The sequence below is a fragment of the Proteus sp. fly-1013 genome (assembly GCF_040140245.1).
GTDB lineage: Bacteria > Pseudomonadota > Gammaproteobacteria > Enterobacterales > Enterobacteriaceae > Proteus > Proteus mirabilis_B.
Genome location: NZ_JBEEWD010000005.1, coordinates 1 through 115,343, shown reverse-complemented (window position 1 = coordinate 115,343; position 115,343 = coordinate 1). Strand labels below are relative to the sequence as shown.

The following is a 115,343-nucleotide window of genomic DNA, read 5'->3' as shown; positions in this document are numbered from 1 at the left end:
ATGCAATTGCTCCGGGCTATATGGCAACAGATAACACAGCGGCTCTGCGTGCTGATGATGCTCGTAATGCTGCTATTGTAGAGCGTATTCCTGCTGGACGTTGGGGAACTCCTGAAGATGTTGCAGGTCCTGCGATTTTCTTAGCCTCTAAAGCCAGTGACTATGTTAATGGATACACCATTGCTGTTGATGGTGGTTGGTTAGCTCGTTAATTTCATGGAGAAATAGGATGGAACACGCTAATACAGAGACTTTGCAAAGAGAGCTTGTATTACAAAACATGAAGCGAGTGTATCGTTATCAATCGGCTAATCAAGTTCGCAGTGTTCGTCGCCGTAGTGGTAAAACCCGTTTTATTAAAGATACAGATTGGGAACGCGGTGTTTTATGGAGTTGTGTAAGTGCGGCATGGCAAGCTACACAAGACGAAGAATATCTTAATGGCATATTGAATTACACACTGCATACAGGGTTTAGAACAGGTCCTAATGCTCGTTTTGCTGATGATCATGTTTGCGCTCAAGCTTATCTCGCCATTAGCCCGCTTTTTGAACAATCTGAAGTGATTGAACCAACAATCAAAGCATTTGATATCATGCTTAATGAGCCAAAGCCTGGCCGCGAAGATTGGTGGTGGTGTGATGCGCTTTTTATGGCGCCTCCAGGATTTGCTGCATTAGCTGAAATCACCAATGAACGACGCTATTTAGATTATATGCACACAGCTTATTGGGATGCGATTGACCATTTACGTGATCCTGAAACAGGGCTTATCTTCCGTGATCATCGCTATATTCCTGATGGTCAAGGTAATGAATTACGCGAAGCTAATGGTGAAAAAGTATTTTGGAGCCGTGGCATTGGTTGGGTTTTAGCTTCGATACCGCGTATCTTAAAATATATGCCTGATGATTATCATGATCGTGAACGTTATATTGCATTGTTTAAAGAATTAGCGACCTCCATCCTAGATTATCAACATGAAGATGGTTTTTGGCGGACTAGTTTACTCGATCCCGATAATTTCCCTGCTCCAGAAAGTTCAGCGACAGCGTTATTTTGTTATGGATTAGCATGGGGAATTAATCAGGGAATATTAGAGAAAGATGTGTATTTTCCTGCATTAAATAGAGCATGGTCAGCATTACAAACCTGTATTCATGACAATGGCATGATAGGTTGGGTTCAACTTCCGGCATTTAACCCTCGTGAAGTGAAGTTTGAACATAATATGGATTATGGTGCTGGTGTTTATTTATTGGCAGGAAGTGAAGTTTTAAATCTTTTGTAAAATTGCTAGAGCTTTGATATTGACGCTTTGTTGTTTTTCTTGCGCTTCACATGCCTTCCGCGCAATATTTTCCTATCTAGGATGCCGACCAAAAAATAAGGTCGGCTTTTTTATTTTTAATAAAATAAGAGGTAACGGTAATCTGTTACCTCTTATTATAAATTTGGGTGCTGAGATAAACACACCATTATTGAAGAAGGAAATTGTGGGGGAACACTCCCCCACAAAATTAATATAAAGTAAAAGCTATATTAACCTGAATAATTAAATATTCATTGTTTGGTATGCGTAAATAAGATATTTACGCTCTAATAATACGTTACTTGATATTATCATCGTCACGATCATTAGCCCGATTAAAGAATATTTTTTCATTTCCTCTTGCACTCCGATAAAAATGGAGGCAGAATCAAATTGTTGTGTGTTTGAGTCTGCCTCGGTTAATATGAATATATTTTCCGGGGCTTTTCTCTTTCTGGTGTTGGCAAAATGCTTGAACCAGATTGATCCAAGCACCCGCGCAGAGAATAACAAAATAAGCATTGAGCACAACACATTTATTTTTAATAATAAGGCTATCGATTTGTTTTTACTTTTTTTATAATTAATTAATTCGTTAATAGGTGTGGTTAATTAAATAAGAGGTAACGCTGATCTGTTACCTCTTATTTTAAATTTGGGTGCTGAGATAAACATACCATCATTGAAGAAGGAAACTGTGGGGGAACACTCCCCCACAAAATTAATATAAAGTAAAAGCTATATTAACCTGAATAATTAAATATCCATTGTTTGGTATGCGTAAATAAGATATTTACGCTCTAATAATACATTACTTGGTAATATCATCGTCACGATCATTAGCCCGATTAAAGAATATTTTTTCATTTCCTCTTGCACTCCGATAAAGATAGAGGCAAAATCAAATTGTTGGGTAAGATTTGGCCTCGGTTAATGTTGAATAACGTAATCGGGGCTTTTCTCTTTCTGGTACTTGCAAAATGCTTGAACCAGATTGATCCAAGCACCCGCGCAGAGAATAACAAAATAAGCATTGAGCACAACACATTTATTTTTAATAATAAGGCTATCGATTTGTTTTTACTTTTTTTATAATTAATTAATTCGTTAATAGGTGTGGTTAATTAAATAAGAGGTAACGCTGATCTGTTACCTCTTATTTTAAATTTGGGTGCTGAGATAAACATACCATCATTGAAGAAGGAAACTGTGGGGGAACACTCCCCCACAAAATTAATATAAAGTAAAAGCTATATTAACCTGAATAATTAAATATCCATTGTTTGGTATGCGTAAATAAGATATTTACGCTCTAATAATACGTTACTTGATATTATCATCGTCACGATCATTAGCCCGATTAAAGAATATTTTTTCATTTCCTCTTGCACTCCGATAAAAATGGAGGCAGAATCAAATTGTCTGTTTTTGAGTCCGCCTCGGTTAATATGAATATATTTTCCGGGGCTTTTCTCTTTCTGGTGCTGGCAAAATGCTTGAACCAGATTGATCCAAGCACCCGTGCAGAGAATAACAAAATAAGCATTGAGCACAACACATTTATTCTTAATAATAAAGCTATCGATTTGTTTTTGCTCTTTTAAATAATTAATTGATTCGTTAATTGGGATAGCTAATAAAATAAGAGGTAACAATAATCTGTTACCTCTTATTATAAATTTGGGTGCTTAGATTAAACAGTAATCAATTAATGAGAAAACTGTGGGGGAATGCTCCCCCACAAGGTCAGTGTTTATTATTGATAAACTTAACCTGAACATTTATATATTCACTATTAATGGTGAAATTCTCGATTGGATTATTATAGAATAAAGTTATCAGTAATACCGTGATATTTATACTAATAACAATCACACTAATCAGAGAATGTTTGTTCATCTTCTTGACAGCTCCTTTATAAGGAGGCAGAATCAAATTGTTAGGGTTTGAGTCCGCCTCGGTTAATATGAATATATTTTCCGGGGCTTTTCTCTTTCTGGTGTTGGCAAAATGCTTGAACCAGATTGATCCAAGCACCCGCGCAGAGAATAACAAAATAAGCATTGAACACAACACATTTATTTTTAATAATAAGGCTATCGATTTGTTCTTGCTCTTTTAAATAATTAATTCGTTAGCTTTTTTAATAAAAAAAGTCTCGATATTTTTATATCGAGACCTTTTAGTTTAAAATTACCAAATTTACTTAACTAGATTAATAACAGTAGGCGTTGCCTGTATTGTTGTTGTCGTAATAAGAGTGTTGTTATTGTGATGCTTAATAATAACACCGGCTTGAGGTGTTACTAATTTCCATATTCCTTTTACGGTAATGGTACTATTTATTGGTTGCGATTCTGCTGTAAGCCAATGACGAGAATAAACACTAACTTCGATTTGATCACCTTTATCATCAATTTGATCTTTTTCTATACCTTGATATAAATTTAAATCAGGGTTAACAATACTTAATGTTAATTGCTGATTTTGTGTTTTAGCCATGACCATAACCGGTGCATCACTGGATAATAATGTTGCATTCGCTGAATCTAACTGGGTGGCTTCAAAAAAAGCATATCCCTCTTCTTGGGTTATTTTATCTTTTACCGCATGAAGCTGATTATTATGTTGTAATACCGTGTATTCGGGGGCTTTATTACTTTGTGCTTCGATAGCTATTGCATATTCATAATTTGCATTACTTGGTGCGTTACCATGAGAAATAACAGCTGTTGCAAATAATTGTTCTGTTGGTTTTGAATTTCTATCATCAAGTGAATGCTGTTTTTGATAACTAAACTCTACGGTTTGCCCTTTAGTTAGCTTATATAAATTACCAGCAGGATCAATTAAAGTATCTGCATTATTTAAAGTTAACTGAGTACCTAATTGATTAATCTCTTTGCCATTAATTATCACTGATTGTAATTTAGGAACAGCGAACTGGAATAGTGTTGTTTCTGTCGAATGTTGTTTATCATCATTTTCAATACCTGAGCCTAAAGCGATCACTCTATTATCAAATAAGAAATAGGATTTATTTGCCTTCAAGCTCTGCTGTTGATACTTACTGTGGCCATGTAATTTCATAGCAAACATACTGTTGTTATTCAATGTATTGGCACCAGAATAGCTCTCAGTTGAAAGCAACATTTCTTCAATACCCGCACTAGGTAATTGGTTAAGTTTTGCCTCAAGTTCGTTATATGGAAGATGGATTGTGGTTGTTCCCGGGTATCGATTCCAATCCCATCCAGCATGGCTAAACCCTGATTGAGTTAAATCAGCAGGAATAATTTCTAATTGTCCATATTGTAAATAGCGTCCATAACGATTGTTATTCTCATAACTTTCATTACCAACAAGATAGCGACTAAAACCACGAGCAATTGCGAGCCAGCTTTGTTGCGGTGACCGTGTTGATGCTCTGCGTTGTATTGCCATTGATGCATAATTCATTGCCCATGCACCAACCGGTTCATTTTCAGCCTTAATACCTTCAAAATGTGCTTTGCTATCTAGTTTTGCATAAGCAGCGGATAATGTGGGATCTAACTTCTGTTTACCATCAGGGGTTCCTGCTAAGGCCATCCATTTAAATGGAGCGATCCCGATTTTATGTAATCCAGTGGGATGACGGCCACTTAATACCACAGGAATTTGTGTCTCTTTAGTGTAGATCCGCATTTTTAACAGAACATCTTTTAAACGCTCATGTGCTGAAGTTGATAAGCGAAAAGGCGAGCCACTTAACGCATAAACACTTGGTGCTAAACCTCCAAATGCGTCTTTAGCGTAGGCTGGATAATGTTGTGAATGATGAAAAATAGAACCATCAGATTTAAAACCACCGGCAACGCCTTTTGAGCTTAGAATGGTTTTATTTAGCCAGCTTTGTAGTTGTGCTAAAGCCTGTTGGCGCTGTTGATAATCTGGCAACATCAGTAAGCTTTTTATCATCCACTGTAATTGAGTGTTGAGAATATCAACGTTTGCATCAACGATTTCATCGTCTTTTTCGAAAATTCGTCCAGTGGCGTTGTACCACATCATTGCTTGTTGAGTGGGGGCTAAAAGGTTATTTTTTGCGAGAATATGACGCCCAATAAACCATGCATCAAAAAGCTCTCTGGTTTGATAGCCAACATGAGTGATAATTTGATAACCACTACCTTGTGTAAAACCTTGTTCAAGGACGTAACGAGTTCCTAATAAATAGAGATCTTCTAATTTTTTTCGATCGGTTGCTGATAAGGAATTACTGCGCAAGTAAATAGCGGTTTGAAGAAGTGTTTTGCCCACATCTCTTAGCATATTAGCATCAAGCAATGCTTGTTTTGTCTCATCACTAAATACACCTTCAACTTTTATAAAGTTTTGTCGATTAGGATGATCTAGTGCTTTTCCTGTTATTGAGCCATCAGCGTGTTGGGTTAATTCTAATTTTTCCCAAAGCGCTAAATTTTTATCTAGCATGTCTGAGGTAATTTTTTTATCGCTACTAATTCCCTGATAATACTCAAAACGCTGGTAAATTGATGCCATTTCAGTTTGATCATCGTGAAATTCGGTATCGAAATTTAGAGTTGGATAATGTGCTTTAAACATCTGATCGTACATCAGTAAAGCACTCCAGTTTTTACTGACCATCGTATTTACGGCATTATTTACATATGGTGTTTGATAGTCAGGAACTGCCCAACGATTGTCTAAAGGTACACTCATAATAATTTGATCAAAAAAGAGAGTTCCTGCCTGATTTGGGGCTGTTATCACTAATTGATCAAATTGACCTGTTGCAGTGCCTTGCATATCGCGAAAAGGAACTGCAATACCTCTCCATCCCGTAAAATCTAGTTGAGTATCAAAACGTAATGCAATTTTATTATTTTGTTTAAATGCAAATGTTAATGGGGAAGATTGAGGTTTTTCATTATAAATCCACATCATAAAAGTGAGTGGTGTCGCTGTATTTTTATCGTCTTGGTAATTAACAATATTATTTAACGTTAATGTGGTTTGTGGTTGATATTGCCACTTGAGCGATTGTTCACCATCTTTAGCGTGCTGTTTGCTCAGTGATAATTGATTATTATCTGAAGTGGTGAGGGTGTTAGGTATTTCGCTCTCAAAGAGATAAATATCGCCGAAAGTTTCATGGGAAAGAGAAGGTAATGCCAGTGCGGGTAATGATAAACATAAGCTTAATGCCATTGCATGTGCTAAAGGGTTTTTTATTAGCATAATCAGATTTCCTGCAAATAAAAAAGGAACGCGAGTGCGTTCCTTTTAGTGATATCAAGAGAGAGGTGAAAGTTTGATTTCTTGTGGAATACCAAAGTAACTGGTAAAAGTCAGTTCAGTGTTATTACCTGAAACGTTATATTTTACTTCGCTATTTTTATCAGTAGGTTGCCATTTCCCGTTGACGGTAACATTGATCGTAACAGCAGTTGCTGCTTTCTGGCGTGTCATGTTTAAATCCGGTGTAACAGCGCTAACAGTGAGTGTATTTCCTTGATGATGAGTCATCACAATCGCGGGTTTATCAACCTTTTTGATCCATTTATCTTCAATTGAAGCAGATTGATAAAAGGCATATCCCGTCACATTGCTGAGTTTATCGTAAATAATATGAACATCCTTATCTTTACGAAGAACCTGATATAACCCATTATTTTCACGGAATTTTTTAGCCATCTCTCCCATTTTTTCAGGAGTTGCATCTAAAAAGACCATATACTCATAACTAGAATCTTTAGGTTGAACACTGTGATCAATCCATGCTGAACTGAAGTTTCCTTCTGTTGGCTGGCGATTTTTATTTTCAGCCGAAGTCTGGTGTTGACGACTGATATTCACTTTTTCAGCTTGAGTAATTAAATAACCATTACCGTTGCTATCAATTAACCAATCACCTTGTTTTAGTGTTGTTTGATAAGGTAGGGCTTCAACTTTTTGCCCATTAATCCAAATGGTATTTAATGATGGCGTTATGGCATGTTGAAATAAGGTAGTTTCAACATTTTTATTCTTATCACTACTATTTATATTGCTACCAATAAAAATTAAGTGGTTATCAGCGGCTAATACACTCTTTTTCGCAGTGAAATTAGGATCAAAACGCTCAAGATTAGCAGGATAAATCAGATCAAATGCCATCATGCCATATTGACCTTCAAGAGCTGATGTTCCACTAAATCCACGCTCTCCACGCTGCATTAACGTATGAGGCTTAGGGCTGTCTAACTCTTTAAGAGGAAGATGAATTGTGGTTGCCCCTGGCATTCTATTCCAATCCCAACCTTCTTGTTGATAGCCTTGCGAAAGCTGCGAGCCATTACTGACTATCTGGGCTACACCATGGCTTTGATAACGACCATAGCGGTTATCTTTGTTATAAATTTCAGATGACCAAACATTGGTGTTATAAGCTTTTAATGTCACCATTTTATCTTGCCAGCGATGAATACCAAAAGCACCACCATTAAAGGCATAGAAGCCTTGAGGTAAAGCAGCTGGTGCAATAGTTTCCCCAAAAATAGCATTCGACTCATTTTGAGTTTTATCACTAATCGCAAGATAAATAGAAGCGAGCTTTTTATCAGGAGATGGTTTTGCAGACATTGCAAGCCAGTAGTAGCCTTGAGCAACTGATTTTAACGAAGGTGAGTTAAAGGGATGTCGCCCTGCAAGAGGTAATCCGACTTCTGGGTTACTGTAAATCCATGCTGAAACCATCGCTTTTTTCAGGTTATTCCAACCGCTTTCACCCACTGAAAATGGTGTGCCACGTAGTAAATAAATAAGCTGAGAGGCATTTTTAAAGGCAGGGAAAGAGTAACCCGGATAGTTACCTTCATGTCGCCACGCTGTGCCGTCAGGACGTAAACCATCTTTACCGCCTGGTGGTACTTGGGTTAATGCCCCAGTGATGTAATGGCTGAAAGTATTAACTAAGTTGATGCGTTTTTGATCATCAGGCTCTAGCAGTAATAAGGCTAAGTGCTGACGAGATAAGGTGTTGAAATAGTCTAAGTCTGAACTATCTGCTCCTACCTTCATATCAAAACTACTTTTAAACTCTCGTGAATACCACAGTAATGAGTCATAAACTTGAGTTTGTAGATTTGCTTCTTTTAAGGCATCAGACATTAATAGTGTAGAAATATACCACCAACGAGAGCTGTATCCCCAGTGATGGGTTGTGACTAGTGCACTCCCTTTAACAAAGCCTTGATCTAATAAATGCTTTGTCATTAATAAGTACATCTGTTTTAACTGAGCTTTTTGTGTCGGATCTTTTTCAAGAACATAAGCCCGGCTGATATTAAACATTAATGTCGTGTAGTTACCAAGAATGACATAATTATCAAAAAGTGGTTTATCTTGAGCATTAAGGTTTTCTGGCTGATAAATAATAGTTTGTTTGTCCGTGATCAGATGTCGCCCTTGTATTCCACCATCCGCTAAAGTGTGAATATTGAGTGCATCAAAGTCACTTTTTAATTTACTAATATTTTCTTCTAGTGCGAGATTTGTCTCTTTTTCACCACCGACAAATTCATTAATCAAGCGTTGACGAATAAGATCAACCGCTGCTAAGTTTTCAGGTGTCACGGGTAACTGAGGTTGCACGTTATGAAATTGGATCTCAGGCTCTGATAAGCGTGTTTTAACTTGATAATCAGACCATTGATAGCGAGCATCATCGATAGAAAACATAATGCGATCGATATAGATTTCACCCTGATTTACATTAGAAGGGGCTTTAAATCGAATGCTATCGACATTAGCACCTAAAGAGCGACCAATGCTGTCTTGAGTACCATCAGAAGAGGTATTCATTGCATTTAAGGTCATCTCTCGATTTTCAAGATCGTTATTTAAAGAGATCCCAATAGCACGCCAGCCAGTGAAATTTAGTTTTACTTTAAAACCCGCTTGCGCCTCACTTGTTGAATTGAGCTTTTCCCCAAAATCGATAGTAAGATAACCATCAATGGGTTTTTCATTATAAAGCCAAAATGATAAAACAGGTGTTGATGCTCGTCCCCATGCTTTAGACGCTTCTTTATCTGTTGGGACAATAAGTTTTTTATGCAAAGTAAAACTACTGCCACCTTTCCATTTCCACAAAAGGGATTGGCTTCCCATAATGCTACGTTTATCAGATAACGTCAGTGTTGAGTTTTTATCTGATGAAAAGTCCTCTAATGGGTTACTTTGCGCAAAATGATAGATTTCTGACTGCATCAGATTTTTAGGATCAAATGCAGGATTGCTGGTGGCAGCAAGCGCGTTATAAGGGGCTGATAATAGCCCCAGTGTTATAGCAAGTGCAGTAAAGCGAAATATCGGCATTATTTTTTCTCCTTAGAAACGCTGGCTAACAGTGAAGCCAATGCGTCCTTCATTGAATTTGTCATAACGCTGATATCCCATTGTTGTGCCTAAATTTAACGATTGGGTAATATCAAGATTGGCACCTAATTCAGCACTAATAATGTCGCCACCAACGCGATTTCCTTTAATATCGAAGGTGCTTCCTCCTGTATTAAAATAAGTGAGGCTATGACGTTGATTAATATTATTGTCACCTGCAATATCTTTGAAATAACGCAGATTAAGGGATGGAGTTAATTTGCCATAAGAGGTTTGATAGCTATTCCATAAAGCGACTGAACCACCTAATTGATTAACAGCGTAGCGTTGACCATAAGTTCGCATAGATAATGCAGAACCCGTTTCTTCCCATGAATCAATATTTAGCCATTGATATTGGTAAGTCAGCATTGGTTTAATATGGATGAAATCAAAATCAAAATAGGTTCCAGCGTTAATTTGATAACCTAATTGCACACCAGAATAGTCACCTTTTGCTTTGGTATTTCCTTCCCATCCAGTATTACCACCAATATCTCGTTCGCTATCGACAGTGTAATAACCAATATTTAAATTACCATTTAGGAATAATGTGTCACTATACCAACCGGTATAAGGCATAAATTCAAAATGGCTAATTTCTTTACTTGCATTACGTTGTTTGGCATCAGCCTTTGCGTAGTTATAAGCAAAAGAAACACCGATAAGAGCATCTTGATTAATTTCGTAATCAGTACCGATTTGAATACCTGTGCGGTAAGTGTTGTAACCGTTAATTCCACCTTGATTGCTTTGCGTACCATAACCGTACAACACATTAGCCCAGCTATTCCAGCCAGCTTCTCTTTCTTCAATAGGTAATTGGTTATCATAGCGTAAATAGCGATGAGCAATATTATTGCGCATATCTTCAACCATGATTAATCCCGCTTGAATATCACTACCATCGGCAATAGGGGCTAAATCATTTGATAATGCAGCAATATTATTGTCGTCATTTCCAGCTGCGACTAATAGGCTCAGTGCTTCATCTGAAACTTGGCTACGCGTATTATTAAATTCATTTAATACAGTTGGAATAACAAAATTGGCTGCTGCTAATCCATTTTCACTGACACCACCACGTTCGGCAGCACTAATAAAGTTATTACCACCTTCGTAGCTAATGCCATAACGCGCAACTAATTGATTGCCACTAACACCACCGCTAATATTAGGTGGTGTAGTCTCTAACCATGAATCTGTTTTTTCTAATAACGGTGAAACATCGGGTGCAATAGCATTCGCATCTGTAACCGTAATCCCAGCTTCATCTTTAATAGCTGAATTGGAAGAAATTAATACGATATCTTTATTAATGATGTTATCGACACTGGTGCCTTTAAAATCCAATTTGGCTTGGCTACCTTTTTTAAAGGTGACATCACCGTCAACATGAAGAATAGTTTCATCAGTATTGGTATTATCATCAAGGCGGAAAATTAGCTGGCTATTTTCCTTATTCATGAAATTACCTTCCCAGTGGATCGTTCTATCTTTTCCTTGGATAGTTAAATTGCCGTGATTTTCAATTAATGGAACACCTGTAATTTTATATCCATCAAATAGGGCATTTTGAGCACCACCTTGATAAGCGAAATTTATTTTGGTATCCGCATGGCCATTTCCTAAAATATCACCATGGATCTCGCCATTTACATCACTTCTAAAGCCTGTTTTCAGTGTTCTAAAATCAATGGCTGCCGTTTTTCCACGAATAATGGCACCGTCTCTGATATAAACTCCCGTACCTCGTTTAGGGAAATCACCTTCAACCAATATGGCTGTACCATTTTCACTGGTCACATTAGCGCCATTTAAGTTGATATTACTGCTAAAAGAAGCCCCTTGATTTATTTTGATGGCGCTGGCTCCATCACCAGTAACAGTAATATTTTTTGTAATTGCTTGAGCTTTGTATTCTGTTGATGAGCCATTAAATACAACGCCATCACCTTGAGAAACAGTAACATCTTTATTTATTTGAGCTGTATTCCCGTCATTAATATTAACTGTTTCACAGATATTTAAAGTAGGATCACATTCTGCCGCCCATGCTGAACCATAAATAGCTGATAAAATAGCAGCGCTCAAAAATAACAATTTTTTATTTTTCACAATATAACTCCATGAACAATTATATGATTTTAATTATTAGAATGTTGCTCGGAATGAAACTTTGAAATAATCCTGAGTTGATTTACTTCCATCGTTTTTATTTTCAACTCGTTCATTATAATATTCCGTCATGACTCGCCATTGAGGTGATATTTGATAAGCCATTTGTAAGGTATAACGTGTCATATCTTTTTCGATATAAACGCCTTTATTTGTTCTATCTTCTATTTTTCCAAAAATAGATTTACGCATTGATGGAGAAACAATTAATCCTATTGGAGTCGTCCAGTTTACATACATACGTAATTGTTGATTATGGTTTGTTTCTTTTGTGTCGTATTCTTCATGTCGTATTGCTTGTTTACCACCATCAAAATAAGCCACAGTTGTATTAATATTAGGAGTGACAAAATAACGTAGACCCGGTTCAATTTCCCAGCCTAAATAATCCGTATTTGTGACTCCATTACTACGTTTGTCTTCTTTCTTTTGTAAGCCAAATAAAACGCTACCCGTTAAAACCCAATCTTTATTAATTGGAAATTGGTAATTGGTTTTTGATTCATAAAAATCAATGGTTAAGCGGCTACCATTATCATAGTTAGTCAGATCTTGACGTACTTTTAAACCGGGTTGGATCCAACCATTATTTAATTTAAAACGATAACTACCCTGTAAATCATAACGTTGATAACGGTTCTTATTGTCATGCTCACGTTGACGAAAACCAACATCGAAATACCAGTTAGATTTATCTGGATTAATATTAAAATCCACACGATAACCAGCATAGTTATTTGGTGTATCGTAATCTGCTGTTTCCCAAGAAAACATGGCGTTGACATTAGCTGCCTGAGTATGAAAAGAAGTTAAACCTAAGCCAAGAAGAGGTAAAAAAAGAGCAATACGAAGTTTGTTCATGGTATATATCCAATTCTTTATTCGCTTTTATTTGTGTCAGTTTTTAGGTGTAGGACATCTTTCCCTTTATATTATTAAAAGGATTTTTTATATCAGCGAATTGGGTTTATATATAGCGCCATAAAATTATGGCGCAGATATTTTTATTATTTTTCTTTACATGTCGATATTGTTTTATTTAATTTATTGGTTGTTGCCGTAATGAATTCAGTAGCGCGCCAAGAATCTCCTGTTTTTTCCAACCAAGGGGTTAATTCTTCTTTAATTAATTTCTCAATTAAAGGCATATTATCTTTGGCAATATTTTTCATTTGATATGGATCGTTCACATTGTCATATAAAGTATATTTCAATGGTTGCCCATCTTGTCTATCTATAACCAAAGTATGAGTTTTGGTTCTTACCCCTCGTTTACCAAATGAAGGTTCACCATAAGGAATAAAGAGATAAAGCTGAGAGTTTGCTGTGTCGCCTTTGCCTGTGACTACTCTATCTGCAAGATCAGTACCTTCTACTGAATCAGGGATCCATTCTGATAAACCAAGTAGCCCTAAGATAGTCGGATAAATATCTGGTGCTGACATTAATGCATCGTCAGAACCCGGTTTAATTTTACCTGGTAAACGAAACATCATAGGAACACGCATGGATTCTTCATAAGGATTATTTTTTGTTGCTTGTCCATTTGCTCCTAAGCAACTGCCATGATCAGAGAAGAAAACAACGAGAGTATTATCTGCAAGACCTTGTTTTTCTAATTCATCTACGATGCGACCAAATTGCTCATCAACACCATTGACCATCGCCATATATTCTTTGAAATATTGAGGGCCATAACCTTCTTGATATTCAGTATCCCACTGCACATTAGGGCGCGTATTTAGCTCTTTTGAGGTCTTACCTTGATAAGCATCGAGGTATTTTTTCGGTACTTGATCATAAGGTGAATGAGGTGGATTCATTGAAACCACTAATGCAAATGGTTTTGAATTGTCTCTAAATTGATTATTTTCATTTTTGAGGAACTTGATTGCCATATCAGCTTCATGTTCAGGTCCCCATTGATCAATGTAAATTGGCTTATCACGAGGGGTATCGTTTGCCCAATACATTGGTTTTAAATGTAAATCGTAAGTGCCATAAGAATACCAAAAATCAAAACCATGGCGTCTATCTGGTGCTGCCCATTCATTCCAATAGCGGCCTTCCATTGGATTGTTATAACTTTCAATAAATGGTTCGTAAGGCGCATCAAGGTGCCATTTACCGATATAACCAGTGCTGTAATCGAGCGATTTTAAAACATCAGACCAACATTTGGCATAAGGAGATAAATCAATACCTACTTTACCACCATAGTCATGCGCATTTCCTGTAATACCATTACGAACAGGGTATTGGCCTGTCATAAACATGCCGCGAAATGGAGAGCAAAGAGGGTAGTTTGAAGCCATCTGCGTCATTACTTTGGCTTGCTTCGCAAATTTATTCAAATTAGGTGTAATTGAAGGGTCTTCCCCCATAAACTGTAATGCATGAGCACGCATTTCATCTGGGAAAACAATTAATAGGTTAGGGGCATTCTCTGGACGCGATCGCGTGTTAGAAGCCGAATTCCCTGAATTAGCAATAACAGGGGTAGAAACAGTCATTGCTGCACCGCTGGCTGCGAGTCCTTTGATAAAAGTTCTGCGGGAAACAGTCATTGCTTCCTCCTATTTTACGTTTACTTTCGAATTGGTGTCTTTTATCTTATTTATACTTTTGTATAAGATCAAAAAGTAAGTTAACGAAAGATCAAGAATTGAAAGGGAGATCACAGAATGATGTCAAATTGTAAGCAATTTGACAGCTAAAATAGGAGTTGAGATATTGTTAAGAATAGATTAACTTTTTATTATTTTATATATTACACTGATTTATATGGATATTATTTATTTTGTGATGGCGATAGCAAAAATACTTAAAAGCCTCCATTTTTTGCCAGAAAGCTGAATAACAGAAAGTGTAAGTATTTTTCTTTCGTTTGTTTTCATTATCCTTTAATGACCCACCAAGATGTGCCTTTGAACTCAAAATTTTTAACGATCTCCATACCTAATTTTTGATGTGCTTTTAGTGACCGAATATTTTCACTATTCACAAATGCAATAGGATGCCCGCCATGTAAAGAACAGATCTGCTGGTAGAGATCTTTTAATAGGGATTTTCCACGGTGAGATTTATCTATACAAACAGGACCGTAAAACCAATTATTTTGTGTTATTTCTGGAAAGTGTTGATTAATAGCTTGAGCAATTGGTGGGATCGAAAAAGAGGTAACAGGAAAGCTAAAAACAACAGCCACAATATTTTCTTGGTAAAGTGCAACAATGGTGTTAGTGCTACTTTGATACATCGCCTCAACTTTATCTAGAGGATATTCGCCATATAATCCACCTTGCTGAGATTCAGAATTTGCCTGTAATAATAGTGCGACTGCATTAATATCTTTGGCAGTCATTTTTTGAAATATGTAATTCATTTTTTATTCCTTTTTACTCTAGCTTATAATCCTAGTATATAAAAAATAATCTATATTACAAAAATATATTAGAAATACTAAAGTTAAACTTATCAATTTTTCATTAGATAATTTATTTTTATTAATTATGACTTGAAATACTTTTTATAAAAAAAGCAGTAATATTACGTATTAATTACTGCTTTAATTATAAGGTTATCTTTTAATAATTTAATTATAGAAAAGAAGATCGTTTACCAACCATAAGCTAATCCACCGCCAATAATAATTTCTTTTTCACTATTAATGGAGGAGTTTAATCTAAATGCAATATCGTTATTCGGCTTATATTGTACACCGCCAGCAAATGCTGTGCCTGTTCGATAATTACTAATACCAATTCCGCCACTTAAGGTGTGATGGCTAAGATATGGAATGCTAGTCATTGCAACAGATGAAGCAATGCCAGCAAATACTTTTTTCTCTAACGCAATAATTTCTTTATCTAAATTTGCAATTGAATCTGTGATTTCAGCCTGTCTTTTTCTGTAATAATTATCAAAATCATTAACATGGGTTTTGAGATCACTGATATCTGTACTGACAGTTCTCTTTAGCTGATTGATGGCATTATTTGTTGCTATTCTATTTTTATCTACCAGTTTTTTAGTTTGAATAAGATTAACAGCATCTGTATTGTTTTTACCATCACTAATATTAACTAATCGAGAAGTGTGTTTATTTTCAATATTACCAAACGATACTGTATTTTCTTCCGTTGCTAATGAATTAGCCCCAATAGCAACTGAGTGTGTATTTTTAGCTTGGCTATTTGTTCCTATTGCAATTGAACCGTTACCAGATGCGTTACTTTTTTCACCTAATGAAATACTAGGAATATTAACGACTATTGGATCTTCTTTATTTTCTTTTATTGAATGAGTATTAGAATAGGAGAGGGTTGGAAATAAGAAAACAATTAAAAATAATTTTTTAAATAGCATTTAATTTAATCCTGTAATGATCTTTGGTGGTATGAATTAATGCTAAATGATTGCTTTTCTCATCACAAATAAAACATTCTGTATTTGCTCTTAAAAATAGTTTTAAATAAAATGCTAAGCTATTTAATATGTAGTTAATAGTTATATTTAATTAAATAGTATTTTATAATTGTCCATTTTATAACTATCTATTTTATGGAAAGCTGCACCTTAATTAAGATGCAGTTTAGGATATAAAGTTATTAATTTTTTTTTCTAAAAGCAAAAGCGACGGAAATTGCTTGTAGTAAACACATTGTTGACGTTTGAGAACGAAAGGTTTTTATTTGAGCTTCTTTAACTGTTAAACAAACATCACTTAGACTTGCTAATGGGCTAATTGGACTATCAGTAACAATAATCTGTTTTGCTTCTTTGTAAGTCGCCATTTCACACATTTTTTGCATTTCATCTGAATACGGGTGGAAGTGAATGCCAAAGAGCACATCACGATGTGTAATATTTCTCAATTGCTCTTTGTACATCCCACCTAGGCTGTTGACAAAAACAGTCTCACAAGGGATATGCGAGAGAGCATGGAAAAAGTAACTTGCAGCACTGAATGAGTGATGAAAGCCACAAATATAAATTGTGTCAGCGTGTTCGAGTAATTGTAATGTTTTATTTAACATTTCTCTGTGAGTCTGATTTGCCAATTGTTGCAATGAATGGCTATTTGCTTGTGCAAATTCTTGCAGAATATAGGCAGGCTCATTCAGATTAGGAAGCTCCTCTTTATATTTTTGTTTATAAGTTAAATTTTCATTTTCGTTTATCATTTCATTCATCAAATGATTTTGAAATAATTGTTTCATTTCATTAAAGCCATTGAAATGAAATGCGTTGGCAAAACGAATTAATGTCGATGGAGGAACATTTGCTTTATCTGCAAGGATCGCAATTGTATCAAATGCCACACTGTTTTTATTATCAAGTAGATAATGTGCAACCTGCTGTAGCCTTTTACTTAATCCATTATAGCGGGAGCGAACTTGTTCCTGTAGTTCATTCAGATTTGTTGCAGTAGACATAGTGCCCTCAATAAAAATACTATTGTAATTGTAGTGTTTTTTGCTTGAGATTTGAATGTTTTTAGCTAATAGCAATTAAAATGAAATATAGAGTTAATTCCAAGTAAATGAATGACCTAAAGGTAATTATTTGATGTTTAAAACTCTATTTTATTTATTCTTTATTACTTTTATTATCACTTCTCGAAATTAATTTTCTTTATTTGAAATTAAATGAAATTATTATTTCATTTAACTAATGTGATATTAATAATAATGTTGATTTTATTTGAATGGATTAGCCTTATTTGACCTTGTTTGTTTTATATTGTCAGAAATTTAACTTAGATTGTTATTTTTATTTGCTAATATTGTCTCTATTTAAAATGTGGAGTGTTTTAATATCTTTGTGCGCGATGATTGATATTTATAATACGACACTTGTTTTATTTGTTAATGATAGTAATTTATCACTATCTTAATTTAAATTTATTTTTATTGGTTGAAATTTTTATATGCAAAACGATCATTCGTGGATTAATTTATTAATGTACTATTGTCATGATCACTACTCAGAAATGATGCCAGTTATATTTTTTGTTTGTATTGTTGGGATTATTTTTGGTGTTGTACGAGAAATGCGCTGGTTATCCGTTTTTTTTACGGTTCCTCTCATTATTATTGTATTTTTTTTAATAAGCTCTAATTTAGAATAAGTAAAAAATACAATTGTTTTTATGGTTGGACAATTGTTGTATTGATCTTATTTCGCCTCTTGTTTTGCCTCTTATTTTTATTTCTCTATCTCTATCTATTCTTTTTATTATGTATATAAACACCTGCCAATACACCTATCTTATTTTAAAAAAATCCGACCCAACAATGTCATTGATTAGATAATCAACAGAGTGACTAATAAGAGCCCATTACTTATTGATTATTATTGATAATGATAAGCAAATTATTTGTTGGATTATGGGCTAACAATTTATTCTCAATACACTAAACTAGATAACATTATTGTAATGAATTAGAAACTATTGGATTTTTATTATGCAATGGCGAAATAATGCGTCTCGCTATGGGCACTTGTCTCTCCTTTTACATTGGGGGTCGGCGCTGACTGTCTATGGTATGTTTGCTTTAGGGCTGTGGATGGTGACGCTAGGGTATTATGATAGTTGGTATCATTCTGCACCTGAAATACACAAGAGCATTGGTATTCTTTTGTTTATTATTTTGATAGTGCGTGTGATATGGCGTTGGATCTCTCCATCTCCTAAAGCTTTATCAAGTTATAGTAAGTTGACACGCATTAGTGCCCATATTGCACATATGCTTTTATATTTAATCTTATTTTCTATTCTGATTAGTGGTTATTTAATTTCAACCGCTGATGGACAAGCTATATCTGTATTTGATTGGTTTTCTGTGCCTGCCATTTTTACAGGGGAAGCCGAGCAAGCGGATTTAGCAGGTGATATTCATCTTTATTTAGCCTGGTCAGTGGTTTTATTATCGTTATTACATGCTGCTGGCGCTTTAAAACATCATTTTATTGATAAAGATGTCACGTTAAAACGCATGCTAGGAATGCGAACTAAATAATTAAACTTATAAAACGAAATTATGGAGATAACGATGTTTAAGAAAGCTTTATTAGGTTTAACCGCAGGTGCGTTGTTATTTAATGCAAGTACTGCTTTAGCCGCAGATTATGCTATTGATAAACAAGGCCAACACGCATTTGTACAGTTTCGTATCCAACATTTAGGCTATAGCTGGTTATACGGCACTTTTAAAGATTTCGATGGTACATTTAGTTACGATAAAGAAGATCCATCAAAAGACAAAGTTGATGTTGTGATTAAAACAGGAAGCTTAGACACTAATCACGCAGAACGTGATAAGCACTTACGTAGCGCTGATTTCTTTAATGCAAGCAAATATCCTGAAGCCCGATTTGTTTCAACTCAAGTTACTCGTGATGGCGAAAACTATGTTGTTACCGGTGATTTGACATTAAATGGTGTGACTAAACCTGTTTCATTAAATGCAAAATTAATTGGCGAAGGTACTGATCCTTGGAAAGGTTATCGCGCTGGTTTTGAAGCAACAGGTAAAGTGAATCTGAAAGAGTTTAATTTTAAATCAGACTTAGGACCAAAATCACAAGAAGCAGAATTAATTATCTCTGTTGAAGGTGTAAAAAAAGCGTAATTAAATGCTTTTTTAGGGCAACAAAGCCTCTTATTACCTAGATGATTTATAAACCGATACCTTAACGTATCGGTTTTTTTATGCACAATTATGATGAATGATCTTATACTTAAGTACTAATTCTTATTTTTTATAGAATTAATATTTATGTTGAGGCTTTATCTATTTTAAGTCCGTACAAAGAAAGGTCATAACCAAGAAGCTATCCATTTGTTTAACAGGAAAGAGTCATAATGAAAAAATTACGCCATACTTTTTTGGGCACTCTACTTATATCTGGTTTTTTTACAGTAGGTATTACAGATGCTGATGCATGTACTCGACTTGTTTATTTAGGTGACAATAACCAAATTATCACAGCTCGCTCGATGGACTGGAAATATGACATAGGAACAAATTTATGGATATTTCCACAAGGAATGCAACGCTCAGGAGAAGCGGGTGATAACTCAATAAAATGGACATCTAAATATGGAAGTGTGATTGCATCCGGTTATGATATTTCTACGACAGATGGTATGAATGAAAAAGGTTTAGTGGCTAATTTATTGTGGTTAGCAGAATCAGATTATCCAGCATATACCAAAGAGAAACCGGCAATTTCAATTTCTGCATGGGCGCAATATGTGTTAGATAATTTTGCTTCAGTTGAAGAAGCTGTGAATGCATTAGACAGTGAGCCTTTTATTGTATTAACAGATAAAGTTCCTGGGCAAGATAGAATGGCAACATTACACCTCTCGCTTTCAGATGCAACGGGAGATAGTGCCATTATTGAATATATTAATGGCAAGCAAGTGATTCATCACAGCAAAGAGTATCAAGTGATGACGAACTCACCTATTTTTTCAGAACAATTAGCGTTAAATAGTTATTGGCAACAAATTGGTGGAACCGTGATGTTACCGGGGACTAACCGAGCTTCAGATCGCTTTGCCAGAGCTTCTTTTTATGTTAATGCCATTCCTAAAGCTCAATCGAGTAAAAAATCTCTTGCTAGCGTATTTGGTGTGATCAGAAATGTATCTGTGCCTTATGGATTAAGTACGGTTGAGTCACCAGAAATTTCATCTACACGCTGGAGAACTGTTGCTGATCATAAAAATCAATTATATTTTTTCGAATCAGCATTATCGCCGAATACCTTTTGGGTTAATTTAAAGGAAATTGATTTTTCAAAAGAGAGTGGAAAAGTAATGACATTACCTTTAGGTGAAGAGCAGTCGATAATCTATTCAGCGAATGCGACAAGTCATTTTAAACCCGCAGAACCTTTTAAATTTCAAGGATTAGATAATATTCCTTTAAATAACTAGCTGAGTATTTACGATATCTAATATGAAATTATCCGCAATACTAAATGTGATAGAGACATCTAAAGTGACAAGAAAAATGATGTCTTTATTACTTATCTTAAATGGTGTTTTTATCATTTACTCTATTTTGCTGTCTCGTGGCATTTATCTGGATTGGGAAATTCATGGGTTTTCAGCATGGCTTAAATCTTTAGGGGTATTAAAACTGCTTGATATACCCAAGGTCATGTTAGCTTGTGCCTTAATCTTGCTTTCAATATTTATGTATTTGGGCGTCAGAATTGCGTGGTGCGTCTCTTTGATTTTATTAGCCACCATTATTTTTCTTGATGTCGCTGTTTATCAGCAAATGGATTTTCAATCCTATTTTTCTTTTATTTTAGCGATTGGGCTGTTAATGAGTTGGCGTGCATTTCCGCATCATAGTTTAACTAGTGCTGGCTTTGTGGCTTTTATCTGTATCCTTTCTTTGCTGTTATTCTCAATGCTGGGAAGCCTTTATATTGGTGATGAGTTTAAGCCTCATATTACAACGTTGATGGATGCGTTCTATTTTTCTATTGTCTGTATGACGACACTAGGATTTGGCGATATTGTGCCAATTAGCACGAATGCACGTATTTTTACTCTCACTGTTGTTATCTTAGGAATAACTGTTTTTACTACGTCCATTGTGTACGTCATGGGATTTCTTGCGCGTGGCACTCGCGATATTGTTAAGAAAAGGATCGCTAAAATGCATAATCATTTTATTATTATTGGTTCATCAGCATTAGCTTCTCAATTAGAAAAGGGGCTAAGAGAGCAAGGAAAACCGGTTATTGCGATTTGTACCGATAAAAGTAAAGCCTCTTATGACACGCAAGCCAATATTATTGAAGGTGATCCTACTAATCTTAAAACATTGCTATCTGCCAATATTGCGAAAGCGAGTTGGGTGGCGACTTTATCTGAAAGTGATGCAGAAAATACCTTTATTTTACTGACTATCCAAGAATGTTCTAATGTCGATGCCAAATTGATCACTATTATTAATCAAGATGAAAATAGAGATAAAATCAGTCGGTTACGCCCAGATATGTTGTTCTCTTTAGCATCATTAGGTAAAGAAATTATGATGAAAGTTTTGTGTGGTGAATCTATTTCTTCATCGGATGTGACTGATTTGCTTTTAAACAAATATTTAAAATCATAATTTTGATAAAACCTTCTTTACGAAAGATAATGATTACCATAAGATGTATTTAAAATGCATCTTAAGTGAGGTTGAATTATGGAACTTGTAAGTTATAAAACAATGCCAGAGTGGACTCGTACATCCATTCCTTTAGCGTTATTAGAACGCCACAATACAAAGGAAGGCACTTATGCTCAAATGCGGGTATTGCAAGGTAACATGACATTTGTTGTTTTTAATGATGATGGTTCACAAATTTCAGTGGAGTGTGATACTGAAAATCAGCCACCTTTAATTCAACCTCAACAGTGGCATAAAATAGATAAAGCAAGCGATGATGTTCTTTGTCAGCTCTCTTTTTTATGTGCTCCTGAAGATAAGCTATTTAAAGAAAACGACTTATCATTACCACATTCTGAAGTACGTTATATGGCAACGTTTACCCAACCTTGCAAGGTGTTAGATTTAGGTGCAGGTCGTGGTCGAAACAGTTTTTATTTAGCGTCTCAAGGTTATGATGTAACAGCGTTAGATATTAATGCTTCACATATTGATGCCATTGAAGCAGTTAAAACCAAAACAGGGTTAGCGGTAAAAAGCGGCTTATATGATATTAATGAAGCTTCACTGACAGAGAAATACGATATTATTCTTTCAACGGTTGTATTGATGTTCTGTCAACGGGAACGTATTGAAAGTATTATTAAAAATATGCAGGAATGTACCAACTCTAACGGTATTAATGTGATTGTTTGCCCTGTTGAAACGCCAAATAGTGATCCTGCTGAAATTCCATTTAAAACCTTTTTACGTCCAAACGAATTAGCTGATTATTATAAAGACTGGGAAATTATTAAATATAATGAAAACCCAGGGCATCTACATAAAACAGATGCAAATGGAAATCGTATCGCCTTAAACTTTGCTACTTTAATCGCACGTAAAAAATAGTTAAGTTCAATCGTCTCTTTTTAAATACCCCAAATAATTGGGGTATTTTTTGTCTGTTTAAGCGAGTTTTATTGTTGTGGTAATTTATCACTTTTAATGTCATCGGCTTGGTTTGTTTGTTCTTTTGCCTCAGACTTTTGCAATATTCGTTCTAATAAAACCGTATAAATAGGGCGACCACCTAATAGTTGAGCCAACATTGTTGCACCTAAACAGGTAATGATCATCGGTAGGATAAGTTGATAATTATCCGTCATTTCTAATACGAGGACGATCCCGGTTAGAGGTGCTCTTACGGTTGCTGCAAATAAAGCGCCCATTCCTGCAATAGCAAACGTACCAATTTGAATTTGATAATCAGGGAAAAGTAAGGTTGCAGTTAATCCGAAGGCGCTGCCAAATAGCGTACCTAATGCCAGAGTGGGGGCGAATATACCGCCAGGAGCACCAGAGGCAAAACTGATAATGGATGTTATAGTTCGTAAAACAAAGAAAAGTAATAGCGCGATAAGAGAATATTGCCCTGTGCTTAATGCTGGAATAATACTAAATCCACCCCCCGTTATTTCAGGAATAATTAGTGCTAATAAGCCACAAAGCCCACCGATGATCCCGCCTGTTAAAACGAAACGTGATGTTTTATCTTGATAAAAATGTTGAAACTGGGTTTGAACATAAAAAAGTAATTTACTGAAAATAACGCCAATAATGCCAAATAACATACCCAAAACTAAATACAACCAGAGTGTATTTAGTGGTGCAGATGAAAATTTACCGATATGAATAACACCACCTTCACCATTAAATAGGCGAAAAACAATGCAAGACATAATCACGCCAATAAAGACGGCTTTAATTGAAATAAGGCTGTATTTAAATTGAGGACGCATTTCTTCAATAATAAATAAAATACCAGCCAGAGGAGCATTAAAAGCCGCAGTTAATCCTGCTGCAGCTCCGGTCGCTAATAGAGTATGGCGTGACTCTTTATCTTTTACTCGAGAAATATCATTTACGAGCTGACCAATATTGGCACCTAATTGTACCGTTGGGCCTTCTCGCCCTAATACCATTCCAGAACCTAAAGTCCCAATACTGGCAATAAATTTTACAGGTAATACTCGCCACCAACGAACAGGGCGAATATCTATCATGGCACCTTCAATTTCAGGTATTCCTGAGCCCCCTGATTCGGGTGAAAATTTCTTGACTAAATAGTATCCCAGCATTGCCAGAATAGAGGAAAAGAGTAATGTGCAGATCGCTAGAATATAAGGATTGGTAAAGGTTTTAATAAATTCTTCTTGTCGAAAATGAATCACCCAACTAACGCTTTTTTCAAATAAAACACCCACTAGCCCAGCTAAAGAGCCGACTATAGCGGACAATAACAGGATCTTTAGTGGTGCAAGGTTGGTTTCTTGCGCTTTTCTGAACAGATTAAAACGTCGTTCATTTTGGCTGTTTTGTGCTGATTTATGATTATGCATAACTTTGATTGAAGTATTGTAACGATGAACCTAATGATAGCGTAATTTAATAATGAAGTGATATTTCTCACATAACTAAGCCAATTTTAGAGTTAGTCGTTTTTTTTTCTAGCATATTTTCACTTTTTCATCTTTAGTGTAATTGATAACAAAAAATACATATTTAGATAACATTTGGACGAGAAAGGGTAAATTATGGATTTCATCACAAATATATTAAGCGCTATAAATGGCGTGGTATGGGGAGTTCCGATGCTTGTCGGTATTCTCGGTATCGGCCTTTTTATGCAGTTTCGACTTGGCTTTTTACCGATTAGGAAGTTAGGAACAGGATTTAAGCTTTTATTTGAAAAAAATGACAAAAGAGGTGAAGGGCAAATATCGCCATTTAATGCCTTAATGACTGCGCTATCTGCCACCATCGGAACCGGTAATATTGCCGGTGTTGCAACAGCGGTTGTCTTAGGTGGTCCTGGTGCATTGTTCTGGATGTGGATGACAGCATTAGTGGGAATGGCAACTAAATATTCAGAAGCCGTACTTGCTGTACGTTTCCGTGAAGTTGATAAATACGGAAACTATGTCGGTGGTCCAATGTATTACATCAAAAATGGCTTAGGTAAAAACTGGGTTTGGCTAGGTACTGTTTTTGCTGTCTTTGGTAGTTTTGCGGGATTTGGTATTGGTAATACAGTACAAGCAAACTCTGTCGCTGATGTACTGGAAAGTAACTTTGGTATTTCGACGACAATTACCGCTATTGTGCTCGTTGTTTTAGTTGGTGCTGTACTCATCGGGGGCATTAAGCGTATTGCTGATGTTGCCGGTAAATTAGTTCCTATTATGACTGTCGGCTATTTTGGTGCAGGTATTGTTGTTCTCGCACTGAATGCGACTGCGATCCCTGATGCAATTGTCCTTATCGTTAAATCAGCATTTACACCTGTTGCTGCTCAAGGTGGTTTTGCGGGGGCGGCTGTTTGGGCGGCGATCCGTTTTGGTGTAGCGCGTGGTGTTTTCTCAAATGAAGCTGGATTGGGTAGTGCGCCAATTGCCCATGCGACGGCAAAAACACAAAATCCTGTTCGCCAAGGTTTAATTGCGATGTTGGGGACGTTTATTGATACCATCATCGTCTGCTCTGTTACCGGATTAACCATTGTTATCACAGGGCAATGGTTAACAGGGCAAAGTGGAGCAACTTTAACTGCCGCATCGTTCTCTATCGCTATTCCGGGTGGTAACTATATTGTGGCAATTGCATTAGCTATTTTTGCCTTTACCACGATTTTAGGCTGGAGTTTTTACGGTGAAAAATGTGTGCAATATCTTTTTGGACCTAAAGCGATTATGCCATTTAGAGTTGCATGGCTAATTGCGTTACCGGTTGGTGCGACACAATCGTTAGAGTTTGTGTGGTTGTTAGCCGATACACTCAATGCAATGATGGCTATTCCTAACTTAATTGCATTAGCTTTATTAAGCCCTGTTGTTTATCGCTTAACAAGAGATCATATAAAAGATGTTAACGCCGATAATATTGAATTAGATAAAGAAACTCACTCAGTGAGTAAAAAAGAAGCCGAAGCAGAGTAACTCGTTCTTACTTATTGGCTAACAACACAACATAAAACCGCATGCTTTCTCGCGATAAGTATGCGGTTTTTTTATGGTGATAACTTGAGGTTTGAGAAATTACAGATAATAAAAAGCCTTCTGGGGAGAAGGCGAAGAGATGAGTATAGATATTATATTTATAAGAATTTAGAAAAGAGAGAAAATCTTATTCTTTCATACTGATGAAGATGTTTTTCACTTGGCTATAAGCATCTAACATCATTTTATGTGTTTCACGTCCTAAACCTGATTTCTTGTAACCCCCAAAAGGTGCGTGAGCTGGGAGTTCGTGATAAGTGTTGACCCACATACGGCCGGTTCTTACTGCTTTTGCAACACGTAAGGCACGGTTAATATCTTGAGTCCAAACACCACCACCAAGACCATATTCAGAGTCATTCGCCATTTCGATCACTTCATCTTCATTATCGAATGGAATAACACACAATACAGGTCCAAAAATTTCTTCTCGGGCAACACGCATTTGGTTTGTTGCATTGATGATGATGGTTGGACGAACAAAGAAGCCGTCATCATAACCTTCACCCGTAATACGCTCACCACCTGTTAAAACAGTTGCACCTTCTTTTTTCGCGAGTTCAACATAGCCTAAGATGGTATCCATTTGATCTTGGCTAACTTGTGTCCCCATTTGTGTATTCGGATCAAGTGGGTCACCGACACGAATACTCTCAAATTCAGTTTTTAATGCTTTCAAAAATTCATCATGAATATCTTTATGTAAGAACAAACGTGAACCTGATTCACAAGCTTGTCCTTGGTTCATCAATATTGCCAATGCTGAATATTTGACTGCTTTTTTCATATTCGCATCAGGGAACACGATATTGGCTGATTTACCGCCTAATTCCAATGTTGCTGGAACCATTTTTTTCGCCGCTGCTTCTGCTACGGTATAACCCACATTGGTAGAGCCAGTAAACGCAAGTTTATCAATATCTTCGTGCTCTAAAATAGCTTGTCCTACAACAGATCCGCGTCCGGTAACAATATTAATTACACCAGCTGGTAATATTTCATTTAAAATACGACCTAGCTCTAATAATGAAAGGGAAGTCAGTGTTGCTGGATTAATCACCACGGTGTCACCCGCCGCAATCGCTGGTGCCAATTTCCATGCTGCCATTAATAATGGGAAGTTCCACGGAATAATTTGACCCACCACACCAATAGGTTCGCGAATAACAAGGCTAATGGTATTTTCGTCTAGGACGGCACTTTCATCGGTATGAGAGCGTATCACGCCTGCAAAATATCGAAAATGGTCAATAGAGGCAGGTAAATCTATGTTTTTCGACTCATTGAGTGGCTTACCATTATCTAATGACTCAATCCAAGCAAAGCGTTCTTGTTCCTGCTCTAAGCGATCCGCGATTTTTAATAAGAGGGCTTGACGCTCAGCTGGTGACGTTTTACTCCATGTTTTGAATGCTTTACGAGCAGCACTGACTGCGCGTTCAACATCTTCAGCACTACCAGATTGGTATTCACTTAATAATTCACCCGTAGCTGGGCTATAAGTTTTCGTTGTTTTTTGCGATGTGCTAGATACCCATTCTCCTCCAATTAGCATTTTATAACTTTCTAGAGGACGAAATTCTGATGGAACATTATTTAATTTAATCATTTTTAATCTCCAATGTAGGGATGAGCATCATTCAAATGTGTAGTTTCATTTCGTAATACTCGTGCTAATAACATATCTCAATTGAAATAATTTGATTAGCTATTGATGCAATAGGTGATATTAACTATAAAAAATAGTAATGAATATTACTGACTTAACAAAAATGGATAAACTTAATCGTTTCATCTCTCAATATTTATATGATTAAACAAAAAATAACCGTCAAAAATCCTTAAACATTCCTTCTTATTTCGCCATCATCGGCACAATGCAATAGCGCTCTCTTTTTTGGGAAAATTATTTTGAGGCTTAAGCAAAATCAAAGGATAAAAAAAGGGATATTAAAAAATTTGCTAGAAATTGCGTTAGATCAAACAACATTTAAATTGTTCAATATTGCCCTTTCGCTCTTATAAAAATGGCGTATTCTTATGTTGCATCTGGAATGCAACTTATAAAAATAAAGCGTTATCTTTTATTAGAAGGAATACGATATGTATTGTGTGCAATGTGAACAAACAATGAAAACGCCTGTAGGTAATGGTTGTGCCTATGCGCAAGGTATGTGTGGTAAAACAGCAGAAACTTCAGATCTTCAAGATTTACTCGTTGCAGTATTAGAAGGGCTTTCGGCGTGGGCTTTAGCGGCGCGTAGTGTTGGTATTATTGATCATGATGTAGATAGCTTTGCTCCTCGTGCTTTTTTCTCTACGTTAACCAACGTCAACTTTGATTCTGATCGCATTGTCGGTTATGCGAAAGAAGCTATCTATTTCCGTGAAAGTTTGAAATCTCGTACTTTAGCGAAAAATGCAGCAATTCAAGTAACTAACCCAAGAGCTGAAATTCAATTAGCGGGTAGCGATTTAGATAGCTTACAAAAACAAGCTCAACTTTTTGCTTTAAATGCAGATAAAGCGCAAATCGGTGATGATCTTCATGGATTACGTATGCTGTGCCTGTATGGCTTAAAAGGGGCTGCGGCTTATATGGAGCACGCGCATGTTTTAGGTCAGTATGACAATGAAATTTACGCAGAATATCACCGTTATATGGCGTGGTTAGGTACTGATCCTTCTGATATGAATGAGTTGTTAGAAAATGCGATGGGCATTGGTCAAATGAACTTTCGCATTATGGCTATTCTTGATAAAGGCGAAACTCAAGCTTACGGTAACCCAACACCAGTTACTGTTAACGTTCGCCCTGTTGCAGGTAAAGCTATTTTAATTTCAGGTCATGACCTGAAAGATCTGCAAATGCTTCTTGAGCAAACTGAAGGTAAAGGGATCAACATTTATACTCATGGTGAAATGTTACCTGCCCATGGTTATCCAGAACTTAAAAAATACAAACACTTAGTGGGTAACTACGGCAGTGGTTGGCAGAATCAGCAAATTGAGTTTGCAAAATTCCCTGGCCCTGTACTAATGACTTCAAACTGTATTATTGATCCGAATGTAGGTAATTACGGTGACCGTATTTGGACTCGTAGTATTGTTGGCTGGCCGGGCGTAAAACATATTACTGGTGATGACTTCTCTGAAATGATTGAACAAGCACAATCATTAGAAGGCTTCCCATACAATGAAATTGAGCATTTAATTACAGTTGGTTTCGGTCGTGAAACACTATTAAATGCTGCTGATACTGTGATTGATTTAGTCTCACAGAAAAAATTACGCCATGTTTTCTTAGTGGGTGGTTGTGATGGTAGCCGTGGTGAACGTAGTTACTACACCGATCTTGCAAGAGAAATTCCACAAGATTGTTTAATTATGACTTTGGCGTGTGGTAAATACCGTTTCAATAAGTTGGATTTCGGTACTTTAGAAGGCTTACCACGCTTACTTGATGTGGGTCAGTGTAACGATGCTTACTCAGCGATTATGCTAGCGGTTAACCTTGCCGAGAAATTAGGTTGTGGTGTGAATGACTTACCACTGTCTTTAATTCTCTCTTGGTTCGAGCAAAAAGCGATTGTTATCTTATTGACTCTGCTTTCATTAGGCGTGAAAAACATTTATACCGGCCCAACAGCACCCGCGTTCTTAACTGACAATCTGCTGGCGGTACTAAATGAGAAATTTGGTATGCGCTCTATTACTACACCAGAACAAGATCTTAAAGATATTCTTTCTGCTTAATGTTTTAAATTCATTATCATTACCGAAGCCTACGGGCTTCGGTGAAGGATCAATATCCATGACGATGCCTACTTCTCTTTGTCCTAATCGTATGCAAGTTCACTCTATTCATCAGGAAACACCTGAAGTGTGGACGCTAAATTTAATTAATCATGACTTTTATTCTTATAAACCGGGTCAGTTTGCACTGGTGAGTATCAATAATAGTGATGAAACAATGCGCGCTTATACCATTTCATCTTCTCCGGGGTTAAGTCCATTTATCACTTTAACCGTTCGTCGTTTAGAAAATGGCGTGGGTTCAGGCTGGTTAACATCACAAGTAAAACCGGGTGATTATCTTTGGTTATCTGATGCTCAGGGTGAATTTACTTGTGCAGGTAAAGAAGGTGCGCGCTATTTAATGTTGGCGGCAGGATGCGGTGTTACACCCGTTATGTCGATGACACGTTGGTTGTTAAACAATCAACCTAAAGCGGATATTACGGTTATTTTTAATATTCGTGAGCAAAGCCAGTTTATTTTTGAGAAAGAATGGATCGAATTAGCAAATGCATATCCATACAATCTTAATTTTATCATGATGCCAAAATTGCCTGATAATAAAGGGTTATTTAGTGGACGCATTTCTCAAGAAAAATTAGCTGCATTAGTCCCTGATATTGCGAGTCGTACTGTCATGTGTTGTGGCCCAAATAGTTATATGGAAGACACAGGACGTTTTGCAAGAAATCTTGGCGTACCTGCTGAGAATATCTTTATGGAACGTTTTGGTGATGAGCCTGTTTGTGTTGATGAAAACGAACAATTAACCATGACTATTCGCCATCCATTATCACAAATTAAAGTTCCTGTTGGTGTAACTTTATTATCAGCAATGGAAGAAAATAAAGTTCCTGTTTTTGCAGCTTGTCGTGCAGGAGTTTGTGGTAGTTGTAAAACGCGCATCGCGAGTGGTGATTATGATGTCAGTAGTACCAGCACATTAACGGCTGAAGAGATAGCTCAAGGTTATGTCTTAGCATGTAGTTGTCGTTTAAAAGGAGATGTTGAGCTCGCTTAACTTCTTTTTATTAAGTATTTCCTTCTATTTTCCTGTTTTTTTTACCCTGTTAATTTATTAACAGGGTTTTTTATGCCTATTCCTCCCATTAAAAAAACGAATAATCTGGAAAATGCTTCCCTTTATTTTAAATTAAAGACAGTTTTTATTTATTCAGAATAATAAAAGTATTGGAAATGATGACTCATTAAAAATATATTTTAGTTAGTGGGGAGTTTCCTTATAAACATTCTGCTATTATTTAAATTATTGACTGGGTAAGGGGGGGTATATGAAAAAATTGTTAGTTATTTGTTTATTTAGTGTCATGTTATCTGGCTGTGAAAAACCTCAACAAACCCTTGATGGCTCTAATGTAGAGTCACTACGTATCTCAATTGTTGAAATGCGTAATTCTCTCCCTCTTGATGAACAATCGCGTTTTGATGAAGCAATAGAATTAGCTATTCTGAATGATATTAATTTTAATGATTTAGTTATCGCTGGGCGTCATAAAAATGCGGATATTATCACTCGTAAAATGTGCCAATCATTAGATGGTAAAACGGTAAAAGAGATATTTTTGCAAGCAGAAGAAATAAGAGTACAAAAATTAGCATTTAAATAATCAATTAATAAACAGATTTCTTCTTAACTATACGATTTTAACTTTCGTAGGAAAGCCTCACTTCTTTTTTATATATTGGTTTCGAATGGAATTATATTATTTAATTGCATGATGAATGTGATGGCTATTTTTCAATAGAACTTAAACAAAATCGTTATCGTGCTTTTCATTATATTGTGAGTGGTTATAATGCGCGCCGCATTCGCAAGAAAAGTGCAGTATCTCGTTAGGCGAGGCTCCTATACAAACACAGGTTACTGATCTGACGACGTCGAGAGACGCCCAAGATTAGGACAGGATATATCGACCGAAGGTATATCCCCATGTAACTTCCAGTATTCATCGGATACGTTGTATAGTGCTAAAACCGAGACGTGTAGATAGCTTTTGCATTCTCGCTTCTGGTTTCGCCCCTATGGAGAACTGATTTGCTAAACACAAACAGTAATAGGGAACCACAAAAATGAAATTCAATACTCAAAACAAAATGGATGCTGTATTAGTTGCAGATGCATCCTTAAACACACCTCAAAACAACTCAACTCAAGACCAATACAATCGTTTAAAAGATGATGCAACGGTTAGCGCTTATATGAGCCAGTCTTATATTGCTGTTTCTGTCGCTGATTCTGTTGAAAATGTGAAAGCTCAATTAGTTAATGATTTAAAAGATGAATTAATTCCAACCTATTTATATGTGGTGGATAAAGATAATTATCTAAATGGGATTTTGCCCGTTAAATCATTATTAACAGCTGCGAATGATCTGTTTGTCTCTGATGTGATGCGTCAAACCTTTTTTTCTGTCTCACCAGAACAGAATCGACATGATGTTTATCAACTGATTAGTCATAGCGGTTTAGACAGCGTACCGGTGATGCATTTTGGAAAGTTAGTCGGTGTTTTACGTCCTCAAGATATTGCTGAATTAATTGAAGATGAAAATACACTGGATGCACAAATGCAGGGTGCAACTTCACCTTTAGAGCAGCCTTATTTAGAAACCAGTCCGGTGACATTATGGCGTAAACGTGTTGTGTGGTTATTGATGCTGTTTGTGGCAGAAGCGTATACCAGTACGGTATTACATGCTTTTGAAGACAGATTAGAAGCTGCAATTTCATTAGCTTTCTTTATTCCATTGCTAATTGGTACAGGCGGAAATAGTGGTACACAGATCACCTCAACATTAGTACGTGCTATGGCATTAGGGGAAGTGAGCTTACGTAATGTTTGGTCTGTATTAAGAAAAGAGATAACTACATCGATAATGGTCGCACTGACTATGGGTATTGCCGGTTTTGTGCGTGCTTGGTTCTTAGGTGTGGGTATGGAAGTGATGATTGTTGTTGGCTTAACGCTCGTTTCAATCACTGTTTGGAGTGCGATTGTTTCGTCTGTTATTCCAATGGTATTAAAGCGCTTAGGTATCGATCCTGCGGTTGTTTCAGCACCGTTTATCGCGACTTTAATTGATGGTACAGGTCTTATTATTTACTTTGAAATCGCATCTCATGTGATGAGCGAGTTTGCTTAAGACAATCCCATATATTTATTCTCAAGATAAAGCCGATGTGACTTAATCAACACATCGGCTTTATTTTTATCTACACGAGTTCGCGTTCAATAAATTGTAAAATCGCCTGACAGTGGCGACAACGGTATTGTGTTTCTCCGCGTAATACTTTGTTATGACGGCGAATAGTGAGCTGGTGTTTCTCTTCACAATGGCAAGCATAAGGAAAGGTCTTAGCTTTAACGGCGCTGACATCAAAATGATGAGTACGTTTAGCTGAAACTTGTAATACTGTTTCCATCATCCATTTCCACTCTTTCCCATGAGGCGCTACACGACCAAAATGGCGATTAACTAATAAATGAGCTAATTCATGAGGAATAACTTCTTCAATAAAATTCTGTTTATTTTCAATCAATAATGTAGGATTAATACGGATTTCCCAATTTGCATAATAGGCACTGCCTGCAATAGTTCCTCTCTGATTATAATGTAGAGTAGGTTCTGGGTAATTTGTATTAAGATAAAGATTAGCCTGCTGCAATTTTTCACGCAGTGTTCGCATAACGCTTTGCACTAAGGCGATGGGGACTCTTACCGTTTTCATGTTACAGAGCATATAGCGCCTTATACAAACACGCAATAAAAAGAAAACTTGCACAATATATAAATTAACATATTATTAAAAAGTATATTGATTATGGAGTTTACCATGACACAACGAGTTCAACCTGATTTATTAGATGCAATGAAATTGGCGGCTAATGAAGCGTCTAGTATGCTTAAGACGCTAGGAAATGGCGATCGCCTCTTATTATTGTGTCAGCTAAGTCAGGGCGAAAAAAGTGTGAGTGAATTAGAAGAGAGTTTAGGTATTCGTCAACCGACACTTTCTCAACAGCTAACCGTTTTGCGTAATGAAGGGTTAGTGAATACTCGTCGTGATGGAAAACGTATCTTTTATTCTATTGCTGATGAAAAAGTTCTTGTGCTACTCAATACGCTTTATCAGCTTTATTGCCCGATAGCAGGTTAATTTATGAATATAGATTGGGTTCACTTTACGCCTTTAAGTGCGGCAATTGGTGGGCTTATGATAGGTGCAGCTGCCGCCATTCTACTGTTATTTAATGGTCGCATTGCAGGAATAAGCGGTATTTTAGGTGGTGTATTATCAACAAAACAGCAGGGAAATGGTTGGCGTTGGGCATTTTTACTTGGCATGCTAATCGCACCTACACTGTTTTATTTTTTTGATAAACCTTTGTCGCCAGTGATTGAAACGTCACCTTGGATGCTAATTATTGCCGGGGTGCTGGTGGGAGCAGGCACTCGTTTAGGTAATGGTTGCACTAGCGGTCATGGCATTTGTGGGTTAGCACGATTATCTCGTCGCTCGATGGTGGCAGTTATAGTCTTTATGGTGACTGCATTTATTACCGTTTATATTCAGCGCCACGTAATAGGAATAGGAGGCTAAGAAAATGACTAAGTTTGTTGCTTTCCTTTGCGGTCTTCTATTCAGTGCAGGATTGATTGTTGGTGGAATGAGCAATCCGCAAAAAATTCTAGGTTTTCTGGATATCACGGGAAACTGGGACCCTTCTTTATTGATAATTATGGGTGCAGGATTAGTTGTTAGTGTGATGGGTTACCAATTAACACGCCATAGACAACAAAGTATTTTAGCGTGCCCTTTAAATATTCCGACCAATAAAGTGATTGATAAACCACTTGTGTTGGGTAGTGTATTATTCGGTCTTGGTTGGGGATTAGCTGGAATTTGTCCGGGTCCTGGTTTGGTATTAGCAGGTGCTGGGTTTTATCAAGGTATTTTATTTGTTCTTGCCATGATTGTGGGTTGGTTGCTCGTTGGGCTTTTTCGTAAAGCGTAATAATGGCAACTTACTATCGCAATTTTAGCGAAAATGTTAAACGGGAAGCCAGTGCTTCCCGTTTGTGTATTTAATACATTTGAATGTTATTTAAAATCTGCATAAGGAATAAGAGGATTTGGCGGTAAATCTAAATCACCATTCCAACCATCAAAGGAATAGCGTAAGTACATTAATGCATGGCTTGGGGTATAGTTTTTTGCTTGTTGAATATCAATAGCTGCACCAATAAACCAATGTGGTGTAATTCGATGTTCAACTAATGCTCTTGCGGTATAACCAAAGCCATTGCTGGAGTCTCCTTCATCAACAGCGTCACGCTCTTGATAATAAAGTCTCATCATCTCTTCTCGATCTTCAGGGCTAAGCCCATTCATATAGCGATTGAATTTATCGGGAGAAATGAGATTTTGTAAAGGATAGCGCTTTCTGTCATCTGTTTGGGAGTAAGACCAAGAAAGAGAGCCTGATAATTCCCAAGACCAATTTTCAGTGCGTTCACGATAATTAATTGGGATCCCTAAAGAGACATATTTTTGAGGACTATAATAACCACCTTGACCTAAAGTGTATCCGCTTAAGTCTTTATCATAATGCCAAAGCATTGTGCTTAACCCGACAGAAACGCGGCGATTGTTCTCATTGATAAGTTTATAATAATAGCCACCCATTCCTCGAATACTGCTATTATCTTCAACGTTTTTACCCGTCAGTTTATCAACAGAAACTTCGCCCCAATAACCGTCTTTTCCGCCTAAGTCATAGCTTCCACTTAAACGAACGCCAGTTCTTCTCACTCCGCCCCACGTTTGGTTAGTCCAAATATCTCGTTGACCAGCAAAAGCCAGTTGCGAGCTATTAACTGGACGACGGTGAACATCAAGTGTCCAGCCCACATTAAAAAGATCATAATTATAGGCGATTTTACCAACCCAATCAGTTACCTCGAAACCCAGTGGTGTTGTACCAAGATCCCATTGCCATTGGCCATTTTCCCAGCCAATTGCAGGGCTAACACCAAAGGATTTTTGTTCTAGCGGGAAACAACCCGTGCGATAGCAAGTCCCAAATTTAGAGTCATAAGGTGAAGTACCCAGTTTGCCACTGCTGAGATTAACTAAATCTGCCCGCCAAAAGAAACGACCATCATAAACAGGGTGATCGAGTTGTAACATTGTGGTGTGAGCGCGTAGTTTAGAATAACCTTCGCTACCACTAGAGCCCCAATAATCATGTTCAAGAGTAAAACGCCACTCTTGTTGACGATAAAGAGAGTGAGCATCAGCTCGTAAGCTTCGAGATAGCCAGTTATCTTTTTCGTCATTACGCATTAATATGGTGTACTCAATATTATCTTTTGGCAACCTATCTGTTATTCCATCCTTGATCATCGCTTGTTGGTAATAATAGTGAGCTTGTTGACGATGTTGCTCATCACGTTGAAAACGAGCAATATCGCGTAATACCAAAGGATCAGCACTGTCCGGCTCTGTTTCAATTTGTTGTGCCAAGTAAGCAAAATAGTGTTGTGCTTTTTCTGTATTCCCCACCTCTTTTTCTGCATTGGCAACACGTCTAATAGAGTTGCTATTAAACTGGTTGGGTGAAAGTGTTTCTATTTTCGTAAGATAGTATTTTGCCTGTGCATGTTGCCCTTGTTCCAAGGCAATATCTGTTGCGCCTAATAATGCCGTTTCATTGTTAGGCTCTAGATTTAAAGCGGTATGGTAATAACTTAAAGCTTGTTCAAGATTATTTCGCTCTTGAGCCCAGTTCGCTAATAGTAAATAAGTCTGAATTTTTTGCTCTGGCGGAATATGAGCAAAAAGGTAATCAACAGCCTGTTGTTCTTGTCCTTTTGCTCGTAGAGACTCTGCGTGTGCTAATATTTCACCAAAACGTAATCGACTATTTAACGCTTTCATACTCTCACTACGCTGAGACAAAGGAATTGTTTTTAGCGTATCAAGTGCTTGAGTTTCTCGTCCTGTTTTATTGAGATATAGCGCATAGGCGTAAAGACGAGATGGATCATTAGGGAGACGGTGATTTAGTTGATTAAAATACTCTTCAGCTTCAGAGTCTCGTTGAGTTATTAATAAATCATCAGTAAGCCGATAAATATTCCAAACATCATTAGGATAATCTTTAGCAATTGCTTTACGTTTTTCAATCGCACTAAGGTATTGCTCTTGATGCTCATCATCAGCGGCTAAATCTTGTCTTATACCAGAGATAATATAGCCATAATCTTCTGCCAAATTTTTATATTGTCTTGGCGTTAATCCATTAATAAATTGTTGTGCTTTATCATGTGACTGTTGGCGATAAAGTTTTGCGAGGCTATGCAAAGTCGCAGGGTGATTAGGTTGATATTTTAAGGCTTGTAAATAATGGTTTTCAGCAACATCCCACTCGCGCTGTGCAACGGCAATATTACCTAAACCAATATAAGGCTCGCTTTCATAAGGGCTTAACTTATTGAGTTGGTTAAAATATCGTTCAGCTAATTCATAATCTTGTTTTAAGAGCGCTTCATCACCTTTTGAAAGCAGATGCCAATATTGATTAGCCTGCAACATGGATCGCCATTGACCGCTATTATCATGATTAGGTGATAATTTCAGCGCTTGTGAAAGATAATAAATAGCTGCACCACGTTGATTTGCGCGAGAATAACGCACACCCAAAGCACCTACAACATCTGCATTATCAGGTTGTTGTCGTGCTTTTTGTTTTAAGGTCGCAATAGGCAATGAGGCAACATCTGTTTTAGATTTTACAGTGGAAGCCGTATTAGTTGTGCTTGTTGTAACCGCTGATTTTATTGTGGATTGTTGCTGGTAGAGACTCGCTATTTTCACATTCTGAGGATATTGGCGATAAATATGATTCAGTCTATCTACCTTATCATCATGAGAAGATTGCATAAGCACTTGAATATATTCCAGTGCTAAAGTCTCATCCGGTGGCATTCCTCGATAAATTTCATCGTATAAATTTAGTGCATCATCATAGCGCCCAGCTGTACGGTAAAGCTGAGCTCGCTGTAATTTTTGCCGATTAACATCCGTTGTCAGTGATAAGGTTTTTATTGCACGTTGATATTGCTCTGATTGAGGAAACTGAGTACCTAATTGAGTAAATAACAGTTGTGCTTTTGCGTTGTCCTTCTGTTTTACAGCAAACTGAATTTGCATTAATAAGATATTAGGATCATTGGGTTTAATTAACGCTAAACGATGCAACGATTGAGCCACTAAAGCTTCATTTCCCGTGGATGTTCCTAATCTCACTTGCTCTTGTAAAAAGGCTTCCGTTGTCTCTTCGCTGGCTTGCGTGACAGGCAAAATGCCTGCCAGCAAAAAGAGAGCAATAACAGAGTGGCGATGTGTGTGACCAAATTGCCACATAGCTTAATCCTTAGCCGCTAAACGACGTTGGCTTCTTATTTTCATTGCTCGCCAAATAAGAAGAGAGACAAGAATAATGCCGATAATTGCCGCTAAACCAAGCCATATAGGGTGAGATGCAAACACATACCAAACTTCTTCCCACCAAGGTAAATAACCGACGAAATAAGTGTCACCTACACGTAAGCTATTTACGCCAGATTCTCTGACTAATACCACTGAACCATGCATAGCATCACGTTTACCGCTATCACTGATTGCCTCATTTAACAGTTTGTAACCTTGTGTACTATCGGCTAATAGTGCGATAACGCTACGTTGTGAAAAGAATGGAGATTGGAAACCAATAATTGCACCCATTGATCCTTTAGACGTCAGGGAGATACGGCTATCAGGGCGTTTATCAGTCGGTTGATAACTTGTGTGGCTAAAGATACTGATCTCACGAGAAGGCAGAGTGATTTCACTACGTGCTTTATCAATCAGTACATTCATCTGTTTATCATTATTTAATGCTGGTGGAATTGTACCGATAAGCAGCAGATCTGCATCTCTTTTTTGTACTTCTTCTAATGAATCAGTTAATGAAACATTCAGTGCAGGATAACCTGTTTGAGCACCGATATTCCCGGTTGAAATTAATAGGGTAGATAACTGCGTTGGAGACGGTTGTTTATTAACAAAAATCAGGGTTTCAGACAGATCCGCATAACGGCTAAATGGGAAACCAGCATGGCTGTAAACGCGTAAGTCAGGCAGTGCAATATAGTGTCGATAATCACCGGTGAAATTAAAACTAGATAAATCATCAATTGCCACTGCATTTGGAACTGGTTGATAAGTAATACATTGATCTAGTGAACCACCCGGAATTGGGTTGGTGTAATCAAAGGCAAATGTAATTTGGTTACGCTCACCCAGTTTTACAGCGGGAATATTCAATAAATTCTTATGCTCAATCCAGCCTTGAATAAGCGGTAAATAAGCGATAACAAGATTATCTTTTTTATCTTTCTCAAGAGGATAAGCTTTAATGAAATGGTCGTTTACTGAGATAGACATACGAGAGTCATCTTGAAATGCAGGTGCGGTATAGCGATAACGCAATTGCATTTGTAATCCCGTATTATTAAACATAAAGAGATCCGGCGGTAACGTCATATTCAACGTAATAGGATTCGGTTTTAATCCGCGAGATTGCAACTGACCTTCATAGTCTTGTAACGTATTAAAATAGATAGGTTTATTCAACTGTACCCATTTTGGCGCATCATAAGGCTCTCGAGGGATCAATTTTTCTACTTCATTAATTGTAACGACATTTCCTCTAAAAATAACTTGCCCACGGGCTATTCCGTTTACGGCAGTGATCAAATCATTATCATCACGTCCCATAATAAGAAGTAATTTAATATAAGGATTAGTTGGATGTGTCAGCATTTCGATAGTGGGTGCTTTAACATCAGGATGTTGTTTTAAAAATGCCGGTTTTTGTTTATTAGTTGCAAAAACAATACTGTGTTGATTTGGCAACGCATCATAATAAACCGGATAATTTTGCTTACGCCAATCAACTTGAGTACCAAACCAAGAAGAGAGTATGGCAGCTGCCTTTTGTTGGACTAAATTAGGTGACTGACCGAAAACCATCGGCAGTGTTAATTCGCCAAAATCACGGCTGTCAAAAAATGGCTCTGGGAAGTGCGCTAATTCATTACCTAAACGGAGTGATTGAAAGGTTAAATTCAACTGACTGCTTTTACTCACATCAAGCCAGAGTGTGGTATTTGCTTGGTTCTCACAAATTTCACGATAATGGCCAATAAAAGAGAGTTTTATATGGTTAAAATCTTGAATAAATAAGGGATCAATTGGTATCGTAATTTGGTTTTTCTTACCTAAATCTTCCTGTTTTAAGGTAATTACTCCCATCAATTCATCATTTAAATAGACATTAAGATGAGATTCCACAGGAAGGAGTGATGGAGACGGTGTAAATTCTAAATCGAGAGTCGCTTTTGAAATATATTCATCACTACGTACACCAAATTCTAAATAGCCGTCAGGGCTAACACCGGTTAAATGAATAGCGCCATAACTAGGTGCTGTCTCTGAAAATCTTAATATTTTCTGGCGAGCTGAAGGTGTGATATCAGCAGAAGGCAGTTGTGCATTTACAGGTACTGCTTGAGAAACAACTTCAGGAGCCGCTTTAGTTATTGTAACAGGTGGCGCTGAAATATTGGTTTGCGCTTCTTGCGTTTCATCTCCATGAACTGAAGAAGTGAGCATAAATAAGGCAAATATGAGAAAACGTTTTTTCATTATTGTTACCCATGATCTTATTGTTTATTAATAAATTCCCAGAAAACTGAGTTTTTCCTTCAAGACTGATGAAATATTTGTGAAACATTAACGCGTTGAGGGAGTAACGATGAAAGCCACAGCAAAAAGAGACCGAGTAAGCGAAAAGTGGCGTAAATAAAGTAAGGAGCACGTTTTAACAAAGTGTTATAACCTTGCATGCTGATAAAAATAATGTTCTTGAGACTACTTAAAGGTCTGTCGGTTGGAAGTTCATTTTGCCAATCAGCCCAAGTATCGGCTCGCTCAAAAGTACACGCAGTAAATTCGATAGCTTTTTGCGTTGTCATTTCAAGAAGTTGTAACCCAATAATTTGCCCATCAACACGTGAAATATTGGCTTTAAAGGCGTGTTCACGCTGATTTTCATTGAGTAATAGAGTGATACTTTCATTTGGAGAGAGTGAAAGTATGACATTATCAGGTAATTGAATGGCACAGCTATTATCAGAAAAATCATAGAGATAACAGCGATAGAGAGAGCCATTATTTAACAGCAACATGGCAGGAACTTTAACGCGAACGCGAGGGAAACGGCGTTGTTGCTTTGTTTCGACAGAAACTGCAATAGCAACACCCAGTAAGATAAGGTTATAGCAAACCCACAATAAACACATAACAACAGCCCAAGCTTCATCAGGATCGCCTGTTGCAATGCGCCAAAAGGCAAACAAAATACCCAATAAATTTAGGTTGAGAAAGAGTAAGTAAGGGCGGTTAATTCGCCAATCGACAAAGCCTTCTTCCATCACGCCACCTTTGTCAGTAACGTTGAAAGTCCCTTTATGAGGAGAGAAAAGAGTACTCAACACTGGGCGAGTGGTGTACCACGCCAAAATTGTTTCATAAACTTCACCCCAGAATGAGTGGCGATAAGCGCCTTGTAACTTCGCACTTGCGAGTGAAATATGGATCAAATACGGTACAACATAGAGGGCGATGGCAACCGCAGGTGCATAAATGATATAGGCGTGGAAAAAAAGAAACGTCAGTGGTGCAAGTAAGAAAACCATCCGTGGAATGCCAGAGAAAAAGTGCAACATAGCATTTAAGTAACAAAGACGTTGTGGCAGGCTCAAACCTTTACCAAAGAGTGGATTATCAAGTCGGAATATTTGAACCATTCCTCTTGCCCACCGAATGCGTTGACCTATGTGCGCGGATAATGATTCAGTCGCTAAACCTGCGGCTTGTGGAATGCGAATATAAGCTGATCTCCAGCCATGACGGTGTAAACGTAATGAGGTATGCGCATCTTCTGTAACTGTTTCAACAGCAATACCACCAATTTCATCTAATGCAGTACGACGTAAAACGGCACACGAGCCACAGAAAAACGCTGCATTCCAAGTGTCATTCCCATCCTGAACTAATCCATAAAAGAGTGTGCCTTCATTCGGCGTTTCACGGAAATTATCTAAATTACGTTCAAAAGGGTCGGGTGAGAAAAAATGGTGGGGTGTTTGCACCAAAGCCATTTTTTCATCTTTTAAAAACCATCCCATCGTAAATTGTAGAAATGAACGTGTTGGAATATGGTCACAGTCAAAGATAGCGACAAACTCACCAGAAGCGAGAGTTAAGGCATGATTGATATTACCTGCTTTAGCAAAATCGTGTTTTTCTCGTGTGATATAACGAATACCCACTTCTTGAGCAAATGCTTTAAATTCAGGACGAGAGCCATCATCAAGCAGATAAATAGTGAGCTTATCTTTAGGCCAATCTAAATTTAAGCTGGCATAGATTGTGGGTTTAACAACTTGTAAATCTTCGTTATAGGTAGGAATAAAAATATCAACGCTTTGCCATTGTGTAATGTCTTCAGGCATAGAAACGGGTTTTCGATGCAGTGGCCAAATGCATTGCATAAAACTAAGGAATAACACACTCCACGCATAAGTTTCAGCCAGTAAAAGCAGTAAACCACAAAATAGGCTGAAATTATCAACCCAATAAAGGGTTGATTGATAACGCCACCAAATATATCGACATGCAATTGTCAGTGCCAACATAACCATTGCGATTGAAGAGAAACGCCCCGGAATATCGCGGATAGCTAAGGCAACTAACCAAAGAACAATCACAAAAACAAACTGGAACGTGAGATCAAATGGCTGAGTAATACTGAGTAAAATAAAGAAAATGGCAAAAATAGCGATGACGGAATAGAGGACATACTGCCAAAATGGCGTAGTTTTTTTCTTATGTTCAATGATGTCAATCGCGATAGGAGTGACATGAACAAAGAGTTTTTTGTATGTTTTTCGAATATAGGAAATCAGTTGTGTGGGTTTTTTAATCAGCAAATGCGCTGCATAATGGCAAGTTAGCCAAATGCTTTGCAACAAATAGCGTATAGGATCGAAAACTTTAGGGCAACGAGGATCGATATGAGGATATAGCTCTTGTTGTTTTCTGGCAATTCTCCGCCAAAAAGGGGATTCCATCCGTAAAAAAAGCCACATAATGCCCATAAATAGCTCGCTAATAATAGCCGCACTGCGAGATGCACCGTTATGGCGATAAAACTTGTAGTAACGAATAAGAATATGTTGTGTCACATTCTTTTCGATTTTATTTGTGGCATCGTAAGATGATGGCATTATGGCTGTCCCTCTTTCCTCTCAAATAACGAAAAACACCATTGAGCGAGTTGCGATATTTCTTCTACTAACATGCAATTAGCTCGGTAATCATATAAAGGTAAACGTGAGGCACACGCCTCTAATGAGGCTTCATCTCGATGAAGAACGACAGGGCATAATGGAAATGGCGTCGTTTGCCAAAATTGATAAAAATCTTGGTGAATTTGGCTGGTGGCACGAAATTGGTTAATCAGTACGTATTCATTTTCGATAAATTCGTGTTGGTTAAGGCGAATATGACAGTTGCTTTCTGCCATTGCCACGGTGAAAAAAATATCCGCTTTTTCTATCCAAGATGTGAAAAGAGCATCTTCTGTGTGCTGTAAATCCATTAAAATAATGGCATCAGGGTGTAGCTGAATAAATGTCGTTAAAAAATGGGTAAGATGTTGTTTTGCTGAAAATGATAATTGTAAGAGCAAATTATCCTTCGTATTAACCAAACCAAAAGGTAACACTTGGTAGTGTGGTCGATAGTAAAAAATACTCTCCTCTATTGATGTCTCTGCTAATAATGCCTGACTTAATGTGGTATTTTTTTGCTGTGCTGGAAAATAAAAAGACAAAATATTTTCAGTGCAATTATCAATAATAAGCACTTCTTTATTTTGTTGATTAAATTGTCGAGCAAGGGCAATTGCCGTGGATGTTGTACCCACTCCACCTCGAAGCCCTTTTAATACAATAAGTGGCATAGTCAGCCTCATTTAGTCATGTAATGAAATGCATTAAGTAATGGCCAGCGATAAATAAGCTCACTATTTACTTCTTCTTTATTGATATCCTGATAGTGATAGTTATTTAATGAAAATAATTTTTTTAGTTTATCAATGTCCTTATTTAGATTATTTTTTTCTATTTTTATATTTGAGTTAATAAAAGTTTCATTTTTCATTTTAATATCCTCTGGATAAAAGAAAAATAAATCTCTATCGAAATTAAAATCTCGATAAAAATAGGGGTTAATTAATAATGCTTTCTGTTTATTTAAACTACCTATTTTAGAATATGCTTTAAAATACATTATTTCAATTACGTAAAAACACATAAAATAGATATTTATTATCTTATTTTTATAAATGATGGCTATTGATTTTCTTTTTACATTTATATTTTCTGTTTTTTTAATTTCGTCTGTTAAATAATAACGGAAAGAGTTTAGCTACAAAATAAAGCAATAAAAAGAAATGTAAATTAGCTGTTTATAACAATATATTAAATTGTTCGAATCTGATGATCATATTTGTATGTTGATCTGTATCATTTTTCATATAAAAATCATTATATTATAGTCTTTTAATGATTGTTTTTGTGTTTATGTTGAGGCGTTTGTTTATTTATTGCTACTTATGTTTATTAATTGTTATTCGATGTTGTTAATGTGTATTTTGTTTTGTTTTTGTTTCGAAATATAAAAATAAGATAACTCTGTGTTTCATTATTTAATGTAAATAAATCATCATTTTTAAAAATAGACGCTATTATATAAATAGAACGTTGAGTATTTTGTTTTCGAATCCAAATTAAATAAGTTGGATATCATAATTGTTTTTATTTTATATAAGAGGTCAGTGTTTTCTGACGAGGTTTTCTTTTTCGTTATTTTTTATTTAAGGGTTTTTACTTGGTTTTAAATAAATATTCTCTTATATGATCGTTTAGTAGTTAATTAAATATCAGAAGTAATAAAAAGACAGATATGAGTAATCATATAACTGTTGAATTGGATTTATTTATACTAAAGAGTAGGAAATCAAAATGAACAAATCTAATACAACCCAGTTCGATTTTTTACATTACTGGCATGGGTTGGGAGCATGGAATTTCTATTTTTTACTAAAGTTTGTTTTACTTTGGTATGGTTATTTAAATTTTGATGCTTTTAGCAATTTACTTTTTCTTGCCTTTTTATTGTTCCCATTACCAAAAAATATTTGGTATAAAATGCGTAATTGGATCGCTATCCCAATAGGGATAATATTATTTTACCATGATACTTGGTTACCCAGCTTTTCAACGATTCTTGCCCAAGGTGGACAGCTTAAACAGTTTTCCTTTGATTACCTTGTTGAGTTAACTGTTAACTTTATCAATATCAAAATGATAGGTGTCGCCTTTATTTTGTTAGTGGGCTACCTTTTTATTGAACAGTGGATGAGGGTATCCGTCTTTATTATTGCGGGGGTGTTGTGGCTAAATCTTGGTGGGTTTACTCATTTTTCTCAAGGTGTGGTGCCTGCAGTTTCCGCTAATTCTTTTACGCAAGAAAGTAACATTAGTGCAGAAAAAAGCACTGTGGTAGTCAAAGCACCTGAAGTGTTGCCTGCCTCAGTTGAACCGCAAATTTCCCCTGAAGTTGTACCAACGAAGGAAGTAGAGACTGCATCTATTAATACCGTTTATCCACCACAAAAACTGAAGGTTAATAATAAGGTATTGGATGATTGGCTAACACAGTTTTATGGTTATGAGAAAAAACGCACAACACCATTTCCTGCGCAGTTATCAGCCAATGCTCAGCCTTTTGATATTTTGATTATTAATATCTGTTCGCTTTCTACTGCTGATGCGGCGGCGGTTGGGCTACAAGAACACCCTATTTGGGGTAACTTTGATGTGTTATTTAGTCATTTTAATACCGTATCTTCTTACAGCGGTCCTGCATCATTACGATTATTACGTGCGAGTTGTGGTCAGACTCACCACTCTGATTTATACGATCCCGCAGATGCACAATGTTTGCTGATGGATAATTTATCATCGTTAGGATTTGCCAAGAAATTGGTACTCGACCATAACGGGAAGTTCGGTAATTACCTCAAAGAAGTTCAGCAACTCGGTAATCTTAATATCGCCTTACAAGATCAAGAAAATCTTTCTCATCAAATTACCGCATTTGATGGCACCAAAATTTACAACGATAAGGAAACATTACAACGTTGGTTGCAAGCGCGTGAACAGTCTAATGAGAGCCGCTCTGTGACCTTTGTGAACTTGGTGTCATTACATGATGGTAACCGTTATGTAGGCGAAAATAGCACCGCTGATTATGGTAAACGCGCCTCTACATTGCTTGATAACTTAGATAGCTTTATGAATGAGCTAGATAAAAAAGGAAGAAAAGTGATGGTGGTGATTGTGCCTGAGCATGGTGCTGCGCTACAAGGTGATAAGACACAAATGTCAGGGCTAAGAGATATTCCAAGCCAAAGTATTACTACCGTTCCTGTTGGTATTCGTTTCACCGGAATAAAAGATAGAGCACAATTTTATCCTCCTGTGATTGTCGATGAACCCAGCAGCTATTTGGCTATCTCTGAGTTTATTTCTCGTAATGTGAATGGTGATGTCTTTAACCAATCTGTTATTGATTGGAATGCATTAGCCAGTGAACTTCCTCAAACTGCCAATGTTGCGGAAAACCAAGCTACGGTTGTGGTTGATTATCAAGGGCAGTCTTATATCAAGTTAAATGGAGGTGAGTGGATTAACTACCCTAATTAACTTTTTATAGGAAACAGTTTCATCATAAATCTATGTTCTCGTTTTCTCCTATTGAGACCCCCGTATGATTGCGGGGTTTTTTTATGAGTTTTATAAATAGAAGCCATAAAAAAACCACATCTATTAAGATGTGGTCTTATCAAAATCAATAACGTGATGTTCTTGGCAAGAGACTTATTTTAAGCCTGCTGCTTCACGTAAGATTTCAGCCTTATCTGTTGCTTCCCAAGGGAATTCAGAGCGACCAAAGTGACCGTAAGCAGCCGTTTTTTGGTAGATAGGGTGCAGTAAATCTAGCATTTGAATTAATCCATAAGGACGTAAGTCAAAGAATTCACGCACTAACAGAATCAGTTGTGCTGTTGGGACTTTTTCAGTACCAAATGTTTCTACCATAATTGATGTTGGCTCAGCCACACCGATTGCGTAAGAAACTTGAATTTCACAACGATCTGCTAAACCTGCTGCTACGATATTTTTAGCAACGTAACGAGCAGCATAAGCGGCTGAACGGTCAACTTTCGATGGATCTTTACCAGAGAAAGCACCGCCACCGTGACGAGCCATACCGCCGTAAGTATCGACAATGATTTTACGACCGGTTAAACCACAGTCGCCCATTGGTCCACCGATAACAAAACGGCCTGTTGGGTTGATGAAATATTTAGTTTGTTCATTTAACCATTCTGCTGGCAGAACAGGTTTAATGATCTCTTCCATCACTGCTTCATGCAGATCTTTTTGTGCAATATCTTCAGAATGCTGAGTTGATAATACAACTGCATCAATACCAACAACTTTATTGTTGTCGTATTGGAAGGTAATTTGGCTTTTCGCATCAGGGCGTAACCAAGGTAAAGCACCGCTTTTGCGGACTTGTGCTTGACGTTGAACTAAACGATGAGCATAAGTAATTGGAGCAGGCATTAATACGTCAGTTTCGTTGGTTGCATAACCAAACATTAAACCTTGGTCGCCAGCGCCTTGCTCTAATGGATTTGCACGATCAACGCCTTGGTTGATATCAGGTGATTGTTTACCAATCGCACTGATAACTGCGCAGGAATTAGCATCAAAGCCCATGTCAGAACTGGTGTAGCCGATTTCACGAACAGTGTTACGTGTAATTTCTTCGATATCGACCCAAGCTTTGGTGGTAATTTCTCCGCCTACCATAACCATGCCTGTCTTAACGTAAGTTTCGCAGGCAACGCGTGCTTTTGGATCTTGTTCTAAAATTGCATCCAGAACAGCATCAGAAATCTGATCTGCAATTTTATCTGGATGACCTTCTGAGACTGATTCAGAAGTAAAAAGGTGTGTAGTCATTATATCTCGTTACCTTAATACAAACGGTTTAAGGATGGATGTTTTAACATCTAGACGTCTATTTTATGACTCTTCTCTCTTTAATTCCAGCTTTTTTTAATCAAATATAGGGATAAAGTAGAATCAAACAGTTAATCTTATTTTTGCTGCTTGCTATTTTTGTATCAAGAAAAGAGAGATTAGAGAAAAAAAAGTTTTTTGTACTTTTTGCTTTGCATTTTTAACTAACTAAAGGTATAACCTCGCGGTTACTGTGAAATCTGAACACAGTGTAAACCGCAGGATTTCTGATCCTGTTTCTCTGTTAGGGAAATGGCTTATAAGTTTAAGCCATGTGTGGAGTGAATGGGTAATGATCCATTGTCTACAGGTTAGTCTTTTCAAAAACCAAAACAGTACTCGCCAATACTATACACGTAGTATATCTAGAGTAATTTCCTCTTTGAGCTCTTTCTCTTTAGAGCGAAGTTGTCTGTTACTTGCCAATAGGTGATTGTGTTAACTCGTTATAGGTTAACTCAAGAACTTTCTACTATTATGTCCTGCGTATAGCTGGATAATCATATAAAAATATATAGTGAGCCATTACTTCCAACTGTTATTTATCAGTCGTTTCAGATTTTTGTCGGATAATTGACTACTATGGTGACAGGCAAGGTATAAACTCATACTCCCTAAGGAGAATGTCATGAATGATAACATCGCTCGTAAGATGCAGCAGACCTATAACATTGCATATTGGGGTGGCGGTTACTATTTAGCGAATAATCGGGGAAATATTAGCGTTTGTCCTAATCCTGATGTTCCTAATGCAACTTTTGATTTAACCGAGTTGGTTAAACGAGTTCAAGAAGAGCAATCGAACCTGCGTTTACCTGCGCTTTTTTGCTTTCCTCAAATACTACAACATCGTTTACGTTCGATTAATGCTGCGTTTCATCGCGCGCGTGAATCTTATGGTTATAAAGGTGACTATTTTTTAGTTTACCCAATTAAAGTTAACCAACAACGTCGTGTTATTGAGTCATTAGTCAATGCAGGAGAGCCTTTAGGTTTAGAGGCTGGCTCTAAAGCAGAATTAATGGCAGTACTTGCTCATGCCAATATGACAAGTTCTGTGATTGTTTGTAATGGTTATAAAGACCGTGAGTATATTCGTTTAGCACTCACTGGTGAAAAACTTGGGCATAAAGTTTTCTTAGTCATTGAGAAAATGTCTGAGATTAAAATGGTTCTTGAAGAAGCTGAACGTTTAGAAGTTATTCCACGTTTAGGCGTTCGCGCTCGTCTTGCTTCTCAAGGATCAGGTAAATGGCAGGCAAGTGGTGGTGAAAAATCAAAATTTGGTTTAGCCGCGACACAAGTTCTGCAATTAATTGATATGTTACGCCAAGCTGACCGCTTAGATAGCCTGCAATTACTGCATTTCCATTTGGGATCACAAATGGCGAATATCCGTGATATCGCAACCGGTGTTCGTGAATCTGCACGCTTCTATGTTGAACTTCACAAACTGGGCGTGAATATTCAGTATTTCGATGTGGGTGGCGGTTTAGGTGTGGACTATGAAGGTACACGCTCACAATCTGATTGCTCTGTTAACTATGGCCTTAATGAATATGCGAATAACGTTATTTGGGCGATTGGTGACGCGTGTGATGAAAATGATTTACCACATCCAACCGTTATTACTGAATCAGGTCGTGCATTAACAGCACACCATACAGTATTAATTTCTAATGTAATTGGTGTTGAACGTAATGAATTTACGGCAATTACACCACCTGAAGATGATGCAGCAAGACCGATTGCAAGCCTTTGGGAAACATGGGAAGAGATGCAAACTAAAGGGCATAGCCGTTCATTACGTGAATGGTTACACGATAGCCAATTAGACTTACATGATGTGCATACCCAATATGTTCACGGTATGTTAAGTCTGACAGAGCGTGCATGGGCAGAAGAGCTGTATTTGAATATCTGTCGTCGTATTCAGTACGATTTAGATCCAAGCAATCGTGCCCATCGTCCTATTATTGATGAGTTACAAGAACGTATGTCAGATAAGTTCTATGTTAACTTCTCATTGTTCCAATCTTTACCTGATGCATGGGGTATCGACCAGTTATTTCCTGTATTACCGATTGAAGGGCTAGATAAACCGCTTGATCGTCGCGCAGTGTTACTCGATATCACTTGTGACTCAGATGGTATTATTGACCATTATGTTGATGGTGATGGTGTTGAAACAACGATGCCAATGCCAGCTTATGATCCTGAATATCCACCAATGATCGGCTTCTTTATGGTAGGGGCTTATCAGGAAATTTTAGGTAATATGCATAACTTATTTGGTGATACGGCAGCGGTTGACGTTTACCTTGATGAGAAAGGTAATCTGACTTACGTGCAAAGTGAAGAGGGCGACACGGTTGCTGATATGCTTCAGTACGTTAAGTTAAATCCTACCGTGCTGTTAGATCGTTTCCGCACCCAAGTAAAAAATGCACAGTTAGATGAAGCGTTACAAGAGCAATTCCTGACTGAATTTGAAAGTGGTTTATACGGTTATACGTATCTGGAAGAAGAAGAGTAATTCTTCACCTTCCAATGCAGGAGTGATGTTATTAAACATCACTCTTTATCTATCATATTGATTTGTATGTTGCTTATTTTAAATAAGCAACAGAGGTAATAGCATGAAAAATAGTACGTTAGGTAATGAGACTGATAATTCATTGATCTCTAATGCATTTGGTTTTTTACGTTTTCCACTGAATTTTCAGCCTTATAGCAGTGATGCAGATTGGGTTATTACAGGTGTGCCTTTTGATATGGCAACATCAGGTCGTGCAGGAACTCGTCATGGACCAGGCGCTATTCGTCAAATTTCAACGAATTTAGCGTGGGAAGGTAATCGCTGGCCATGGGATTTCGATATGCGTGAACGTTTAAGCGTTGTCGATTGTGGTGACTTAGTGTTTAACTTCGGTGATGCACAAGATATGAGCGATAAATTACAAGCTCATACAGAGAAGTTATTAGCCGCAGGTAAAAAATGCTTAACGTTTGGTGGTGACCATTTTGTCACACTGCCTTTATTACGTGCCCATGCAAAACACTTCGGTAAAATGGCATTAGTTCATTTTGATGCGCATACCGATACTTATGGTAATGGCAGTAAATTTGACCACGGTACTATGTTCTTCCATGCACCAAATGAAGGATTAATCGATCCTAACCACTCTGTTCAAATTGGTATTCGTACTGATCATGACAGTGATAATGGTTTCACTGTATTGGATGCAGCACAGGTTAACGATCGCGGTGTGACTGATCTCGTTGATCAGATCAAAGGTATTGTTGGTGATCTCCCTGTTTACCTGACTTTTGATATCGACTGTCTTGATCCTGCGTTTGCACCAGGAACAGGCACACCGGTTGTAGGCGGCTTAACAACAGATAAAGCACTGAAGATCTTACGTGCATTACAACCGTTAAACATTGTCGGTATGGATTTAGTTGAAGTTTCTCCAGCTTACGATCAATCGGATATTACAGCACTTGCAGGGGCAACCATTGCTCTTGATATGTTGTATTTGCAAGCCGCAAAAAAATAATTTCTGTTAATTTCAGAAAATAAAGACAAAGCGATATCTGTTAGGTATCGCTTTTTTTATGTTTGTTTTTTGAAAAAAAGAACGCTTTTTTATCTTGATGATTGTCTGTTATAAGTTACACTTTATTTGTAATTTATAAGCGACAATCAAGTGACTTGGCAATAGGGATAGCAAATGCCATATAAAATAGTACGTTATCAAGATAATAATCAAAAAGTACCCTATACGGATTGGATTAAGAAATTAAGAAAACGTGATCCTCAAGCAGCAGCAAAAGTAGAAGTACAAATATCACGAGCCTGTGTCGGTAATTTTGCTGATCATAAGTTTGAAAGAGAAGATGTTTGGGCTTTACGGATCAATTATGGTCAAGGGTATCGAGTTTATTACTCTGTAGAGAATGGGCTTATAATTCTCTTATTAGTTGGAGGTAATAAAGGAACTCAGCAAGCAGATATAGACAAAGCAGTGAGTTATCTTAAAGATTATTATGTAAGGATAAAAAATGACAAATAAAATAGAAAAAATGAAACAAAATAATATCCCTGCATGTATTGATCATGATGCTGAATTGATCAAAGAACTGCGAGAAGATCCTGTTTATGCAGAAATTTATTTACAGACAGCATTAGAAGGTATCTATGAACCTGGAGGCGTTGGTGCGTTTCTTATTGCATTACGGCAAATAATCGAAGCTCATGGTGGTGTAGGTGAAATAGCAAAAAAATCAGGTCTTTCTCGACAGCATATTTATCGAGCATTATCTGAAAATGGTAATCCGACTTTAACAACACTCACAGAAATAACACGAGCAGTGGGTGTTAGGCTGGCTTCTTCTCATTGCATTTAGAAAAATAAACCAGAAAGTATCGTATTAATAATAATGCCCTGTGTGATTTAGAATAATGACACAGGGTATTTTGTTGCGAGTGATTTATAACGAAACTAAAGCTGAAAATAACGAGCAAGCAGAGGGGCGGTAAAATTCTTTTTTAAATAGAATCCTCTGGGTAAGGTCATAATACGTTGCCCATCTTCACCAATAGCTTCTGTTAATGCTTTACTGTTTGCGGCTTTGGGACGGATTTGTAAGACTTGCCCGTGACGAGCGGTAATGCTTTCTACTTTACCTAACACAATCATATCCATTAGCTCTTCCCAATCGTGACGTAATAGTTCTTCTTCCGTGCTATTAGGGCTCCAAAGTAGCGGAGAGGCGACGCGACGTTGTGCTAATGGTATTTCCCTTTCTCCTTCAACTGGCACCCATAATACTTTTGAGAGCTTACGTTTTACATGGCTATTTTCCCATGTAATACCGCTGTTTCCGGTCAATGCTGCGACACAGACAAAAGTGGTTTCTAAAGGCATCCCCAATCTATCAATTGGAATTGTTTTGAGCTCAATGCCCAATTCACTGAAGTCTTGTTCAGGTTTGCTGCCTGCACTTGCGCCTAAATAGTATTCCAACAACATGCCTACCCAACCTTTATCTCTTTTTAGATCAATTGGGATAGGGAGTTGTGCAAAAGCGGCAAGTTCACCAAAAGTATAACCCGCAAGCGCTTTTGCTCGTTCAAATAAAACCTGTTCATTTTCGGGTGCGATTGGTGGCGTAAACATAATTATTATCTTCTTGTATAAATAATAGACAGAAAAAACGGGTTGTTGATAACGTATTTAGCTTTATTTTATTTAAATCATAATAGCATGATATATCATCATTTTTTTGAGTTAATTCGCTAATTGAAATTTATAATTCCAAGTTGTGCACGGTTATCCTGAAATCATAAACAGGCTTTTACACTAGGTTATCCACAGCTTTATGGGATAACTCACAGAAAGTGAGATCACTGTTCTGATTTACAGCCTTGACTTTTGCAGATATTTGCCAAAATTATCCTATTTTGTCTAACTAATCGGCATAACCTGTGGATAAAACACCCTATGGTTATTTTTTGTACGATTTAAGCGAGAGGACCTTTTAATTGTTTTATCCAATCGCTGAAATAGGCATTAAAATTTGGCTACTAATTTGAATTATAAGTGATATTTTAAAATTTGTATCAACAGGCTTTCTAACAATACAAAAACTATACCCTGATTATCTCACTCTTTTTCACATAGATATCCACAGAAAAAGTGAATAAATCCCCTAAGTGTTTATGTGGGTGTTTATAACTTTCAAGGTTTCTGTGAATTAACACAAATAATGACTAATTTGAACACTGAAAAGAGACAACAACCTATTTTAGCTTTGGTGTATCGATATCCGGCGTAAACCACGCTGATTTAAAATCAAACCAGCCAAAGGTATTCATTTTGACACCTCGTATAGTTCTCTGCCCTTGTAGCTCTAGTAAATGGTGAAATAGAGGATAAAGCCAAATATCTTGTGTTAATTGGCGACACCACTCTTCAAGCGGCAAGGATTTTTGGTGCCATAGTGTGAGCTCTTGTGAAAATGATGCGCCTAAACATTGGTGAAAGAGTGGTAATTCATAAAGTGCAGCAAAAATTGAGAACTCTAAAGGTTTATAAAAATTCACTGTTGCTAACCAAATATCACTATCAGCTTCTCCGTAATACCACTGCTCATAATCAAGCACTTGAATGGTAAGTTCAATATCATACTGAGATAAAATACTTTTTATTAAATCTGCAATAGTGCTGTATTCATGATGCTCTTTATAAAGAGTGACAGTCAGTTTTGTTAATGAAGGAGGTTTTGGATGTTGGCGGATTAATTTACTGTGATGCCAATGAAGTAATAATCCATAAGCAGGAGACCAATGGCGTTGATAGAAAGGATCACAATGCGTCAGCATATTAACAGGGGTTAACACACTGCTTAACCACTCCCTTATTTCAGTCTGCTGGCACTGTTCTGAGCGACTATCATAAAGTAGGAAATAACATCCTTCCTCTTTACGGCTTTCTAGTGAGTCTTTATTGGTATCATCATCTGTTAAATGAATAGTTGAACAGACCATTTTGTTATTCAGTTCTGGAACTACCCAGATATCAATTTCATCTAATAATGCCCGTAAGCCAAAATAGCGATTAAAGGCTTTGATTTGCAGCTTATGTTTATCATTAGCGATAACCTGATAAGCGCCAGTACCAATGGGACGTTGTGCAAAAGAAGGAAGTGATGCCCATTCTTGCGGCAAAATAACGGCTTGTGGACTTCCTAATAACGTTGCAAATTGCTTATCCGCTTCGCTTAAGAAAATATCTAGCACATAAGGCTGAGGCGAGGAAATTTGTTCTATATGTGCATAAAGAGGGTTGCAGTGTTTCATTCTCATTAAAGAAGTACTGATATCTTCAAGGGTGAGCTCACGACCATGATGAAAATAGATAGAAGGACGTAAATAAAATCGCCAATGTTGCTCTGTGACCATTTGCCAATGATGAGCTAATTCGGCTTCGACTTCCCCATTTTCCTCTTTTAGATGCACTAACGAGTTAAATATCTGACTCATTAAATGTAATTCAGAGCGTCTTAATGGTGTTCCCGGTAATAAATTCCTAAAAGGGCGATAGTAAATAATACGCAGTAATTGTTGTCCGGGATGAAAGCTTTTTTCAATTTGAGAGAGCACCATTTGCCGTACTGAGTCTTTATCGCCCATTAGTGCGACAAGCTTTTCAATATCATTCTCTTCTATCAGTCTTTCAGCGCGATTTTGTTGGATCTCCAGTGCATTAGAGTGAAAAATAAGCGTGGATTTTTTACCTCGACCAACTTCCGCTTGCCAATTTATCCAACCTATTTCTTGCATCTTATTTAATAAAGAGCGGACATGACGACGCGTGCAATGCAGGGTTTGTGCTAATTCTTGTAACGTTGTTTCGGTCGCTTTTCCCTGAAAGGCTTGCCATAAGCGAATAAATTGTAACTCTAAGCGGGGTGAGATCATAAAAGAGGAAATCCCTTGATAAAGTGATCAATTTTAATTTCCTTATATTAGACCGATAATGATTGTGTTTAAAGTTAGCTCTCATGTTAGTTATCACAAATTACGAATACTGACAGACTCCCCCATTTGAGCATTCGGTGATTACCGGCCAGTGATGATTGATCACTGGCTTTTTTATTGGTTATTTATAGGAAGGCTTTTGTTGGGACAAAAAAAAGCCGTAAACGAATTTACGGCAAGAATGACAAAGTAAACATCACAGAAAGTAGAAGAAGGTGAAAACTGCTTTAATTAGCGCATAAAGGCAGGTTGTTTTGCCTCGTAAGCACTAATATCATCTTGGTGTTGCAGTGTTAATCCAATACTGTCTAATCCTTCAATCATGCAGTGGCGGCGAAATGAGTCGATTTCAAAAGAGAAATGTAATTCACCCGCTCTAACCTCTTGTGCCACTAAATCTACGGTAATGGGTGTGCCCGCATGTTCTTTTACCCAATCAAATAATTGTGAGACTTCATCATCACTTAATTTGATTGGTAATAATTGATTGTTAAATGAATTCCCGTAAAAAATATCAGCAAAACTGGGTGCGATAACGGCGTGAAAACCATAATCAGTTAATGCCCAAGGCGCGTGTTCACGAGATGATCCACAACCAAAGTTTTCTCGAGCTAATAAAATAGATGCACCTTGATAAATAGGCTGATTCAAAATAAACGCTGGGTTAGGCTGAGTGCCTTCATCGTCCAAAAAACGCCAATCGTGAAACAGGTGCTTACCAAAGCCAGTACGTGTCACTTTCTGCAAAAATTGCTTAGGAATAATGGCGTCGGTATCCACATTTGCTGCATCTAAAGGAACCGCAATACCCGTGTGTTGAGTAAATTTATTCATCATGTTCTCCTTTAAGATGCCACTGCAAATGTACGAATATCTGCAAAATGACCATTAATCGCTGCTGCCGCCGCCATTGCAGGACTGACTAAGTGTGTTCGACCTCCACGACCTTGGCGACCTTCAAAGTTACGGTTGCTGGTGGATGCGCAACGTTCGCCCGGATTTAACCGGTCGTTATTCATCGCTAAACACATTGAACAACCCGGTAAACGCCATTCAAAACCTGCTTCAATAAAGATTTTATCTAAGCCTTCTGCTTCAGCTTGTGCTTTAACAGGACCTGATCCCGGAACAACAATCGCTTGAACATGGGATGCAACTTTATGGCCTTTTGCGATTTCAGCAGCTGCTCGTAAATCTTCAATACGCGAGTTTGTACAAGAGCCAATAAAGACTTTATCGATAGCAACATCTGTTAAGTTAACGCCTTCACTTAATCCCATATAAGCTAAGGCTTTTTCAGCAGAAGCGCGTTCAACAGGATCGTTAAAGCTATTTAATAACGGGACTATTTGGTCAATAGCAATAACTTGCCCTGGATTGGTGCCCCATGTAACTTGTGGCGCAATATCAGCGGCATTAATAGTGACTGTGGCATCGAAAATTGCATCATTGTCAGACTTTAAGGTTCTCCAATAAGCGACAGCTTCATCCCAAGATTGATCTTTAGGTGCAAATTGACGCCCTTTTAAGTAGTCAAAAGTGGTGTCATCTGGCGCGACTAAGCCTGCTTTAGCTCCCATTTCAATCGCCATATTGCATAAAGTCATTCGACCTTCCATGCTTAATGCTTCAATGGCTTCACCTGCAAATTCAACGATATAGCCCGTGCCGCCGGCACTACCTAATTTGCCGATAATGGCTAATACGATATCTTTCGCCGTGATCCCAATAGCGGTTTTACCCTGAACTTCAATTTTTAATGTTTTAGCGCGAGACTGTTTTAAAGTTTGGGTTGCTAAAACATGTTCAACTTCTGAAGTCCCAATGCCAAAAGCTAATGAACCAAAAGCACCATGAGTTGCAGTATGTGAATCGCCACAAACAATGGTCATTCCCGGTAAGGTTAAGCCTTGCTCTGGCCCCATCACGTGAACAATTCCTTGATATGGATGGTTTAAGTCATACAGCGTAACGCCAAATTCTTGGCAGTTTTTCATCAACTCTTGCATTTGAATCCTCGCCATATCACCACAAGCATTAATATCTTTAGTTTGTGTTGATACGTTATGATCCATCGTTGCAAAGGTTTTATTCGGTTGACGAACAGGGCGACCTTTTGTTCTTAATCCATCAAAGGCTTGAGGTGATGTCACTTCATGCACTAAATGTCTATCAATATACAAAATGGGTGTTTCATCACTCACTTCTCTGACAACATGTGCATCATAAATTTTTTGATATAATGTTTTACCCATGTTATGCCCCTTCACGAATATACTGAGCGATATGATCACCCATTTCGGCGGTTGTGATTGCGTTGCCATCACCCGCTAAATCTGCGGTGCGGTAGCCTTTTGCTAATACTTGTGTGATAGCATCTTCAATGGCTTGAGCTGCATTATCTTCATTAAAGCTATAGCGTAATAACAGCGCAGCAGACAGAATTTGTGCAATAGGGTTAGCGATATTTTTACCTGCTATATCAGGCGCTGAGCCTCCTGCGGGTTCATATAAACCAAAGCGCTCTTCGTTAACACTGGCAGATGGCAACATTCCCATAGAGCCTGTGATCATTGCGCATTCATCAGATAAAATATCGCCAAAAATATTGGAGCACAGCAACACATCAAATTGAGATGGATCTTTAATTAACTGCATTGTCGCGTTATCGATATACATATGTTGAATTTCAACATCTGGGTATTCTTTTGCGATCCCAGTGACAACTTCACGCCATAAAATAGAGCTTTGTAATACGTTAGCTTTATCAATTGAGGTTACTTTATGACGGCGTTTACGTGCTGACTCAAACGCAAAGCGTGCAATACGTTCAATCTCATAACGATGATAAATTTCAGTATCAAAAGCACGCTCTTGTGCGCCTTCCCCTTCACGACCTTTAGGCTGACCGAAGTAAATGCCGCCTGTTAATTCACGTACACATAAAATATCAAAACCACGTTGGGCGATATCAGCACGTAATGGGCAGTAGGCTTCTAAGCCTTCATATAAACGAGCAGGGCGTAAATTGCAGAACAATTTAAAATGCTTGCGTAATGGCAATAAAGCACCGCGCTCTGGCTGTTCATTTGCAGGTAAGTGTTCCCATTTAGGGCCACCGACGGAACCAAATAAAATCGCATCGGCTTGTTCACAACCCGCTAAGGTATCTGCTGGCAACGGAGTGCCATGATTATCAATGGCAATGCCACCGATATCGTATTCTTTTGTTGTGATATTGAGTGAGAAACGCTTACTAACCGCCTTCATCACTTTTTGTGCTTGAGCCATGACTTCAGGGCCAATACCATCTCCGGGTAATACTGCAATATGATAATTTTTTGACATAATTAAACCGCTTCTTGTGTTGTATGTTGTTTGCGTTTTTCTATTTCGACTTGCTCTGAGCGCCAAATGCTATTGATAACGTGGATCATGGCATTCGCTGATGAACCTACGATGTCAGTTTCTAAACCCATCCCATGAAATTTACGTCCTTGATATTCAACGACGATATCAACTTGCCCTAAAGCGTCTCTACCTTCACCTTTAGCAGTTAATTGATAAGTGACTAATTTCAATGGATAACCTGTTGCACGAGAGATAGCTTGATAAACCGCATCAACGGGACCATTACCCGTTGCTGCTTCAGTAATCTCTTTATCGCCATGAGTAATACTGACGCTTGCAGTAGCAACGGTTGACGAACCAGATTGAGTATTAAAATAGTTCATTACAAACTCATCAGGCTCTTGTTGCTGTTGTCCTATAAATGCTAAAGCTTCCAAATCGTAATCAAAGACTTGGCCTTTTTTATCGGCTAAACGTAAGAAGGCAGAATATAAAGTATCCAAGTTATAATCTGTTTCGCGATAACCCATCTCTTCCATACGGTGTTTAACAGCGGCACGACCTGAACGAGAAGTTAAATTCAATTGCACTTCTTTTAATCCGATAGATTCCGGTGTCATGATTTCGTAGGTTTCGCGATTTTTCAAAACGCCATCTTGGTGAATACCCGATGAATGCGCGAATGCATTGGAGCCAACAACCGATTTATTAGCATGAATTGGCGTATTACATAATTGGCTGACTAATTGACTGGTACGATAAATTTCTTTGTGATTAATCCGTGTTTGAACATTCATCATTTGCTCACGAACTTTTATCGCCATAATGACTTCTTCTAATGCACAGTTACCCGCACGTTCGCCTAAGCCATTAATTGTTCCTTCTACTTGTCTTGCACCTGCTTGTACTGCAGTAATAGAGTTAGCAACTGCCATGCCCAAATCGTCATGACAGTGAACAGAAATAATGGCTTTATCAATATTGGGAACACGCTCAAACAAGTTGGTGATAATGCCACCAAATTGGTAAGGCGTTGTATAACCTACGGTATCTGGAATATTAATGGTGGTTGCGCCAGCATTAATTGCGCTTTCAACAATTCGGCATAAATTATCGATATGGGTACGGCCTGCATCTTCGCAAGAAAATTCTACGTCATCGGTATAGCGACGAGCACGCTTTATCGAATTCACGCCCATTTCAATAATATCTTCGAATGATTTTTTCAATTTGTGTTCAGCATGCAGTGCTGAGGTTGCCAAGAATACGTGGATACGAAAAGCCTCTGCGACTTTTAAAGACTCCGCTGCAACATCAATATCGTTATCAACGCAGCGTGCCAATGCACAAATACGGCTATTTTTGATTTCGCGTGCAATGGTTTGCACGGATTCAAAATCACCAGGAGAAGAAACAGGAAAGCCCGCTTCAATGATATCCACACCTAAACGCTCTAAAGCGTAAGCAATTTGTAACTTCTCTTTTACGCTTAAGCTCGCCTGCAATGCTTGTTCGCCATCTCTCAATGTGGTATCAAAAATAATCACGTCGTTGCTCATAATCTGTTCCTTTCTCTTTTTATTTGCTGTTTGCGCTCTCCCAGGTATAAAAAAACCCGCGACTAGCGCGGGTTTTTCTCTCTAAGGGCAGGTGTGTTTCACTTTTTACCCATAAGCCGACCGCGCATAAAAGTTGCGAGTAGTAGTAGGCTTGATAGTAAAATTGCGTTTAACATGAAACATCCTTAGATAAGTTCTCAATAATCTGTATTTATTGATACCTAATACCAATAAGGATGTCAAGCGTTGGAATTTATTAATTCATTTATCAGTGTTATTTATAAAATTTTTATAGTGATTCTGACTAATATCTAAATTTTTACTAATGATTATAACTATTAAGCATTCATTGATTGGGTTAATGTTCCATACGTTGTTTGAAAAAGAGTGAAATGAAAAATTAAACAATTGTTTGCTTTTTTTTTAATCAGCCAGTTGATAAAGAAAAAAGAGGGTGTTAGGGAAGGGATGATTAATAAATGTGAGCAACGTTTTGAATGTAAGAATAAAAATCATTGTATTATAAATGATGATAGATACCGGATACCTATTTTAGGAATGAAAGTACATTATTTTATTATGATTTTTATCATACTTTGTTTTATTATTTGCAAGGCAGAAGGTAAAACAGGTTGTAATATATATTGATATAATCATTTTCTATACATGTAATTTTAATATCAAATTTCATCACTTATATGAAATACGTTTTTTTATTGATATGAAACTTATGTGTTTAGTTATATTCATGGATGATGAATAATAAATTTTAATAAATAGTTTAAGTAATAGTTGAAGCCTATCTATTATTAATAATATCTCAGTTAATAATATTTATTTGGCTATTATGATAACATAGTGGAGTAAGAAATGACGGATTACACATCAGCAACAGTTACCAGCAGAGAATCAACAGATATTCATTTACGTAATGTTGATCTTAATTTATTAACGGTATTTGATGCTGTTATGCAAATGCAAAATGTCACCCGTGCTGCGCAAGTATTGGGCATGTCACAACCTGCAGTGAGTAATGCTGTATCTCGCCTCAAAGTTATGTTTAATGATGAATTATTTGTTCGTTATGGACGAGGTATTCAACCTACATTAAGAGCTAAACAACTTTTTGGTCCAGTGAGACAAGCCTTACAATTGGTTCATAATGAACTTCCTGGCGCAGGATTTGAGCCAGAACAAAGTGAGCGTATATTTAATTTGTCTATTTGTAGCCCTCTAGATATAAAATTAGCACCTAAAATAGTTGAACAAATTAAAAATGAAACACCCAATATCAACGTTAATATTAAATCTTATTTAAATAGCAATATAGAGCACCAACTAAAATACCAAGAAGCTGAATTCTTTATTAGTTATAAAGACTTTGAAAAAGCTGAATTTCATTCACAACCACTATTTAATGATGAAGTTGTTTTGGTCGTTTCTAATAAACATCCTCGTATTAAAGAGAGTGTAACCCAAGAGATGTTATTAAATGAGCAACATTCTATTGTTTCTTTAGATGATATTGGTTCATTTAGTGCGCCGTATTATAAAAATACTCAATTGGAAGATTTAATCACTTATCAAGGAACCGATTTAAATAGTGTATTAAATATTGTTTCTAGAACTTATTTGGTTGCCATTGCACCAAAATGGTTAGTTGAGAGTTATTCTGAACAATTAGATATTAAAGCCGTGCCGTTGCCTTGGGAAAAAACAGAGCGTCCATGTTACCTGATTTGGCATGAGTCAACAGCGCGTGATAAAGGCCACTTATGGATGAAAAATTTATTAAGTGAAGTTTGTCAAAACTAGAGTGTTTTCGCTCATAATTAGTATTTACTACTAATTATGCAGAAATAGTGGCAGATAACGTTAGTTACTCAGCTAATGACCAAGATGGCGTTTATGCAGTTAGATAAACTAAATTGGATTGCTGTCACTATTTTTGCCCTTTCTTTGTAATAATGACTCTTATTCGTATTATTACTATGTTAAACCTATTTTTTGCAATAATATCGCCCTCATTCTATTGTCATTGATTAAGTTATAACAATTACTTATTGTTATTTATCAGCTTTTCTTTTTAGCTTTCCATAAAAAATAAGACCATCATATTTAATTTTCTCACTGTGATGAGATAGCCTTTTCTGACAAAACTTTTCATAACTCACAATTTTACAAATTTATGTAAAATTGAATTCCTTTATTTTGGCGGATCACTTAGACTTTTATCCGAGTCAGCGAACAGGTGTAAGCTGAAATTGTAAGAGAGATATTTTCTCCATTTCAGTTTCATAACACGGTCGCTTTTCCATAAATAGCAGGAAAATTATGATAACTAATAATAATCTTCATGATTATCATATAATTAGAAGATTGCAGATGCAGTTTTTGCACAGCGGGAATAAAATTGCTTATCGTCAGTGGGATGCTAAGCGCAATATCGAAATGTCATGGGAGTTGGTTGAAAAGAAAACACACGCGCTCTCAAATGCATTGTTAGAAATGGGTGTGGATGTTCAAGAGAACATAGGGATCTTTTCTCAAAATACCATTGACTGGTCTTTGGCTGATATTGCTTCTTTGCAACTACGTGCCGTAACCGTTCCTCTTTATGCAACAAGTAGTGTTGAACAAGCCGCTTATATTTTAAATGATGCGAATATTCGCATTCTTTTTGTTGGCGACCAAAAGCAATACGATATTGTTTCTGAATTATTAGCGTTATGTCCTCAGCTTGAACATATTATTGTATTTAACTCTGATGTTGTGTTAAACGAAAATACACCTTCATGCTATCTGGAAGATTTAATTAACCAGACACAATTCCTGCATGATGAAGTGTTAAAACAACGTATTAATGAATGCAGTTTAGATGATCTGTTTACTCTGATTTATACATCAGGAACTACAGGTGAACCTAAAGGCGTTATGCTTGATTATACAAGTCTGGCATCGCAGCTTTATCTACATGATGAGCGTCTCTCATTATCAGATAAAGATGTTTCGCTCTGCTTTTTACCTCTTTCTCACGTTTTTGAACGCGCGTGGAGCTTCTATGTGATGCACACCGGTGCGGTTAACGTGTATTTAACGGACACTCACGCTGTTAGAGAAGCAATGAGTGCGGTTAAACCGACGGTGATGTGTGCTGTTCCTCGCTTTTATGAAAAAGTGTATAGCGCTATTCAAGAGAAAGTGTCCCAAGCTTCTGTGTTTCGTCAATTTATCTTTAAATGGGCGATAAAGCAGGGTGAAAAACAGCGTGAGGCACAACTGAATCAGCGTCAGCAAGGATTTATTTCTCGCTTATGTTATCGCTTTGCAGATAAAAAAGTATTAAATCCATTGCGTCAAATTTTAGGGGGACGTGTTCGCTTTTTACCAGCGGCGGGTGCTCGTTTAGATGATGCAGTGATCCGTTTCTTCTTGGCTGCCGGTATTAATATTAAATACGGCTATGGTATGACAGAAACCTGTGCCACTGTTTCATGCTGGGAAGAGAATAAATATAAGTTAGGCTCTATTGGTACACCATTGCCGGGTGTCGAAGTACGTATTGGCGCAGAAAACGAAATCCAAGTACGTGGCAGCATTGTCATGAAAGGGTATTTCAATAAGCCTGAAGATACGGTTGCTGCCTTTACAGAAGATGGTTGGTTACGCACTGGAGACGCAGGTGCACTCGATAGTGATGGTATGTTATTTATCACGGAACGTTTGAAGGATTTAATGAAAACGTCAAATGGTAAATATATTGCACCACAAATGATCGAAGGAACATTAGGGCAAGACCGTTTTATTGAGCATATTGCGGTGATTGCTGATACGCGTAAATTTGTTTCCGCACTTATTGTGCCTTGTTTCGATGCATTAGAAGAACATGCGCGTGCATTAAATTTAAAATATCAAGATCGTATGGAATTATTACGCCATACCAAAATTAAAGAGCTATTTGATGAACGTTTACGTGAAATGCAAAAAAACTTTGCAAGTTTTCATCAAGTTAAGCGCTTTACTCTTCTTGCAGAAGGCTTTTCAATGGAATCGGGTGAATTAACACCAACATTGAAACTTCGCCGTAAAATTATTTCTGAACGTTATCGAAATGAAATCGAATTAATGTATCAAGATTAATTTTAATTGATGAAAAAGCACCTAAATGGTGCTTTTTTCTTTTGAAATTACTTATTGATAGATAACGATGATTGAAATAATTGATAAAAGACATAAACGGAAACGTTGACGCATACGGTTTTATCAGTAAATTGTGTTAAAATACAAACTCAGATCAGCATGATGACTGAAATTCATAGCAATATGTAATAAATAACACATTTAATAATTAAAAGAGGCTAATGTGAAACTGGATGAAATCGCCCGCTTGGCTGGTGTTTCACGAACAACAGCAAGTTATGTCATTAATGGTAAAGCGAAACAGTACCGTGTAAGTGACAAGACTGTTGAAAAAGTGATGGCGGTGGTCAGAGAGCATAATTACCACCCGAACGCTGTTGCCGCGGGATTACGTGCTGGTCGTACGCGTTCTATTGGTTTGGTTATTCCTGATTTGGAAAATACCAGTTATACCAGGATCGCAAATTACCTTGAACGACAAGCGCGTCAACGCGGTTATCAATTACTGATTGCTTGTTCAGAAGACCAACCAGACAACGAAATTCGTTGTGTTGAGCACTTACTGCAACGTCAAGTTGATGCCATTATTGTTTCAACAGCATTGCCACCAGAGCATCCTTTCTATCAGCGTTGGGCTAATCGCTCATTACCGATTATTGCATTAGACCGAGCATTAGAAAGTGAGCATTTTATCAGCGTTGTTGGTGATGACTTAGAAGATGCCAAAATGCTGGCAACAGAATTAAAAGCATTCCCTTCGCAATCTGTACTCTATTTAGGCGCACTTCCTGAACTCTCTGTGAGTTTTTTACGTGAACAAGGCTTCCGTAATGTATGGAAAGACGATCCTAGAGAAGTCACCTACCTATATGCAAATAGCTATGAACGAGAAGCTGCTGCGGCTGCTTTTTCCGAATGGTTAAATAATAATCCAATGCCTGATGCATTATTCACGACTTCTTTTGCTTTATTACAAGGGGTTATGGATGTGACATTACAACGCAGTGGTCGTTTACCAACGCAATTGGTTATTGCGACTTTTGGTGATCATGAATTATTGGATTTCCTTGAGTGTCCTGTTTTATCTGTCGCTCAACGCCATCGTGATATTGCAGAGCGTGTGTTAGAACTTGTTCTTGCCAGTCTTGAAGAAGAACAAAAACCACAAGCAGGTATTACACGTATTCGACGTGATTTATGCCGTCGAGGCAGTTTGGGACGTGCGCGTTAATTGATATCGCTCTGTTGGTAATTATTTGCATTTATACTCATCCCTGTTTTATTAAATTAAAACGGGGATGTTTTATTTGATTTAAGAATGTCGAATAGCTTAGAGAATATTAAATTTGAGATTAATCTTAAGCCTTTTTTTACTATTTTTCTCATTTTACTAAGTTAATAGATTAAATTTTGACATATCCATAAGTGATATTGCTTAGATTTAATAAGTAATTAATTTCATTTTGGGAAATTTAAGAAAAAAATAAATAACTATCTTCATGATATTGAATTATTTTTTTTCGTCTTACTATTTTTATTTATATAAAAGTAACCCCAAATTATTATGTTGGCTAAAGGTAAATGAACTGCAATAAATTAGTTTTTTATAATAAAAATCATGTTTTACTGATTATGATTTCTTTATCTGGTTTTCCTCCTTGTAATCGTTATAAATAATTACTTTTCGTGATTAAAAATAGAATTGGGAAAATAATCTCTATTAATCATAGTGTTAATATTTCCTTTTTTCTTTTTGTCGATAATTTAAACATTTCGGTGTGCCTATCAAATTACTGTAAATATAAATAAAGCTTCCTATATCTGGCTTGACAACGTTTTCATACCATCCGTAAACTCTATTTGTGGGGATTTGTGGGATAATGTGGTGTAAATTACAAAGCTGGGGGTAATGAGGATGTTTCGTGGAGCAACACTCGTTAATCTTGACAGCAAAGGGCGAATAACAGTTCCTTCCCGTTATCGAACAACGCTGAGTGAGATTTCTGAAGGTCAAATGGTTTGTACCATTGATCTCAATCAGCCGTGTTTATTGCTTTATACCCTTCCTGAATGGGAAAAGATTGAGTTAAAATTAGCGGCTTTGTCCTCCATGAACCCTGCGGAACGTCGAGTTCAACGTTTATTATTAGGTCACGCCAGCGAATGCCAAATGGATAGCGCAGGACGTCTTTTGTTAGCTAGCACGCTAAGACAGCATGCGGGGCTAACAAAAGAGGTCATGTTAGTCGGTCAATTCAATAAATTTGAGTTGTGGGATGAACAGGTCTGGTACAAACAGATCGAAACAGACATTGTAGCCGAGCAAACCTCACAGGAACCGTTATCGACACGACTATTGGATTTATCACTTTAAATAATGACAACGAATAATTTTAGCCATACCAGTGTATTACTGGATGAAGCAGTGAATGGCCTGAATATTAAACCTTCAGGTATCTATATCGACGGAACATTTGGTCGCGGAGGTCACTCTCGTCTAATTTTATCGCAATTGGGCGAACAAGGTCGCTTGATAGCGATAGACAGAGATCCGCAAGCCATCGCAGTTGCGAATGAAATTGATGATGCTCGCTTTTCTATTGTTCATGGGCCTTTTTCAAATATTGAACAGTATGTTAATGAGCTCGATTTAGCTGGAAAAATTGACGGCGTATTACTGGATTTAGGTGTTTCTTCTCCTCAACTTGATGATCCTGAACGTGGTTTCTCGTTTATGCGTGATGGGCCTCTTGATATGCGTATGGACCCAACATCAGGGCAATCAGCTGCACAATGGCTGATGACAGCAGAAGAAGACGACATTACATGGGTATTGAAAACATTTGGTGAAGAACGCTTTGCTAAACGTATTGCTCGCGCCATTGTTGCTCGTAACAAAACAGAAGAGCCTTTGACTCGAACTAAGCAATTGGCTGATTTAATTAGCGATGCAAGCCCAGTTAAAGAGCGTCATAAGCACCCAGCAACACGTAGTTTTCAGGCAATTCGCATCTATATCAATAGCGAGTTAGATGAAATTGAAAAAGCACTAAAAGGTGCCGTTTCTGTTTTAGCGCCAGAAGGGCGTTTATCGGTAATTAGTTTCCATTCGTTGGAAGACCGATTAGTGAAGCGTTTTATTCGAGATGAGAGCAAAGGGCCTGTTGTTCCTGCTGGTATTCCTCTCACAGAAGCGCAGATAAAAGAGTTAGGAAGTGCTCGCTTATCGAGTATTCATAAGATGAAACCGACAGGCGTGGAAGTTGAAGAAAATCCACGGGCACGAAGCTCTGTATTGCGTGTAGCACAACGTATTGAGGAATAAATGTCTACTGAACGACACTCACTACCGGGAGTTATAGGGCAGGATTTACTGCGTCATGGCAAATTACCTGTATGTTTACTGATTGCTGTGATTATTTCTGCGGTGTATATCGTGACGACAGCACATAAGACACGTTTATTGACAGCAGAGAAAGAGCGTTTAGTGCTGGAAAAAAACGTATTGGAGATCGAATGGCGAAATCTCATTCTTGAAGAAAATGCATTGGCAGACCATAGCCGAGTAGAACGTTTTTCAAGTGATAGTTTGGGAATGATCCATGTTGACCCAACAAAAGAGAACATCGTGGTTACTAAATAATTAAGGCAAGTATGAAATTTTCACGTTCGGCAAAAGCGAAAGCAAAGACAAAGTCAAATGCCAAACTACGCAAGCCTGAAGAAAAAACAGGATTTGTGAGTTGGCGTTTTGCGTTGCTTTGCGGTGGTATTGGTATCGCTTTAGCCGCGCTATTAATCCGTGTTGCCTATTTACAGATTATTAATCCCGATCCCCTTATTCGTGAAGGGGATATGCGTTCTCTACGTGTGCAAAAAGTACCGACAGCAAGAGGCATGATCAGCGACAGAATGGGCAGACCTCTTGCCGTTAGCGTGCCAGTTTATGCTATTTGGGCTGATCCTAAAGTTGTATTAGATGCTAATCCTGATATGACGGACTCGCGTTGGTTAGCGCTTGCTGATGCACTGAAAATGCCAGTGAATCAAATTGAGCAAAAAATTGTTGCAACGCCTTCCGCTCGTTTTATCTATTTGGCTCGCCAAGTGAATCCTGAAATTAGTGATTACATTAGTAAATTAAAAATCACTGGGATTAATATGCGTCAAGAATCAAAACGCTATTATCCGTCAGGTGAAGTAACTGCTCACATCATCGGTGTAACAAATATTGATGGTGATGGCATTGAAGGTGTTGAAAAAAGCTTTAACCAGTGGCTCACCGGCGCTCCCGGTGAGCGCGTTGTTCGTAAAGATGGTTTTAACCGTGTTATTGAAAACATCGCTCAAACAGATAGCCAAGCTGCTCATAACCTGATGTTGAGTATCGATGAACGTCTGCAATCTGTGGTTTATCGCGAATTAACCAATGCGGTTATTAAGAATAAAGCAGAGTCAGGAACCGCTGTTTTAGTTGATGTAAATACGGGTGAAGTGCTGGCGATGGCAAACAGCCCATCGTATAACCCAAATAATTTAACGGGTACACCTAAAGACGCGATGCGTAATCGTGCTATCACCGATATTTTTGAACCGGGTTCTACCGTGAAACCGATGGTTGTGATGAGTGCACTTCACAATCATATCATTAAAGAAAATAGCGTTATTAATACTGTTCCTTATCGTATTAGTGGGCATCAGATAAAAGATGTGGTGTTATATCATGAGCTTTCGATAACAGGAATATTACAGAAATCGAGTAACGTTGGTGTTTCAAGACTGGCGTTAGCGATGCCTGCATCTGAACTTGTGGATGTTTATTCACGATTTGGATTCGGGAAGCCAACTAACTTGGGGCTAGTTGGCGAAAGTAGTGGCATATTTCCAATAAAAAAACAGAGGTGGTCCGATCTTGAAAGGGCCACCTTCTCATTCGGATATGGGCTAATGGTAACGCCGTTACAGTTAGCGCGTGTCTACGCAACGATTGGTAGTTTTGGTATTTATCGTCCTCTCTCTATTACGAAAGTTGACCCTCCTGTACCGGGAACACGAGTCTTCCCAGAGCCTGTGATGAAAACGGTCGTACACATGATGGAAAGCGTTGCATTACCCGGTGGTGGTGGTGTGAGTGCGGCAATCAAGGGTTATCGTGTTGCGATTAAAACAGGGACAGCGAAAAAAGTAGGACCTGACGGAAAATATATCAATCAATATATCTCTTATGCGGCGGGTGTTGCACCTGCAAGTCGTCCTCGCTTTGCGTTGGTTGTGATAATCAATGAACCTAAAGCAGGTAAGTACTATGGGGGCGCAGTATCCGCACCGGTGTTTGGCACAATCATGGGCGCAGTTTTACGCACAATGAACGTAGAACCTGATGCATTGACGCCAGACGATAAAAGTGAATTTGTAATTAAAAAAGAAGAGGATACAAGTGGCCGATCCTAACTTAAGTGACCTATTAGGGGCACTCGGGATACAAGCACCGTCATTGATGCTCAAAGACATGACACTCGACAGCCGAAAAGCGGCGAGCGGTGATCTTTTTATCGCCATTAAAGGTCATGAAACTGATGGTAGACGCTATATTCCTCAAGCAATTGCTCAAGGTGTTTCTGCGGTATTAGCGGAAGCGCAAGATGTTGCAACGCATGGTGAAATCCGTGAAAGTCACGGTATTCCAGTTATTTATATTGATAATCTTAATGCAGAATTGTCAAAATTAGCTGGATATTTTTATCATCAACCTGCGGAAAAACTGAAACTAATTGGTGTTACTGGGACTAACGGAAAAACGACAACAACACAATTGTTAGCACAGTGGGCACAAGGTTTAGGTGAAACCAGTGCTGTGATGGGAACAGTAGGTAACGGGCTTTTAGGTCATGTTGTTCCTGCTATGAACACCACAGGATCTGCGGTTGATATTCAATTAGAATTACAGCAATTATTAAATCAAGGTGCGACATTGGCGGCTATGGAAGTTTCTTCTCATGGTTTAGTTCAAGGTCGTGTCAGTGCATTGCCTTTTGTGGCGAGTGTATTTACGAATTTAAGCCGTGATCACCTTGATTATCATGGTGATATGGCAAATTACGAAGAAGCAAAATGGTTACTGTTTTCCACACATCAAAGTGGTGAGAAAATCATCAATGCGGATGATGCCGTTGGTCTAAAATGGCTATCTCGTTTACCTGACGCTGTTGCAGTAACAATGGAAAATAAATTGCCACAAAATTGGCAAGGTCGCTTTGTTAAAACAACTCGTATTAATTATCACGACGCAGGCGCAACGATTCACTTTAGTTCTAGCTGGGGTGATGGTGAAATTGAAAGCCCACTTATGGGTGCTTTTAATGTCAGTAACCTTTTGTGTGCTTTAGCGACATTATTGGCATTAGGATACCCGTTAAATGCCGTTATTAATGCTTCATCGTCACTCACACCTGTTTGTGGTCGCATGGAAGTATTTAGCGCAGATAATCGTCCTACGGTTATCGTCGATTATGCTCATACTCCAGATGCTTTAGAGAAGGCGCTTCAAGCAGCTCGTTTACACTGTACAGGTAAACTGTGGTGTGTATTTGGTTGTGGCGGAGATAGAGATAAAGGTAAGCGCCCACTAATGGGAGCGGTCGCAGAAGAGCTGGCTGATAAAGTTGTTATCACGGATGACAACCCTCGTAGTGAAGAGCCTCAAGCGATTATCCAAGATATTCTTTCAGGTTTAATGGAGCCGGGTCGTGCGATTGCTATTGAAGGTCGAGCAGAAGCAGTCACTAACGTGATTATGCAAGCAGATGCCAATGATATGATTTTAGTCGCTGGTAAAGGGCATGAAGATTATCAATTGGTAGGCTCACGTCGCCTTGATTATTCAGATAGATTAACTGTTGCTCGGTTATTGGGGGTGATAGCGTGATCCCTCTATCTTTAGAAAATATTGCACAAGTTACTAAAGGCACATTGAGCCATATCGCTCAAGGCTCAGCGGATCAATTCATCATCAAATCGATTTCAACAGATAGCCGTAAAATTGATGAAGATTGTCTGTTTATTGCATTAGCGGGTGAGCGTTTTGATGCTCATGATTTTATTGTTGATGTAAAAGAAAAGGGCGCTGTTGCAGTTCTAGTTAATCGTGAGATTGATGTTGATTGCCCGCAAGTCATTGTGAAAGATACTCATCTCGCAATGGGTGAAATTGCGGCACATATTCGTTCATTAAGTCACGCCAAAATTGTGGCACTGACTGGCTCTTCTGGAAAAACTTCCGTCAAAGAGATGACCGCTTCTATTTTGCGTCACTGTGGCGAAACCTTATATACGCATGGCAATTTAAATAACTATATTGGCGTACCTTTAACGCTTTTTCGTTTAACCCCTGAACACCGTTTTGCAGTTATCGAATTAGGTGCAAACCATATCGGTGAAATCGCCTATACCGTAAATATGGTAAAACCAGAAGCTGCGTTGGTAAACAACCTCTTTTCTGCACACATTGAAGGTTTCGGCTCACTGGAAGGTATTGCTCAGGCAAAAGGCGAAATATTTACCCACTTAAAAGAGCAAGGTACAGCCATTATTAATCTTGATAGTAATGACTTACCTATGTGGCAACATCATTTAAATGCGCGCCAAACACAATGGTCGTTCTCTTTATCCGCACAAAGTAACGCAGATTTTTATCCTACTGATATTGCCGTTAAGCAATTCATCACAAATTTCACCTTACACACACCAGAAGGCTGTGTAGATGTCACTCTTCCATTGCCGGGACGTCATAATATTGCGAATGCTTTAGCGGCAAGCGCACTTGCGCTATCTGCTGGAGCGACACTTGAAGATATTCGCCTTGGTTTATCGACATTAAAAGCGGTACCAGGAAGATTATATCCTGTTGAGTTAACTTCAGGAAAAATGGTGTTAGATGACACTTACAATGCGAACGATGGCTCGATGATTGCGGGCTTACAAGTGCTCTCTCAATTACCGGGATATAAAATTTTTGTCGCTGGGGATATGGCTGAATTAGGTAAAGATTCAGAAAAATGTCACCGCGATGTTGGTCGTTTTGCTCACAGTGCTGGTATTGATAGTGTCTTTACTGTTGGGCATCACAGCCATTTTATTAGTGATGAAAATCAAGGTGGTCAGCATTTTGCATTTAAAGCCGACTTACTTGCTCAATTAATTCCATTATTACAGCAGCATGATGTTGTTTCAGTTTTAGTAAAAGGTTCACGAAGCTCCGCGATGGAAGATATCGTGAACGCATTAAAGGAGTGCTTTGAATGTTAGTTTGGCTAGCCGAATATTTGGTTAAATACCATACATTTTTTAATGTGTTTTCTTATCTGACATTCAGGGCGATTGTTGGTTTATTGACGGCATTAATTATTGCTTTGTGGATGGGACCTCATCTCATCGCATGGTTACAAAAAATGCAGATTGGACAAGTGGTTCGTAGTGAAGGACCTGAGTCGCACTTTAGTAAACGTGGTACACCAACAATGGGCGGGATTATGATCCTGTTTTCTATCTCCATCTCTACACTGTTATGGGCAAGATTAGATAACCCTTACGTTTGGTGTGTATTGCTGGTTTTAATTGGTTACGGCGTGATTGGATTTGTTGATGATTATCGCAAAGTTGTTCGTAAAGATACCAAAGGCTTAATCGCACGTTGGAAATATTTCTGGCAATCCGTATTAGCACTGGTTGTGGCATTTAGCATGTATGCCATTGGTAAAGATACGCCAGCAACACAGTTAGTCGTTCCATTCTTTAAAGATGTCATGCCTCAATTAGGCATGCTTTATATTTTACTGGCTTATTTCGTCATTGTGGGAACAAGTAACGCCGTTAACTTAACGGATGGTTTGGATGGCTTAGCCATTATGCCAACTGTTTTTGTTGCTGCCGGTTTTGCATTAGTTGCATGGGCGACTGGTAACGTTAATTTTGCAAGCTACTTAAAGATTCCTTACTTGATGCATGCAGGTGAATTGGTGATTGTCTGTACCGCTATCGTTGGTGCGGGCTTAGGTTTCCTTTGGTTTAATACTTACCCAGCTCAAGTATTTATGGGTGATGTGGGCTCTCTTGCATTAGGTGGCGCATTAGGAACGATTGCGGTGTTATTACGCCAAGAATTCTTATTAGTCATTATGGGTGGTGTGTTTGTTGTTGAAACACTCTCCGTTATTTTACAAGTCGGCTCATTTAAGTTGCGTGGTCAACGTATCTTCCGTATGGCTCCAATTCATCACCATTATGAATTAAAAGGCTGGCCTGAACCTCGTGTTATTGTCCGCTTCTGGATCATCTCACTGATGTTAGTGCTTATTGGTCTGGCGACATTAAAGGTACGTTAAAATGGCAAATTATCAGGGAAAAAAAGTAGTTGTTGTTGGGCTTGGAATAACAGGCCTTTCCTGCGTTGACTTTTTTATCCGCCAAGGTGTTACGCCTAAGGTTATTGATACACGCCAAAAACCAGGAGGCTTAGATAAGCTTCCTGCTGACGTTGAATATCATACAGGTAGTTTTCATCAAGCATGGCTTAACGATGCTGATTTAATTATCTCAAGTCCGGGTATTGCACTTTCAACACCTGAGCTTGTTGAAGCGGCAAATCATGGCGTTGAAATTGTCGGTGATATCGAATTATTTTGCCGTGAAGCCCAAGCACCTATTGTTGCAATCACTGGTTCTAACGGTAAAAGCACCGTGACAACGATAGTAGGTGAAATGGCAAGCGCAGATGGTATTCGCGTTGGGGTCGGCGGCAATATTGGTGTTCCCGCTCTGACCTTATTAACCGAGCCTCATGATTTATATGTATTAGAGCTATCGAGCTTCCAATTGGAAACGACTTATAGCTTACAAGCTGCGGCTGCAACGGTATTAAATATTAGCGAAGATCATATGAATCGCTATCCGTTAGGATTAGAGCAATACCGTGAAGCAAAACTGCGTATCTACGATAACGCTAAAACCTGCGTTTATAACGAAGATGATGCATTAACGTTACCTTTAGCGGGTAAAGATAATCGTTGTGTTAGTTTTGGTGTTGGACAAGGTGATTATCAGCTTGATAACACAAATCGCATTTTAAAAGTGAAAGGTGAGAAAGTCCTTTCGACGGCTGAAATGTATCTTTCGGGACAGCATAATTATACCAATGCATTAGCGGCATTAGCACTTGCTGACGCAGTGGGTATTTCTCGTAAAGCAGTAACTGAGGTATTGAAAACGTATCACGGTCTTGCTCATCGTTTTCAATTAGTTTATTCACATCAAAATGTACGTTGGATAAATGACTCGAAAGCGACCAATGTGGGAAGCACAGAGGCGGCATTACGAGGACTCGAAGTTGAAGGCACTCTGCATCTTTTATTAGGTGGAGATGGGAAATCGGCTGACTTCACTTCTTTATTGCCTTATATCAGTGGCGACAATATTCGTCTGTACTGTTTTGGACAAGATGGGCAAGCATTGGCAAATCTACGACCAGATGTCTCTTTATTAACAGTGACAATGGAAGAAGCCATGCGAGCTTTAGCACCGACTGTAAAATCAGGAGATATGGTATTGCTCTCTCCGGCATGTGCAAGCTTAGATCAGTTCAAATGTTTTGAGCAGCGTGGTGATGAATTTGCGCGTTTAGCAAGGGAGCTTGGCTGATGAGCATATTCGCAATGCGAAGATTAAAACAGTGGCTAGTGGGCAGTTATCAAACTGAGAATACGGCATTTGTGCCGTATGATCGCACTTTGCTCTGGTTTACTTTCGGATTAGCGGTTGTCGGCTTTGTTATGGTGACATCGGCTTCAATGCCAGTTGGTCAACGTCTTGCAGAAGATCCTTTCTTATTTGCGAAACGTGATGGTATCTATATCGTTGTCGCATTTTGTATCGCGTTAGTCACCATGCGCATTCCAATGGCAATTTGGCAACGTTATAGCAGCTTAATGCTATTTGGTTCAATACTCCTTTTATTGGTGGTATTGGGAGTTGGGAGTTCAGTTAATGGTGCTTCACGCTGGATTGCGGTGGGACCATTAAATTTCCAGCCTGCTGAATTATCAAAACTTGCACTGTTTTGCTATCTATCGAGTTATTTAGTTCGAAAAGTTGAAGAAGTCAGAAATAACTTTTGGGGTTTCTGTAAACCGATGGGTGTGATGCTAATACTGGCTGTTTTATTGTTATTACAGCCAGATTTAGGAACAGTTGTGGTTTTATTCGTAACAACATTAGCGCTGTTATTTTTAGCGGGCGCTAAAATTTGGCAATTCTTAGCCATTATCGGCTCAGGAATTGCGGCTGTTGTTATGTTGATTATCGTTGAGCCTTACCGTGTTCGACGTATTACTTCTTTCTTAGAACCTTGGGAAGATCCATTTGGTAGCGGTTATCAGCTTACACAATCTCTAATGGCATTTGGTCGAGGGGATTTACTTGGACAAGGTTTAGGAAACTCAGTACAAAAACTAGAATATTTGCCTGAAGCGCATACCGACTTTATTTTCTCTATTCTTGCTGAAGAACTTGGTTATATCGGTGTGGTTTTAGTGCTTTTAATGGTATTCTTCATCGCTTTTCGTGCGATGCAAATTGGGCGACGTGCGCTGATCCTCGATCAACGTTTTTCAGGCTTTTTAGCTTGCTCTATCGGGATCTGGTTTACATTCCAGTCATTGGTCAATGTAGGCGCAGCAGCAGGTATGTTGCCAACAAAGGGATTAACCCTTCCTCTTATTAGTTACGGTGGTTCGAGCTTGATTATTATGTCAACCGCCATCGTGATGTTATTACGAATTGATTATGAAACACGTCTAGCACAAGCTCAGGCGTTTGTAAGGAGCCCGAAATGAGCGAGCGTAGACGCCGTTTAATGGTTATGGCTGGTGGTACTGGGGGGCATGTATTCCCGGGACTGGCTGTTGCTCATTATCTACAATCCCAAGGTTGGGAAATCCGATGGTTAGGAACGGCGGATAGAATGGAAGCCGATTTAGTACCTAAACACGGTATTGAAATTGAATTTATTCGTATTTCAGGCTTACGTGGCAAAGGGATTAAAGCGTTAATCGCAGCACCTATTCGTATTATTAAAGCGATTTTCCAAGCTCGTGCCATTATGAAGCGCTATCAGCCAGATGCGGTACTTGGTATGGGTGGCTATGTTTCAGGTCCGGGCGGTGTTGCTGCTTGGATGTGTGGGATACCTGTTATTTTGCATGAGCAAAATGGTATCGCTGGATTAACTAATCGTTGGTTATCTAAAATTGCAAAACGTGTATTGCAGGCTTTTCCTGGTGCATTTCCTAAAGCACCGGTTGTTGGAAATCCTGTTCGTGAAGATGTATTGGCACTTGAAGCACCCTCAGTACGATTAAAAGAGAGAACAGGGCCTGTTCGTGTACTGATTATTGGTGGTAGCCAAGGCGCTAGAATTTTAAATCATACCTTACCTGTAGTTGCAGGTTTGCTAGGTGAACATGTTACAATCTGGCATCAAGCAGGAAAAGGTGGCGAAAGTGATACAAAAACACGCTATCAGAACGAATTAGCAAAAAATTCAGTTAAATCTGAATATAAAGTTACTGAATTTATTGATGATATAGCGCAAGCTTACCAATGGGCTGATGTTGTGGTGTGTCGTTCAGGCGCATTAACGGTCAGCGAAATTGCCGCAGCGGGATTACCCGCTATTTTTGTTCCTTTCCAGCACAAAGATAGACAGCAATATTGGAATGCACTGCCGCTAGAAAAAGCGGGTGCCGCGCGAATTATCGAGCAAAATGATTTAACTCCAGAAGTCATTGCACAAACCCTGAAAAATTGGGATAGAGAAACCTTGTTAGCGATGGCAGAGAAAGCAAAAAGTGTTGCGATTACGGATGCCACAGAGCGCGTAGCAAATGTGATAATCGAAGTGGCAAAAAAATAAACGTAACTTGTAACCATTAACTTAGAGTGAAGAAGTAAATAGTGAATACACAACAACTGGCAAAATTAAGATCGTTTGTGCCTGAAATGAGAAAAGTTAAGCATATTCACTTTATCGGCATCGGTGGTGCGGGTATGGGGGGAATTGCTGAAGTGCTGGCTAACGAAGGTTATGAAATCAGCGGCTCTGATTTAGCACCAAACGTAGTCACACAACAGCTCGTTGCCTTAGGCGCAACAGTCTATTTTAATCATCGCCCTGAAAATATTCGTGGCGCAAGTGTTGTTGTGGTTTCGACAGCGATCAGTGCTGAAAACCCTGAGATTATTGCAGCAAGAGAAGCACGTATCCCAGTTATCCGTCGTGCTGAAATGCTGGCTGAATTGATGCGTTACCGTCATGGTGTTGCGATTGCCGGAACACATGGTAAAACCACGACAACAGCGATGATTTCAAATATTTATGCGCAAGCGGGGTTAGATCCTACGTTTGTTAATGGTGGGCTTGTTAAATCAGCTGGCACTCATGCTCGTTTAGGTTGCAGTCGTTATTTAATTGCTGAAGCTGATGAAAGCGATGCATCATTTTTACATTTACAACCCATGGTTGCTGTCGTTACGAATATCGAAGCAGACCATATGGACACATATCACGGTAACTTTGACAATCTAAAAGAGACGTTTATTACCTTTTTGCACAATTTACCATTCTATGGCCGTGCAGTGATGTGTCTGGATGACGATGTCATTCGTTCGATTATTCCTAAAGTAGGGCGTTATATTACGACTTATGGCTTTAGTGAAGATGCTGATGTTCGTATTACGCATTATGAACAAAAAGGTGCTCAGGGCTTTTTCACTATATCTCGTGAAGGTATGCCAGATTTACAAGTTGTCTTAAATGCACCCGGTCGTCATAACGCATTGAATGCGACGGCTGCAGTTGCTGTAGCCACAGAAGAAGGCATTGCTGACGAACATATTTTAGCAGCATTACTTAACTTCCAAGGTACTGGGCGTCGTTTCGATTTCTTAGGTAACTACGGTCTTGAGCATGTTAATGGTCAAGAAGGTGAAGTGATGCTAGTGGATGATTATGGTCATCATCCAACAGAAGTTGATGCAACGATTAAAGCAGCGAGAGCAGGGTGGCCAGATAAACGTCTAGTGATGATTTTCCAACCTCATCGCTATACCCGTACTCGTGATTTATATGAAGACTTTGCCACTGTTCTCAATCAGGTTGATATTTTATTATTAACAGATGTTTATTCTGCAGGGGAAGCGCCTATTGCAGGTGCCGATAGCCGCTCACTTTGTCGAACAATTCGTCAACGTGGGAAGCTAGATCCTATCTGGGTTTCTGATGTGGATAATATTTCATCAATATTAGCGGGTGTAATAACAGATAATGATCTTGTTTTAGTTCAAGGTGCTGGAAATATTGGTAAAATAGCGCGTCGCTTAGCAGATACGAAATTACAGCCATCTTTCAGCGAGGATTAAGACGGATGTTTGAGCAAGTGAACATCATTTATGGTGAAATAGTCAATAAAACAACTGTAATGATGGAGTGTTATGAAGAAAATAACACTGAATTGGCGAAAAAAATGATCGAGAATTCGCTTGCTCAAATCTGTGTTGAGAAAAAATTTCAGTTAAAAAGTAAGAAAAACGAAGAAAAATTCGCAATTTCTTCTTTTAAAGTAAATAATTCTCAACAGATTGAACAATTTAGTGATTTAATTATCAAACCTAAAGGTGTTCATAAAGTATATATATGTAGGAAAAGTATTAATCGCTGGAATATCGGACAAAAGGATGGGCGATTCTCTTGTTTAAACGTTGCTCAGGAGTTAGTGGGTTAATATGTCACAAGCAGCGCTAAATATAAAAGAACATAAAGAGAAGCAACATTCTGACAGACCGAGTAATGGTACTTATTTATCAGGATTAATCTTTTTCTTATGTGTGATTGCCACCATCGTTTGGGGTGGGATACAAGTGGTTAACTGGATGAAAGACGCAAATCGTCTACCAATCTCAAAACTTGTATTAACAGGCGAGCGGCATTACACAACGAATGATGATGTGCGTCAGGCGATTTTGTCTTTAGGACAGCCGGGCACATTTATGACACAGGATGTGAATATCATTCAGCAACAAATTGAACGGATGCCATGGATTAGGCAAGTCACTGTTCGTAAACAGTGGCCTGATGAACTTAAAATCCATCTGGTAGAGTATGTTCCCTTTACCCGTTGGAATGATACTTACTTTCTTGATAAAGAAGGGCGTGTTTTCAGTCTGCCAACGCAGTTGGAAACCAAAGGAAGTTATCCTTTGCTATATGGTCCACAAGGAAGCGAAAAAATGGTGTTGTCAGGTTATGTCGCAATGAGAGATCAACTTCTTGCTAGTAACCTGAATTTAAAAGCAGCGTCAATGTCTGCCCGTCAAGGATGGCAATTAGTTTTAGACAATGATGTCCGATTGGAGTTAGGTCGTAAGGATAACGAAAAACGGATCGCTCGCTTTATTGAGTTGTATCCGATACTGCAACAACAAACAGATAAACGAGTTGATTACGTGGATCTGCGTTATGACAGTGGTGGTGCAGTCGGATGGGCTCCTTTATTACTTGAGAATGAATAAACAAGACGTGGCAGATGACACGATGAAGGCGAAGGCAGAACAATAATGATCAAAGCGACGGACAGAAAATTAGTAGTTGGTCTTGAGATTGGTACGGCCAAAGTAGCCACCCTTGTCGGTGAGATCCTGCCTGATGGCGTAGTGAATATTATCGGGGTGGGAAGTTGTCCATCTCGGGGCATGGATAAAGGTGGCGTTAACGATCTCGAATCCGTCGTAAAATGCGTGCAACGGGCGGTAGATCAGGCTGAATTAATGGCTGACTGTCAAATATCTTCAGTATATTTGGCGTTATCAGGCAAGCATATCAGTTGCCAAAATGAGATTGGCATGGTGCCAATTTCAGAAGAAGAAGTGACTCAAGATGATGTCGATAGCGTGGTACATACCGCGAAATCCGTCAAAGTAAAAGATGAACACCGTGTTTTACACGTGATACCGCAAGAGTATGCCATTGATTATCAAGAAGGGATCAAAAACCCAGTTGGATTATCGGGCGTGCGTATGCAGGCTAAAGTTCATTTAATTACCTGCCATAACGATATGGCAAAGAATATTGTAAAAGCAGTTGAACGCTGTGGGTTAAAAGTAGATCAACTGATTTTTGCGGGACTGGCTTCAAGTTTCGCTGTATTAACAGAAGATGAACGTGAATTAGGTGTGTGTGTTGTTGATATTGGTGGCGGTACAATGGATATCGCTATTTATACCGGTGGAGCATTAAGACATACCCGCGTTATTCCTTATGCAGGCAATGTTGTAACCAGCGATATTGCTTACGCTTTTGGCACACCGCCAAATGATGCGGAAGCTATCAAAGTTCGTCACGGTTGTGCATTAGGATCTTTAGTTGGTAAAGATGAAAATGTCGAAGTTCCAAGTGTCGGAGGCAGACCACCAAGAAGTCTGCAACGACAAACTCTTGCTGAGGTGATTGAGCCTCGTTATACCGAACTGCTCAATCTTGTTAATGAAGAGATTTTAAAAGTTCAAGAACAGTTACGCCAGCAAGGGATTAAGCATCATTTAGCCGCAGGTATCGTGCTAACAGGTGGTGCTGCACAGATTGATGGACTTGTTGAATGTGCTCAACGTGTTTTCCACACGCAAGTACGGATCGGTAAACCGTTAAATATTACCGGGCTAACAGATTATGCGCAGGATCCCTACTACTCAACAGCGGTTGGGCTCTTGCATTACGGTAAAGAATCTCACTTTGGTGAGGAAACTGAAACCGAGAAACGCTCTGCTGTCGGTGGTTTATTTAAGAAACTCACTGGTTGGCTAAAAAGAGAGTTTTAATAATCAGACAAATTTAAAAAGAGGTCGTTTGAGCAAGCGGCCCTGAGAAGGCACAAAACGGAGAGAAATTATGTTTGAACCTATGGAATTAACCAACGATGCGGTGATCAAAGTCATCGGCGTTGGTGGCGGCGGCGGTAATGCGGTTGAGCACATGGTTCGTGAACGTATTGAAGGCGTAGATTTCTTTGCAGTCAATACGGATGCTCAAGCGCTACGTAAAACAGCGGTCGGACAGACTATCCAAATTGGTAATGCCATTACGAAAGGCTTAGGTGCAGGTGCAAATCCTGAAGTGGGCCGTAATGCTGCTGAGGAAGACCGTGAAGGGTTACGTGCAGCACTTGAAGGTGCCGATATGGTCTTTATCGCAGCAGGTATGGGCGGTGGTACGGGTACTGGTGCTGCGCCTGTTGTTGCAGAAGTGGCTAAAGAATTAGGCATTTTGACCGTTGCTGTAGTAACTAAGCCTTTTAATTTTGAAGGCAAAAAACGCATGGCATTTGCGGAGCAAGGTATTACTGAGTTATCAAAACATGTTGACTCATTAATCACTATTCCAAATGACAAATTATTAAAAGTACTTGGTCGTGGAATTTCATTATTAGATGCGTTCGGTGCAGCTAATGATGTATTAAAAGGCGCAGTTCAAGGTATCGCTGAGCTAATTACTCGCCCAGGTTTAATGAACGTTGACTTTGCTGACGTAAGAACTGTGATGTCTGAAATGGGTTATGCCATGATGGGATCTGGTGCTGCGAAAGGTGAAGATCGTGCTGAAGAAGCAGCAGAAATGGCGATTTCAAGTCCATTATTGGAAGACATCGACTTATCTGGCGCACGTGGTGTGTTAGTCAACATCACTGCAGGCTTTGACTTACGTCTTGATGAATTTGAAACAGTGGGTAATACCATTCGTGCATTTGCATCAGATAATGCGACTGTGGTTATCGGTACATCCCTTGACCCAGAAATGAATGATGAATTGCGTGTGACTGTGGTTGCAACAGGTATTGGTATGGACAAACGTCCAGAAATTACACTGGTAACTAATAAACAGAATCAGCAAAGCGCAATGGAGAATCGTTACCAGCAAATGCAAAATAGCATGTCTTCTTTCTCTGCCGTAGAAGAAAGCAAGCCTGCTGCAAAAGCTGTTAATGAACAATCTACTCAGGCAAGCAAAGAACCGGATTATTTAGATATCCCTGCGTTCCTGAGAAAACAGGCTGATTAATCGCCAAAAAGATTGGCATCTCCGCTTTTTGTGCTAAACTGTCCTGCCAATTATAAGTATAATGATTGGTAGGACGGATAACATTGCGAGATAAAATGATGATCAAACAACGGACATTAAAACGAATTGTACAAGCAACTGGTGTGGGACTTCACACGGGTAAAAAAGTTACGCTTACAATGCGTCCGGCGCCAGCAAACACTGGGGTCATCTACCGTCGTACTGACTTAAATCCACCGGTGGATTTTCCAGCAGACGCAAAATCAGTTCGTGACACTATGTTATGTACTTGCTTAGTTAACGAAGACGATGTGCGTATATCAACCGTTGAGCATTTAAACGCAGCACTGGCTGGTTTAGGCATTGATAATATCGTAATTGAAGTGAATGCACCTGAAATTCCAATTATGGATGGAAGTGCGGCACCTTTTGTTTTCTTGTTACTTGATGCAGGCATCGAAGAACTTCGTACTGCGAAGAAATTCATTCGCATCAAAGAAACAGTACGTGTAGAAGATGGCGACAAATGGGCAGAAATGCGTCCATACAACGGATTTAAATTAGATTTTACTATCGATTTTAATCATCCTGCCATTGATGCAAGTACACAGCGTTATAAATTAGATTTCTCCGCGGAATCTTTTATGAGCCAAATCAGTCGTGCTCGTACTTTTGGATTTATGCGTGATATCGAATACCTGCAATCTAAAGGATTGTGTTTAGGCGGAAGCTTCGATTGTGCAATCGTAGTTGATGACTATCGTGTTCTCAACGACGACGGTCTGCGTTTTGAAGATGAATTCGTTCGTCACAAGATGTTGGATGCAATCGGTGATTTATTTATGTGTGGCTATAACATTATCGGTGAATTTACCGCGTTTAAATCAGGTCATGCACTGAACAATAAATTGCTCCAAGCTGTATTAGCAAAAGAATCTGCGTGGGAATTCGTCACATTTGAAGACGAAGCACAAATGCCAGTGGCATTCAAAGCTCCCTCAATGGTCTTTGCTTAATTCCTGCGAAGGAAAGCACGTTAATTATCTCTAATTAACGTTCATCTTTGGCTGTACTTGTACTCTCTCCGGCAAGTGCAGCCAACCGTTCTAATTTCTCTCTTAATTTCTTCGGACTTTTTTCAGCCAAATACTTCAATGATTGCGCGCTTTCCAAACTTAAGTGACGTCTCTTTGTAGGCACTTGCTCTTTTAATGATGATATTAAAGATCTTTTTTCCTGTTTTATTCCCAAAGACGGATTTATTTTGATGTCTATTGAGGATAAGGATGGTAAAATTTCTTGCCTCAATGCGGAAAGTAATGACGGGGTTTCATAACGTAAACGAGTTAACCAACTTGCGTTTGCAACTTCAATAATTAAAATAGCATTGCGATAATTTGCGACACGGCACTTATCTCGTAAAGGAACAGGTAAAAGAGCCATGACGGCACGATTTAATTTTAGTAAAATCGTTGCACGCTGTTGTATAAGTTGTAATGTACTCTTGTTGGAACCTTCAAGTTCAATGAAGATTTTTTCCAATGATTGTGGGTAACTATCCCGCATAGATTTTGACTCCACAAAATAAAGATTAATGAGCAACGAAGGTTAATGAGCATTATAAGTTTTTGGCGACAGTTTGGCAGGCGATATTTTTGGTCGCACCTGCTTTTAGGGATGGTAGCAGCAGGTATTGGAATACCTTCGCTGTTGTCTACTCATGCCGAAAATCCACAGCAAACTGATACCCCTTCATCTCAAAACCGCCAAAGTCAGGCACTTATTGCGTTTGATAACTTATTCTTACGCCAAAGTGTACAGAATCCTGCTTCATCCTTCACCTTTAATTACTGGCAACAACACGCAGTAAAAAATGTGATTAAACAGCTCTCTTTTGCATTCACCATTAATTCGCCTGAATTGATGGTTAAAGCCAAAGATGAACCGTTACCTGTTTCTAATGTTGCAGAGGTTATGCTTGATACTCTGTATGCCTTATTAACAGAGACCCCATCATCAGCACTAAGCAACCGTCCTCTTTCTGATTACGTTTTAGTACAGAATACAAATTCCTATCATACCGGATTATGGCTTGCACAAATCCGCGGTATTCGCGCAGGGCCTTACCTAACAGCTTAATTGAGTCACTTAATCTAATAAGATTATGATTATCTCTGTTTATTGATAGATACAGAGGCTGTTTTCGGCGTTTCACGCCATAAATGAGAATAAAGATTTATGTTAGGTAAAATTGTAACCAAAATTTTTGGTAGCCGTAATGATCGTTCAATCCGCCGTATGCGCAAAGTTGTTGTTGAAATTAATAAATTAGAGCCAGAATTTGAAAAACTGACTGATGATGAGCTAAAAGCGAAAACAAATGAATTTCGTGAGCGTTTAAAAAACGGTGAAAAAGAAGAAGATATTTTACCTGAAGCGTTTGCCACTGTTCGTGAAGCAAGTAAACGTGTCTTTGGTATGCGTCACTTCGATGTGCAGTTAATCGGTGGTATGGTTCTAAATGAGCGTTGTATTGCAGAAATGCGTACAGGTGAAGGTAAAACATTAACCGCAACATTACCGGCATACTTAAATGCTCTATCAGGTAAAGGGGTTCACGTTGTTACAGTCAATGACTACTTGGCACAACGTGACGCCGAAAATAACCGTCCTCTGTTTGAATTCTTAGGTTTAAGCGTGGGTATCAACTTGCCAAATATGGCACCACCAGTAAAACGCGAAGCCTATAATGCTGATATCACTTACGGTACGAACAACGAATTTGGTTTCGACTACCTGCGTGACAACATGGCATTTAGTCCACAAGAACGTGTTCAACGTAAATTACACTATGCATTAGTGGATGAGGTTGACTCAATCTTAATCGATGAAGCGCGTACTCCGCTGATCATTTCAGGTCCAGCAGAAGACAGTTCTGAGCTTTATATCCAAATGAATAAAGTGATCCCTCACTTGATTTCTCAAGAGAAAGAAGACTCAGACACTTTCCAAGGTGAAGGTGATTACTCTGTTGATGAAAAAACACGTCAAGTGAATATCACAGAACGCGGTCTGGTTAAAATCGAAGGTTTATTAGCAGATGCTGGCATGATGAAAGAAGGAGAGTCTTTATACTCACCCGCTAATATTATGTTAATGCACCATGTGACGGCTGCATTACGTGCTCACGCGCTATTTACCAAAGACGTTGACTACATTGTTAAAGATGGCGAAGTTATCATTGTTGACGAACACACGGGTCGTACAATGCAAGGTCGTCGTTGGTCTGATGGTTTACACCAAGCTGTTGAAGCAAAAGAAGGTGTGAAGATCCAGAATGAGAACCAAACATTAGCGTCAATTACATTCCAAAACTATTTCCGTTTATACGAAAAATTAGCAGGGATGACCGGTACTGCGGATACTGAAGCGTTTGAATTTAACTCTATTTATCGCTTAGAAACCATTGTTATCCCAACTAACCGCCCAATGGTACGTAAAGATCTACCTGACTTAGTCTATATGAATGAGCAAGGTAAATTTGCAGCTATTATTGAAGATATTCGTGAACGTACTCAAAATGGTCAGCCTGTTCTTGTGGGTACCATTTCAATTGAAAAATCAGAAGAAATTTCTAAAGCGCTGACTAAAGCGAATGTTCACCATAACGTACTGAATGCGAAATTCCACGCAATGGAAGCAGACATCATTGCTAACGCAGGTTTGCCTTCAGCGGTAACTATCGCAACTAACATGGCTGGTCGTGGTACCGATATCGTGTTAGGGGGTAGCTGGCAAACTGAAGTGGCTAAACTTGAAGAGCCAACTGAAGAGCAAATCGAAGAAATCAAAGCTAAATGGAAAGAGCGTCATGATGCAGTATTAGCATCAGGTGGTTTACATATCATTGGTACTGAGCGTCACGAATCTCGTCGTATTGATAACCAGTTACGTGGTCGTGCGGGTCGTCAAGGGGATGAAGGTTCTTCTCGTTTCTATTTATCTATGGAAGACTCCTTAATGCGTATTTTTGCTTCAGACAAAGTGTCTGGCATGATGCGTAAATTAGGTATGAATGAAACAGAAGCGATTGAACACCCTTGGGTAACTAAAGCGATTGCAAACGCACAACGTAAAGTAGAAAACCGTAACTTTGATATTCGTAAGCAACTGCTTGAATATGATGACGTAGCAAATGACCAACGTCGTGCAATCTATACTCAGCGTAACGAATTACTGGATGTGGCAGACGTAAGCGAAACTATCGATAGCATTCGCCAAGACGTCTTCACTTCAATGATTGATAACTATATTCCACCTCAATCACTGGAAGAAATGTGGGATATCGAAGGCTTAACGGCATGTTTACAAAAAGACTTTGATTTAAATTTACCAATCAAAGAATGGTTAGATAAAGAGCCTGAATTACACGAAGAAACATTGCGTGAGCGTATTTTAGAAAAATCTATCGAAGTCTATAAAGCGAAAGAAGAGATCGTTAGTGCTGAGATGATGCGTAACTTTGAAAAAGGCGTGATGTTACAAACGCTGGATTCACTGTGGAAAGAGCACTTGGCAGCAATGGATTATTTGCGTCAAGGTATCCACTTACGTGGTTATGCACAAAAAGATCCAAAACAAGAGTACAAACGTGAATCGTTCGCCATGTTTGCTAACATGTTGGAATCACTGAAATATGAAGTGATTAGCACGCTAAGCAAAGTACAAGTTCGTTTACCAGAAGAAGTTGAAGAGTTAGAACGTCGCCGTCGTGAAGAAGCAGAACGTTTAGCTAAACAACAGCAATTAAGCCATGAAGTGACAAAAGAATCTCAAATGTCAGCAGTAGATGGTCAAGTTGCCGCAGGTAAAAAAGTGGGTCGTAACGAACCATGTCCTTGTGGATCGGGTAAGAAATTTAAGCATTGTCATGGTCAATTAGGTTAATTACCCGTTGATGATAATGGTTATTTAACTTTTTGTTGAACAAGAAAATCCCGCTTAGCAATAAGCGGGATTTTTTTATGGTTGATAGAAAAACTAAATTGAAGAGCGAAGGTGGGAAAGGTGACTTTTTGTTGTTTTACTTTCAGAGTCTGACTTTGGCTCAACTAGTCCTGCAATAATCGGACAATCAGGATTGTTATCACCTTGGCAATCTTTCGCTAAGTGTTCTAACGTTTTTGTCATACGTTGTAGTTCAGCAATTTTACGATTGAGCTCTTCAATATGGGAGAGTGCGATAGATTTCACATCTGCGCTGGCGCGTTCTCCGTTATTCCATAAAACTAACAACGTTGATATCTGTTCTGTTGAAAAACCAAGTGCTCGAGAATGGCGAATAAAACGAAAGCAAGCTACGTCTGCATCTGTGTAATCGCGATAACCTGAATCAGTACGAATAGCCTTTGGAATTAAGCCAATCTGCTCATAATAACGGATCATTTTGCTTGAAATACCGGACTTTTTTGCTGCTTGACCAATATTCATTATGTTCCCCTTATCGGATAATAAAGCGCTCTCTATAAGTATAAGGTAGTCGCTTTATAATATTGGGCCAGACCTTTGTTGAGTCTGGCTATAAATAAAATCAATCTATTAATGTGTTTTTATTGGTGCTTGAAAACGTTTTAGTCGTAAGGCGTTACCCAATACAAATACACTTGAAAGCGCCATTGCGGCAGCGGCAATGATGGGTGAAAGTAACATGCCATTAATTGGATAAAGCATGCCAGCCGCGACAGGAATTAATAAGGCGTTATAAGCAAAAGCCCAAAACAAGTTTTGTTTGATATTGCGAATAGTTGCTTGGCTTAAAGCTATTGCATCAACGACACCGCGCAGATCACCCGACATTAACACCACATCAGCAGCTTCAATGGCGACATCGGTTCCTGTACCAATCGCTAACCCAACATCAGCTTGTGCAAGCGCTGGAGCATCATTGATACCATCACCAACAAAAGCGACTTTGGCGCCTTTATGGCTAAATTGCTTTAAGGCTTCGACTTTTCCATCAGGAAGTACTTCAGCCGCAATTTCATCAATACCTAACTGTTTAGCAATCGCTTTTGCTGTGGCTTCGTTATCACCGGTGATCATGGCAACTCTCAAACCTAAATCATGTAACGCTTTGATTGCTTCAGGGGTTGTTTCTTTAATCGGATCTGCAACTGCAATAATGGCAGCAAGATGTCCATCAATGGCTGCATAAAGAGGGCTTTTGCCTTGCTCACCGAGTTTCTGTGCTGAAGAGATAAAGTGACTGACATCTAATCCAAGTTGTTTCATAAAGCGATCAGCACCAACAGATACGGCTCTTCCGCCCACTGTTGCACTAACGCCAAAACCCGGAACTGCTTCAAAATTTTCAACCGTAGCGAGTGTTAATCCCGCCTCTTTAGCCGCATTGACAATAGCTTCTGCAATAGGGTGTTCCGAATAAGTTTCAATAGCAGCAACAAGGCTTAAGACTTCATTATATTCAAAACCTTCTGCTGGAATTAAATCTGTTAATTCAGGACGGCCTTTTGTTAATGTGCCTGTTTTATCAAGAGCGACAACATTGACATCACGTAAGGCTTGTAAGGCTTCACCTTTACGGAAAAGAATACCCAACTCTGCTGCACGACCTGTACCCACCATAATGGATGTTGGCGTTGCTAATCCCATTGCACATGGACAGGCAATAATTAACACAGCAACGGCATTAATTAGCGCAAAGGTTAATGCAGGATCTGGACCAAAAGCTAACCAAATAAAGAAGGTGATTGTTGCACCTAACATAACCGCCGGCACAAACCACATGGTGACTTTATCAACAAGTGCTTGAATAGGAAGTTTAGAGCCTTGAGCTTCCTCCACTAAGCGAATGATTTGTGCCAATACAGTGTTAGAGCCAACTTTGGTGACTTTAAAACTAAAAGCACCTGTTTTATTGATAGTTCCCCCCACAACGTCAGAACCAATCTCTTTCGATACAGGTACAGGCTCGCCGGTTATCATGCTCTCATCAACATAAGAGTGACCGTCAATAATCTCTCCATCAACAGGTATTTTTTCACCGGGGCGAACAAAAACGATGTCTCCCATTACAACTTGATCTAGCGGGATTTCCAATGTCTCACCATGACGAGAAACTCGCGCTGTTTTAGCTTGTAAACCAACTAACCGTTTAATGGCTTGAGATGTATTTCCTTTAGCTTTGGCTTCAAGCGTTCTTCCTAACAAGATCAAGGTGACAATCACAACAGCGGCTTCAAAATAGATATTGGCTGTGCCCGCAGGTAGGACTTGAGGAATAAAGGTTGATACCACTGAATAGCCGTAAGCGGCGGTTGTACCAACAGATACTAATGAGTTCATATCAGGAGCACCGCGTAATAACGCAGGTATTCCTTTTTGGAAAAAGCGTAAACCGGGGCCAAACATCACAATAGTGGCGAGGATAAATTGAATATACCAATTTAGCTGTTGCCCCAGAGTTTGAGTAACCCAACCATGTACACCGGGAATAAAGTGCGATCCCATTTCAATAACAAAAACGGGTAATGTGAAGACAGCGGCGATAAGTAATGCGCGGCGTAATGAACGTTCCTCTTTTGCACGGCGCTCTTCACCTACATCACGTGTGTTTGCTGGATCATCAGATAAACGACGAGGTTTATAGCCGGCATGTACAACGGCGATCTCTAAATCAGTGATCGATACTACGCCTGATAAATGGCGCACACGAGCGCGTTCAGTTGCAAGGTTTACCGTGGCTTCTAATACACCGGGAACTTGCGCCAGTGCTTTTTCTACACGACCAACACAAGATGCACAGGTCATTTCTTCAATTGCCAGCTCAGTTATCTCTTCGGGTACTTTATAACCTGAACTTTCAATAGCGCTCACGGCAGCTGCGGGATCGGGTGTATTTGTAAATGTAATATCTGCACGTTCAGTGGCTAAATTGACAACAGCATCTTGTATTTGTGGTACGGCTTTTAAGGCCCGTTCGACACGACCAACACAGGATGCACATGTCATACCTTCAACAGGTAAACTTAGCCGATTGGCAGAGGACAACGTAGTCTTAGTGTTCATCAAAAATCCCCTCTTAAATATGGTATGAGATAAAGCTTAGGCTTTACCATTAGGGGAAGGTCAAGGAATCGAGGTTGATTTAATTTCTACGAAAAAATGTATTTTTCTATTTTTAATTCAATGCGTTATCTATTTTTTACCATTTTCTGTATTTTATTTAAATCTTAAAGAAGCGTAAATTTATTGGATGTTCAGTGAAATCTAAGCAGATAAATAAGAAACCCGCTTATTGTGATAACAAACGGGTTGGGCTTACAAAAGAATAGGCATTACTCTTTTATGGGGTATCTATTATTTTTCAGAAATAGATGATTTTGTGTTTACTGTTTCATTAACTTTAACAGGTGATTTTAATGATAAGTCACCACCTGCAAGTTGTTTCACTAAATCAACAGCAGATGATTTCAGATCAAGATCTGCACCTGCTTCATATTGATGACCTTCAATATTGTTTAATTGAACGTTGCTACCGCCTAAATCAACCTGACCTTGCTCACTTTTAATTTCAGCGCCAGTAAGCTTAGTTGTACCACTTACATTTAATGAAATATCATTTTTGCTAGTTAAGGTTGTGGTTTGAGTAACTGCATCATTATCAATATGAGAAACTTTAATATCCGCATTTGCCGTATGACCTTCAGCACCTGTTACGATATTTTTGATACCGTTACCTACTGTGCCAACGCCTTTATCAATTTTGGCTTTTGTCTCGCCACTGATACCGGTTTTATCTGCGATAGTTGAAGAGAGTGAATTGTATTTATCAGAGATAACATCAGTTGCAGATTTAATACCTGAATCAATGGTCTCTTTGATAGTGTCTTCTAATAATGATCCACCTGCCTTGGCTGTTTTATCAACTTGGCTAGATTTAGGATCGTTGTTGTGGTTATAACCAACATTGACATCAACAGCAACATGACGATCACTGTCTTTCTGGCTAGTTACTGTAAAGTCACCGCCCACATTACCCGTTACATTATCCGCAGAAACATTTGCACCAGAAAGAGCGAAGTTTTTGTCGCTATTTACAGTTAATGTACCTGTTTCTACTGAAGCATTTTGGTGTGTGGATTTTTGTTGATCTTCAACGTTTACTAAAACTTTGCCACCAATATCATGGATAGAGGTTGCTGGATTTTCTTCAGTCACTTCTTTTGGCGTCGTATTGGTTTGTTTGCCATTTAAAGAGATATCAGTACCCCAGTTGTTTTTGTAATCCGTAGATTGTGCTGATGTTAGCGTAGTATCACCAGATTGAGAGGTTAATTGCGTATCTTTGCTATTAACTTTAGTACCTTGAAGATTAACAGAGCTACCGTTAACAGTTAAATTACCTTGGTTAGCAATGGTCCCACCTTCACGAGAAACACTCTTCTCATCTTGCTTACCAATAGCAAATTCAGCGCCACCTAAGCCATTGACAGAAGATGATTTGTCTCCTGTTTTTTGACCGAAGCCCGCTTGTAATCCACCTGATAAGTTCTTACCTGTTTCAGTACGCTGAGATTCTGTTGCTTGGAAATCAACTTTGTTCGTTGCAGTCAGAGCAACATCATTTTCGCTGGTTAAATGAGTGCCTTGTAAAGTCAGATTATGACCTGAATTTAGCTCAATACCTTGAGAGCCATTCACTGAACCTGCTTTTGCTGTTGTCTGATCTTTTTGATGATTTGCACCACCTGCGTTAAAACCACCACCGTAATCTTTACTGTCTGGTGTTGTGCCTACTTTCAGGTTTGCACTACCATTTACGTTATGTTGACTTTCAGTGTGGGTATCTGTTGCTTGTGCCAGCGTTAAATCACCGCCAGCATTAATGACAGTTTTGCCTTCTTGAGCGTCAAATTTAGCGCCTTCATAATGTGCATCTTCACGTACATTAATATTGATATTACCAGCCGAATTAAACTGGCTACCTTCAGCTTTGGTTGTAGTTAGGCTTGTGTCAGTAGTTTTACCTTCACCTTTAATCGCTACAGTAATATCGTTGCCTGTTTTGGTGCTGACACCTACTTGACCGCCACCAGTTGTTTCATGGAAGGACTCTTGGTGTTTGTTTTGTGCTGCTTCACTGGTATGAGTGTTAGCAGTTAGTGAGACATCACCTTGGGTAGATTGATAATGAGTACCTTGGTCATGTAGCGTTTTATTGCTGTCAGTATTAATTTTACCGGCAGTAATAGATGTTGAAACCGCTTGGCTATCGCTTTGTGATTTCTGGCTACCGCCACCTTTAACACCGACTTCAACACCCACATTCGGTGCTTCTAAATTACTTAAGTTAGCAAGATTACTAATGGCATCTTTAAAGGTAACTTTTTTATCAATACCTTTGTTGCCGTCAGGATTAACAGCAGTAGCACCATCTTCAACGGCTTTCTTAATTGGCTGAGTGACACCGCTGTAATCAAGATTAACACCCACATCGACACCGATATTTAAGGTATCTGTTTTAGATGTTGCACTGTCATTTGCAGCAAGATGATTGATATTTTCACCTGACTCTTTATATGCACCATCAACTTTGTGTGATGCACCTTGATGCGTCACATCATTGTTTGCGGTAATAGTTAAATCACCTGCAACTTGAGTTTCGCTACCTTTATTTTTGGTGATATCAGTTGTTGTATGCTGTTTGTCATATTGGAAATCAGCTTTACTACCGATCTTATCAACACCACCGGTATAGCTAAAGCCACCAGAAATGGTTCTATCTGTACTGTCAGTCTCTTTTTTGTTTTCTGTTGAAACAAAAGCAACATTGTCACCAGAAACAGTGGCATTACCTGCGGTTGTTTTTAAATCAGAGCCAGCAAAAGTGACATCTTTATCCGCTTGAACTTTAACACTGCCACCACTGATCGTAGATCCTACTTGTTCAGTTTCAGTGCTATTGTTTTTGTTGGATGTATGAGTGATATGAAAACCTGCACTATATTGCTTATCTTCAACTTCTTTAGCATGACCGGTGATCTCTAATGATGTTTTTTCATCATTGATTTTCGTGGTTTGCTGTGCAGATCTAACGTTGATATCACCTAAAGATTCAATGCCTAACTCATCAGCACTTTTAATTAAGCTACCAATTACATTGACATCTTTGCCACTCACTACAGTTAACTCTGCATCAGAAACTAATTCACTACCTGTTGAATGCTGTTGATTAGTTTCATTCTTGTGGGAGTTTTTAGTAATGTTAAATGCAGTACCTGTACGTTCATCTGTTTTAGTGATGGTTTCGCTGATCGCATTATCAATAACAACATCGCCTTGAGTCGTTTTAACAAAGGCACCTTGATTGCCTTTGACTTGACTACCTGTGATTTTGACACTGTTATCTGCTGCAAGTAACAGTTGTCCATCAGCAGTCAATTGTGTTGAATGACTGACTTCTTGTTTATTGTTATTGTTCTTATTATTACCACCGCCGATACCACCCCAAACGACATGATTGTCGGTTACTGTTTTATCATTGTTGGTATTTTGAACATTAAGATTGATATTCTCTTTAGCGTTAACAACAACATTCTCATTAGAATGTAATTTTGCACCTTGAGCAGTAACTGAGCCTTTAGCATTTAAACCCAGCGTTTTACCCGCAGTTAACTCACTGCCTTTTAAGGTTTCTGTTTGATGGCTATTGCTCCAGCTACCAGTTTCTAAACGAGAAGTATGGTTACGTTTGTAGCCGTTTTCACTACGATTTTCTTTCTCAACTAATCCGTTGATATTGATATCTTGATTAGCATTAATTGCCAGTGTGTTACCCGCATTAATTTTGGCACCTTCAAGTGTTACATCACCTTTAGTTGCTGTTAATGTCGCATTGTTCTTGGCATCAATATGGCTACCCACTTGCTGTACTAGCTCTTTTTCTTTAGTGACATCATATTGCCAAGAATAGAACCAACGATTGTCAGTATCAGTCTCTTTTTGCTGTAACTGTTTGCCATCAACCGTTAAATGAGCGCCTTGTAATAAAATATCATCACCCATTAAATCAGAGGCTTTGATTTGGTTTTTATTATCAGCAACTAATGTGATGTTTTTACCTTTTAACTCTGTTTTTGTCAGAGTCTGGCTTGAACCACTGTTATTAACAGCAATACCGCCACGGTAATTTTGATAGTTTTCACTACCATCTTTGTCGTAGCTGTCATAGCGAACTTGGCTATCCGTTTGAATATTGTCCGCTCTGACACTTAATTCGTTATCAGCAACAAATTTACCTGTTAATTTAACACCACTGCCTTCTGCGGTATTAATGATGCGGATACGACCAGATTGCATACTACCAAAGAAATAACTATCTAAAGCAGAAGCGGGTTTTTGTGATGAAAGAATATCAAAACGTTGAGAGAACGTATTTTGACCTGTTAATGCAGAAATTTCTGCTGCAGTTATTTTGCCTCGGCTATCAATACGAGGTGCAATTAAATCTAAAAGGCCGGGAGCGTGTAATCCGTTTTTACCAATAGAAAGTAAATTCGTATTGTTAAGCGTGCTATAACCTTTTAACTCACCATTTTCAAACAATGGGTTACCGACAACCAGAGACGAGCGGCTGGTATTGATAAAACCGCATCCATCACAGGTAATACCATTTGGGTTAGAAAGTACATATTCCGCAGCGATACCAAAAACTTCTTGCTGACCTAATAAGAACGAAGGGTTTCGGCTAACAACTTCATTTAAAATTAAAGAAGCGGCTTGTCCATTTAAATTGCTGTTGGCATTTAATTGTCCAGCAAGTTGTGATTGTCCTGCCTCTAAGGAGTTGTTAAAAACAGCACCTGGTTTACCTACATTAAAATCTTGATATTGGTTATGAGAGATACCTTCGTTATTTGGTGTAACGATATTAATGACTTGAGTTCCACCATTGACTGATGAAACATTCGGTCCTTGATTGCCCGCATCAGGAACAATACCGCCAGCATATGCATTTAGTGATACGAAAATAATCGCTAAAGATGCAGCAAGCCTACCCGAAGGAGAGAGCTTGAAGTTTTTTGATTTCATAGAGTTTTCTCCGTTTATTGCTATGAGTGTGAATCAAAATAAATATGAAAATCTAACTAACACTTGAGTAGGGTCTTTGGTTTTATTGGAATTCGTTTGGTTGTAAAGCAAATGCCCCTTGGCGACTTCAATATCGAATTGTGCTTTTTGATATTGGAGATTTAAGCCCGAACTTAGCCCATAGCCACTACGCCATCCTTCATAGTTACCATGTTGTTGAACTCGACCAGCATCGAGACCAATTCGAGGGGTGATTGAAAATGTGTTTATCCGATAAGGATAAGAAAGCGTATTACGTAAATAGCCGCCGTTATCGCCAGAAAGTGTACTTTGGTCAAAACCACGGATTGCGTTTTTATCTGTTAAGCTAAGCCATTCCACACCTGGTAAGGTGTCAGGGCTATATTGACCAAAGAAGGCGCTATTGAATAAAAATGTAGAATTGGATAAGGCAAAACGATGTTGCCAATTGGCAAAAAGCTTAACTTTTGTAAAGCGATAGTCATTACCATTGCCATTAGCAACACGAGGTGATTCATCTGCACCAAACCAACTAATAGCTTTCTCTGCACTTAAGTTAACGCTGATGACACCATTTGGAACAATGTGTAAATGGTTGATACCTAACTCTACCGTTGTCAGTGCAGGGCTACTGAGATCAAGGCGAATTTGGCTGAAATAGTTACGTATTCGCTTATGTGTTATCTGCATGTTTAAGGTATCAATCTGTTTTTGACTACGATAAAAAGCGTAATCTCCCCTTAAACCAACTTGTGTCGTATCACCAGATAAACGTACAGTACGTGTTTGCAATGCTTGATGAAATTCATACTCCGAATAGCTACCAAAAGTACTGAATGTCAATGCACCATAAGGTAAAGAATAGAGTAGGGTGTAAGCACGGTTAAAGCGTGTATTGGGATTATCAGTGGTCATACTGGCATTTAAACTGACAAAGTCAGATAACCCTAATGGGCTGTCTAAGCTTGCATTGGTTCGAACTAACCAGCGCCCTGAGTTTTTTTGCCCATAGTTATCACTTGAAATATTTAGATGCCACGGTGCTTGTCGCTGATTGGTGAGCTGAATAATAGAGCCACCTAGTTGCGTACCAGGCAATATATCGAGTTTAACTTTATTCGATTGTAAGCGGTTTGCTTGATCAAGCCCCTGATCCAGTTTTGAAAGCTTAAGAGGCTCTCCTTCAACCTGAGGGAAAAGTAGTGCGGTGTTAACGCCTCGATCACCGCCTTCAATTTTTTCAATAAAGCCTTCAATAACATACAGCCCAAGTTGTTGCTCTTGATTTGGGCGTAAAAATTGAACTCTTGCCGTGATATAACCATGTTGAAGATAGCGTTGGGTTAACTCTTTGACTAAACGGTTAACGTCAGCACTTTTTATACATTGCTCAGGTAATGGTGTTAAGGAATCAAGATCTTTTTCATTAAGTAAAGTAATTCCTTGAACATATACACCATTAATAGGCAAACAATGTTCTGATTCAGTAATAAGTGTGGGGGTAGGTGAAACCTCTAATGCATTTTCTTGAAGTTGTTGATAGCGATTTTGTTCAATAAGTTGATTTATTTCACGTTGGCTATCTTGTAATGCGCGCCGCGATTCTCCCATCGAGCCTAAATAACCGGCGTCATTTGCTGTTAATCCACAGGTTGAAAATCCACTTAATAGTGTTAATAAAATAACTTTTTTTCTCATTTTACCTCAATATAAAGGTATTAATTCAAATATAAATAATATTGCTTAAATATAGAAAGATAATAATTAATGTTTTTATATTATCGTTAATTTTAGAATAATAAATACCGGGTACTCTCAATATGAAAAGAAATTAAAAATCGATGAAATAAAGATAAATTTTTATCTGTTTCGACATTAAATAGCGACATAACTAAAATGACTGATATCTCAAATAGTATTACTTAAACAAATGATTCATTTAAATGGCTTCTATTGTATTGATTTTCATAGTTATAATATTCTATGTTATTTTTTCTTCTTGCTTAAATTACCATCGATTTAGCTATGTTAATTAAAACTTTTTCATTTTTTATAAAGAGAAGATAAATAATGAGAGGGAATTCTAAGATATGAAAATGAAGCAAGTTAATTAGCTTTTCATTTGTTGTTTATCAGTTTATTAAAGTTGTATTCTGGAATAAATATTTCATGAATTATTATTTCATTTTAATGAATAAAATGCGCATTAGAGAAGTAAAGAGATTAGGATCTTATTGTTAAATTATTAATCATGGTAAAAAGTATGGTTATTTAAAAACAACTTTCATTTTGTGAAAATGCAGTATAAATACATGTATTACCACTTAGTATTATCAATAAAAATTTAAGCTATAAAAAATAGTTTATTAAAGATTGAGGTAAGTGATAGTGATCACGTTAATATGTTATTTATTATAAATAGTGTGATAATTGTCCAAAATATACTATTGTTATATTACTAACTGTGTTTAACTGTTATATAAATTAGCATGTAAATTGTACTATTTCCTGACTATAAGGGTTAAAGTATGTTCTCATCATTTAATGTTTTGATAATATTAAGAGGTTTCTTCAGATTGAAGAAATGGTTTAATATTGATTCTGAACTCGCCTTCTTCTTTCCTGAAAAATAATCCTTTTTTATATCCATTCAAAATAATTTAATACTCTTTTTCCGTTTAATTTAAATGGGAAGATTATTTTATTTATTCTAATTTTATTATTTAATTTATATTAAAGGTATTATCATGGCTAAAAGAATCGTAGAACCATTCCGTATTAAAATGGTGGAAAAAATCCGTGTTCCTTCAAGAGAAGAACGTGAAGCTGCATTAAAAGAAGCAGGATATAACCCATTCCTATTACCAAGTCATGCTGTTTATATTGATTTATTAACAGACTCTGGTACTAACGCAATGAGTGATCACCAGTGGGCAGCAATGATAACAGGTGATGAAGCTTATGCAGGTTCAAGAAACTATTATGATTTAAAAGACAAAGCCAAAGAATTATTTAACTACGATTATATTATTCCTGCTCACCAAGGACGTGGTGCTGAAAATATTCTTTTCCCAGTATTATTAAAATATAAACAAAAAGATGGAAAAGCAAAAAATCCTGTATTTATTTCTAACTTCCATTTTGATACAACAGCAGCACACGTTGAATTAAATGGCTGTAAAGCAATTAATATTGTTACTGAAAAAGCGTTTGATTCAGAAACCTATGATGATTGGAAAGGCAATTTTGATATTGCTAAATTAAAAGAAAATATTGCCAAACATGGTGCTGATAACGTTGTTGCCATTGTTTCAACAGTGACCTGTAATAGTGCTGGTGGTCAGCCTGTTTCAATGGATAATTTAAGAGAAGTTTACGAAATCGCAAAACAACACGGTATTTTTGTTGTTATGGACTCGGCGCGTTATTGTGAAAATGCGTATTTCATTAAACAGCGTGATCCTAAATATAAAAATGCGACAATCAAAGAAGTTATTTTAGATATGTATAAATATGCTGATGCATTAACAATGTCAGCGAAGAAAGATCCACTGTTAAATATCGGTGGTTTAGTCTCAATTCGTGATAATGAAGAAGTATTCACATTAGCAAGACAGCGCTGTGTACCAATGGAAGGCTTTGTTACCTATGGTGGTTTAGCGGGTCGTGATATGGCTGCAATGGTACAAGGTTTAGAAGAAGGTACAGAGGAAGAATACTTGCACTATCGTATTGGTCAGGTTCAATATCTGGGTGACCGTTTACGTGAAGCGGGCATTCCTATTCAATATCCTACTGGTGGACACGCTGTTTTCGTTGACTGTAAAAAACTAGTGCCGCATATCCCAGGTGATCAATTCCCAGCTCAAGCTGTAATTAACGCACTTTACTTAGAGTCTGGTGTTCGCGCTGTTGAAATCGGTTCGTTCTTACTTGGTCGTGATCCTGCTACGGGTGAGCAAAAACACGCAGATATGGAATTTATGCGCTTAACCATTGCACGTCGTGTCTACACTAACGACCATATGGATTATATTGCTGACGCACTTATCGGCTTAAAAGAGAAGTTTAAAACGCTTAAAGGTCTTGAGTTCGAATATGAACCACCTGTATTAAGACACTTTACTGCTAGATTAAAACCTATCAAATAAATAATACTCCACAATAATAATGGCTCTCGTGCAATGCGAGAGCCCTATCCTTATTTCAGTAAGGACTAAAAAATGGAAAATAAGTCGGTAAATAAAGAACCCTCAATTATTGTAGGGGGATTTGTGTTGGGCGGCGCCATGATCGGTGCGGGAATGTTTAGCCTACCAACAATAATGTCTGGTGCTTGGTTTATTAACTCACTCTTTATATTATTTATTGTCTGTTTCTTTATGTTTCATTCTGGAATTTATATTCTTGAATGTATATCGAAATATGGTGCAGGAACAAACTACTTTCATATATCGAAAGAGTTATTACCTAAATGGGCGTGTTATCTCGCGAATGCGTCTTTGATATTTGTACTATATATATTAATTTATGCTTATATCTCTGCTGCGGGTTCGATCATTTATGAAGCTTCATCATTATATGGGCTTAATTTAAATCTTAGAGTGATATTCTTTGTATTTACCATCGTGCTTGGAGCAACAATATGGTGGGGCGGCGCTTGTGCCAGCCGTTTAACCTCAATATTTTTATTTATTAAGATTGTTCTATTCGTATTAGCATTCTCAGGGTTATTCTTTAAAGCGAGAGGTGATTTATTATTTACTGCAACCTTTGAAGGTAAAAGCCAATTATATCTTTATCCTTTTATTTTTATCATTATTCCTTATGCTATCACCTCTTTTGGTTATCATGGTAATGTTTGTAGTCTTTATAAACTCTATCATGAAAATGAAAGAAAAGTTGTAAAAAGTTGTGTGATTGGTTGTGTTTTAGCATTAGTGATTTATTTACTTTGGATGATTGGCACGATGGGGAATTTACCTCGTGAGCAATTTATTACAATTATCCAAAAGGGCGGTAACTTAGATGCCTTTATTGATTCTTTATATACTGTATTAAATAGTAAATATATTGAAGGATTTTTATTATGGTTTTCTATTAGTGCCGTATTCTGTTCATTTTTAGGGGTAGCGATTGGTCTGTTCGACTATATTTTAGCATCACTAAAATTTGAAGATAACAAAACAGGGCGCTTAAAATCTGGCGTTTTATGTTTTACGCCGCCGTTACTATTATGTTTACTTTTCCCTAATGGTTTCTTAATTGCGATTGCTTATGCAGGAACCGCAGCGTGTGTATGGGCAATTATTTGTCCTGCGGTTATGGCGCTGAAAGCCCGTGAGAAATTCCCAAATTCAGGCTTTAAAGTGTGGGGAGGCAAAGGATTAATTTATGCTGTTATTGCTTTTGGTGCAGTAGGGATTATTTGCCAAACATTAGCACAGTTCGGTTTCTTACCTATTTATCGTTAATTAATCGAAATATCGTTAATTAATTGAGATAGTTAGGGGAAGAAAACCAGAGTAGCGCCGTTGGATATACGTTATAATAACGCTAAGTTGTTATAATAATGTGACTATTCAATAGGTTGTCTATGATGGATAAAAAGAAGCTACATATTGCTGCGGGTATTATTTGTGATCAACACAATAATGTCTTTATTACCCAACGCCCTCTAAAATCGCATATGGGGGGATTTTGGGAATTTCCAGGCGGAAAATTAGAAGATAAAGAGACTCCAGAGCAGGCGTTAGTTCGTGAGTTACAAGAAGAAATCGGTATTGATGTAACGCAATGCTCACTTTTTGAAACGGTAGAGCATGATTTTCCAGATAGACACATTACCTTATCCTTTTTCTTAGTCACGCAGTGGGATAATGAGCCCTATGGCAAAGAGGGACAAGAAGTTAAGTGGACATCGATTAGATCGTTAAATGCCGATGATTTTCCGCCAGCTAACCGTACTATTGTGGCGTTATTGCAAAAGTAAGTAAAAGTAGAATAGTGCCAAATAAGCATCTATAAATAAAATAGCCACTCAGTCGAGTGGCTATTTTTTATGTTCAGGATTGGCACATTAAAAGTCTTTAGGCTCTTGTTGTGGCGCTTCACTCCAATCATCGCTGTCATTAATATCGCTTTGGCTTGGAATGCGTTTTGATTCATCTGCCCATTCGCCTAAATCAATAAGTTGGCAACGCTTACTACAAAAAGGGCGATAAGGGCTACTTTCATTCCAAACAACTTCTGTTTGACAGGTTGGACATTTTACAATTAATTCTTCGCTCATTATCTCTCCTAGATTTCATTGGTGCTATTTATGCTTATAACAATAAACATAATGTTAGCAACAAGCGATCTCAAAAGGTAGCTCTAGAGGGACGGTTCCATTTTCGCTATCAAGTGGTAAAAAGCGGATCGCATAGCGATTTTTATGCCCTGAAACTTGAGGATAGATTTGGTGATCAATGGCTATTTTAAGACGTAGCAATTCACCTTCTTCAGCGCTGTCTTGGTAAAAACCACGGTGACTAAGAGCAGGCTTGAATGTATCTGATTGGCGAATAAGCATGAGCAAACTATTTAATGCATTTTGTAATGGTAATAAACCCGTCAGCCAGCTTTGTAATCTTTCATCACGAGTTGCTTGAGGTAAGCTTAACCATAAATGTAAGGCTGGCACATCAAAGTTACAGCATCCACCGGGAATACTTAGACGCTGTTTGACTAAACTAATGACTTTATCTTGTTTTAAATGTTGACCAATGCGAGGTGCTTTACTTAGTACGGCTGCATTTTCAGCTAGTTCATCAATAATCTGAGTGACAATCGCTTTATCAACATTAGGAAATGAAAGCCATTGCTGTAATTTTTTTTGTCTTTTTTCTAATTCTTTAAGTAATTCAGCACGGATTTCACCACGATCAAGGACTTCAATAAATTCTGATATCGCACGGAAAAACGAGAGTGCTGTGGGTAATGAATCAATTGCACGAAAACTGTTAATTTGAATCAATGAGTTTTCAATTCTAAGCCATGAACGCATTTTTTCATTGAGGGGATGTTCGAAGATGATTGTTGTGATGTCATCACTCATGGCAATTGTCCTGTAACGCTTGTTGAGCTAATTCTAAGTAATGCTGATGGAGTTGCTTAACTTTTCCAATCATATTTTGGCTATTATCGTGATTTTCAATAATATCATCAGCGACGGCTAATCGTTCCTGTCTTTGAGCTTGAGCCTTTAAAATATTGAGAACTTGCTCTCGACTGACACCATCTCGTTTCATGGTTCTTTCTATTTGCTCTTCTTGTGTAACATCGACAACAAGAACACGAGAGGCGAGATGCGTTAATTTATTTTCAATTAATAATGGAACAACCCAAATAAAGTAGGGCGCTTTGATTTGTTGTATTTGTCTTTGAGTCTCTTGCTGTATCAATGGGTGAAGAAGATTGTTAACCCAAGTTTTTTCTTCATTATTTTCAAAAATAATCTGGCGCAATTGTGCTCGGTTTAATGAGCCATCGGGTAGCAAAATGCAGTCACCAAAATGCTGATGCAATGCATTTAATCCTAAAGATTGAGGCTCTACCACTAATCGAGCAATAACATCAGCATCGACAAGCGGTACACCTAATGAGGCAAAAGCATTAGCAACGGTAGTTTTACCACTGCCTATTCCGCCTGTAAGAGCAACCGTATAAGCCATTTGTGTTTATCTGTTTTTAATGAATTAAAATTTACTATTAGTCTAGGTATTCTAAAGCCTAATTTTGTTTTTATCACAAGATAATAACCGCAATATTTGGGTTTTATTCGGTTATTATGATAGATGATTTTCTGCTACCCTGACATCCTACCTCATAATGCGTAATAGAATTACCATCAATCAATAAGTTAGTACAACATATAGTAACAGCATGTTACTCATAAAATTTGTGATTCACTGTATAGTATCACCTAACTGTAATATAGGAAGATACATAGCAATGATTAATGTGCCAATAATCAATGCAATGACCGTCATCAGTATTGGCTCTAACCAAGCACTAATGGTATTTAATTGCTCATCGAGTTGATGATAAAACCAATCACTTAATTGCTGGCAAAAGTAGAGCAATTGTCCTGAGTTTTCTGCACAAATGATAAATTGATAACAGATAGGCGTAAAAAGAGGTTCATTTTTCATAAATAAGCTCAACGATTTACCTTGCATAATGTGGTCGCTCATTTGAGAAAGTACTCGCTTATAAATAGGATGTGTAAGTTGTTCTGTCCCTATTTTTAAACCTTGTAATAAAGGTAATCCGGCTTGTTGTGTGATACTGATTATTTGAAAAATAAGGTGTAATTGCTGATACTTTAAAAGCTTACCTAAATAAGGAATATGAAGAAAAAAGATTTGTTCAGCAAAATACAATAGTGAAAAAGAGTGTCGAATTACGCGATAAGCAACGATTAATCCTATAAAGATAAACACTATCATATTGATATAATCAGCAAGCCATTGCGAAAAAGTAATTAGGGTGAGTGTTAAAATAGGAAGTTCTGTATTAAAAGCACTGTATAAAGACTGATATTCAGGTAAAACATAAAGCAACATAATACTGGTAATCAAAATTAATACGGTGAGTAAAAAGGTTGGATATTTAAAGGCTTTTTTGATTTTTTTAACAATCTCTCGATGTTTCTTTAATTGTATTATTTGAAGCGTAATAACTTCATCTAACTTTCCACTTTCTTCACCAATAAAAATAAAACGACTCAATGAGATTGGAAAATAAAGTGGGTAGCGAGTTAATTGTTTAGAAAGAGAACCTCCTTGCATTAAGTTGAAAATGATATCTTCTAATACGCATTGCCAATGTGAGTAACGGCATTCATCTTTTAATAGTGTTAATGCGGGAAGAAGCGCTAAACCCGAATGAAGTAATAGAGCTAATTGTTCGAATAATTGAATCCGATATTGCTTATCAGTATCTTGAAATAAAACAATTTTAAATAAACGTATTTTTATGGGGAGTTTTTGTTGTTGTGTTAGTTTAATAAATGCTTCGTTATTAGAGGATGCAAGTATTTTTCCAGTACACCATTCTCCTTGATAAGTTAATGCATCATAGCGATAAATTAGCTGTAATCTCATTCAATATCTCCTAGTGTTTGATAAACCTCCTCAAGTGTCGTTATTCCTTGTTTAATTAATGAAAAGCCAGAATAGAGTAAATGATAAGGGGATGAAGGTGTTTGTTTTGAAGGCTCAAAGCAGTCATAAATAGCCGTTCTTCCGTTATAGCCTGAACAGCATTGCTGGCAACCAACCGCTTGCCAGTTTGGTAATTCGACCATTTCTTTATTTATATTTATATGCTGTTTATCGGATAGACATATTTTGCAGTGTGGGCATAAACAACGAACTAGCCGTTGTGAAATAATTAAGCTAACACAGGAATGAATAAGATCTTTTTCAATCCCTAAGTTATATAGACGCATTAATGTGGATGAAGCCGAATTAGTATGTAAGGTTGATAATACAAGGTGCCCTGTTTGTGCTGCTTTTATTGCCATTTCGGCAGTAGATTGATCACGTATTTCACCTACCATAATAATGTCAGGATCTTGGCGTAGTAATGCTCGTAATATTGTCGTGAATGAGATCCCTGATTTTTCAGAAATCTGCGTTTGATTAATGCCCTTTAAAGGTAATTCAACAGGATCTTCAACACTATTTATATTTAGGTTTTCTTTATTTAAATAACGTAAACAACTATATAGTGTGAGTGTTTTTCCACTTCCCGTAGGCCCTGTAACTAAAATCATTCCTTGTGGCAAATTTAAATATTTCTTTAATAGCGTTAAATGTGAGGGTTGAAAGCCCAGATGATTTAATTTCGGTTGTTGTAAATTATTGATAAGCCGTAAAACCACTTTTTCACCATACAACGTGGGAAGTGTTGCAATTCGTATTGAATAGTTTTTTTCATAATAAGACCAATTAAATTGCCCATCTTGAGGTAATCGCTTCTCTGCAATATTTAAGTTAGCGAGTACTTTTAAGCGAGTCACTATTTCTTCAGAAAACTCATCTGGAGGTGGTGAAAATAGATATAAATGGTTATCTATTCTAGCTCGAATTCTTACACTGATTTGTTGAGGCTCTATATGCAAATCAGAGACGCGTTTTAAAATACTTGTACGTAATAGGTGCTCAATAAATTCTGTTGCAGAGTGTGCGATATCCATTCTTCACCTCTTTATTACTTTTTGATTTATCTATGTTGTATTTAATGTTGTCTTCAATGTTTAAAGTGCGTAATAGGAACACTCAAGATGAGTGCTCCTTTATATTTAAAAGCACTAATATGATTTTAAAATCTCACGGCACTGTTTTTGTAACGCAAGATTTGTTGTAGAACATTGTGTTTTCCATACTGGAACAAGGTCGTTAATTCCGTTCTCTAACGACATTGTGATTGTCAGACCATCAAGTTGTGCTTTCCCCGTTGCATTAATCACACTGTGTAACACATTTATATCGGATAAATATCGACTACGAAATTGTTGCGGTATAAAAGAGGAGTCAGAATTACAGTGTTGAGGTTCGTTTTCATAACGACATAATTCTACCCCAGAACGATAAGGTGACAGTGTTTGTAAGACATCGGTTAATGCGGCTTTTTGGATATAACCTTGATAGGCGGGAATAGCAACTGAGCTTAAAATTGAGATGATAGCAATCACAATCATAAGCTCCATAAGGGTAAAACCATTTTCATTAGAGTGATAGTTAAGTACATTCATCTAGCGTCCTCCTTGAGTAATAGACACTAGAAGTATGAAAAAAAAGGACTTTATTGGCGAATAGATAAAATAAAGTTTGAGTAAAATATCGAAAAGAAAAAGGAGATATACATATTTAACCTTTATTATTGAGGGAAAGTTCGCATTTATTGATGAGTATGAGTTAATAAAGTTATTGATAATGACTAAAACAAAATAAAAGAGGGTTGATGTGGAAATTAAACAGGGTTGGCTAATCGATGCTAGACAGGTTCCTTCACCTAATCATGATAAGAGGCCTGAAGGTGAGCTTCCTTCTTTATTAATTGTTCATAATATCAGTTTGCCTCCTGGGCAATTTGGTGGACCTTATATTGACCAGCTTTTTACCAATACATTATCAGAGCGAGATCACCCTTTTTTTAGTGAGATTGTTAACTTAAGAGTATCGGCTCATTGTCTTATTCGTCGTGATGGAGAAATTGTGCAATATGTGCCTTTTACTGAAAGAGCGTGGCATGCTGGCGTTTCTTTATATAAAGGTAGAGAAAAATGCAATGATTTCTCAATCGGTATTGAGCTTGAAGGTACTGATGAGTGCGATTTTACCCAGCAACAATATCAACAATTAGTGAAGATAACTCAATCGCTTATTGCTCTTTATCCCTCCATTAAAGAGAACATTACCGGGCATAGTGATGTTGCACCAAATAGAAAGACCGATCCGGGGCCTCACTTTGATTGGGCTTATTACCGCAGTTTGTTAACAAAATAACCCCCTTAAATGAATTTAAAGCCATTTAATGTGAATTTAAATTCAAAATAATATTGCTGTCACGCTTCAGTTTGACTGTTTATGTGTTTAAAAAACGTTAAAAAATTTATTTTTAACGTTTCTAGATAATGCGATCTAGTTATCACTTTTGATGAATTTTTAAAATAATTTGTTAAAATTTGCAGGTTTTTATGATTTCGCTCAACAACTGTATGGACAGTTAGTGAATACTTTGTTACTTTATTATCCGTTATATTAAATTGGTATTACCAATTGACAACTCAATCACTAAGGTAATAGTTATCCAATAATGGCTTCCAGCAATATGGCTTATACAAAAATCCGCCAACCTAAGCTTTCTGATGTTATTGAGCAACAGCTTGAGCATCTGATTTTAGAAGGTACTCTGCGCCCAGGAGAAAAACTCTTACCTGAGCGTGAGCTGGCGAAGCAATTTGATGTATCTCGCCCTTCATTGCGTGAAGCTATCCAAAAGTTAGAAGCTAAAGGCTTTTTACTCCGTCGCCAAGGCGGTGGTACTTTTGTTCAGCACAATCTCTGGCAAAGTTTTAGTGATCCTTTAGCTCAACTACTTAGCGGGCACCCCGAATCTCAATTTGATCTTTTAGAAACTCGTCATGCACTTGAAGGTATTGCCGCATATTACGCTGCATTACGTGGTACTGACGAAGATCTTGATCGTATCAAAGCTAGCCATGATTGCATTTTGAAAGCCCATGAAAAGGGTGATTTAGCCGCTGAGTCTGAAGCTGTATTGCAATATCAATTAATTGTCACGGAAGCTGCTCATAATGTCGTGTTATTGCATCTATTACGATGCATGGTGCCGATGCTTGAGCAAAATATCCGCCAGAATTTTGAGTTTCTTTACACTCGTAAAGAGATGCTAACAGCAGTAAGTGAGCATCGTAGTCAGATTTATCAGGCTATTATTAATAGAGAGCCAGAAGCTGCGCGTGAAGCATCACATCGCCATTTGGCCTTTATTGAAGATGTTTTGTTGGATATGAGTCGTGAACATACTCGCCGTGAGCGCTCTCTGCGCCGGCTACAACAACATCCTGATTTATTTTAGTAGCACAGATCCTGACCGCTGAATCTGTACTACCTATCGCCCTGTGATTTTCAGGGGAAGCGGTAATAACAGCAGGGCCTATCTTCCCGTCATATCAGATGGGTATAACGGGAAGATAGGCTCCCATAACCATTAAAAACAGATAACAGATAAGGAATACACCATGTCAGATATGCTGAAAAATGACGTGGATCCGATCGAAACTCGCGACTGGTTACAAGCGATCGACTCGGTCATCCGTGAAGAAGGTGTTGAGCGTGCACAGTTCCTGATTGATCAGGTATTAAAACAAGCCCGTAATGGTGGTCTTAATATCGCTTTAGGCGGTTCTGTACACAGTGATTATATCAATACCATTCCTGCTGAAGATGAACCCGCTTACCCTGGCAATCTGGAATTAGAGCGTCGTATTCGTTCTGCTATTCGCTGGAACGCAGTAATGATGGTTCTGCGTGCATCCAAAAAAGATTTGGAACTCGGCGGACACATGGCGTCATTCCAATCTTCTGCAACTTTATATGAAGTGTGCTTTAACCACTTCTTCCGCGCGCAAAATGAAACTGATGGCGGTGACTTAGTTTACTTCCAAGGCCATATCTCTCCAGGTATCTACGCTCGTGCATTCTTAGAAGGTCGTTTAACTGAAGATCAATTAAACAACTTCCGTCAAGAAATTGGTGGTAAAGGTTTATCTTCTTATCCGCACCCTAAATTAATGCCTGAATTCTGGCAGTTCCCAACAGTTTCTATGGGTCTGGGACCACTATCTGCAATTTACCAAGCTAAATTCCTGAAATATTTGAATCACCGTGGCTTAAAAGATACGACTAAACAAACTGTTTATGCGTTCTTAGGCGATGGCGAGATGGACGAGCCAGAATCTAAAGGTGCTATCACCATCGCAGTTCGCGAAAAATTAGACAACCTGTGCTTCGTGATTAACTGTAACTTACAGCGTCTTGATGGCCCAGTTACAGGTAACGGCAAAATTGTTAACGAATTAGAAGGTATCTTCGCGGGTGCTGGCTGGAACGTTATCAAAGTAATGTGGGGCGATCGTTGGGATGAGCTTCTGCGTAAAGACACTTCAGGTAAACTCATTCAATTAATGAATGAAACTCTGGATGGTGACTACCAGACATTTAAATCTCGTGACGGCGCTTATGTTCGTGAGCACTTCTTCAATCGTTACCCAGAAACAGCTGCATTAGTTAAAGATATGACTGATGATGAAATCTGGGCATTAAACCGTGGTGGTCACGATCCGAAGAAAGTCTTTGCTGCATTCCAAAAAGCAAAAGACACTCAAAACCAACCAACTGTTATTTTAGCTCAAACCATCAAAGGTTATGGTATGGGTGAAACGGCAGAAGGTAAAAACATTGCTCACCAAGTTAAGAAAATGAACATGGATGGCGTTCACCATTTCCGTGATCGTTTCAGTATCCCTGTTGCTGATGAGCAAATCAAAGACCTGCCTTATATTACTTTTGATAAAGACTCAGAAGAATACAAATACCTGCATGCACGTCGTCAGGATTTAGGTGGTTACCTGCCAGCTCGTCGTCCACGTTTTGAAGAAAAACTGGATATCCCAGCACTGGAAGATTTCAGCCAATTACTGGAAGAACAATCTAAAGAGATTTCAACAACTATCGCATTCGTTCGTGCTCTGAACGTAATGTTGAAAAACAAATCTATCAAAGATCGTTTAGTTCCAATTATTGCGGACGAAGCACGTACTTTCGGTATGGAAGGTCTGTTCCGTCAAATCGGTATCTATAGCCCGAATGGCCAACAATATACGCCTCAAGACCGTGAGCAAGTTGCTTACTATAAAGAAGACGTTAAAGGCCAAATTCTGCAAGAAGGTATCAACGAACTGGGTGCTGGCGCATCTTGGTTAGCCGCTGCAACATCTTACAGCACTAACAATCTGCCAATGATCCCATTCTATATCTACTACTCAATGTTTGGTTTCCAACGTATTGGCGACTTATGTTGGGCAGCGGGCGACCAACAAGCTCGTGGTTTCTTAGTAGGTGGTACTTCAGGTCGTACAACACTTAACGGTGAAGGTTTACAGCACGAAGATGGTCATAGCCATATTCAATCGCTGACTATTCCTAACTGTATCTCTTATGATCCAGCATTCGCTTATGAAGTTGCTGTAATCATGCAAGACGGTTTAGAGCGTATGTATGGTGATAAACAAGAAAACGTTTATTACTACATCACTACACTGAATGAAAACTACCATATGCCAGCAATGCCAGCCGGTGTTGAAGAAGGTATCCGTAAAGGTATCTACAAACTGGAATCACTGGAAGGCGCGAAAGGTAAAGTTCAGTTACTGGGTTCAGGTTCTATTCTGCGTCACGTTCGTGAAGCAGCACAAATCCTGTCTGCTGAATACGGTATTGGTTCTGATGTTTATAGCGTAACTTCATTCACTGAACTGGCTCGTGATGGTCAAGATTGTGAACGTTGGAACATGCTACACCCATCTGAAGCACCGCGTGTACCTTACATCGCTCAAATTATGAATGATGCGCCAGCTGTTGCCTCTACTGACTACATGAAACTGTTCGCTGAACAAGTTCGTACTTATGTACCAGCAGATGATTACCGCGTATTAGGTACAGATGGTTTCGGTCGTTCTGATAGCCGTGAAAACCTGCGTCACCACTTCGAAGTTGATACTTCTTATGTGATTGTTGCTGCATTAGGTGAATTAGCTAAACGTGGTGAGATTGATGTGAAGGTTGTTGAAGAAGCAATCAATAAATACAACATCAACCCTGAAAAAGTAAACCCACGTCTGGCGTAAGAGGTAAAGTGAATGTCTATTGAAATTAAAGTCCCAGATATCGGTGCTGATGAAGTTGAAGTCACCGAAGTGATGGTGAAAGTGGGCGACCGCATTGAGGAAGAACAATCCTTAATCACCGTAGAAGGCGACAAAGCTTCTATGGAAGTCCCATCACCACAAGCGGGTGTGGTTAAAGAGATCAAAATTGCCGTGGGCGACAAAGTCCAAACGGGTTCTCTTATCATGATTTTTGAAGCAGAGGGTGCCGCGCAAGCAGCACCAGCTCAAGCCGCAGCACCTGCACCAGCCGCAGCGCCTGCAACGGCAGAATTAAAAGAAGTTCATGTACCAGATATCGGCGGTGACGAAGTTGAAGTTACCGAAGTGATGGTAAAAGTGGGCGATAGCGTTACTGAAGAACAATCGCTGATCACTGTAGAAGGTGATAAAGCTTCTATGGAAGTTCCAGCTCCATTTGCTGGCGTTGTGAAAGAAATTAAAATCGCAACTGGTGATAAAGTGAGCACAGGCTCTCTTATCATGGTATTTGAAGTTGCAGGTAGCGCACCTGTTGCTCAAGCAGCACCAGCACCAGCGGCATCTGCACCAGCAACATCTGCTGTGAAAGAAGTGAATGTTCCGGATATCGGCGGTGACGAAGTTGAAGTGACTGAAGTGATGGTGAAAGTAGGTGATTCCATCTCTGAAGAACAATCACTGATCACTGTTGAAGGTGACAAAGCTTCGATGGAAGTTCCTGCACCATTTGCAGGTGTGGTTAAAGAGATCAAAATTGCAGTGGGCGACAAAGTGAAAACTGGCTCACTGATCATGACTTTCGAAGTTGCCGGTGCAGCACCAGTTGCTCAAGCAGCACCAGCAGCAGCCGCACCAGCGCCAGCAAGTTCTGCACCAGCAGCACCTGCTAAAGCACAAGCGACTGCGCCAGCAGCGAAAGAAGAATTTGTTGAAAATGACGCTTACGTTCATGCAACACCTGTTATTCGTCGTTTAGCGCGCGAATTCGGTGTGAATTTAGCGAAAGTAAAAGGTACTGGTCGTAAAGGTCGTATCTTACGTGAAGACGTTCAGTCTTACGTGAAAGAGTTAATTAAACGTGCTGAATCAGCACCAGCTAATGCAGGTGGCGGATTACCAGGCATGTTACCTTGGCCGAAAGTTGACTTCAGCAAGTTTGGTGAAATTGAAGAAGTTGAATTAAGCCGTATCCAGAAAATCTCTGGTGCTAACTTAAGCCGTAACTGGGTGATGATCCCTCACGTAAATCTGTTTGATGAAGCAGATATCACTGAGGTTGAAGAATTCCGTAAACAGCAAAATAAAGAAGCAGAGAAGAAAAAACTGGATGTTAAGATCACTCCGTTAGTCTTCGTAATGAAAGCTGCAGCGAAAGCACTGGCAGATATGCCACGCTTTAACAGCTCTATCTCTGAAGATGGACAGAAACTGATCCTGAAAAAATACATCAATATCGGTATTGCTGTAGATACACCGAACGGTCTTGTTGTTCCTGTTTTCAAAGATGTTAACAAAAAAGGCATTATCGAACTGTCTTATGAGTTAGCTGAAGTTTCTAAGAAAGCGCGTGCAGGTAAACTGACAGCAGCAGATATGCAAGGCGGATGCTTCACTATTTCTAGCCTTGGTGGTATCGGTACTACCGGTTTTGCACCAATCGTTAACGCACCAGAAGTTGCGATTATGGGACTTTCCCGTTCTTCTATGAAACCAGTATGGAACGGCAAAGAATTCGTACCACGCTTGATTTTACCAATGTCATTATCTTTCGATCACCGTGTGATCGATGGTGCTGACGGTGCTCGATTCATCACTCTGATTAATCAGTACATGAGCGATTTACGTCGTTTGGTAATGTAATTTTAAAACCGGTGCTTAGCGCCGGTTTCTCTGATTACAGTGATGGATTTTACAGTCATACATCTTAGGTTGTGAGATCCGTCATGTTAGAGCGCTTTTCAGTTTATTAACATTTCTGTAAACTGCATGCGGTATGTAAGTCTCGGTGTTAAATATGGATTATCGTCTGACTCGCCGGACAAATAAATAATGAGGTCACGATGAGTACTGAAATTAAAGCACAGGTAGTGGTTCTCGGTGCAGGCCCTGCGGGTTATTCCGCGGCGTTCCGTTGCGCTGACTTAGGTTTAGAAACAGTTTTAGTGGAACGTCACTCTACTTTAGGTGGTGTTTGTCTGAACGTGGGTTGTATCCCTTCTAAAGCGTTACTCCACGTTGCTAAAGTTATCGAAGAAGCGAAAGCATTATCTGAACATGGTGTTGTATTTGATGCACCAAAAACAGATATCGACAAAATTCGCATCTGGAAAGATAAAGTTATTTCTCAGTTAACTGGTGGCTTAGCGGGTATGGCTAAAGGCCGTAAAGTGACTGTCGTTAATGGCGAAGCACGATTCACTGGTTCTCACACGTTGTCTGTTGAAGGTGCTGAAGGTACAACTACCATCACTTTTGATAATGCAATCGTTGCTGCCGGCTCACGTCCAATCGAATTACCATTCATTCCACATGAAGACCCACGTGTATGGGATTCAACAGATGCACTGCAACTGAAAACTGTACCAGAGCGTTTACTGGTTATGGGTGGCGGTATTATCGGTCTGGAAATGGGTACGGTTTATCACTCTCTGGGTTCTCAGATTGACGTAGTTGAAATGTTTGATCAGGTTATTCCTGCTGCTGATAAAGACGTGGTTAAAGTATTTACCAAGCGTATCAGCAAGAAATTTAACCTGATGCTAGAAACCAAAGTAACTGCGGTTGAAGCAAAAGAAGATGGCATCTACGTAACAATGGAAGGCAAAAAAGCCCCAGCAGAACCACAACGTTACGATGCAGTATTAGTTGCTATCGGTCGTGTACCTAACGGTAAACTGTTAGACGCAGGTAAAGCAGGTATCGAAGTTGATGATCGCGGCTTTATCCATGTTGATAAACAAATGCGTACTAATGTACCTCACATCTTTGCTATCGGTGACATCGTTGGTCAACCAATGCTGGCTCACAAAGGTGTCCACGAAGGTCACGTTGCAGCAGAAGTTATCTCTGGTAAGAAACATTACTTCGACCCTAAAGTTATTCCATCAATCGCTTATACTGAACCCGAAGTTGCATGGGTTGGTATGACTGAAAAAGAAGCGAAAGAGAAAGGCGTTAGCTATGAAGTGGCTTCTTTCCCTTGGGCAGCATCAGGTCGTGCAATCGCATCAGATTGTGCAGATGGTATGACTAAACTGATTTTCGACAAAGAAACTAACCGTGTTATCGGTGGTGCAATTGTTGGTTCTAACGGTGGTGAACTGTTAGGTGAAATCGGTCTGGCAATCGAAATGGGTTGTGATGCTGAAGATATCGCATTAACTATCCACGCTCACCCAACGTTATACGAATCAATCGGTATGGCTGCGGAAGTATTTGAAGGTAGTATCACTGACCTGCCAAATCCAAAAGCGAAAAAGAAAAAATAAGCAACTCGTTTACTGAAAAACAGTTTACTGAAGTAGTTTAAATGATAAGGGCTAAGTTCTTTATAGAACTTGGCTCTTTTTTTATGTCTTTGACCCGTCCTGAATAAGGTTGACACTTTTCCAATCTGAAATTGGAGAGTGTAATGAAACCAATCACTAAACGAACT

General features: G+C 38.3%; 85 protein-coding genes and 1 riboswitch (1 of these 86 running past the window's edge). Of the genes, 50 read left to right on the top strand and 35 right to left on the bottom strand.

The genetic code is table 11. The features are described from left to right. Both kduD and ABN236_RS11095 read left to right on the top strand, forming a co-directional pair. Positions 1-212, top strand: the 3' portion of a protein-coding gene (gene kduD, locus ABN236_RS11100; RefSeq protein WP_098942141.1) for a 2-dehydro-3-deoxy-D-gluconate 5-dehydrogenase KduD. 544 nt of this gene lie to the left of the window's left edge; the window shows 212 of its 756 coding nt (coding positions 545-756); its start codon lies beyond the left edge, outside the window; it ends in the stop codon at positions 210-212. A gap of 17 nt (positions 213-229) precedes the next feature. Continuing rightward, the gene (locus tag ABN236_RS11095; RefSeq protein WP_194950981.1) at positions 230-1,291 is read left to right on the top strand and encodes a glycoside hydrolase family 88/105 protein; all 1,062 of its coding nucleotides are present in this window, start codon (positions 230-232) and stop codon (positions 1,289-1,291) included. A gap of 1,289 nt (positions 1,292-2,580) precedes the next feature. Here ABN236_RS11095 and ABN236_RS11090 read toward each other — a convergent pair. The 9 genes from ABN236_RS11090 to ABN236_RS11050 form a co-directional block, all read right to left on the bottom strand. After that, positions 2,581-2,967, bottom strand: a complete 387-nt coding sequence (locus ABN236_RS11090) for a hypothetical protein (RefSeq protein ID WP_349473978.1) — start codon at positions 2,965-2,967, stop codon at positions 2,581-2,583. Between the two features lie 547 nt (positions 2,968-3,514). Beyond that, complete coding sequence (locus tag ABN236_RS11085) at positions 3,515-6,556, bottom strand: chondroitinase family polysaccharide lyase (protein WP_349473977.1); 3,042 nt, start codon at positions 6,554-6,556, stop codon at positions 3,515-3,517. Positions 6,557-6,610: 54 nt separating this feature from the next. Continuing rightward, positions 6,611-9,676 carry a chondroitinase family polysaccharide lyase gene (locus ABN236_RS11080; RefSeq protein ID WP_349473976.1) on the bottom strand — a complete coding sequence of 1,022 codons (3,066 nt, stop codon included), beginning with the start codon at positions 9,674-9,676 and terminating at the stop codon, positions 6,611-6,613. A 12-nt stretch (positions 9,677-9,688) separates the two neighbouring features. Further along, positions 9,689-11,854, bottom strand: a complete 2,166-nt coding sequence (locus ABN236_RS11075; RefSeq protein ID WP_349473975.1) for an autotransporter family protein — start codon at positions 11,852-11,854, stop codon at positions 9,689-9,691. 36 nt (positions 11,855-11,890) lie between these two features. After that, positions 11,891-12,775, bottom strand: coding sequence for an OmpG porin family protein (locus ABN236_RS11070; protein ID WP_194950977.1), 885 nt, complete (start codon positions 12,773-12,775; stop codon positions 11,891-11,893). Positions 12,776-12,921: 146 nt separating this feature from the next. Continuing rightward, positions 12,922-14,481, bottom strand: coding sequence for a sulfatase-like hydrolase/transferase (locus ABN236_RS11065; protein ID WP_075673699.1), 1,560 nt, complete (start codon positions 14,479-14,481; stop codon positions 12,922-12,924). A 329-nt stretch (positions 14,482-14,810) separates the two neighbouring features. Beyond that, on the bottom strand, positions 14,811-15,299 hold the full coding sequence (locus ABN236_RS11060) for an N-acetyltransferase (protein ID WP_102949475.1): 489 nt from the start codon (positions 15,297-15,299) through the stop codon (positions 14,811-14,813). 233 nt (positions 15,300-15,532) lie between these two features. Further along, on the bottom strand, positions 15,533-16,282 hold the full coding sequence (locus ABN236_RS11055) for a YadA-like family protein (protein ID WP_349473974.1): 750 nt from the start codon (positions 16,280-16,282) through the stop codon (positions 15,533-15,535). Positions 16,283-16,524: 242 nt separating this feature from the next. Further along, on the bottom strand, positions 16,525-17,352 hold the full coding sequence (locus ABN236_RS11050; RefSeq protein WP_088494885.1) for a MurR/RpiR family transcriptional regulator: 828 nt from the start codon (positions 17,350-17,352) through the stop codon (positions 16,525-16,527). A gap of 1,032 nt (positions 17,353-18,384) precedes the next feature. Here ABN236_RS11050 and ABN236_RS11045 point away from each other — a divergent pair. From ABN236_RS11045 to tehB, 5 genes are all read left to right on the top strand, one after another. Further along, on the top strand, positions 18,385-18,939 hold the full coding sequence (locus tag ABN236_RS11045) for a cytochrome b (RefSeq protein WP_194950973.1): 555 nt from the start codon (positions 18,385-18,387) through the stop codon (positions 18,937-18,939). A gap of 33 nt (positions 18,940-18,972) precedes the next feature. Further along, the gene (locus ABN236_RS11040; RefSeq protein WP_088494888.1) at positions 18,973-19,551 is read left to right on the top strand and encodes a YceI family protein; all 579 of its coding nucleotides are present in this window, start codon (positions 18,973-18,975) and stop codon (positions 19,549-19,551) included. Positions 19,552-19,781: 230 nt separating this feature from the next. Next, on the top strand, positions 19,782-20,867 hold the full coding sequence (locus ABN236_RS11035; protein ID WP_088494889.1) for a linear amide C-N hydrolase: 1,086 nt from the start codon (positions 19,782-19,784) through the stop codon (positions 20,865-20,867). A gap of 22 nt (positions 20,868-20,889) precedes the next feature. Beyond that, the gene (locus ABN236_RS11030) at positions 20,890-22,062 is read left to right on the top strand and encodes an NAD-binding protein (protein WP_349473973.1); all 1,173 of its coding nucleotides are present in this window, start codon (positions 20,890-20,892) and stop codon (positions 22,060-22,062) included. A gap of 78 nt (positions 22,063-22,140) precedes the next feature. Beyond that, complete coding sequence (gene tehB / locus ABN236_RS11025) at positions 22,141-22,995, top strand: SAM-dependent methyltransferase TehB (RefSeq protein ID WP_088494891.1); 855 nt, start codon at positions 22,141-22,143, stop codon at positions 22,993-22,995. Positions 22,996-23,063: 68 nt separating this feature from the next. On the opposite strand, the gene clcA is transcribed toward tehB, so the two are convergent. After that, a complete protein-coding gene (clcA, locus tag ABN236_RS11020) occupies positions 23,064-24,485 on the bottom strand; it encodes a H(+)/Cl(-) exchange transporter ClcA (RefSeq protein WP_349473972.1) in 1,422 nt (473 codons plus the stop codon). Between the two features lie 195 nt (positions 24,486-24,680). On the opposite strand from clcA, the gene ABN236_RS11015 reads away from it, so the two are divergent. Further along, entirely contained in the window at positions 24,681-26,081 is a 1,401-nt protein-coding gene (locus ABN236_RS11015; protein ID WP_088494893.1) for an alanine/glycine:cation symporter family protein, read from the top strand. Positions 26,082-26,268: 187 nt separating this feature from the next. Here ABN236_RS11015 and ABN236_RS11010 read toward each other — a convergent pair whose 3' ends face one another. After that, positions 26,269-27,750 (bottom strand): aldehyde dehydrogenase family protein, encoded by a 1,482-nt coding sequence (locus ABN236_RS11010; protein ID WP_023581463.1) that lies wholly within the window; start codon positions 27,748-27,750, stop codon positions 26,269-26,271. 494 nt (positions 27,751-28,244) lie between these two features. Here ABN236_RS11010 and hcp point away from each other — a divergent pair, with 494 nt between their 5' ends. The 4 genes from hcp (at position 28,245) to mgtE (ending at position 33,104) form a co-directional block, all read left to right on the top strand. Then, positions 28,245-29,897 (top strand): hydroxylamine reductase, encoded by a 1,653-nt coding sequence (gene hcp, locus ABN236_RS11005; protein ID WP_098942158.1) that lies wholly within the window; start codon positions 28,245-28,247, stop codon positions 29,895-29,897. Positions 29,898-29,955: 58 nt separating this feature from the next. Next, the gene (hcr, locus tag ABN236_RS11000) at positions 29,956-30,960 is read left to right on the top strand and encodes an NADH oxidoreductase (RefSeq protein WP_194950967.1); all 1,005 of its coding nucleotides are present in this window, start codon (positions 29,956-29,958) and stop codon (positions 30,958-30,960) included. Between the two features lie 271 nt (positions 30,961-31,231). Then, positions 31,232-31,567, top strand: coding sequence for a DUF6694 family lipoprotein (locus tag ABN236_RS10995; protein WP_088494896.1), 336 nt, complete (start codon positions 31,232-31,234; stop codon positions 31,565-31,567). Positions 31,568-31,782: 215 nt separating this feature from the next. After that, positions 31,783-31,954, top strand: a riboswitch (M-box (ykoK) riboswitch). A gap of 76 nt (positions 31,955-32,030) precedes the next feature. Next, entirely contained in the window at positions 32,031-33,104 is a 1,074-nt protein-coding gene (mgtE, locus tag ABN236_RS10990) for a magnesium transporter (RefSeq protein WP_088494897.1), read from the top strand. Between the two features lie 70 nt (positions 33,105-33,174). Here the strand turns inward: mgtE and ABN236_RS10985 are convergent, their stop codons facing one another. Further along, the gene (locus tag ABN236_RS10985; RefSeq protein ID WP_153050569.1) at positions 33,175-33,690 is read right to left on the bottom strand and encodes a SprT family zinc-dependent metalloprotease; all 516 of its coding nucleotides are present in this window, start codon (positions 33,688-33,690) and stop codon (positions 33,175-33,177) included. Positions 33,691-33,795: 105 nt separating this feature from the next. Between ABN236_RS10985 and ABN236_RS10980 the strand changes: the two genes are divergently transcribed. Genes ABN236_RS10980 through ABN236_RS10970 form a run of 3 tightly spaced genes read left to right on the top strand, consistent with a single transcriptional unit; the run spans position 33,796 to position 34,978 of the window. Next, entirely contained in the window at positions 33,796-34,119 is a 324-nt protein-coding gene (locus tag ABN236_RS10980) for an ArsR/SmtB family transcription factor (RefSeq protein ID WP_036912417.1), read from the top strand. Positions 34,120-34,122: 3 nt separating this feature from the next. Then, positions 34,123-34,563: a YeeE/YedE family protein gene (locus ABN236_RS10975; RefSeq protein ID WP_088494899.1), complete on the top strand. Its 441-nt coding sequence runs from the start codon at positions 34,123-34,125 to the stop codon at positions 34,561-34,563. A 4-nt stretch (positions 34,564-34,567) separates the two neighbouring features. Next, on the top strand, positions 34,568-34,978 hold the full coding sequence (locus ABN236_RS10970) for a DUF6691 family protein (RefSeq protein WP_349473971.1): 411 nt from the start codon (positions 34,568-34,570) through the stop codon (positions 34,976-34,978). Positions 34,979-35,064: 86 nt separating this feature from the next. Here the strand turns inward: ABN236_RS10970 and bcsC are convergent, their stop codons facing one another. The 5 genes from bcsC to bcsR are packed head-to-tail and all read right to left on the bottom strand — an operon-like array spanning position 35,065 to position 44,298. Further along, entirely contained in the window at positions 35,065-38,391 is a 3,327-nt protein-coding gene (bcsC, locus tag ABN236_RS10965) for a cellulose synthase complex outer membrane protein BcsC (protein ID WP_349473970.1), read from the bottom strand. Between the two features lie 3 nt (positions 38,392-38,394). After that, entirely contained in the window at positions 38,395-40,716 is a 2,322-nt protein-coding gene (gene bcsB / locus ABN236_RS10960) for a cellulose biosynthesis cyclic di-GMP-binding regulatory protein BcsB (protein ID WP_349473969.1), read from the bottom strand. A 59-nt stretch (positions 40,717-40,775) separates the two neighbouring features. Further along, entirely contained in the window at positions 40,776-43,361 is a 2,586-nt protein-coding gene (gene bcsA, locus ABN236_RS10955; RefSeq protein WP_349473968.1) for a UDP-forming cellulose synthase catalytic subunit, read from the bottom strand. Continuing rightward, a complete protein-coding gene (locus tag ABN236_RS10950; protein WP_349473967.1) occupies positions 43,361-44,098 on the bottom strand; it encodes a cellulose synthase operon protein YhjQ/BcsQ in 738 nt (245 codons plus the stop codon). Before ABN236_RS10950 ends, bcsA begins: the two co-directional genes overlap by 1 nt. 8 nt (positions 44,099-44,106) lie before the next feature. Further along, on the bottom strand, positions 44,107-44,298 hold the full coding sequence (bcsR, locus tag ABN236_RS10945; protein ID WP_194952672.1) for a cellulose biosynthesis protein BcsR: 192 nt from the start codon (positions 44,296-44,298) through the stop codon (positions 44,107-44,109). A gap of 863 nt (positions 44,299-45,161) precedes the next feature. Here bcsR and bcsG point away from each other — a divergent pair. Next, positions 45,162-46,907 carry a cellulose biosynthesis protein BcsG gene (gene bcsG, locus ABN236_RS10940; protein ID WP_349473966.1) on the top strand — a complete coding sequence of 582 codons (1,746 nt, stop codon included), beginning with the start codon at positions 45,162-45,164 and terminating at the stop codon, positions 46,905-46,907. Between the two features lie 174 nt (positions 46,908-47,081). Here bcsG and metK read toward each other — a convergent pair whose 3' ends face one another. Continuing rightward, a complete protein-coding gene (gene metK / locus ABN236_RS10935) occupies positions 47,082-48,236 on the bottom strand; it encodes a methionine adenosyltransferase (protein ID WP_088494906.1) in 1,155 nt (384 codons plus the stop codon). Positions 48,237-48,924: 688 nt separating this feature from the next. Here metK and speA point away from each other — a divergent pair. The 4 genes from speA (at position 48,925) to ABN236_RS10915 (ending at position 52,706) form a co-directional block, all read left to right on the top strand. Continuing rightward, positions 48,925-50,832, top strand: a complete 1,908-nt coding sequence (speA, locus tag ABN236_RS10930; RefSeq protein WP_088494907.1) for a biosynthetic arginine decarboxylase — start codon at positions 48,925-48,927, stop codon at positions 50,830-50,832. Positions 50,833-50,935: 103 nt separating this feature from the next. Further along, positions 50,936-51,856, top strand: coding sequence for an agmatinase (gene speB, locus ABN236_RS10925; protein ID WP_036912424.1), 921 nt, complete (start codon positions 50,936-50,938; stop codon positions 51,854-51,856). A gap of 174 nt (positions 51,857-52,030) precedes the next feature. Beyond that, positions 52,031-52,372, top strand: a complete 342-nt coding sequence (locus ABN236_RS10920; protein WP_349473965.1) for a type II toxin-antitoxin system RelE/ParE family toxin — start codon at positions 52,031-52,033, stop codon at positions 52,370-52,372. Then, positions 52,362-52,706: a helix-turn-helix domain-containing transcriptional regulator gene (locus ABN236_RS10915; RefSeq protein WP_165122740.1), complete on the top strand. Its 345-nt coding sequence runs from the start codon at positions 52,362-52,364 to the stop codon at positions 52,704-52,706. Before ABN236_RS10920 ends, ABN236_RS10915 begins: the two co-directional genes overlap by 11 nt. A 95-nt stretch (positions 52,707-52,801) precedes the next feature. On the opposite strand, the gene mutH is transcribed toward ABN236_RS10915, so the two are convergent. The 6 genes from mutH to leuA all read right to left on the bottom strand — a co-directional run bounded on the left by mutH (position 52,802) and on the right by leuA (position 60,752). Beyond that, positions 52,802-53,479 (bottom strand): DNA mismatch repair endonuclease MutH, encoded by a 678-nt coding sequence (mutH, locus tag ABN236_RS10910; RefSeq protein WP_088494908.1) that lies wholly within the window; start codon positions 53,477-53,479, stop codon positions 52,802-52,804. A gap of 623 nt (positions 53,480-54,102) precedes the next feature. Beyond that, positions 54,103-55,782, bottom strand: coding sequence for an HTH-type transcriptional regulator SgrR (gene sgrR, locus ABN236_RS10905; RefSeq protein WP_349473964.1), 1,680 nt, complete (start codon positions 55,780-55,782; stop codon positions 54,103-54,105). Positions 55,783-56,073: 291 nt separating this feature from the next. Beyond that, positions 56,074-56,679 carry a 3-isopropylmalate dehydratase small subunit gene (gene leuD, locus ABN236_RS10900; RefSeq protein WP_088494910.1) on the bottom strand — a complete coding sequence of 202 codons (606 nt, stop codon included), beginning with the start codon at positions 56,677-56,679 and terminating at the stop codon, positions 56,074-56,076. Positions 56,680-56,687: 8 nt separating this feature from the next. Next, complete coding sequence (leuC, locus tag ABN236_RS10895; protein WP_194950955.1) at positions 56,688-58,097, bottom strand: 3-isopropylmalate dehydratase large subunit; 1,410 nt, start codon at positions 58,095-58,097, stop codon at positions 56,688-56,690. A gap of 1 nt (position 58,098) precedes the next feature. Next, on the bottom strand, positions 58,099-59,190 hold the full coding sequence (leuB, locus tag ABN236_RS10890; RefSeq protein ID WP_088494912.1) for a 3-isopropylmalate dehydrogenase: 1,092 nt from the start codon (positions 59,188-59,190) through the stop codon (positions 58,099-58,101). A gap of 2 nt (positions 59,191-59,192) precedes the next feature. Then, complete coding sequence (gene leuA / locus ABN236_RS10885) at positions 59,193-60,752, bottom strand: 2-isopropylmalate synthase (RefSeq protein WP_088494913.1); 1,560 nt, start codon at positions 60,750-60,752, stop codon at positions 59,193-59,195. A gap of 870 nt (positions 60,753-61,622) precedes the next feature. Here leuA and leuO point away from each other — a divergent pair. The 19 genes from leuO to lpxC all read left to right on the top strand — a co-directional run bounded on the left by leuO (position 61,623) and on the right by lpxC (position 84,065). Beyond that, on the top strand, positions 61,623-62,567 hold the full coding sequence (gene leuO / locus ABN236_RS10880) for a transcriptional regulator LeuO (protein ID WP_349473963.1): 945 nt from the start codon (positions 61,623-61,625) through the stop codon (positions 62,565-62,567). Between the two features lie 519 nt (positions 62,568-63,086). Beyond that, complete coding sequence (locus ABN236_RS10875) at positions 63,087-64,892, top strand: AMP-dependent synthetase/ligase (protein ID WP_349473962.1); 1,806 nt, start codon at positions 63,087-63,089, stop codon at positions 64,890-64,892. A 223-nt stretch (positions 64,893-65,115) separates the two neighbouring features. Beyond that, complete coding sequence (cra, locus tag ABN236_RS10870; RefSeq protein WP_075670767.1) at positions 65,116-66,123, top strand: catabolite repressor/activator; 1,008 nt, start codon at positions 65,116-65,118, stop codon at positions 66,121-66,123. Positions 66,124-66,807: 684 nt separating this feature from the next. Beyond that, positions 66,808-67,266: a division/cell wall cluster transcriptional repressor MraZ gene (gene mraZ / locus ABN236_RS10865; protein ID WP_088494916.1), complete on the top strand. Its 459-nt coding sequence runs from the start codon at positions 66,808-66,810 to the stop codon at positions 67,264-67,266. A gap of 3 nt (positions 67,267-67,269) precedes the next feature. After that, positions 67,270-68,217: a 16S rRNA (cytosine(1402)-N(4))-methyltransferase RsmH gene (rsmH, locus tag ABN236_RS10860; RefSeq protein WP_098942181.1), complete on the top strand. Its 948-nt coding sequence runs from the start codon at positions 67,270-67,272 to the stop codon at positions 68,215-68,217. Beyond that, positions 68,218-68,535, top strand: coding sequence for a cell division protein FtsL (gene ftsL, locus ABN236_RS10855; RefSeq protein WP_349473961.1), 318 nt, complete (start codon positions 68,218-68,220; stop codon positions 68,533-68,535). Between the two features lie 11 nt (positions 68,536-68,546). After that, positions 68,547-70,343: a peptidoglycan DD-transpeptidase PBP3 gene (gene ftsI / locus ABN236_RS10850; protein ID WP_349473960.1), complete on the top strand. Its 1,797-nt coding sequence runs from the start codon at positions 68,547-68,549 to the stop codon at positions 70,341-70,343. Beyond that, positions 70,330-71,817 carry a UDP-N-acetylmuramoyl-L-alanyl-D-glutamate--2,6-diaminopimelate ligase gene (gene murE / locus ABN236_RS10845; RefSeq protein WP_349473959.1) on the top strand — a complete coding sequence of 496 codons (1,488 nt, stop codon included), beginning with the start codon at positions 70,330-70,332 and terminating at the stop codon, positions 71,815-71,817. The genes ftsI and murE overlap by 14 nt, the downstream gene beginning before the upstream one ends. After that, positions 71,814-73,196, top strand: a complete 1,383-nt coding sequence (gene murF / locus ABN236_RS10840) for a UDP-N-acetylmuramoyl-tripeptide--D-alanyl-D-alanine ligase (protein WP_349473958.1) — start codon at positions 71,814-71,816, stop codon at positions 73,194-73,196. The genes murE and murF overlap by 4 nt, the downstream gene beginning before the upstream one ends. Next, a complete protein-coding gene (gene mraY / locus ABN236_RS10835) occupies positions 73,190-74,272 on the top strand; it encodes a phospho-N-acetylmuramoyl-pentapeptide-transferase (protein ID WP_023581493.1) in 1,083 nt (360 codons plus the stop codon). Before murF ends, mraY begins: the two co-directional genes overlap by 7 nt. A 1-nt stretch (position 74,273) precedes the next feature. Next, complete coding sequence (gene murD / locus ABN236_RS10830) at positions 74,274-75,584, top strand: UDP-N-acetylmuramoyl-L-alanine--D-glutamate ligase (protein WP_349473957.1); 1,311 nt, start codon at positions 74,274-74,276, stop codon at positions 75,582-75,584. Beyond that, on the top strand, positions 75,584-76,777 hold the full coding sequence (ftsW, locus tag ABN236_RS10825) for a cell division protein FtsW (RefSeq protein WP_088494922.1): 1,194 nt from the start codon (positions 75,584-75,586) through the stop codon (positions 76,775-76,777). The genes murD and ftsW overlap by 1 nt, the downstream gene beginning before the upstream one ends. Then, positions 76,774-77,856, top strand: a complete 1,083-nt coding sequence (gene murG, locus ABN236_RS10820) for an undecaprenyldiphospho-muramoylpentapeptide beta-N-acetylglucosaminyltransferase (protein ID WP_088494923.1) — start codon at positions 76,774-76,776, stop codon at positions 77,854-77,856. The genes ftsW and murG overlap by 4 nt, the downstream gene beginning before the upstream one ends. 41 nt (positions 77,857-77,897) lie before the next feature. Continuing rightward, positions 77,898-79,361 (top strand): UDP-N-acetylmuramate--L-alanine ligase, encoded by a 1,464-nt coding sequence (gene murC, locus ABN236_RS10815; protein ID WP_088494924.1) that lies wholly within the window; start codon positions 77,898-77,900, stop codon positions 79,359-79,361. A gap of 5 nt (positions 79,362-79,366) precedes the next feature. Next, a complete protein-coding gene (locus tag ABN236_RS10810; RefSeq protein ID WP_349473956.1) occupies positions 79,367-79,723 on the top strand; it encodes a hypothetical protein in 357 nt (118 codons plus the stop codon). Between the two features lies 1 nt (position 79,724). Beyond that, complete coding sequence (gene ftsQ, locus ABN236_RS10805) at positions 79,725-80,510, top strand: cell division protein FtsQ (protein WP_088494926.1); 786 nt, start codon at positions 79,725-79,727, stop codon at positions 80,508-80,510. A gap of 45 nt (positions 80,511-80,555) precedes the next feature. Next, the gene (gene ftsA, locus ABN236_RS10800) at positions 80,556-81,812 is read left to right on the top strand and encodes a cell division protein FtsA (protein ID WP_098942190.1); all 1,257 of its coding nucleotides are present in this window, start codon (positions 80,556-80,558) and stop codon (positions 81,810-81,812) included. A 70-nt stretch (positions 81,813-81,882) separates the two neighbouring features. Next, entirely contained in the window at positions 81,883-83,049 is a 1,167-nt protein-coding gene (ftsZ, locus tag ABN236_RS10795; protein WP_088494927.1) for a cell division protein FtsZ, read from the top strand. Positions 83,050-83,147: 98 nt separating this feature from the next. Continuing rightward, positions 83,148-84,065 carry a UDP-3-O-acyl-N-acetylglucosamine deacetylase gene (gene lpxC, locus ABN236_RS10790; RefSeq protein WP_036913397.1) on the top strand — a complete coding sequence of 306 codons (918 nt, stop codon included), beginning with the start codon at positions 83,148-83,150 and terminating at the stop codon, positions 84,063-84,065. Positions 84,066-84,099: 34 nt separating this feature from the next. Here the strand turns inward: lpxC and ABN236_RS10785 are convergent, their stop codons facing one another. Beyond that, the gene (locus ABN236_RS10785; RefSeq protein WP_088494928.1) at positions 84,100-84,615 is read right to left on the bottom strand and encodes a DUF721 domain-containing protein; all 516 of its coding nucleotides are present in this window, start codon (positions 84,613-84,615) and stop codon (positions 84,100-84,102) included. 45 nt (positions 84,616-84,660) lie between these two features. On the opposite strand from ABN236_RS10785, the gene secM reads away from it, so the two are divergent. Together secM and secA are read left to right on the top strand one after the other, a co-directional pair. After that, positions 84,661-85,188 carry a secA translation cis-regulator SecM gene (secM, locus tag ABN236_RS10780; RefSeq protein ID WP_270754925.1) on the top strand — a complete coding sequence of 176 codons (528 nt, stop codon included), beginning with the start codon at positions 84,661-84,663 and terminating at the stop codon, positions 85,186-85,188. A 99-nt stretch (positions 85,189-85,287) separates the two neighbouring features. Then, on the top strand, positions 85,288-87,996 hold the full coding sequence (gene secA / locus ABN236_RS10775) for a preprotein translocase subunit SecA (protein ID WP_088494930.1): 2,709 nt from the start codon (positions 85,288-85,290) through the stop codon (positions 87,994-87,996). Positions 87,997-88,089: 93 nt separating this feature from the next. On the opposite strand, the gene cueR is transcribed toward secA, so the two are convergent. The 4 genes from cueR to ABN236_RS10755 form a co-directional block, all read right to left on the bottom strand. After that, positions 88,090-88,539 (bottom strand): Cu(I)-responsive transcriptional regulator, encoded by a 450-nt coding sequence (gene cueR, locus ABN236_RS10770; protein WP_088494931.1) that lies wholly within the window; start codon positions 88,537-88,539, stop codon positions 88,090-88,092. Positions 88,540-88,647: 108 nt separating this feature from the next. Continuing rightward, a complete protein-coding gene (locus ABN236_RS10765; RefSeq protein WP_349473955.1) occupies positions 88,648-91,137 on the bottom strand; it encodes a heavy metal translocating P-type ATPase in 2,490 nt (829 codons plus the stop codon). A 291-nt stretch (positions 91,138-91,428) separates the two neighbouring features. Further along, a complete protein-coding gene (hpmA, locus tag ABN236_RS10760; RefSeq protein ID WP_349473954.1) occupies positions 91,429-96,162 on the bottom strand; it encodes a calcium-independent hemolysin HpmA in 4,734 nt (1,577 codons plus the stop codon). Between the two features lie 33 nt (positions 96,163-96,195). Continuing rightward, on the bottom strand, positions 96,196-97,881 hold the full coding sequence (locus ABN236_RS10755; protein WP_349473953.1) for a ShlB/FhaC/HecB family hemolysin secretion/activation protein: 1,686 nt from the start codon (positions 97,879-97,881) through the stop codon (positions 96,196-96,198). A gap of 830 nt (positions 97,882-98,711) precedes the next feature. Between ABN236_RS10755 and tnaC the strand changes: the two genes are divergently transcribed. From tnaC to mutT, 4 genes are all read left to right on the top strand, one after another. Continuing rightward, complete coding sequence (tnaC, locus tag ABN236_RS19345) at positions 98,712-98,816, top strand: tryptophanase leader peptide (protein ID WP_071788547.1); 105 nt, start codon at positions 98,712-98,714, stop codon at positions 98,814-98,816. 114 nt (positions 98,817-98,930) lie between these two features. Beyond that, entirely contained in the window at positions 98,931-100,334 is a 1,404-nt protein-coding gene (locus ABN236_RS10750; protein WP_075670808.1) for a tryptophanase, read from the top strand. Positions 100,335-100,406: 72 nt separating this feature from the next. Then, positions 100,407-101,657 carry an aromatic amino acid transporter gene (locus ABN236_RS10745; RefSeq protein WP_088494936.1) on the top strand — a complete coding sequence of 417 codons (1,251 nt, stop codon included), beginning with the start codon at positions 100,407-100,409 and terminating at the stop codon, positions 101,655-101,657. Between the two features lie 125 nt (positions 101,658-101,782). Continuing rightward, positions 101,783-102,175: an 8-oxo-dGTP diphosphatase MutT gene (gene mutT / locus ABN236_RS10740; RefSeq protein WP_349474097.1), complete on the top strand. Its 393-nt coding sequence runs from the start codon at positions 101,783-101,785 to the stop codon at positions 102,173-102,175. A gap of 87 nt (positions 102,176-102,262) precedes the next feature. On the opposite strand, the gene yacG is transcribed toward mutT, so the two are convergent. The 6 genes from yacG to ppdD form a co-directional block, all read right to left on the bottom strand. Beyond that, positions 102,263-102,475, bottom strand: a complete 213-nt coding sequence (yacG, locus tag ABN236_RS10735; RefSeq protein WP_088494938.1) for a DNA gyrase inhibitor YacG — start codon at positions 102,473-102,475, stop codon at positions 102,263-102,265. Positions 102,476-102,529: 54 nt separating this feature from the next. Continuing rightward, positions 102,530-103,282, bottom strand: a complete 753-nt coding sequence (gene zapD, locus ABN236_RS10730) for a cell division protein ZapD (protein WP_102949476.1) — start codon at positions 103,280-103,282, stop codon at positions 102,530-102,532. Beyond that, on the bottom strand, positions 103,275-103,898 hold the full coding sequence (coaE, locus tag ABN236_RS10725) for a dephospho-CoA kinase (RefSeq protein WP_088494939.1): 624 nt from the start codon (positions 103,896-103,898) through the stop codon (positions 103,275-103,277). Before coaE ends, zapD begins: the two co-directional genes overlap by 8 nt. 234 nt (positions 103,899-104,132) lie before the next feature. After that, complete coding sequence (locus ABN236_RS10720; RefSeq protein WP_349473952.1) at positions 104,133-105,332, bottom strand: type II secretion system F family protein; 1,200 nt, start codon at positions 105,330-105,332, stop codon at positions 104,133-104,135. Next, a complete protein-coding gene (locus ABN236_RS10715; protein ID WP_349473951.1) occupies positions 105,329-106,429 on the bottom strand; it encodes an ATPase, T2SS/T4P/T4SS family in 1,101 nt (366 codons plus the stop codon). Before ABN236_RS10715 ends, ABN236_RS10720 begins: the two co-directional genes overlap by 4 nt. Before the next feature lie 114 nt (positions 106,430-106,543). Next, the gene (gene ppdD, locus ABN236_RS10710) at positions 106,544-106,987 is read right to left on the bottom strand and encodes a prepilin peptidase-dependent pilin (RefSeq protein ID WP_349473950.1); all 444 of its coding nucleotides are present in this window, start codon (positions 106,985-106,987) and stop codon (positions 106,544-106,546) included. Positions 106,988-107,198: 211 nt separating this feature from the next. Between ppdD and ampD the strand changes: the two genes are divergently transcribed. The 5 genes from ampD (at position 107,199) to lpdA (ending at position 115,176) form a co-directional block, all read left to right on the top strand. Then, complete coding sequence (ampD, locus tag ABN236_RS10705; RefSeq protein WP_194950939.1) at positions 107,199-107,741, top strand: 1,6-anhydro-N-acetylmuramyl-L-alanine amidase AmpD; 543 nt, start codon at positions 107,199-107,201, stop codon at positions 107,739-107,741. A 325-nt stretch (positions 107,742-108,066) separates the two neighbouring features. Then, positions 108,067-108,837 (top strand): pyruvate dehydrogenase complex transcriptional repressor PdhR, encoded by a 771-nt coding sequence (gene pdhR, locus ABN236_RS10700; RefSeq protein ID WP_075670940.1) that lies wholly within the window; start codon positions 108,067-108,069, stop codon positions 108,835-108,837. Between the two features lie 163 nt (positions 108,838-109,000). Continuing rightward, a complete protein-coding gene (gene aceE / locus ABN236_RS10695; protein ID WP_349473949.1) occupies positions 109,001-111,667 on the top strand; it encodes a pyruvate dehydrogenase (acetyl-transferring), homodimeric type in 2,667 nt (888 codons plus the stop codon). Between the two features lie 12 nt (positions 111,668-111,679). Beyond that, positions 111,680-113,548 carry a pyruvate dehydrogenase complex dihydrolipoyllysine-residue acetyltransferase gene (gene aceF / locus ABN236_RS10690; protein ID WP_349473948.1) on the top strand — a complete coding sequence of 623 codons (1,869 nt, stop codon included), beginning with the start codon at positions 111,680-111,682 and terminating at the stop codon, positions 113,546-113,548. A 200-nt stretch (positions 113,549-113,748) separates the two neighbouring features. After that, positions 113,749-115,176 carry a dihydrolipoyl dehydrogenase gene (lpdA, locus tag ABN236_RS10685; protein WP_075670832.1) on the top strand — a complete coding sequence of 476 codons (1,428 nt, stop codon included), beginning with the start codon at positions 113,749-113,751 and terminating at the stop codon, positions 115,174-115,176. Positions 115,177-115,343 lie beyond the last annotated feature (167 nt).

What these genes read in the sequence shown, in the direction of transcription:
- lpxC (WP_036913397.1), top strand. Translation starts at nt 83,148, where the DNA reads ATGATCAAACAACGGACATTAAAACGAATTGTACAAGCAACTGGTGTG.
- tehB (WP_088494891.1), top strand. Translation starts at nt 22,141, where the DNA reads ATGGAACTTGTAAGTTATAAAACAATGCCAGAGTGGACTCGTACATCC.
- leuO (WP_349473963.1), top strand. Translation starts at nt 61,623, where the DNA reads ATGACGGATTACACATCAGCAACAGTTACCAGCAGAGAATCAACAGAT.
- ABN236_RS10975 (WP_088494899.1), top strand. Translation starts at nt 34,123, where the DNA reads ATGAATATAGATTGGGTTCACTTTACGCCTTTAAGTGCGGCAATTGGT.
- aceF (WP_349473948.1), top strand. Translation starts at nt 111,680, where the DNA reads ATGTCTATTGAAATTAAAGTCCCAGATATCGGTGCTGATGAAGTTGAA.
- pdhR (WP_075670940.1), top strand. Translation starts at nt 108,067, where the DNA reads ATGGCTTATACAAAAATCCGCCAACCTAAGCTTTCTGATGTTATTGAG.
- bcsR (WP_194952672.1), bottom strand. Translation starts at nt 44,298, where the DNA reads ATGAAAAATGAAACTTTTATTAACTCAAATATAAAAATAGAAAAAAAT.
- leuC (WP_194950955.1), bottom strand. Translation starts at nt 58,097, where the DNA reads ATGGGTAAAACATTATATCAAAAAATTTATGATGCACATGTTGTCAGA.
- ABN236_RS11080 (WP_349473976.1), bottom strand. Translation starts at nt 9,676, where the DNA reads ATGCCGATATTTCGCTTTACTGCACTTGCTATAACACTGGGGCTATTA.
- metK (WP_088494906.1), bottom strand. Translation starts at nt 48,236, where the DNA reads ATGACTACACACCTTTTTACTTCTGAATCAGTCTCAGAAGGTCATCCA.
- ABN236_RS10980 (WP_036912417.1), top strand. Translation starts at nt 33,796, where the DNA reads ATGACACAACGAGTTCAACCTGATTTATTAGATGCAATGAAATTGGCG.
- bcsC (WP_349473970.1), bottom strand. Translation starts at nt 38,391, where the DNA reads ATGTGGCAATTTGGTCACACACATCGCCACTCTGTTATTGCTCTCTTT.
- ABN236_RS10715 (WP_349473951.1), bottom strand. Translation starts at nt 106,429, where the DNA reads ATGGATATCGCACACTCTGCAACAGAATTTATTGAGCACCTATTACGT.
- hpmA (WP_349473954.1), bottom strand. Translation starts at nt 96,162, where the DNA reads ATGAAATCAAAAAACTTCAAGCTCTCTCCTTCGGGTAGGCTTGCTGCA.
- ABN236_RS11010 (WP_023581463.1), bottom strand. Translation starts at nt 27,750, where the DNA reads ATGATTAAATTAAATAATGTTCCATCAGAATTTCGTCCTCTAGAAAGT.
- ABN236_RS11040 (WP_088494888.1), top strand. Translation starts at nt 18,973, where the DNA reads ATGTTTAAGAAAGCTTTATTAGGTTTAACCGCAGGTGCGTTGTTATTT.
- ABN236_RS10755 (WP_349473953.1), bottom strand. Translation starts at nt 97,881, where the DNA reads ATGAGAAAAAAAGTTATTTTATTAACACTATTAAGTGGATTTTCAACC.
- ABN236_RS10810 (WP_349473956.1), top strand. Translation starts at nt 79,367, where the DNA reads ATGTTTGAGCAAGTGAACATCATTTATGGTGAAATAGTCAATAAAACA.
- speB (WP_036912424.1), top strand. Translation starts at nt 50,936, where the DNA reads ATGAAAAATAGTACGTTAGGTAATGAGACTGATAATTCATTGATCTCT.
- ftsA (WP_098942190.1), top strand. Translation starts at nt 80,556, where the DNA reads ATGATCAAAGCGACGGACAGAAAATTAGTAGTTGGTCTTGAGATTGGT.
- bcsB (WP_349473969.1), bottom strand. Translation starts at nt 40,716, where the DNA reads ATGAAAAAACGTTTTCTCATATTTGCCTTATTTATGCTCACTTCTTCA.
- ABN236_RS10720 (WP_349473952.1), bottom strand. Translation starts at nt 105,332, where the DNA reads ATGAGATTACAGCTAATTTATCGCTATGATGCATTAACTTATCAAGGA.
- ABN236_RS10915 (WP_165122740.1), top strand. Translation starts at nt 52,362, where the DNA reads ATGACAAATAAAATAGAAAAAATGAAACAAAATAATATCCCTGCATGT.
- bcsG (WP_349473966.1), top strand. Translation starts at nt 45,162, where the DNA reads ATGAACAAATCTAATACAACCCAGTTCGATTTTTTACATTACTGGCAT.
- secA (WP_088494930.1), top strand. Translation starts at nt 85,288, where the DNA reads ATGTTAGGTAAAATTGTAACCAAAATTTTTGGTAGCCGTAATGATCGT.
- ABN236_RS10785 (WP_088494928.1), bottom strand. Translation starts at nt 84,615, where the DNA reads ATGCGGGATAGTTACCCACAATCATTGGAAAAAATCTTCATTGAACTT.
- murG (WP_088494923.1), top strand. Translation starts at nt 76,774, where the DNA reads ATGAGCGAGCGTAGACGCCGTTTAATGGTTATGGCTGGTGGTACTGGG.
- ABN236_RS10875 (WP_349473962.1), top strand. Translation starts at nt 63,087, where the DNA reads ATGATAACTAATAATAATCTTCATGATTATCATATAATTAGAAGATTG.
- ftsZ (WP_088494927.1), top strand. Translation starts at nt 81,883, where the DNA reads ATGTTTGAACCTATGGAATTAACCAACGATGCGGTGATCAAAGTCATC.
- ABN236_RS11045 (WP_194950973.1), top strand. Translation starts at nt 18,385, where the DNA reads ATGCAATGGCGAAATAATGCGTCTCGCTATGGGCACTTGTCTCTCCTT.
- leuA (WP_088494913.1), bottom strand. Translation starts at nt 60,752, where the DNA reads ATGAGCAACGACGTGATTATTTTTGATACCACATTGAGAGATGGCGAA.
- ppdD (WP_349473950.1), bottom strand. Translation starts at nt 106,987, where the DNA reads ATGAATGTACTTAACTATCACTCTAATGAAAATGGTTTTACCCTTATG.
- ABN236_RS11065 (WP_075673699.1), bottom strand. Translation starts at nt 14,481, where the DNA reads ATGACTGTTTCCCGCAGAACTTTTATCAAAGGACTCGCAGCCAGCGGT.
- tnaC (WP_071788547.1), top strand. Translation starts at nt 98,712, where the DNA reads ATGTTCTCATCATTTAATGTTTTGATAATATTAAGAGGTTTCTTCAGA.
- ABN236_RS10985 (WP_153050569.1), bottom strand. Translation starts at nt 33,690, where the DNA reads ATGAAAACGGTAAGAGTCCCCATCGCCTTAGTGCAAAGCGTTATGCGA.
- ABN236_RS11030 (WP_349473973.1), top strand. Translation starts at nt 20,890, where the DNA reads ATGAAATTATCCGCAATACTAAATGTGATAGAGACATCTAAAGTGACA.
- lpdA (WP_075670832.1), top strand. Translation starts at nt 113,749, where the DNA reads ATGAGTACTGAAATTAAAGCACAGGTAGTGGTTCTCGGTGCAGGCCCT.
- clcA (WP_349473972.1), bottom strand. Translation starts at nt 24,485, where the DNA reads ATGCATAATCATAAATCAGCACAAAACAGCCAAAATGAACGACGTTTT.
- ftsL (WP_349473961.1), top strand. Translation starts at nt 68,218, where the DNA reads ATGTCTACTGAACGACACTCACTACCGGGAGTTATAGGGCAGGATTTA.
- ftsQ (WP_088494926.1), top strand. Translation starts at nt 79,725, where the DNA reads ATGTCACAAGCAGCGCTAAATATAAAAGAACATAAAGAGAAGCAACAT.
- ABN236_RS10970 (WP_349473971.1), top strand. Translation starts at nt 34,568, where the DNA reads ATGACTAAGTTTGTTGCTTTCCTTTGCGGTCTTCTATTCAGTGCAGGA.
- leuB (WP_088494912.1), bottom strand. Translation starts at nt 59,190, where the DNA reads ATGTCAAAAAATTATCATATTGCAGTATTACCCGGAGATGGTATTGGC.
- murD (WP_349473957.1), top strand. Translation starts at nt 74,274, where the DNA reads ATGGCAAATTATCAGGGAAAAAAAGTAGTTGTTGTTGGGCTTGGAATA.
- rsmH (WP_098942181.1), top strand. Translation starts at nt 67,270, where the DNA reads ATGACAACGAATAATTTTAGCCATACCAGTGTATTACTGGATGAAGCA.
- ABN236_RS10920 (WP_349473965.1), top strand. Translation starts at nt 52,031, where the DNA reads ATGCCATATAAAATAGTACGTTATCAAGATAATAATCAAAAAGTACCC.
- bcsA (WP_349473968.1), bottom strand. Translation starts at nt 43,361, where the DNA reads ATGCCATCATCTTACGATGCCACAAATAAAATCGAAAAGAATGTGACA.
- zapD (WP_102949476.1), bottom strand. Translation starts at nt 103,282, where the DNA reads ATGAGTGATGACATCACAACAATCATCTTCGAACATCCCCTCAATGAA.
- mraZ (WP_088494916.1), top strand. Translation starts at nt 66,808, where the DNA reads ATGTTTCGTGGAGCAACACTCGTTAATCTTGACAGCAAAGGGCGAATA.
- yacG (WP_088494938.1), bottom strand. Translation starts at nt 102,475, where the DNA reads ATGAGCGAAGAATTAATTGTAAAATGTCCAACCTGTCAAACAGAAGTT.
- ABN236_RS10765 (WP_349473955.1), bottom strand. Translation starts at nt 91,137, where the DNA reads ATGAACACTAAGACTACGTTGTCCTCTGCCAATCGGCTAAGTTTACCT.
- aceE (WP_349473949.1), top strand. Translation starts at nt 109,001, where the DNA reads ATGTCAGATATGCTGAAAAATGACGTGGATCCGATCGAAACTCGCGAC.
- sgrR (WP_349473964.1), bottom strand. Translation starts at nt 55,782, where the DNA reads ATGATCTCACCCCGCTTAGAGTTACAATTTATTCGCTTATGGCAAGCC.
- ABN236_RS11015 (WP_088494893.1), top strand. Translation starts at nt 24,681, where the DNA reads ATGGATTTCATCACAAATATATTAAGCGCTATAAATGGCGTGGTATGG.
- ABN236_RS10995 (WP_088494896.1), top strand. Translation starts at nt 31,232, where the DNA reads ATGAAAAAATTGTTAGTTATTTGTTTATTTAGTGTCATGTTATCTGGC.
- ABN236_RS11055 (WP_349473974.1), bottom strand. Translation starts at nt 16,282, where the DNA reads ATGCTATTTAAAAAATTATTTTTAATTGTTTTCTTATTTCCAACCCTC.
- ABN236_RS11050 (WP_088494885.1), bottom strand. Translation starts at nt 17,352, where the DNA reads ATGTCTACTGCAACAAATCTGAATGAACTACAGGAACAAGTTCGCTCC.
- coaE (WP_088494939.1), bottom strand. Translation starts at nt 103,898, where the DNA reads ATGGCTTATACGGTTGCTCTTACAGGCGGAATAGGCAGTGGTAAAACT.
- ABN236_RS10750 (WP_075670808.1), top strand. Translation starts at nt 98,931, where the DNA reads ATGGCTAAAAGAATCGTAGAACCATTCCGTATTAAAATGGTGGAAAAA.
- hcp (WP_098942158.1), top strand. Translation starts at nt 28,245, where the DNA reads ATGTATTGTGTGCAATGTGAACAAACAATGAAAACGCCTGTAGGTAAT.
- ABN236_RS11070 (WP_194950977.1), bottom strand. Translation starts at nt 12,775, where the DNA reads ATGAACAAACTTCGTATTGCTCTTTTTTTACCTCTTCTTGGCTTAGGT.
- mraY (WP_023581493.1), top strand. Translation starts at nt 73,190, where the DNA reads ATGTTAGTTTGGCTAGCCGAATATTTGGTTAAATACCATACATTTTTT.
- hcr (WP_194950967.1), top strand. Translation starts at nt 29,956, where the DNA reads ATGACGATGCCTACTTCTCTTTGTCCTAATCGTATGCAAGTTCACTCT.
- ABN236_RS11095 (WP_194950981.1), top strand. Translation starts at nt 230, where the DNA reads ATGGAACACGCTAATACAGAGACTTTGCAAAGAGAGCTTGTATTACAA.
- ABN236_RS10745 (WP_088494936.1), top strand. Translation starts at nt 100,407, where the DNA reads ATGGAAAATAAGTCGGTAAATAAAGAACCCTCAATTATTGTAGGGGGA.
- mutT (WP_349474097.1), top strand. Translation starts at nt 101,783, where the DNA reads ATGGATAAAAAGAAGCTACATATTGCTGCGGGTATTATTTGTGATCAA.
- ABN236_RS11060 (WP_102949475.1), bottom strand. Translation starts at nt 15,299, where the DNA reads ATGAATTACATATTTCAAAAAATGACTGCCAAAGATATTAATGCAGTC.
- leuD (WP_088494910.1), bottom strand. Translation starts at nt 56,679, where the DNA reads ATGATGAATAAATTTACTCAACACACGGGTATTGCGGTTCCTTTAGAT.
- cueR (WP_088494931.1), bottom strand. Translation starts at nt 88,539, where the DNA reads ATGAATATTGGTCAAGCAGCAAAAAAGTCCGGTATTTCAAGCAAAATG.
- ftsW (WP_088494922.1), top strand. Translation starts at nt 75,584, where the DNA reads ATGAGCATATTCGCAATGCGAAGATTAAAACAGTGGCTAGTGGGCAGT.
- speA (WP_088494907.1), top strand. Translation starts at nt 48,925, where the DNA reads ATGAATGATAACATCGCTCGTAAGATGCAGCAGACCTATAACATTGCA.
- mutH (WP_088494908.1), bottom strand. Translation starts at nt 53,479, where the DNA reads ATGTTTACGCCACCAATCGCACCCGAAAATGAACAGGTTTTATTTGAA.
- secM (WP_270754925.1), top strand. Translation starts at nt 84,661, where the DNA reads ATGAGCATTATAAGTTTTTGGCGACAGTTTGGCAGGCGATATTTTTGG.
- mgtE (WP_088494897.1), top strand. Translation starts at nt 32,031, where the DNA reads ATGAAATTCAATACTCAAAACAAAATGGATGCTGTATTAGTTGCAGAT.
- ftsI (WP_349473960.1), top strand. Translation starts at nt 68,547, where the DNA reads ATGAAATTTTCACGTTCGGCAAAAGCGAAAGCAAAGACAAAGTCAAAT.
- ABN236_RS10950 (WP_349473967.1), bottom strand. Translation starts at nt 44,098, where the DNA reads ATGCCACTTATTGTATTAAAAGGGCTTCGAGGTGGAGTGGGTACAACA.
- ABN236_RS11085 (WP_349473977.1), bottom strand. Translation starts at nt 6,556, where the DNA reads ATGCTAATAAAAAACCCTTTAGCACATGCAATGGCATTAAGCTTATGT.